The sequence below is a fragment of the Rhizobium sp. Nf11,1 genome, assembly GCF_050587665.1.
GTDB lineage: Bacteria > Pseudomonadota > Alphaproteobacteria > Rhizobiales > Rhizobiaceae > Rhizobium.
On record NZ_JBOBHU010000022.1, the window covers coordinates 1 to 96,364 of the forward strand.

The 96,364-nt window shown below is 60.5% G+C and carries 85 protein-coding genes and 8 pseudogenes; 47 read left to right on the forward strand and 46 right to left on the reverse strand.

The window, feature by feature from the left end:
* On the reverse strand, positions 1-261 hold a 261-nt coding region (locus tag ACQ7C1_RS25335), incomplete at its 3' end, for a hypothetical protein (protein WP_430960259.1).
* A 68-nt stretch (positions 262-329) separates the two neighbouring features.
* Positions 330-695, reverse strand: a complete 366-nt coding sequence (locus ACQ7C1_RS25340; protein WP_430960260.1) for an SDR family NAD(P)-dependent oxidoreductase — start codon at positions 693-695, stop codon at positions 330-332.
* A gap of 355 nt (positions 696-1,050) precedes the next feature.
* Between ACQ7C1_RS25340 and ACQ7C1_RS25345 the strand changes: the two genes are divergently transcribed.
* The 9 genes from ACQ7C1_RS25345 (at position 1,051) to ACQ7C1_RS25385 (ending at position 9,504) form a co-directional block, all read left to right on the forward strand.
* On the forward strand, positions 1,051-1,665 hold the full coding sequence (locus tag ACQ7C1_RS25345) for a cupin domain-containing protein (RefSeq protein WP_097600263.1): 615 nt from the start codon (positions 1,051-1,053) through the stop codon (positions 1,663-1,665).
* A gap of 136 nt (positions 1,666-1,801) precedes the next feature.
* A complete protein-coding gene (locus ACQ7C1_RS25350) occupies positions 1,802-2,743 on the forward strand; it encodes an ABC transporter substrate-binding protein (RefSeq protein ID WP_183704906.1) in 942 nt (313 codons plus the stop codon).
* 70 nt (positions 2,744-2,813) lie between these two features.
* Entirely contained in the window at positions 2,814-3,611 is a 798-nt protein-coding gene (locus ACQ7C1_RS25355; RefSeq protein WP_097600231.1) for an ATP-binding cassette domain-containing protein, read from the forward strand.
* Complete coding sequence (locus tag ACQ7C1_RS25360) at positions 3,608-4,618, forward strand: ABC transporter permease (RefSeq protein WP_221157344.1); 1,011 nt, start codon at positions 3,608-3,610, stop codon at positions 4,616-4,618. The genes ACQ7C1_RS25355 and ACQ7C1_RS25360 overlap by 4 nt, the downstream gene beginning before the upstream one ends.
* A 3-nt stretch (positions 4,619-4,621) precedes the next feature.
* Positions 4,622-5,713, forward strand: coding sequence for a phosphotriesterase family protein (locus ACQ7C1_RS25365; RefSeq protein WP_430960261.1), 1,092 nt, complete (start codon positions 4,622-4,624; stop codon positions 5,711-5,713).
* Positions 5,714-5,741: 28 nt separating this feature from the next.
* Entirely contained in the window at positions 5,742-6,506 is a 765-nt protein-coding gene (locus ACQ7C1_RS25370) for a glutamine amidotransferase (RefSeq protein ID WP_430960262.1), read from the forward strand.
* 18 nt (positions 6,507-6,524) lie between these two features.
* Entirely contained in the window at positions 6,525-7,430 is a 906-nt protein-coding gene (locus ACQ7C1_RS25375; protein WP_430960263.1) for a ribokinase, read from the forward strand.
* Positions 7,431-7,435: 5 nt separating this feature from the next.
* The gene (locus ACQ7C1_RS25380; RefSeq protein WP_221140754.1) at positions 7,436-8,269 is read left to right on the forward strand and encodes a BtpA/SgcQ family protein; all 834 of its coding nucleotides are present in this window, start codon (positions 7,436-7,438) and stop codon (positions 8,267-8,269) included.
* Positions 8,266-9,504 (forward strand): Zn-dependent hydrolase, encoded by a 1,239-nt coding sequence (locus tag ACQ7C1_RS25385; protein ID WP_430960264.1) that lies wholly within the window; start codon positions 8,266-8,268, stop codon positions 9,502-9,504. The genes ACQ7C1_RS25380 and ACQ7C1_RS25385 overlap by 4 nt, the downstream gene beginning before the upstream one ends.
* A gap of 253 nt (positions 9,505-9,757) precedes the next feature.
* On the opposite strand, the gene ACQ7C1_RS25390 is transcribed toward ACQ7C1_RS25385, so the two are convergent.
* The 18 genes from ACQ7C1_RS25390 to oiaX all read right to left on the reverse strand — a co-directional run bounded on the left by ACQ7C1_RS25390 (position 9,758) and on the right by oiaX (position 29,269).
* Positions 9,758-10,828: an ABC transporter ATP-binding protein gene (locus ACQ7C1_RS25390; protein ID WP_430960265.1), complete on the reverse strand. Its 1,071-nt coding sequence runs from the start codon at positions 10,826-10,828 to the stop codon at positions 9,758-9,760.
* An 11-nt stretch (positions 10,829-10,839) separates the two neighbouring features.
* Positions 10,840-12,360 (reverse strand): DUF5060 domain-containing protein, encoded by a 1,521-nt coding sequence (locus tag ACQ7C1_RS25395; protein WP_430960266.1) that lies wholly within the window; start codon positions 12,358-12,360, stop codon positions 10,840-10,842.
* 30 nt (positions 12,361-12,390) lie between these two features.
* On the reverse strand, positions 12,391-13,218 hold the full coding sequence (locus ACQ7C1_RS25400) for a carbohydrate ABC transporter permease (RefSeq protein ID WP_430960324.1): 828 nt from the start codon (positions 13,216-13,218) through the stop codon (positions 12,391-12,393).
* A 53-nt stretch (positions 13,219-13,271) separates the two neighbouring features.
* A complete protein-coding gene (locus ACQ7C1_RS25405) occupies positions 13,272-14,171 on the reverse strand; it encodes a carbohydrate ABC transporter permease (protein WP_430960267.1) in 900 nt (299 codons plus the stop codon).
* An 88-nt stretch (positions 14,172-14,259) separates the two neighbouring features.
* Positions 14,260-15,513 (reverse strand): ABC transporter substrate-binding protein, encoded by a 1,254-nt coding sequence (locus tag ACQ7C1_RS25410; RefSeq protein ID WP_430960268.1) that lies wholly within the window; start codon positions 15,511-15,513, stop codon positions 14,260-14,262.
* Between the two features lie 71 nt (positions 15,514-15,584).
* Entirely contained in the window at positions 15,585-16,229 is a 645-nt protein-coding gene (gene dhaL, locus ACQ7C1_RS25415; RefSeq protein WP_430960269.1) for a dihydroxyacetone kinase subunit DhaL, read from the reverse strand.
* A gap of 3 nt (positions 16,230-16,232) precedes the next feature.
* The gene (locus ACQ7C1_RS25420) at positions 16,233-17,237 is read right to left on the reverse strand and encodes a dihydroxyacetone kinase subunit DhaK (protein ID WP_430960270.1); all 1,005 of its coding nucleotides are present in this window, start codon (positions 17,235-17,237) and stop codon (positions 16,233-16,235) included.
* 55 nt (positions 17,238-17,292) lie between these two features.
* Complete coding sequence (gene apnL, locus ACQ7C1_RS25425; RefSeq protein WP_430960271.1) at positions 17,293-19,140, reverse strand: D-apionate lactonase; 1,848 nt, start codon at positions 19,138-19,140, stop codon at positions 17,293-17,295.
* Positions 19,137-20,171: a Gfo/Idh/MocA family protein gene (locus ACQ7C1_RS25430; protein ID WP_430960272.1), complete on the reverse strand. Its 1,035-nt coding sequence runs from the start codon at positions 20,169-20,171 to the stop codon at positions 19,137-19,139. The genes apnL and ACQ7C1_RS25430 overlap by 4 nt, the downstream gene beginning before the upstream one ends.
* Position 20,172: 1 nt before the next feature.
* Positions 20,173-21,234, reverse strand: a complete 1,062-nt coding sequence (locus tag ACQ7C1_RS25435) for an ABC transporter permease (protein WP_430960273.1) — start codon at positions 21,232-21,234, stop codon at positions 20,173-20,175.
* Entirely contained in the window at positions 21,231-22,781 is a 1,551-nt protein-coding gene (locus ACQ7C1_RS25440) for a sugar ABC transporter ATP-binding protein (RefSeq protein WP_430960274.1), read from the reverse strand. The genes ACQ7C1_RS25435 and ACQ7C1_RS25440 overlap by 4 nt, the downstream gene beginning before the upstream one ends.
* Positions 22,778-23,422, reverse strand: coding sequence for a DUF2291 family protein (locus tag ACQ7C1_RS25445; protein WP_430960275.1), 645 nt, complete (start codon positions 23,420-23,422; stop codon positions 22,778-22,780). The genes ACQ7C1_RS25440 and ACQ7C1_RS25445 overlap by 4 nt, the downstream gene beginning before the upstream one ends.
* A gap of 74 nt (positions 23,423-23,496) precedes the next feature.
* Positions 23,497-24,438: a D-ribose ABC transporter substrate-binding protein gene (locus ACQ7C1_RS25450; protein ID WP_430960276.1), complete on the reverse strand. Its 942-nt coding sequence runs from the start codon at positions 24,436-24,438 to the stop codon at positions 23,497-23,499.
* 77 nt (positions 24,439-24,515) lie between these two features.
* Positions 24,516-25,343 (reverse strand): phosphogluconate dehydrogenase C-terminal domain-containing protein, encoded by an 828-nt coding sequence (locus ACQ7C1_RS25455; protein ID WP_430960277.1) that lies wholly within the window; start codon positions 25,341-25,343, stop codon positions 24,516-24,518.
* 78 nt (positions 25,344-25,421) lie between these two features.
* Entirely contained in the window at positions 25,422-25,868 is a 447-nt protein-coding gene (locus ACQ7C1_RS25460) for an RpiB/LacA/LacB family sugar-phosphate isomerase (protein WP_097600144.1), read from the reverse strand.
* Complete coding sequence (locus ACQ7C1_RS25465; RefSeq protein ID WP_430960278.1) at positions 25,865-26,668, reverse strand: triose-phosphate isomerase; 804 nt, start codon at positions 26,666-26,668, stop codon at positions 25,865-25,867. Before ACQ7C1_RS25465 ends, ACQ7C1_RS25460 begins: the two co-directional genes overlap by 4 nt.
* 1 nt (position 26,669) lies before the next feature.
* The gene (locus ACQ7C1_RS25470) at positions 26,670-28,007 is read right to left on the reverse strand and encodes a four-carbon acid sugar kinase family protein (RefSeq protein WP_430960325.1); all 1,338 of its coding nucleotides are present in this window, start codon (positions 28,005-28,007) and stop codon (positions 26,670-26,672) included.
* 5 nt (positions 28,008-28,012) lie between these two features.
* Positions 28,013-29,269, reverse strand: a complete 1,257-nt coding sequence (gene oiaX / locus ACQ7C1_RS25475; RefSeq protein ID WP_430960279.1) for a 3-oxo-isoapionate-4-phosphate decarboxylase OiaX — start codon at positions 29,267-29,269, stop codon at positions 28,013-28,015.
* A gap of 179 nt (positions 29,270-29,448) precedes the next feature.
* Here oiaX and ACQ7C1_RS25480 point away from each other — a divergent pair, with 179 nt between their 5' ends.
* The 7 genes from ACQ7C1_RS25480 (at position 29,449) to ACQ7C1_RS25510 (ending at position 36,978) form a co-directional block, all read left to right on the forward strand.
* Positions 29,449-30,153 carry a transcriptional regulator NanR gene (locus ACQ7C1_RS25480; protein WP_430960280.1) on the forward strand — a complete coding sequence of 235 codons (705 nt, stop codon included), beginning with the start codon at positions 29,449-29,451 and terminating at the stop codon, positions 30,151-30,153.
* A 526-nt stretch (positions 30,154-30,679) separates the two neighbouring features.
* Positions 30,680-31,783 carry a nucleotidyltransferase family protein gene (locus ACQ7C1_RS25485; RefSeq protein ID WP_430960281.1) on the forward strand — a complete coding sequence of 368 codons (1,104 nt, stop codon included), beginning with the start codon at positions 30,680-30,682 and terminating at the stop codon, positions 31,781-31,783.
* Positions 31,784-31,843: 60 nt separating this feature from the next.
* Entirely contained in the window at positions 31,844-32,059 is a 216-nt protein-coding gene (locus ACQ7C1_RS25490; protein WP_430960282.1) for a putative quinol monooxygenase, read from the forward strand.
* A 509-nt stretch (positions 32,060-32,568) separates the two neighbouring features.
* On the forward strand, positions 32,569-33,615 hold the full coding sequence (locus ACQ7C1_RS25495; protein ID WP_430960283.1) for an L-dopachrome tautomerase-related protein: 1,047 nt from the start codon (positions 32,569-32,571) through the stop codon (positions 33,613-33,615).
* A 364-nt stretch (positions 33,616-33,979) separates the two neighbouring features.
* Positions 33,980-35,155 carry a zinc-dependent alcohol dehydrogenase gene (locus ACQ7C1_RS25500; RefSeq protein WP_430960284.1) on the forward strand — a complete coding sequence of 392 codons (1,176 nt, stop codon included), beginning with the start codon at positions 33,980-33,982 and terminating at the stop codon, positions 35,153-35,155.
* A gap of 12 nt (positions 35,156-35,167) precedes the next feature.
* The gene (locus tag ACQ7C1_RS25505) at positions 35,168-35,728 is read left to right on the forward strand and encodes a hypothetical protein (protein WP_430960285.1); all 561 of its coding nucleotides are present in this window, start codon (positions 35,168-35,170) and stop codon (positions 35,726-35,728) included.
* A gap of 179 nt (positions 35,729-35,907) precedes the next feature.
* Entirely contained in the window at positions 35,908-36,978 is a 1,071-nt protein-coding gene (locus tag ACQ7C1_RS25510; protein ID WP_430960286.1) for a hypothetical protein, read from the forward strand.
* A gap of 448 nt (positions 36,979-37,426) precedes the next feature.
* Here the strand turns inward: ACQ7C1_RS25510 and ACQ7C1_RS25515 are convergent, their stop codons facing one another.
* Entirely contained in the window at positions 37,427-37,846 is a 420-nt protein-coding gene (locus ACQ7C1_RS25515; RefSeq protein ID WP_430960287.1) for a hypothetical protein, read from the reverse strand.
* On the opposite strand from ACQ7C1_RS25515, the pseudogene ACQ7C1_RS25520 reads away from it, so the two are divergent.
* From ACQ7C1_RS25520 to ACQ7C1_RS25540, 5 genes and pseudogenes are all read left to right on the forward strand, one after another.
* A pseudogene (locus tag ACQ7C1_RS25520) lies at positions 37,845-38,013 on the forward strand (polyhydroxybutyrate depolymerase); the annotation flags it as partial. The gene ACQ7C1_RS25515 and the pseudogene ACQ7C1_RS25520 sit on opposite strands and share 2 nt — an antisense overlap.
* A gap of 89 nt (positions 38,014-38,102) precedes the next feature.
* Positions 38,103-38,978 (forward strand): sugar phosphate isomerase/epimerase family protein, encoded by an 876-nt coding sequence (locus ACQ7C1_RS25525; RefSeq protein ID WP_430960288.1) that lies wholly within the window; start codon positions 38,103-38,105, stop codon positions 38,976-38,978.
* Between the two features lie 528 nt (positions 38,979-39,506).
* Positions 39,507-39,938 (forward strand): SyrB2 regulator, encoded by a 432-nt coding sequence (locus ACQ7C1_RS25530; protein WP_430960289.1) that lies wholly within the window; start codon positions 39,507-39,509, stop codon positions 39,936-39,938.
* 158 nt (positions 39,939-40,096) lie between these two features.
* Positions 40,097-40,672 (forward strand): hypothetical protein, encoded by a 576-nt coding sequence (locus ACQ7C1_RS25535; protein WP_430960290.1) that lies wholly within the window; start codon positions 40,097-40,099, stop codon positions 40,670-40,672.
* Between the two features lie 31 nt (positions 40,673-40,703).
* Positions 40,704-41,279 carry a hypothetical protein gene (locus ACQ7C1_RS25540; RefSeq protein ID WP_430960291.1) on the forward strand — a complete coding sequence of 192 codons (576 nt, stop codon included), beginning with the start codon at positions 40,704-40,706 and terminating at the stop codon, positions 41,277-41,279.
* Positions 41,280-41,643: 364 nt separating this feature from the next.
* Here the strand turns inward: ACQ7C1_RS25540 and soxR are convergent, their stop codons facing one another.
* Complete coding sequence (gene soxR, locus ACQ7C1_RS25545; protein ID WP_183698490.1) at positions 41,644-42,078, reverse strand: redox-sensitive transcriptional activator SoxR; 435 nt, start codon at positions 42,076-42,078, stop codon at positions 41,644-41,646.
* An 85-nt stretch (positions 42,079-42,163) separates the two neighbouring features.
* On the opposite strand from soxR, the gene ACQ7C1_RS25550 reads away from it, so the two are divergent.
* The 4 genes from ACQ7C1_RS25550 (at position 42,164) to ACQ7C1_RS25565 (ending at position 46,304) form a co-directional block, all read left to right on the forward strand.
* A complete protein-coding gene (locus ACQ7C1_RS25550; protein WP_430960292.1) occupies positions 42,164-42,886 on the forward strand; it encodes an SDR family NAD(P)-dependent oxidoreductase in 723 nt (240 codons plus the stop codon).
* A complete protein-coding gene (locus tag ACQ7C1_RS25555; RefSeq protein ID WP_430960293.1) occupies positions 42,883-43,944 on the forward strand; it encodes an S-adenosylmethionine:tRNA ribosyltransferase-isomerase in 1,062 nt (353 codons plus the stop codon). The genes ACQ7C1_RS25550 and ACQ7C1_RS25555 overlap by 4 nt, the downstream gene beginning before the upstream one ends.
* Before the next feature lie 302 nt (positions 43,945-44,246).
* On the forward strand, positions 44,247-45,641 hold the full coding sequence (locus ACQ7C1_RS25560) for a selenium-binding family protein (protein ID WP_430960294.1): 1,395 nt from the start codon (positions 44,247-44,249) through the stop codon (positions 45,639-45,641).
* Positions 45,642-45,677: 36 nt separating this feature from the next.
* The gene (locus tag ACQ7C1_RS25565) at positions 45,678-46,304 is read left to right on the forward strand and encodes a hypothetical protein (RefSeq protein ID WP_430960295.1); all 627 of its coding nucleotides are present in this window, start codon (positions 45,678-45,680) and stop codon (positions 46,302-46,304) included.
* Positions 46,305-46,885: 581 nt separating this feature from the next.
* On the opposite strand, the gene ACQ7C1_RS25570 is transcribed toward ACQ7C1_RS25565, so the two are convergent.
* The 4 genes from ACQ7C1_RS25570 to ACQ7C1_RS25585 form a co-directional block, all read right to left on the reverse strand.
* Positions 46,886-47,131, reverse strand: a complete 246-nt coding sequence (locus ACQ7C1_RS25570; protein ID WP_430960296.1) for a DUF982 domain-containing protein — start codon at positions 47,129-47,131, stop codon at positions 46,886-46,888.
* 319 nt (positions 47,132-47,450) lie between these two features.
* Complete coding sequence (locus ACQ7C1_RS25575; RefSeq protein WP_430960297.1) at positions 47,451-47,732, reverse strand: CGNR zinc finger domain-containing protein; 282 nt, start codon at positions 47,730-47,732, stop codon at positions 47,451-47,453.
* 362 nt (positions 47,733-48,094) lie between these two features.
* Complete coding sequence (locus ACQ7C1_RS25580; protein ID WP_430960298.1) at positions 48,095-48,505, reverse strand: hypothetical protein; 411 nt, start codon at positions 48,503-48,505, stop codon at positions 48,095-48,097.
* Positions 48,506-48,752: 247 nt separating this feature from the next.
* Complete coding sequence (locus ACQ7C1_RS25585; RefSeq protein ID WP_430960299.1) at positions 48,753-48,890, reverse strand: hypothetical protein; 138 nt, start codon at positions 48,888-48,890, stop codon at positions 48,753-48,755.
* 104 nt (positions 48,891-48,994) lie between these two features.
* Here ACQ7C1_RS25585 and ACQ7C1_RS25590 point away from each other — a divergent pair.
* Positions 48,995-49,490: pseudogene (locus ACQ7C1_RS25590) on the forward strand (IS30 family transposase); the annotation flags it as partial.
* Between the two features lie 1,215 nt (positions 49,491-50,705).
* On the opposite strand, the gene ACQ7C1_RS25595 reads toward ACQ7C1_RS25590, so the two are convergent.
* From ACQ7C1_RS25595 to dinB, 3 genes are read right to left on the reverse strand one after another with little or no spacing between them, the layout of a single operon-like run.
* Positions 50,706-51,200, reverse strand: coding sequence for a 2'-5' RNA ligase family protein (locus ACQ7C1_RS25595; protein WP_430960300.1), 495 nt, complete (start codon positions 51,198-51,200; stop codon positions 50,706-50,708).
* A gap of 54 nt (positions 51,201-51,254) precedes the next feature.
* Positions 51,255-52,004: an exonuclease domain-containing protein gene (locus tag ACQ7C1_RS25600; protein WP_430960326.1), complete on the reverse strand. Its 750-nt coding sequence runs from the start codon at positions 52,002-52,004 to the stop codon at positions 51,255-51,257.
* Positions 52,005-52,042: 38 nt separating this feature from the next.
* Positions 52,043-53,143 carry a DNA polymerase IV gene (gene dinB, locus ACQ7C1_RS25605; protein ID WP_430960301.1) on the reverse strand — a complete coding sequence of 367 codons (1,101 nt, stop codon included), beginning with the start codon at positions 53,141-53,143 and terminating at the stop codon, positions 52,043-52,045.
* 153 nt (positions 53,144-53,296) lie between these two features.
* On the opposite strand from dinB, the gene ACQ7C1_RS25610 reads away from it, so the two are divergent.
* The gene (locus ACQ7C1_RS25610) at positions 53,297-53,605 is read left to right on the forward strand and encodes a hypothetical protein (RefSeq protein WP_430960302.1); all 309 of its coding nucleotides are present in this window, start codon (positions 53,297-53,299) and stop codon (positions 53,603-53,605) included.
* Here ACQ7C1_RS25610 and ACQ7C1_RS25615 read toward each other — a convergent pair.
* Entirely contained in the window at positions 53,557-54,057 is a 501-nt protein-coding gene (locus tag ACQ7C1_RS25615; protein WP_430960303.1) for a hypothetical protein, read from the reverse strand. The two genes, ACQ7C1_RS25610 and ACQ7C1_RS25615, sit on opposite strands and share 49 nt — an antisense overlap.
* 44 nt (positions 54,058-54,101) lie before the next feature.
* On the opposite strand from ACQ7C1_RS25615, the gene ACQ7C1_RS25620 reads away from it, so the two are divergent.
* Genes ACQ7C1_RS25620 through ACQ7C1_RS25630 form a run of 3 tightly spaced genes read left to right on the forward strand, consistent with a single transcriptional unit; the run spans position 54,102 to position 59,561 of the window.
* Entirely contained in the window at positions 54,102-54,863 is a 762-nt protein-coding gene (locus ACQ7C1_RS25620; protein ID WP_430960304.1) for an ImuA family protein, read from the forward strand.
* A complete protein-coding gene (locus tag ACQ7C1_RS25625) occupies positions 54,784-56,298 on the forward strand; it encodes a Y-family DNA polymerase (RefSeq protein WP_430960305.1) in 1,515 nt (504 codons plus the stop codon). Before ACQ7C1_RS25620 ends, ACQ7C1_RS25625 begins: the two co-directional genes overlap by 80 nt.
* Positions 56,298-59,561 carry an error-prone DNA polymerase gene (locus ACQ7C1_RS25630; RefSeq protein ID WP_430960327.1) on the forward strand — a complete coding sequence of 1,088 codons (3,264 nt, stop codon included), beginning with the start codon at positions 56,298-56,300 and terminating at the stop codon, positions 59,559-59,561. The genes ACQ7C1_RS25625 and ACQ7C1_RS25630 overlap by 1 nt, the downstream gene beginning before the upstream one ends.
* A 55-nt stretch (positions 59,562-59,616) precedes the next feature.
* On the opposite strand, the gene ACQ7C1_RS25635 is transcribed toward ACQ7C1_RS25630, so the two are convergent.
* From ACQ7C1_RS25635 to ACQ7C1_RS25650, 4 genes and pseudogenes are all read right to left on the reverse strand, one after another.
* The gene (locus ACQ7C1_RS25635) at positions 59,617-60,282 is read right to left on the reverse strand and encodes a 2'-5' RNA ligase family protein (RefSeq protein ID WP_430960306.1); all 666 of its coding nucleotides are present in this window, start codon (positions 60,280-60,282) and stop codon (positions 59,617-59,619) included.
* Between the two features lie 61 nt (positions 60,283-60,343).
* Positions 60,344-60,619, reverse strand: coding sequence for a hypothetical protein (locus tag ACQ7C1_RS25640; RefSeq protein WP_430960307.1), 276 nt, complete (start codon positions 60,617-60,619; stop codon positions 60,344-60,346).
* A 253-nt stretch (positions 60,620-60,872) separates the two neighbouring features.
* Entirely contained in the window at positions 60,873-62,966 is a 2,094-nt protein-coding gene (locus ACQ7C1_RS25645; RefSeq protein WP_430960308.1) for a two-component system sensor histidine kinase NtrB, read from the reverse strand.
* Positions 62,963-63,720: pseudogene (locus ACQ7C1_RS25650) on the reverse strand (response regulator). Before ACQ7C1_RS25650 ends, ACQ7C1_RS25645 begins: the two are co-directional and overlap by 4 nt.
* Positions 63,721-63,918: 198 nt before the next feature.
* Here ACQ7C1_RS25650 and ACQ7C1_RS25655 point away from each other — a divergent pair.
* From ACQ7C1_RS25655 to ACQ7C1_RS25675, 5 genes are all read left to right on the forward strand, one after another.
* Positions 63,919-64,941 (forward strand): ABC transporter substrate-binding protein, encoded by a 1,023-nt coding sequence (locus ACQ7C1_RS25655; protein ID WP_430960309.1) that lies wholly within the window; start codon positions 63,919-63,921, stop codon positions 64,939-64,941.
* 119 nt (positions 64,942-65,060) lie between these two features.
* On the forward strand, positions 65,061-66,089 hold the full coding sequence (locus ACQ7C1_RS25660; RefSeq protein ID WP_430960310.1) for an ABC transporter substrate-binding protein: 1,029 nt from the start codon (positions 65,061-65,063) through the stop codon (positions 66,087-66,089).
* A 68-nt stretch (positions 66,090-66,157) separates the two neighbouring features.
* The gene (locus ACQ7C1_RS25665; RefSeq protein ID WP_430960311.1) at positions 66,158-68,380 is read left to right on the forward strand and encodes an ABC transporter permease; all 2,223 of its coding nucleotides are present in this window, start codon (positions 66,158-66,160) and stop codon (positions 68,378-68,380) included.
* Complete coding sequence (locus ACQ7C1_RS25670; RefSeq protein ID WP_430960312.1) at positions 68,377-69,438, forward strand: ABC transporter ATP-binding protein; 1,062 nt, start codon at positions 68,377-68,379, stop codon at positions 69,436-69,438. Before ACQ7C1_RS25665 ends, ACQ7C1_RS25670 begins: the two co-directional genes overlap by 4 nt.
* An 82-nt stretch (positions 69,439-69,520) precedes the next feature.
* The gene (locus tag ACQ7C1_RS25675) at positions 69,521-70,315 is read left to right on the forward strand and encodes an inositol monophosphatase family protein (protein ID WP_430960313.1); all 795 of its coding nucleotides are present in this window, start codon (positions 69,521-69,523) and stop codon (positions 70,313-70,315) included.
* A gap of 323 nt (positions 70,316-70,638) precedes the next feature.
* Here ACQ7C1_RS25675 and ACQ7C1_RS25680 read toward each other — a convergent pair.
* The 7 genes and pseudogenes from ACQ7C1_RS25680 to ACQ7C1_RS25710 all read right to left on the reverse strand — a co-directional run.
* Positions 70,639-70,804, reverse strand: a pseudogene (locus tag ACQ7C1_RS25680) (SAM-dependent methyltransferase); the annotation flags it as partial.
* A 95-nt stretch (positions 70,805-70,899) separates the two neighbouring features.
* Positions 70,900-71,634, reverse strand: a complete 735-nt coding sequence (locus tag ACQ7C1_RS25685) for a phosphotransferase enzyme family protein (protein WP_430960314.1) — start codon at positions 71,632-71,634, stop codon at positions 70,900-70,902.
* Positions 71,635-71,694: 60 nt separating this feature from the next.
* Positions 71,695-71,826: pseudogene (locus tag ACQ7C1_RS25690) on the reverse strand (histidinol phosphatase); the annotation flags it as partial.
* Positions 71,827-71,864: 38 nt separating this feature from the next.
* Positions 71,865-73,193, reverse strand: coding sequence for an aspartate aminotransferase family protein (locus ACQ7C1_RS25695; RefSeq protein ID WP_183704845.1), 1,329 nt, complete (start codon positions 73,191-73,193; stop codon positions 71,865-71,867).
* 13 nt (positions 73,194-73,206) lie between these two features.
* A complete protein-coding gene (locus tag ACQ7C1_RS25700) occupies positions 73,207-74,340 on the reverse strand; it encodes a phosphotransferase enzyme family protein (protein WP_221114158.1) in 1,134 nt (377 codons plus the stop codon).
* A gap of 146 nt (positions 74,341-74,486) precedes the next feature.
* Positions 74,487-75,155, reverse strand: a complete 669-nt coding sequence (locus tag ACQ7C1_RS25705; protein ID WP_183704841.1) for a haloacid dehalogenase type II — start codon at positions 75,153-75,155, stop codon at positions 74,487-74,489.
* A gap of 405 nt (positions 75,156-75,560) precedes the next feature.
* Positions 75,561-76,436: a GNAT family N-acetyltransferase gene (locus tag ACQ7C1_RS25710; RefSeq protein WP_097601045.1), complete on the reverse strand. Its 876-nt coding sequence runs from the start codon at positions 76,434-76,436 to the stop codon at positions 75,561-75,563.
* A 669-nt stretch (positions 76,437-77,105) separates the two neighbouring features.
* Here ACQ7C1_RS25710 and ACQ7C1_RS25715 point away from each other — a divergent pair.
* The 7 genes from ACQ7C1_RS25715 to ACQ7C1_RS25745 all read left to right on the forward strand — a co-directional run bounded on the left by ACQ7C1_RS25715 (position 77,106) and on the right by ACQ7C1_RS25745 (position 84,544).
* Positions 77,106-78,101 carry an ornithine cyclodeaminase family protein gene (locus ACQ7C1_RS25715; protein ID WP_430960315.1) on the forward strand — a complete coding sequence of 332 codons (996 nt, stop codon included), beginning with the start codon at positions 77,106-77,108 and terminating at the stop codon, positions 78,099-78,101.
* 153 nt (positions 78,102-78,254) lie between these two features.
* Positions 78,255-79,229 carry a threonine/serine dehydratase gene (locus ACQ7C1_RS25720; protein ID WP_183704835.1) on the forward strand — a complete coding sequence of 325 codons (975 nt, stop codon included), beginning with the start codon at positions 78,255-78,257 and terminating at the stop codon, positions 79,227-79,229.
* 253 nt (positions 79,230-79,482) lie between these two features.
* Positions 79,483-80,607, forward strand: a complete 1,125-nt coding sequence (gene argE / locus ACQ7C1_RS25725; RefSeq protein WP_430960316.1) for an acetylornithine deacetylase — start codon at positions 79,483-79,485, stop codon at positions 80,605-80,607.
* A gap of 9 nt (positions 80,608-80,616) precedes the next feature.
* A complete protein-coding gene (locus ACQ7C1_RS25730; RefSeq protein WP_430960317.1) occupies positions 80,617-81,540 on the forward strand; it encodes a 2-hydroxyacid dehydrogenase in 924 nt (307 codons plus the stop codon).
* Positions 81,541-81,567: 27 nt separating this feature from the next.
* Positions 81,568-81,921 carry a cupin domain-containing protein gene (locus ACQ7C1_RS25735; RefSeq protein ID WP_097601040.1) on the forward strand — a complete coding sequence of 118 codons (354 nt, stop codon included), beginning with the start codon at positions 81,568-81,570 and terminating at the stop codon, positions 81,919-81,921.
* 107 nt (positions 81,922-82,028) lie between these two features.
* Positions 82,029-83,504, forward strand: coding sequence for an aldehyde dehydrogenase family protein (locus ACQ7C1_RS25740; RefSeq protein WP_430960318.1), 1,476 nt, complete (start codon positions 82,029-82,031; stop codon positions 83,502-83,504).
* A complete protein-coding gene (locus tag ACQ7C1_RS25745) occupies positions 83,501-84,544 on the forward strand; it encodes a tartrate dehydrogenase (protein WP_221114163.1) in 1,044 nt (347 codons plus the stop codon). The genes ACQ7C1_RS25740 and ACQ7C1_RS25745 overlap by 4 nt, the downstream gene beginning before the upstream one ends.
* Positions 84,545-84,714: 170 nt before the next feature.
* Here the strand turns inward: ACQ7C1_RS25745 and ACQ7C1_RS25750 are convergent, their stop codons facing one another.
* Positions 84,715-85,992, reverse strand: a complete 1,278-nt coding sequence (locus ACQ7C1_RS25750) for an NAD(P)/FAD-dependent oxidoreductase (RefSeq protein ID WP_430960319.1) — start codon at positions 85,990-85,992, stop codon at positions 84,715-84,717.
* A gap of 479 nt (positions 85,993-86,471) precedes the next feature.
* On the opposite strand from ACQ7C1_RS25750, the gene ACQ7C1_RS25755 reads away from it, so the two are divergent.
* The 3 genes from ACQ7C1_RS25755 to ACQ7C1_RS25765 all read left to right on the forward strand — a co-directional run bounded on the left by ACQ7C1_RS25755 (position 86,472) and on the right by ACQ7C1_RS25765 (position 91,461).
* A complete protein-coding gene (locus ACQ7C1_RS25755; protein ID WP_430960328.1) occupies positions 86,472-87,302 on the forward strand; it encodes a GNAT family N-acetyltransferase in 831 nt (276 codons plus the stop codon).
* Between the two features lie 12 nt (positions 87,303-87,314).
* On the forward strand, positions 87,315-88,688 hold the full coding sequence (locus ACQ7C1_RS25760; RefSeq protein WP_430960320.1) for an aspartate aminotransferase family protein: 1,374 nt from the start codon (positions 87,315-87,317) through the stop codon (positions 88,686-88,688).
* Between the two features lie 937 nt (positions 88,689-89,625).
* Positions 89,626-91,461, forward strand: a complete 1,836-nt coding sequence (locus tag ACQ7C1_RS25765) for a HAMP domain-containing methyl-accepting chemotaxis protein (RefSeq protein WP_430960321.1) — start codon at positions 89,626-89,628, stop codon at positions 91,459-91,461.
* Between the two features lie 113 nt (positions 91,462-91,574).
* Here ACQ7C1_RS25765 and ACQ7C1_RS25770 read toward each other — a convergent pair.
* Positions 91,575-92,235, reverse strand: a pseudogene (locus tag ACQ7C1_RS25770) (DUF3422 family protein); the annotation flags it as partial.
* Positions 92,236-92,534: 299 nt separating this feature from the next.
* Between ACQ7C1_RS25770 and ACQ7C1_RS25775 the strand changes: the two are divergent.
* Positions 92,535-93,962 (forward strand): aldehyde dehydrogenase family protein, encoded by a 1,428-nt coding sequence (locus ACQ7C1_RS25775; RefSeq protein WP_430960322.1) that lies wholly within the window; start codon positions 92,535-92,537, stop codon positions 93,960-93,962.
* On the opposite strand, the gene ACQ7C1_RS25780 is transcribed toward ACQ7C1_RS25775, so the two are convergent.
* Entirely contained in the window at positions 93,956-94,885 is a 930-nt protein-coding gene (locus ACQ7C1_RS25780; protein ID WP_430960323.1) for a LysR family transcriptional regulator, read from the reverse strand. The genes ACQ7C1_RS25775 and ACQ7C1_RS25780 overlap by 7 nt on opposite strands.
* 303 nt (positions 94,886-95,188) lie before the next feature.
* On the opposite strand from ACQ7C1_RS25780, the pseudogene ACQ7C1_RS25785 reads away from it, so the two are divergent.
* Positions 95,189-95,494, forward strand: a pseudogene (locus ACQ7C1_RS25785) (cupin domain-containing protein); the annotation flags it as partial.
* Between the two features lie 291 nt (positions 95,495-95,785).
* Here ACQ7C1_RS25785 and ACQ7C1_RS25790 read toward each other — a convergent pair.
* Both ACQ7C1_RS25790 and ACQ7C1_RS25795 read right to left on the reverse strand, forming a co-directional pair.
* Positions 95,786-96,229: an Lrp/AsnC family transcriptional regulator gene (locus ACQ7C1_RS25790; protein WP_097601030.1), complete on the reverse strand. Its 444-nt coding sequence runs from the start codon at positions 96,227-96,229 to the stop codon at positions 95,786-95,788.
* A gap of 19 nt (positions 96,230-96,248) precedes the next feature.
* Positions 96,249-96,364: pseudogene (locus ACQ7C1_RS25795) on the reverse strand (homoserine kinase); the annotation flags it as partial.

Sequence of the window (96,364 nt, forward strand, 5' to 3'; positions counted from 1 at the left end):
ATGTTGTCTGATCGCGCCAAGCCGGACTAACGCATATCCGACGCCACCAATCTGAATCAAAAGGTCTGCTCTCATTTCTCTATCGGTGACCACCTTAATTTTGGTCCATTTGTCTACCTTGGTATCGAGCGGGAGAGGCAATCCTTCTCGCAGCAGGAGGGTAAGCTCAGGTGCTCTTTCCGACTTATAGATACAAATCCTCATCGAACGGAACCTTAACTGCACAGGTTTGTGACAGCTATATTGCAGTGCGTTATTCATTATTGCAATGCCGCAAAGCCATTCTGTGCAATGTGCCGAGGTTATGTTCCCGTACTCCTGTCCATCTACTACCGCTTCTTCCGGCTATGCGTATGAGCAAGCGCTGCCTTGACATCCGCCGCGCTGCGCCTTGCGACCAGAAAACGCGCCCCTGAGGTTGGTGCCGATGATCTTGTCCCAATTTGCTCATCGATCTCGAGCGAGGGAGATACCTGTTCGTACCCGGCATTATCGACAAGGATATCGACAGCGCCAGCGATGTTTTCGAACTTGCTTAGCGTTTCGTCGATGGACGAAATATTTGTCACATCCTGGGCGCCCGTGATACGGGTCCTGCCAAGGGCTTCGATACTCGCTTTAGTTTCGATTAGCGAAACTTGATCGCGCCGTACGCAAATAACGGCACCCGCTTCGGCAAGCGCCAGCGCAATCATTGGCCCATGCCGCGGCTCGCTCCAGTCACAACTGCCACTCTTCCTGCCAGATCGAACATCGTATTGGCCATGATGATCCCCTTGTTTTTGCGGGATAGAACCACCGTTCAACAATAATGTCTATACATGTACTAACAAAAAAGGGACATTCCGATTAGTCGACATTATAATCAGAAATCCCGGTCGGCAGCATGTTCACGCCGTCTGGCCCAAGCATTGTCGTCACTTTTGTTTGATAGCCTTGCTCCACGCAAGCAGGCCTAACGTTCTACGCCTAAAGCATCCTAACTGGACAGCGCTTGCCTGAAGGATTTATGATTGTGGCACCGATCAATGCGATGCTTCTAACATGAATATGGTCAAGCCGCCTTTGCCGTCCGAAAGCAACCGAGAGGACAAGGTCCAATCGAATCCGGTGCGGCTTGGTGCACGCCTCAAGCTTGCGCGGCAGACGCGCGGCTTGACGTTGAAGGCACTGGCGCTGGCTGCGGATTGTTCAGAAAGCCTGCTGTCCAAGATCGAAAACGGCAAAGCTTCGCCCTCGTTGCCCATGCTGCACCGGCTGGTGCAGGCGCTGGATTCCAATATCGGCTGGATGTTCGAGGAGACGGATGCCGATGAGGGGGTGGTATTTCGCGCTGGCACGCGACCGCTGATCTCGCTCGATCCGCTGCGGCGCGGCGAGGGCATATCGCTGGAGCGCATCATTCCCTATTCACAGGGCCATCTGCTCCAGTGCAACATTCACCATATCGATGTGGGCGGCGAGAGCGCCGGGCCGATCCAGCATGTCGGCGAGGAAGTGGGCTACGTTCTCGTCGGCGAGATCGAACTGATGATCGGCGATAAGACCTTTCGTCTGGCCGCCGGAGACAGTTTCGTTTTCAATTCCGAACTGGCCCATTGGTATCGCAATGTCGGAAATCAGCGTGCCTCGATTTTCTGGGTAAATACCCCGGCAACATTCTGATTTTACTCAGGAAAAGTTACGATTTAACTTTTGTGATTGCTTGCATTCAAGTGACTTGACAAGAATTCAAGTCACTTGAATAATGCCCCCTGTAAATTCTGTTGCCGCCAGCGGCTTCTAACAAGGGGAACCTAAAATGGGTCGGACCAAATATCTTCTCGGCTGCGCTGCAGCTGCAGCCATGACGCTTTCCATGGCCGTTTCCAGCGCCTTTGCCGATACATTCGCGCTCGTCACCATCAACCAGCAGGCACTGTTCTTCAACCAGATCAATGACGGTGCCAACGCCGCAGCCAAGGCTGCAGGCGCCGATCTCGTGATCTTCAACGCCAACAATGTGCCCGCGGCGCAGAACGATGCGATCGAAACCTACATCACGCAGAAGGTCGACGGCATCATTCTGGTTGCCATCGATGTCAACGGCGTAAAGCCGGCCATCACTGCTGCTAAGAATGCCGGCATTCCGGTCATCGCCATCGATGCGCAGATTCCGGAAGGCGACAACATCGCCTTCGTCGGTGTCGACAACACCGCAGCTGGCGCCGAGATCGGCAAGTTCTTCTCCGATTATGTGAAGAGCGACATGGGTGGTGCTGCAAAAGTCGGCGTCGTCGGCGCGCTCAACTCCTTCATCCAGAACCAGCGCCTTGATGGCTTCAAGGCAGCCGTGGGTAAGGGCGGCCAGAAGGTTGAGTTCTTGAATACCGTTGACGGCCAGAACGTGCAGGACGTTGCGCTGTCGGCCGCTGAAAACCTGATGACCGCCAATCCCGACATGACGGCACTCTACGCGACCGGCGAGCCGGCGCTGCTCGGCGCGGTATCCGCCGTTGCCAGCCAGGGCCGCGGTGATAGCATCAAGGTCTTCGGCTGGGATCTGACGAAATCCGCCATCGATGGCATCGACCAGGGCTTCGTGACGGCAGTGATCCAGCAGGATCCTGCCGGTGAGGGCAAGGCCGCGGTCGAGGCGCTCGTCAAGGTCAAGAAGGGTGAAAAGATCGAGCCGATCATCAACGTGCCGGTCACCATCGTCACCAAGGCGAACGTCGATCAGTATCGCGAAATGTTCAAGTAAGCCGAACTGCCGCCGCCGCCCGGCCTGACGATCAGGCTGGGCGGCCGGATTTCCTGCAAGGGCATTGAATATGACCGACACGCAAGTCAGCCGCGTCCGCATGACCGGCATTTCCAAGCGCTACGGCGCTCTGCAATCGCTCGACAACGCCTCACTCGACCTGAAGCCCGGGGAAGTTCTCGGTCTGGTGGGTGACAACGGCGCGGGCAAGTCTACCATCAGCAAGGTTCTCTCCGGCGCGGTGATCCCCGATGCCGGCACCATCGAGATCGATGGCAGGGAGGTTGCCTTCACCTCCCCGGCGGATGCGCGCGCAGCTCGTATCGAGATGGTCTACCAGGACCTGGCGCTCTGCGACACGATCGATGTCGCCGGCAATCTCTTCCTTGGTCGCGAGCCGAAACGACGGATAGCCGGCGTGCCGATGCTCGACAAGAAACTGATGCACGAGCGGGCGCGCGACATGCTCTCCAATCTCGGCATCGTCATTCCCGATACGCGCATGAAGGTGGAAAACCTTTCGGGTGGCCAGCGCCAGTCCATCGCCATCGGTCGCGCCGCATCCTTCAATCCGTCTGTGCTCATCATGGACGAGCCGACCGCGGCACTCGCCGTCGCCGAGGTGGAGGCGGTGCTCGAACTCATCCGCACCGTCTCGCAACGCGGCGTGTCCGTCATCCTGATCACGCACCGTCTGCAGGATCTGTTCCTCGTCTGCGACCGCATTCAGGTCATGTACGAGGGCCGAAATGTCGCCGAACGCCGGATCGAGGACACCAATATCGAGGACGTCGTCAATCTCATCGTCGGGCGAAAATTTGCCGCCCGGTCCGCAGGCCATAACCGGGAAAAGGGCGTCTCCGCATGAGTTCCGAACCCAACGCCTATGCCAGCCATCCGCCCCGCATGCGCGAGGCAACGATCCTCGACAAGGTCGTGGCCAATGGCGGCGTCATGTCGATCGCGCTGTTCTTCGTCGTCTGTTGCCTGTTCTTTGCGGTGACGACCGATGCCTTCCTGACCGCGCCAAACCTTCTCAACGTCATCCGGCAGTCCGCCCCGCTGCTCATCGTTGCAGCCGCCATGACCTTCGTGATCACGACGGGCGGCATCGATCTTTCGGTCGGCTCTGTTCTCGCCTTGACGGCCACGCTTTCGGCGGCGGCCCTTCAGGCTGGTGTTCCCTGGCCGCTGGCTATCCTGCTGATGCTGCTTCTCGGCGGCCTTGTGGGTGTTATTCAGGGCTACTTCATCGCCTATGAGCGTATCCCCGCCTTCATCGTCACGCTTGCCGGTCTTTCCGTGATCCGTGGTTTTGCGCTGCTGATCACCGGCGGCTATTCGATCCCGATCGAGCCGACCAGCCCTTTCGTGGCGCTTGGCCGCGCCTGGGTGTTCGGCATTCCCGCTCCAGCGCTGATCGCCATCGTCATCCTCGCCGTCGCCTACATCGCATTCAACGAAACCCATTTCGGTCGTTACGTCACGGGCGTCGGCGCCAATGCCGAGGCGACACGGCGGGCAGGCGTCAACACGCGCCGGGTCATCCTCTGGGTCTATGTGCTCTCGGGTACGGCGGCGGCCGCCGCTGGCGTCATCCTCTCCGCCCGTCTCGGTTCCGGCTCCTCGAATGCGGGACAGGGCTTCGAGCTCGATGTCATCGCAGCCGTCGTACTTGGTGGCACCAGCCTCTTCGGCGGACGCGGCTCTCTCGTGGGGACGGTGCTCGGTGCGCTCACCGTCGCGGTGCTCGCAAACGGCCTTATCCTCTCGCACCTCTCGCCCTTCTTCACACCGATCGTCACCGGCTTCATTATCCTCGTCGCGATCTGGCTGAATTTCCGCCTGTTCCGCGGCGGCGCAAAGGGGCGCTGAAAAATGCTCGATGATCTCTTCAAGGACGCGCCGAAAGCGCGCCATCCCATCGGGGTGAATTCCGGCGCCGCCATGACCGTCACCGGCCCCGTGCCGGTGGAGGATCTCGGCGTAACGCTGATGCACGAGCACATCTTCCTTGATGGCGCGACCAGCTGGATCTGCCCCTGCCATCCGAACGAAAAGGCAATCGCCGAACAGAAGGTCTCGATCGAAATCATCGGCGAGTTGCGCATGAACCCCTATATGAACCGGGACAATGTCTCGCTCGACGACGGGGATCTGGCGCTTGGGGAGCTCAAGCGGTTTCAGGCGCTCGGCGGCTGTACCGTGGTCGAAACGACCAATTTCGGCATCGGTCGTGATGCGGCAGGACTTGCCCGCATCGCGCGCATGTCGGGGCTGCGGATCATCATGGGCACCGGCTTCTATCTGGAGCACACCCATCCCGACTGGCTGAAAGCCATGGACGTCGATGCGGTGACGCAGTTCATCGTCGATGATGTCGGTGGCGGCGAGACGCAGCCCGAGATCATGGCCGGCATTATCGGTGAGGTTGGCGTCAGCCGGAATTTCACCGCCGAGGAGGAGAAGTCGCTTCGTGCTTCGGCGCGGGCGTCGCGCATCACCGGCCTGCCGCTCTCCATCCATCTGCCGGGCTGGGAGCGTCTGGCGCATCGCGTGCTCGATCTGGTGGAGGAGGAGGGAGCCGATCTGCGCCATACCGTTCTTTGCCACATGAACCCCAGCCACGACGATCTCGACTACCAGATGGCGCTGGCACGGCGCGGCGCCTTCCTGGAATACGACATGATCGGCATGGATTATTACTATGCCGATCAGAACGCACAGTCACCCTCCGATGAGGAGAATGCCCGCGCCATTGCCACCCTCGTCGAAAAAGGTTTCGGCGACCGGCTGCTGCTGTCGCAGGATGTGTTCCTGAAGATCATGCTGACTCGCTACGGCGGATTTGGCTACGGCTACATCCTCAAGCACTTCCTGCCCCGGCTGAAGCGCCACGGTGTCGATCAGGCGGCCATCGACCGCATGCTGATCGACAACCCGAAATCCGTCTTTTCCGCCATCGCCTAAGCGCTGGCCCATCGTTCAAGGAGTTTCCATGACCAAGAAAAAAGTGCTGCTCGCCGGCGAATCCTGGGTATCGACTGCCACCCACATCAAGGGTTTCGACCAGTTCCCGACCGTGACCTACCACACCGGCGCGGACGAATTGCTGAAGGCCCTGAAGGATAGCCCCTTCGACGTTACCTTCATGCCGGCGCACGAGGCGCAGAAGGAGTTTCCGAGCACGCTCGAAGGCCTTCAGGCCTATGATGCCGTCGTGCTTTCGGATATCGGCGCCAACACGCTGCTTCTGCATCCCGATACCTGGGTCCACTCGCGCCGGACGCCCAACCGCCTGAAATTGCTGCGCGACTACGTTGCCCAGGGCGGTGCGCTCCTGATGTTCGGTGGCTATTATTCGTTCCAGGGCATCAATGGCGGCGCGCGCTTCCGCAATACCGCGGTCGAAGAAGTGCTGCCGGTGGCCTGCCTTCCCGTCGATGATCGTGTCGAGGTGCCGGAGGGCTTTACGCCGGTTGTTTCGGGCGATGCTTCGCATCCGATCCTTTCGGGCATTTCCGGCGAGTTCCCTTATCTGCTTGGCTTCAACGAAGTGACGCTGAAGGAAGGGGCAAACCAGCTCATGACCGTTTCCTCGGAATATGGTTCGTTGCCGCTGCTCGTCACGGGGACCTACGGCGAAGGCCGTACGCTCGTCTGGACGTCGGATGTCGGCCCGCACTGGCTGCCGCCGGAATTCATCGCCTGGCCGGGCTACAAGACCCTGTTCGAGCAGATGCTCGCCTGGGCAACGGACTGAACGGAAGGTCTTGGAGCCATGACCATCCATGTCGTCGGCAATGTCTGCGTCGATGCGAGCTTTCGCCTGGAGCGGCTGCCGCAGCCGGGCGAAACACTGAACGCAACGGCTGCCGGCGAAGGCCTCGGCGGCAAGGGGGCAAACCAGGCCGTCGCTGCCGCCCGGACAGGGGCGTCGGTCACGCTCTGGGCGCCTCTGGGACGGGACGCGGCCGGCGACGGGATGGAAAGCCTGCTTTCCTCGGAGATTTCCGACCTGCGCCTCTCGCGTCTGGACCTGCCCAGCGACCGCTCGGTGATCCTGATCGATCGGTATGGCGAGAATGTCATCATTACCGCCGCCGCCTGCGCCGAGGCGTTCAATCCGCTGACGATGTGCCCGCTCGCATCGACCTGGAGCGCCGGAGACATGTTGCTGATGCAGGGCAATCTTGGCGCCGATGTAACGGTGCAGTGCTTGGAGGCAGCGCGGAGGGCCGGGCTTTTCACCGTTCTCAATCCGAGCCCGCTTGCTTCCGATGCGCCGGATCTTTCGGCGGTGTCACTGCTGATCATCAATCGACCGGAGGCCGAAGCCTTGACCGGCGAAACCTCTGCTGACCGCGCTGCCGACCGCCTGCGCGTGAGGGGCGCAACCACCGTCATCGTAACGCTCGGTTCGGAGGGCGCCCTCGTTCTGGACGCCTCTTCCCGGCTCCACATCCCGGCCGAAAAACGCGAAGCCGTGGATGCCAGCGGCGCCGGGGATTGCTTTGCCGGAACGTTGGCCGGACTTCTTGCGCAGCGTGCGACGCTTGCCGATGCTGCGAGACTTGCAACACGGGCGGCGGGTACCGCGGTCGGCCGTGCCGGTACGCTCGCCTCTTTCCCCACCTCGGCAGAGCTAGCCGCCCTTACAAAGACATTGAAACTGGAAAACGTGTGATCGCCATGAGCAACCCTATCGGACGGCAGGACAAAGACACACTGAGGACGCTTTTCGGGCGCGACAAGCCGGTGATCGGTGTGGTGCATCTGATGCCATTGCCGGGGGCGCCACGCTATGACGATGAAGGCGTCGAGACGATCTACGAGCGCGGTCTTTCAGATGCACGCGCCTACCTTTCGGGCGGCTGCGACGCTGTCATCGTCGAGAACCACGGCGATGTTCCGTTTGCCAAGCCTGATGATATCGGCCCCGAGACATCAGCGCATATGGCCGTTGTCGCGGATCGCATCCGCCGCGAGCTCGGTCGCCCGATCGGCATCAATGTGCTCGCCAATGCGGCGATCCCGGCGCTTGCCATCGCGTCTGCCTCGTCAGCATCCTTCATTCGCGTCAACCAGTGGGCCAATGCCTATATTGCGAACGAGGGGTTTGTGGAGGGAGAATCGGCACGCGCCATGCGCTACCGTGCCCATCTTCGCGCCCGTGGCGTCCGCATCTTTGCCGATGCCCACGTCAAGCATGGGGCGCATGCCATCGTGGCGGATCGGCCGGTCGAAGAACAGGTCAAGGATCTCGTCTTCTTCGATGCCGATGTCGTCATCGCCACCGGCCAGCGCACCGGCCACGCCGCCGATCTCGGTTATATCAGCATGATCAAGGAGGCGGCGTCGCTGCCTACACTGGTGGGCAGCGGCGTCACGCATGATAATGCCAACGATATTCTGTCCGTCGCGGACGGCGTGATCATAGCAAGCGCCCTTAAATACGATGGCGTCTGGTGGAATGCGGTTGAGCTCGAGCGGGTCAAGCGGTTCATTACAGGCCTTGGCCGATGACCCGGAAGCCGGATGTCAACGCCGCGCGCCTGCTCGCGTCTGTCGCCGATTTCGCAGCGATCGGCGCGACGCTTGCCGGTGGTGTCAACAGGCAGGCTTTGAGCATCGAAGACCGTGCGGCGCGCCGGTTGCTCGCTGAGCGAGCGCTTGCCCGCGGCTTCACCGTCTTCCAGGATGATATCGCCAATCTGTTCATTCGACGGGAGGGCCGGGATGCTTCCCTGCCACCAATCCTCATCGGCAGCCACCTCGACAGCCAGCCGACTGGTGGCCGTTTCGATGGCGCTCTCGGCACGCTCAGTGCTTTCGAGGTGCTCGAAGCGCTGAGCGACGCCGGCATCGAAACCGACCGTGCCGTCGAAGTCGTCGCCTTCACCAATGAGGAAGGTAGCCGCTATTCGCCGGGTTGCATGGGATCCATGGCCTTTGCGGGGGTAGGAACTATGGCGGACTGGGAGCCAATACATGCGACGGACGGCCCGCAGCTGGCCGATGAGCTGGCGGCAACGCTCGCAGCACTGCCTGAAGCTGCGTTGCGACCAACAGGCCATGCTATTTCCGCCTTTGTCGAACTGCATATCGAACAGGGCCCGATCCTCGAGCAGGAGGACGTGCCCATCGGTGTCGTCACGGCGGTGCAGGGCACGAAATGGCTTGAAGTTGTCTTCTCCGGTGTGGCCGCGCATGCCGGCACGACGCCGCTTGAATTCCGCAAGGACCCCATGGGTGCGGCAGCCGCCGCAATCGCAAGCCTTCAATCGGCGGTCATGCCTGCGGACCCCGAGGCACGGCTGACGGTTGGCCGCATTACTGCCGAGCCAGGTTCCATCAACGTTATCCCCCGTTCTGTTACCTTCACCGTCGATATCCGCCATCCGGACGCCGCTATCCTTGCTGCGATGGACCAGCATGTGCGAAAGGAATGCGAGGCCGCTGGCGCCCGCTGGGACTGTGACGTTAGCGTCAGCCAGCGCGTCAACATGGCGCCAGGCCGCTTTTCACCAGCCATTACAGGGGCAATTGAGAAGGCCTGCAAAGCTCTCGGTCTCAAGAGCCGCCAAATGGTTTCCGGTGCTTTTCACGATGCGCTGTTCATAAACCGCGTAGCTCCAACAGCCATGATCTTTGTTCCTTGTCGCCATGGCATCAGCCATAACGAGGCGGAGTTCGTAACTGACGCGCATATGATTTCAGGTGCCCGGGTGTTACTCAACGTGGTCGAAGCGCTGGGCTAGCGCCTATCGTTGTTTCGTAGATGGAGACCTTTGGATTGAATCGCCCAACGCTCCCCGAGAGTTAGGTATGCGGATTGTCGGCCTTAAATTGATGTCCGAGGGTTCGCATCTTTTCAAGAGCAGGGGCATCGACTTTTAGCGACAGTCAGTTCTGGTAGCTATCTTACATGCAATGAACCCGGACGCTGTAGCTGAGCCGACACCCTGAGCGGAAGAAGATCTTAGATACTACCGTAGAATCCTCGCTGGCATGTTACGCTTCGAGGCGCTGTTGAGTCTGCTGGTCGAAAAAATGAACCTTTGGGCTACTGAAGGACAGTTTTACGCGCTGCTCTGGAGCGAGCTCGACGCGTTCACGGACTACCCAAGTTACCTCCTTGCCCTCTACCTCCACGGCAACATGCGTCTCTGAACCTGTTGGTTCGACCACCCTCACAATCGCGTCCACGCCGTCTTCACCGCCGAGAGCGATGTCCTCCGGACGAATTCCGAGCACCAGCGGCCTGCCCGCCGAGGCACCCGGAGCGTGCGAGAGGTCTATCCGCGAGCCGCCTGCGAGGGTCAGCGCGGGACTGCCAGAGTTTCGCAAGGTTCCCTCCAGGAAGTTCATGGCTGGGGATCCAAGAAAGCCTGCGACGAATACGTTCCGGGGGCGATCATACAGCTCGAGTGGGCTGCCGATCTGCTCCACGCGGCCGCCATGTAGCACGACGATCTTGTCGGCCATGGTCATGGCTTCGATCTGGTCGTGGGTGACGTAGACGATCGTGGTCTTCAGCCGCTGGTGCAGCGCCTTGATCTCGGCGCGCATCTTGACGCGCAGCTTAGCGTCGAGGTTGGAGAGCGGCTCATCGAAGAGGAAGACCTTCGGATCTCGCACGATGGCGCGGCCCATGGCGACGCGCTGCCGCTGGCCGCCGGAAAGCTGGGCCGGCCTACGGTCGAGCAGCGGCTGCAGGCCGAGAATGGCCGCAGCCTCGCCCACCTTCCTGTCGATCTCAGGGCGTTTGGCGCCGGCGAGTTCCAGCGCGAAGCCCATATTCTGGGAGACAGTCATCTGCGGATAGAGCGCGTAGTTCTGGAAGACCATCGCGATGTCGCGGTCCTTGGGCTGGAGATTGTTCACCACCCGCCCGTCGATGCTGATCTCGCCGTCGCTGATGTCTTCGAGCCCGGCGATCATGCGCAGCAAGGTCGATTTGCCGCAGCCGGAGGGGCCGACGAGAATGGTGAATTCGCCATCGGCGATCTCGACGTCGACGCCGTGAATGATATCGACCGGGCCGAAGGACTTCTTGACGTTTCTGATGCTCAAGCCAGACATGAACTTCTCCTTCAGCGCTTCCTGCGGACGCGCAGTGCCTGGTGCGGCTTGCGCGGGATCTTGACGCCAAATGCCGCATCCGGTTTGCCGCCGCGCACCACCGAGCCATGGCGCGTCGGATGCGGAACTGGTGCCGCCACCTTTTCGGCCGGCGTGATCGTCATCTCCCAGGTGTCGATGATATCGACATCGTAATCGTCGCCGTCGACCGGCAGGCCGGTGGACCAGATCACCGGCTGATGCTCACCGAAATAGATCAGCCGGAAATCGCCGTCGCCGTCACGCGCGCCCGACACGCGCGACCAGGGCCATTCGCCGATGACGCCCATCGGTTCGAGCCCGTGCTTGACGTCGGCTTCCAGCAGGTCGCGCAGGAAGCCGATGCGCTTCCATGCTTCGCCGCGCAGCTCGCCGCCCTTCGCCCACCAGATCAGGTCCTCGGGATGGGAATAGGTCTCGCCATGGCCGGCATAACCGCCGCGCGCCATGGTGATCCAGAAGCGGTTCACGAGTTCCTGGGCGTGGAGATTGCCCCAGGACTGCAGGATGTCGCCCTCATATTCCGGCTCGTCGTTGACGACGGGCTTGCCATAGGCATTGCGCCATTCCTGAGTCCGCTTGACGTCGGGGTTCTGAATGCAGCTATGCGTCACCCACGGCTTGCGATGATCGAAATTGGCCGTCACATCGCCATTGTGGATGGAACGCAGGTGCTGGTAGGGGTCGTTCTCTTCCAGGATGTGGAAGTAGCGGTCCCATTGCTCCATCGGCTTCGTGTCGATCAGGAAGTCATATTCATTGGCGAGCGACCACCAGACGTTCCGATAGGCGGCAAGGCGGGCGGCGAGATATTCGACATAGCGGAAATCCTGCTCCGCAGACATGTCGGCATAGCCCCAGCGGTCATAGGGGTGGAAGATGATGATATCGGCCTCGATGCCGAGGTCGCAGAGTGCTGAAACCTGCTTTTCGAAGTGCTGGAATGCGGCCGGGTTCGGACGGTCGAAGTCTTCCTTCCCGTCCGCTCCGCGTTCGAAGCAGGCATGCAGCGGCTCGTTGACGTTGTAGGGATAATCCTTCGGGAAAACGCCCATGCGCAGCTTGTTGAAGCGCGCCTTCTCAAGCGTCGCCAGCGTCTGCTTCTGCATGTCGAGCGGCTGGTGCGTCCAGGCATAGCAGGTCGTTCCGAAAGAGAGGAACGGCGTGCCGTCGGCATAGGCGAAGTGGAATTTATTGCGCACGCGCACCGGGCCGTGATTGCCTGGCGAAGGTGCGGTCGCCGTCAATGCGCCGCTCTTGCCGTCGAGGGCTGCCGTCCTGGAGCGCGTCCTGAACGACCACTCGCCTTCTGTATCGGGCATGAAGCGGATACGGTAGGTGCCGTTGCCGTCATAGAAGCCCGGCACACGGACCTCGCGGCTCTTATGGGTGAAGACGGCATCGAATGCCACGTCGAGATAGGGATTGCCGCCGGCAGGCCCTTCGAAGGAGGCCTCGAACACACCCCATTTTTCGACTGTTGCATCGGACATTCTGTCTCTCCTCGTAAAATGATTTCGCGATCAGCCCTTGACGGCGCCGGAGGTGAGGCCGGAGACGAAGTAGCGCTGGAACATGAGATAGACGAGCGTCGCCGGCAGCACGGTCATGACGATCGCGGCATTGAGCTGGCCGTAATTGCTGGAAAACTGCCCCTGGAAGGACATGAGCCCGAGCGGCAGCGTCCACATGTGCTGATCCTGCAGCAGCACCAGCGCCATGGCGAATTCGTTCCAGGTGGAGACGAAATCGAGGATGAGCAGTGCGGCGAGCACGGGCAGGCACACCGGCAGGAAGATCCGGCGGAAGATGGTGAAGTGGCTTGCCCCGTCGATCAGCGCCGCTTCCGAAAGCTCCTTCGGAATGCTCCTGAAGAAGCCGTGCAGGATGAAAACCTGATAGGGAACGCCGAAGGCGATATAGGGAAGGATGACGCCGGGATAGGTATCGATCAGGCCGAAGGAATTGACGAGCGTGAAGAGCGGCGCAAGCATCACCTGGAAGGGGATCATCGTGCCGAAGACGACGAGCAGCAGCAGGGCCTTGGTGGCCTTCAGCCTGATCTTGGCAAGCGCATAGGCGGCCATCGCCGACAGGAACAGGCCGAGCGGCACCTTGATGACGGTGATGATGACGCTGTTGAAGAAGGAGTTGGCGAAGTTGCCGCGGCTCCAGGCAGCGCTGTAGTTTTCGAAGGCGAGCTCGGCCGGCGGCATGAAGGCGCCGGTGCTCGTCACCGCCGCCGGCGTCTTCAGCGAGGTGAAGACGATAAAGACGAAGGGTGCTACCCAGACGAGGGCGACGAGGACGAGGGCGATCCAGAGACCGATCCGAACGGGATCGCGCTTCATCGACGACGGCCGCACTTCGAGGTGCACGGCGGTGTGGTCGCTCGATACTGCCGTCACGATTCCACCTCCTCGTGCTTCTGGGTCCATCTGAGATAGGGAATGACGACGGCCATGGTGATCATCAGCAGCACGACGGAGATGGCCGCGCCCCGGCCGAAATCGAAGATCTGCATGGCCTGCGTGAAGGCCCAGAGCGCCAGCATTTGGGTGGACTGGGCCGGGCCGCCGCCGGTGAGGCCATAGACGATGTCGAAGGCCTTCAGCGACGAGATGATCGAAAGAACGAGAACGATGGTGATCGTCGGGCGCAGGGCCGGCAGCGTCACGTGCTTGAATACCGCCCAGCGGCCGGCGCCATCGATGCGCGCCGCTTCGACCAGCGTCTGGGAAACGTTCTGCAGGCCCGCCAGGAACAGCACCATCGAAAAGCCGACCGTCTGCCAGAGATAGGCGACGAAGACGGAATAGAGAGCGATATCCTTATTCCCAAGCCAGTCCTTGATCCAGCCCTGCATGCCCCAGGAGGTCAAGAGCTGGGCGAACAGGCCGAAGAATGGATCGTACATCCACTTCCACATGGTGGCGACGGCAATCGGCGCGATGATGACCGGCAGGTAGAAGATGGCGCGCAGGCCGTTGCGGCCGAAGATCTTCTGGTTGAGGCTGAGCGCCAGGAGCAGCCCGACCATTGGCGGGAAGAGCAGGCTCATCACGGTCCAGATCACCGTGTTGCGGAAAGCCACCCAGAAGACCGGATCGCGGGTAAAGATCGCCGAATAGTTGGCAATGCCGACGAATTGCCGGTTCGGATCGAGCCCGTTCCATTTCTGAAAGCTCAGGATCACGACATTGATCATCGGGTAGAGCGCGAAGACTGCATAGATCGCCAGCGCCGGCACGAGCAGAATGAGCGCTTGCATGCGCGGATCATGTGTCGATTGTCGAAGTGACATGCTTTCCTCCTGGCAATGCAAGCCGCCGCCAGCTCCTGAGAGAATGTGCCAGCCGATCGAGGCTCGACCGACTGGCGCTTGGGAGGAATCAGCTTCTGCCGGCGATGAAGCTCTGCAGCTGCTTGGCCGCCTCGGCCGGCTCGGTGTTGCCGGAAGCGACGTCATTGATGACGCGGAAATATTCCGTCGTCACATCGAGCGGGAAGGCCTGGTCGCCGTTCATGTAGACCTTGCCATACTTCTGGAAGATGCCCAGCCATTCCGCTTCGAGCGGCTTCTGATTGGCATATTGCACGTTCTTGTTGACGGAGGTCGAGCTCAGCTGGCCGAGCAGATCCTGCTGCACCTTCGTCGACAGGAAGTAGTCGAGGAATTTCGCGGCGATGTCGGGGTTCTTGCTCTTGGTGCTGATGTAATTGTACTCGGCGAAGCCGTAGAGGCGCTCGGTATTGGTGGGGAAGGGGAAGATGCCGTAATCGTCGAGATTGGCGCCCGAGCCGTTGAGCTGGCTGACCAGCCAGTCGCCTTCGAGCATCATCGCCGCCCGGCCCGCGGTGAAGAGGCTGTAGGACTGTTTGTTGTCGATGCCCATGAAGGGCTGCAGCGTGTAGTCCTTGGTCCATTTGGCGAATTCCGCGAAGGAGTCGGTCGCGCAGGGCTCCTTGGTCCAGTCGAGCGTCATCGCCTTCAGCGCATCGTGCTTTTCGGCGCCGCACTTGGTTTCGAGAATGACGTCCATCAGGCGCATGACGTGCCAGTTGACCGTGCCGCCGAAGGTGAAGGCGGGAATGCCGGCGGTCTTCAGCTTCTCGGCCGTGGCGAGAAGCTCGTCATAGGTCTTCGGCTCTTCGGTGATGCCTGCCTGCTCGAAGAGCTTCTTGTTGTAATAGACGGCTTCGCCCTTGAAGGTGAAGGGAACGCCGTGCTTGCCGCCGGGATAGAGATCGGCGAAAGCGGCTGCCGACGGCAGCAGTTCGTCGGTCCACTTATATTCGGTGTAATACTTGTCGAGGGGCAGGGAGAGGCCGGCCTTCACATATTCGCCGCCGAGGCCGAGACCCGCCCAGCTGAAATAGATGTCAGGCCCCTTGTCGGAGCCGGCAGCGACGCGCAGCGCCGTCTTGTGCTCGTCGACGGCGCGCTGAACGATCTCGACGTGCGTTCCGGGGTTTGTCGCTTCGAAATCCGAAGCAACCTTCTTCAGCGCCGTATTGGCGGCATTATTGTCGAAGTTGAGGGTCCAGAGCGTGATGTCTTCGGCAAGAACCGGCGTCGCGGCGAAAGACGCCATGGCGATCGCGACGATGCTCGCAGTCTTCAATTTCGCGGAAAGGGTCAGCATTACCGTCCTCCTCTTGTAAAGCCGGGCCCCTTGTCGCAGGTAATCATTTACATGTCAACTGGTATGATGAGCTAACCATCATGCTGAGCGAATTTTGCAATCGCGGCGATAAAGATGGCGGCCGATGCCGCGCCGGGATCGATGTGCCCGATCACGCGGTCCCCCAGCCGCGACGCGCGGCCCTTGGCGGCCACCATATCCCTCGTCGCTTCGCAGCCCTGGCGCGCAGCTCGCTCTGCCAGATCGAAGCATTGGAAGAGGGAGGCTCCCGCTGCCCAGGCATCAGACGCCGCGTCGGCCGCGGGCTTCCAGGCATCGACCATGGTCTTTTCGCCCGGTTCCGCCTTGCCGCGATCCCGGATGCCCTCAGCCATCGCCGCAAATGCGTGCACGAATTCCTCGTCGCTGAGGTCGGACTTGTCCTTGACGGCGGCTCCGGCGCGCATGAAGGCTGTGGCATAGAGCGGGCCGGATGACGCGCCGACCGCATTCAGGAACGCTTTCGCCGCCGCGTTTAAGGCGGCTGTCGGCGCAGTCTTCGCGGGGTCGAGCGCGCCGACCGCCCTGGCCGCCGCATCGCAGCCCGCGTCCATGGCAAGGCCGTGATCGCCGTCGCCGATGGCGCCGTCCAGCTCGCAGAGATGGTCGCGATGCGCCGCAATATCCTCGGCGATCAGGACAAACAGGCGCTGCAGGTCTTTGGTGGTGATTGCCATCGATCACCTCCTGAACATGGCGCAATCGCAGGGATGGTCGATCAGCCGCCGAAGCTCGTCGTCGAGATGCATCAGCGTGATCGAGGCGCCGGCCATTTCGAGCGATGTGCAGTAATTGCCGACGAGCGACGTATGGATGATGAGCCCGGCCGCATCGAGCCGCGCCTTGACGCGCCGCATCATGATGTAGAGCTCCATCATCGGCGTCGAGCCGAGCGAATTGACGAGCACCGCGACGCGATCGCCTCGCTCCGCCGTCATCTCCCTCAGAAGATTGTCCATGAGCTCGTCGGTCACGGCGTCGGCTGATTTCAGCGGACCGCGGGCCGTGCCCGGCTCGCCATGGATGCCCATGCCGATCTCCATTTCGTCCTCGCCGATCTGGAAGTTCGGTTTCAATGTCTGGGGCAGCGAGCAGGGGGAGAGCGCAACACCCATCGTATAGGTTCGCGCATTGGCGTGGCGGGCGGCGCGCTCGACGTCGTCGAAGGAATAGAGAAGATCGCAGGCAGCGCCTGCGGTCTTGAAGATGAAGACATTGCCGGCCACGCCGCGCCGCTTCTCCCTCTGATTGGAAGGGGCAGAGGCCACATCGTCGGTCGAAAGCACGGTGCGCACCTCGATATCGTCGAGCGCCAGCATCTCGGCGGCCATATCGAAGTTCATGACGTCGCCGGCATAATTGCCGTACATGAAGAGCACGCCAGCGCCGCCGTCGACCGCCTTGGCACAGGCCATGATCGGATCGGGCGGCGGCGAGGCGAAGACATTGCCGATTGCGGCCGCATCGGCGAGCCCCCTGCCGACATAGCCGAGAAAGGTCGGCTCGTGGCCGGAGCCGCCGCCGATGACCAGCCCGACCTTGCCTTTGCGCGGCCCGTTTCTGGCGATGATGGCGCGCGGCATGCCTTCTACCGCGTAGAGGTGCTCGGGATGCGCCGCGAGAACGCCTAGCAGCATTTCGTCGACCGCATCCGCGCCTGCATTGATAAGCTTCTTCGTCTTCACGCCGATCCTCCCAGAACGAGCTCCGACTGCATAGATGCGGCGGCCGCGCCGGAGGTCAATCCGCCAGCGGCAAGACCACGGTCGCGAAGGGCGCGAGCAGCACCTCCTTGCCCAAAGCGCCGCCATCGACCCTCCGCTCTTCGCCCGTCAGATTGACGATGTGAAGCCTGGCGCCTGCGGCGTCCCGCGCAACGAATGACAGGACCTCGGAAGGCGAGGAGGAGCTGCATTCCTGCCAGGACGCGCCCGACAACCTGGACAAAATGCACACGGTGTTGAAGAGCGGCCGTCGCCCGCCTTGCTCGGTCGGCTCGCCGGGGCCGGCGATCAGGCCGAACGGGCCGGTCAAGGCCGAGAGCGTCAGGCATTCGAGACCGGCGTCCAGCACGCGGATGGCGTAGCCGAGCGCGAAGGCCTCGGCAAAGCGGCCATTGTGGCGCGGATCGCGGTTGGCCATCGGGATGCGCCCGCCGGACGGATTATCCATCGTGCGGCTGCCATAGGGGTTCTGCCGCATCGGGATGGTGGACGGGCCGATCCGGTAGGGCTTGTCGCCGTAGATGGAGCGGACGGATCGCGTGATGAAAGGCAGCGCTTCCAATGTCTGCATGACGCTGAGATCGTCGGCCGCATGCACGATCGGATTGGTGCAGTGGCTGACGAAATCGATCTCGCCCGCCGGCACGCGCTTGCGGTTGAGCTCGGTGAAATAACTCAGCATACCGCCGCCGATGCGGATGCCGGGAAAGGCGGCGTGCGCCGCGGCATAGATTTCCTCGAGGGGAGGGCAGTCCGGCCATTGGCTGCCGGGCGGCGTCGATTGCCGGTCGACGGAAGGCGAAATTAGGATTGTGTCCGGCCGGAGGCCCGCGCTCTGCATCTGGCGGGCGATCTTGGCCGCCTCGCTTGCCGGTGACGATTTGCACGGAAGGGCGATCTCCAGCGTCGAGCGGCCGCGACGGGCAGCAGCGGTTGCGGCAAATTTCTTCAGCGCTTCGACGCCGTGGCCGGCATCGGGATCGAAATGGAAGAGAAGCTCGAGTGGCGCGATTTCCGCCAGCAGGGACCGGGCCGAAAGCGTCGCATCGGCCTCGTCGGGTGTCACGATCACACCGATATCTGGCATGGTGCCGATCCGCGTTCCCAGTTCGAGGCGGATCGCTCCACCCGGCGTCATCGCCGCAGAGCGTTGCCCCGAACGGCCGGTGTCCCTGATGACGAGCGAAGTTTTCTGCCGGACGGATTGGCCGGCGGGAATCTGATAGGGCCAAGGCAGGGCGAGCGGCCGGACATAGGTCTTGTATGAGGCATCGGACCAGTTCCGCTGGTCCTCCATTTCGAACGTGTCGCCCTCCATCCGGCATTCGGCCGTAACCCCGGGCATGACGTCATGGGTGATTGCGCGCATGTCCTTGAACGGCTGCCAGGGCTCGATGAGATCGGGAAAACGCGTAGCGACAATGCGGCCGTCGACATGCTCAACCGTCGCCGGCGAACCGGCGACGCCGACGATCGGATGCAGGATGCAGAAGCCGCAGCGGTTGGTCTCGAATCCGGTCTCGGTGATGGCTTCGGCATCGAAGTCGAGGCGTCCCCCATCTCCAGTAATGCGCACGTCGATTACGAGCCTGGACTCACGGGGTCCTTCGCAGCAGGCCTGGTAGGAGACTTCGAAACGGTCGCCGCTTTGCTCGATCCTGAGATCGGCAATCTCGGGGCTGTAGGTGCCCCAGTCACGGTCGCGAACGAGATAGGAGATCGCCCGCAACACCTCGATCCCGCCGTAGCGGATGGAGCGGAGATTGCCGTCGGCGAGATCGGCCGTCAGCTTTCGGGCCGTCAGGCGAACCGGCGGCTTCTCCGGAGCGCGGGTGCCGTAAAGCTGGAAGGCATCGGCCGTCATCGCAGCATCGCCCTAACGTCGATTGTCTTCCCCTGCGCAGCGCTGTCGTAGGCGGCTTCGACGAGGGCGAAGGTCTTCAAATTATCGGCCCCGGAGGTTGAGTGCTCCGCGCCGCGCATGAGCTGATCGACCCAATGCTGCTCTATCGCAAAGACGCTCTCCTGGATGTTGTGCCAGGGCCGCGAGGCCCAGGATAGCAGCTTCGGCGAGACATCCATTGTCGTGGTGCCTTTGCCGTTGGCGATTTCGAGACTGTAGCCCTGGCTCAGGCGGATCGTACCCTCGGAGCCGTCGAGTTCGATCAACGTCTGGGGGAATGGCTCCTTGGAGAGCTTCGTGGCGTAGCTGACGTCGACGACCGAGGTGGCGCCGTTTTCATGATCGAGCAGAATGGTCGCGACGTCTTCGCCCTTGATCCGGGGATTGACTCGCTTCGTGCGGGCCGTGAGCGCGCTGACGTCGCCGAGGATATAGCGGGCGATGTCGAGCGTATGAATGCCGAGATCCTCGATGATGAAGCGCTCGCCTTCGGCGAGATAGGGCTGGCCGGAGAAGACGTCGTAGCCCGAGCGGAAGGAGAATCGGCCCCAGAAGGGCGTACCGATGGCGCCGGCGTCGAGCGCCTTGCGCACCGCCTGGACCGGTGTCTGCCAGCGAAAATTCTCGTGCACCATCAGGGCGACGCCGGCCTTGCGGCAGGCTTCGACCATCGCCTTCGCATCCGCCAGCGTCCTGGCGAAGGGCTTCTGGCAGATGGCCGGCACTTTGTTGCGGGCGGCCATCTCCACCAGGGCACGGTGGCTCTGGACCGTTGTGGCGATATCGACGAAATCGAAGCCGCCATCGGCAAACATCGCCTCGGCATCACCGTAGCGGCGCTCGACGCCGAACTGGTCGCCGACGATCTTGAGCCTTTCCGGATCGCGGTCGCAGATCGCGACGATGCTGGCGCCTTCGACGTCTTTCCAGGCGTGCATCTGGTTGATCGCGAAGAAGCCGCAGCCGATCAGGGCGCCTTTCAATTCGGACATGTCAGCCTGCCTTTGCCATCTGCATGAGGGTGACGCGCTGCTGCAGGCGCCGCTGCGCCTGGTCGACGACCACGGCGATGATGATGACGAGGCCCTTGATGACCATCTGCCAGAAGGAGGAGACGCCCATCATGACGAGCCCGTCGGAGAGAATGCCGATGACGAATGCGCCGATGATCGTGCCGCCGATCGTGCCGCGGCCGCCCGACATCGAGGTGCCGCCGAGTACCGCTGCGGCGATCGCATTGAGCTCGAAGCTTTCGCCGGTCGCGGGATGCGCGGCCATCAGCTCGGAGGAGATGACGACGCCGACGACCGCCGCGCAAAGGCCGGAGAACATGTAGACGAAGATTTTCACCGCATCGACGCGGATGCCGGACATGCGCGCCGCTCGCTCATTGCCGCCGACGGCGAAGATGTGGCGGCCGATCGGCGTCGAGCGGGCGACATAGGCTGCCGCAAGCGCCAGCACGATCAGGATCCAGATCGACACCGGCAGGCCGAGGATGCGTCCCGCGCCGAAGAAATCGAAGCCGGTCGTGGCATATTCGGGCCGGCCGACGAGGTTCGGAAAGGTCTGACCATCCGACGACAGCAACGCCAGACCGCGGGCGATATAGAGCGTGCCGAGCGTGGCGATGAAGGGCGCGACGTTGAGCTTGGTGATCAACAGGCCGTTGATCAGGCCGATGACGAGGCCGATCGACAGCGTGATCAGCACGATCTCGAAGAGGTTGAAATAGATCGTGTAGCCGATCGGCAGTTCGATGCCATAGAGGATCAGCCCGCCGGCGACCATGCCGCACAGGCCGACGATCGAGCCGACCGAGAGGTCGATGCCGCCGGTGATGATGACGAAGGTCATGCCCATCGCCAGGAAGGCATTCAGCGCCACATGTTTCGACATCAGGATCATGTTCGCGGTCGAGGTGAAGTTCGGCGCGAAGATCGCAAAGAAGATGATGACGGCGAAAAGCGCGATGAAGGTCCTGAGCTTCATCAGCGTCAGAAGCGCCGAGCCGTTGGCGCCCTTCGGCGCAAGAGTGGAGGTTGCCGCCATCATGACGCGAGTTTCCCTTGATGTCCGTGTCCCTTGGCCGAAGCCGCGATGATGGCCTCTTCCGTCGCCTCGCTCCTGTCGAAGACGGCGACGAGCTGGCCGTTGCTCAAGACCGCGATGCGATCGGAAAGCGCCATGACCTCTTCGAGGTCGGAGGTTGAAAACAATATTGCGAGCCCGTTCGCCGCCAGCCGGCGCATGGTGCGGAAGACGTCGGCCTTGGCGCCGACATCGATGCCGCGGCTCGGCTCGTCCATCAGCAGCACCTTAGGATTGGTCATCAGCGCCTTACCGATGACGACCTTCTGCTGATTGCCGCCGGACATCGAGGTGACTTCGAAATCCGGGTTCGGCGCCTTGATCGAGAGATCGCGGATCGCCTCCTGGACGGCGTTCTTCTCCGCACCGCTGTCGATGTGGAACAGCCGGGTGAAGCGGGAAAGGCTCGCGAGCGTCAGGTTGGAGGCGATGGAGAGCACCTGGACCAAGCCTTCGCGCTGCCGGTCTTCCGGAATGAGGGCAAGACCGCGCCGGATGCGCCGTGTCGTATCGCGGGCGCGAACCTCCTTGCCGTCGATGAAGACCTTGCCGGTCGAGTGCATATGGCGGCCGATGACGCATTCGAAGAATTCACTGCGCCCGGCGCCCATGAGGCCGTAGATGCCGAGGATCTCGCCCGATTTGACCGACAGCGAGACGTCGTTGACCGCAAGCCCGCCCGTCGATCGGGGAAGGCTGATATTTTCGGCGCGGAAGACTTCCTTGCCGACCGAATGGGTGACGGATTTGGCAAAATCCTTGGCGTCCGAGCCGATCATCGAACGCACGATCCAGCGCGTGTCGATGTCGCGCACCATGGCATGTCCGGTGATCTGACCGTCGCGCAGTACGGTGATGTAGTCGCCGATCCGCATCAGCTCTTCGAGCCGATGCGAGATATAGACGATCGCCACGCCCTGGGCCTTCAGCTCGGCGATCACCTTGAACAGGATTTCGACTTCGGCGGCTGAAAGCGCCGAGGTCGGCTCGTCCATGATCAGGATTCGGGCATTGAGCGACATCGCCTTGGCGATCTCGACGAGTTGCTGCTGGCCGATTGGCAGGTCCTCGACCATCGTATCGGCCTCGATGCCGGCATCGAGACGCTGCAGAAATTCGTTGGCCTTGGCGATTTGCGCCTTGTGATCGATGCCGAGAAGTCCGCGGGTGATTTCGCGCCGGGCGAAGATATTTTCGGCCACCGACATATTGGCGAAGAGATTGAGCTCCTGGAAGATCATGCCGATGCCGTGCGCCTGCGCCTGGGCCGGGGTGTCGAAGGTGACGGGCTCGCCGTCGAGGATGATGCGGCCGAGCGTCGGGCGCTCGACGCCGGCAATAATCTTCATCAGCGTCGACTTGCCGGCGCCGTTTTCGCCGACGAGCACGTTCACCGCGCCGCGGCGCAGCTCCAGATTGGCGCGCTTGACGGCGACGATGCCGGAATAGACCTTCGACACGTCGTCGAGGCGCAGAATGACATCGTCCTGATGTGCCTCTTGCGCCGTCATGAGCCCACCGTCAGTTCGGAAGGCGTGATCAGCGGAAGCTCGCCGCTTTTCGGCAGCGGGAAGGCGCCGATGACGGTGACCGTCTTGCCGGTCAGGCCATCACGCGGAACGGCGGAGAGAAAGGCTGCATTGGCCTTCTCGTTGAACGCCTTGCCGAATTGCGCCCATTCGATCTGGTTCTTGAATTCATTGAAATTGACGAAATCCAGCGTGTCGCGCAGCGCCGTGCCGCGCAGCGCCGGCCCGATCTGCACCTTCGCATCGGCCTTGCCGTCGCCGTCGGCGTCGACGTCGAGCGTTGCCGCGCGCGAGGCCGTATCGGCTGCCACGACCTTGCCGGTGATCTTCACCGCATAGGTCCAGGGCGAGCTGCTCTGCTTGCGGGGATTGCCGTATTTTTCACCCGCGGCATCGGGGCTCGTGGCAACGAGCTGCATGACATCCTTCAACTCGCCGGCGCGCTTTTCGAAATAGGGCACGACCTGAGGCTGCCAGATCGCCTCGACCTTCGCATTCGGGTCGAAAGCGGTCTTGGCCGCTGCCGCCGCCTTCTCCTCCGCGGTCGGCGTCTTGATGATCTTGCAACCGGGCATAGCCGCCGCCACGACGGCAGCGAGCAGAGCGCCCTTCATTCTCAGCATCCGGGTGAACCTCGAGGTCTTGCAAATCGGATGCAGAGGGCGCGGCTGGCGCACCCTCTGCCAGTCGCGACTGATCAGTTCGTCAGGGCGAAGGTCTCAAGCTTGCCGGCATTGTCGGCATTGATGAGAACGCAGTCCATCAGCTGCTTCTCTTCCTTCGGCGCCGTCTTGTTCTTGATGTAGGCGTCGGCCTGTTCCACAGCGAGCTGCGCCTGGGCGTAGGCCGGCTGCAGGACGGTCGCCTTGATGCCGCCCGACTTGATGGAGTCGCGCACATCGTTGGAGCCGTCGAAGCCGACGACGATCACGTCCTTGCGGCCGGCCGCCTGAAGGGCGGCGATCGCGCCCATGGCCATGGTGTCGTTGCCGGAGATGACGCCCTTGATGTCAGGATTTGCCTGAAGGATGGTCTCCATCTTCGAATAGGCTTCCGTCTGGCTCCAGTTGGCCGACTGCTTGGCGACCGACTTCAGCTCCGGATAATCGTCGATGACGTCATGATAGCCCTGTGAGCGGATGCCGGCATTGGTGTCGGACTCCTTGCCGACGAGCTCGACATAATTGCCATTCTCACCCATCAGCTTGACGAATTCCTGCGCCCCGAGCTGCGCGCCCTGGTAGTTGTTCGAGACGATCTGGGCGACGGCAACGCCGGTCGCATTGATTTCGCGGTCGATCAGGAAGGATGGGATGCCGGCATCCTTGGCCTTCTTGACGGCGGCGACGGAAGCGTCCGCGCCGGCATTGTCGAGGATGATCGCCTTGGCGCCGCGCCCGATCGCCGTATCGATCATTTCCGACTGCTTGTTGGCGTCGTCGTCATGGGTCATGACGAGGGTCTCGTAGCCGAGCTCCTTCGCCTTGGCTTCGGCGCCGACGGCTTCGGCCTTGAAGAAGGGGTTGTCATGCGCCGGCGTGATGATGGCGATGAGATCGGCCGCAAAGGCCGGCATGGACGTTCCGAGCGCCAGTGCGCCGGCGAAAGCTGCAAGTGTCAGTCTGCGCGTCAGTTTCATTCTTTCCTCCCTGTCGTGAATGAAGCCCCGTCTCCTCGGAGCGGTTAAGGGGGAGGGCTTTGCCTCCCCAGGCCGGTTCAGGTGATGCGCCGGATGCTTTCGGCGATCTCCTGCGGTTCGAAAACTTTCTTCCAGTCGTCGCGCATGAGCGCCGGGATGCCGAACTCGATCGCCTTGTTGCAGGCATCTGAGAAGACGCCGTCGACCTCCTTGAAGATGACCGCGCCGAGCACGTTCATATGGCCGAGCAGGAAGTCGCGGGCGGCCTGTTCCGGCACGCCGCGCGCCACGCATTCATCCATGGCCTGGCGCATGATGACGAGAAGCGATGCGCAGACGGTTTCCGAAAGGCCGGGTTCCAGCATGGCGAGCTGCTCGACCGTGACGCGGTGCGAGCGCATGACCGGCGCCCAGATGATCCTGGCGATTTCCTCGCCGAGCGCGTAGGCGCTGTCGGGGCCCTGCATCAGCGCCGAGACGATGTGCTGCTTGGCGAAGAGGCCGCCGAAATGATCCTTCTTGGCCTGCATGTCCGTTTCGTCGTTGAAGATCGGCGGATGGCAGGGATGGGTGACGAAATAGGTGAGGTCGTCCCGCTTCGGCAGGTGGCCGGCAAAGGGTGCCGCGGCATCTAGAGCCACGACCATGGTGCCGGGCGCAAGCTTGTCGACGATGCCGGCCGCGACCTTGCCGATCGCCGTATCCGGCACAGCGAGGATGACCACGTCGGCGCCGTCGAGGGCGGCATCGACCGGCACGCAGTCGAGGCCGAGATCGTTCTTCAGGCGAGCCTTGCCGGCGTCGCTCACCTCGACATGGCGCACTTGGAAGCGCGAGCCCTCGAGATTCTTGGCAAGCCGGTATCCCATTTTGCCGCCGGCGCCGAAGAGAGCAATCTTGGTCATGTTTTCCTCACCTTTTCAGTTCTGGATAGGATCATATACTGGTATGATGAGTCAATCACCATATCATTACTTAGGTGTTCAAGGCGCATGTTTTTCCGCATCGAGCCGGTCGATCGCCTGGACGTTGCCGGCCGACGGGCCGTCGGGATCGAATTCGGAGGCAAGCCAGACGTCGACGATCGATTTCGCCAGCTCCGGCCCGATGACGCGCGCGCCCATCGTGATGATCTGGGCGTTGTTCGATTTCGCCGCGCGCTCGGCGGAATAGGTGTCGTGGGTCAGCGCGGCGCGGATGCCCGGCACCTTGTTGGCGGAAATGCACACGCCGATGCCGGTGCCGCAGAAAAGGATGCCGCGCTCATGTTCGCCGTCGACGATCGTCTGCGCCAGGCGCTGCGAAAGATCGGCATAGAAGCCGGACTGGCTGAGATCATGAACTTCGAGATCCGCCTTGCCGGCGAGATGGGCGGCAATGACATCCAGGAGCGGTTTGCCGGCGCTGTCGGCGCCGATTGCGATCTTCATGGCACTTTCCTTTCACTCGCCGTCTGGCGTGGAGATGAGCGGTCGATCGCCGCGCTGACGCGGCAGAGGATGTCGAGATAGCCTTCGACGGACCAGGCGGAGCGCCCGATGAACAGGCCGTCGATATGCGGTTGGCCGATCAGCTCCTCGCAATTGCCGGGATTGACGCTGCCGCCGTAAAGAACAGGCACGGCGCGGCCGAGAATGGCTTTCGCCACCTCGGCGATCCTGCCGTGCCGCTCCGACGCGTAATCGGCAGTGGCAGGAATACCGTTGACGCCGATCGCCCAGACGGGCTCGTAGGCGAGCAGGATCGGAGCCTCGTCTGCCTCGGTATCGACGCCCCTCAAGGCCGCCTCGACCTGCCGCCGCAGCACGGCGTCGGCTTGGCCCGCCTGGCGCTCCTGCAAGGTCTCGCCGATGCAGATGAGCGGCGTCAGGCCATGGCGGATCGCGGCCGAAACCTTGAGGCCGACGGTTTCGTCGGTTTCGCCGAAATGCTCGCGCCGTTCGGAATGACCGAGCTCGACGAGATCGAGCCGGCAATCCTTAAGCATCAGAGGCGAAATTTCGCCGGTCCAGGCGCCGGCATCCTCCCAATGCATGTTCTGGGCGCCGACCTTCACCGAGGTTTCGGCAAGCACGCGCTTGACCTCGCGCACAGACGTAAACGAGGGAATGACAAAACGCTGCACGCGGGGATCGCGGTCGCGGTCCGCATAAGCGAGGCGGCGCGCGAAGGCGAGCGCTTCCTCCAGCGTCTTGTTCATCTTGAAGCTGGTGCCCACCCAGACGACCATCTCAGTTCTTCCTCCCGTCGCGGATCTGCGCGAAATAGCCGTCGGTGCCGACCTGGCCGCCCTTGAGCGCGATCTGCAGGCCGTTGGTCGCAGGGCAGTCGCCATGGGCGAGGCAAAGCGGCGACCCCGGCGTCTGGGGAAGCGGCAGCAGCGTCGTCAGCGCGTCAATCTTCAATTGCCGGAGTGCGTGGCTCGACGTGTCGCCGCCGGCGACGACCGCACGCGAAAGCCCCTCCGCTTCGATCAGCCGGCGCAGGATCGTGCCGAGCGCGCTGCCGAGGCGATGTCGTGCGCCCGGAAGCCTGTCGATATCGGCGCCGCGATCGGCGGATGGGCCAAGCGCGGTGTAGAGAATGACGCTTCTGCCTTCCCTGAGCTTGGCAATGCCGGCCTGCGCCGCCGCTGCCACCGCGGCTTCGCCATTCTCCGAAACCAGTGCGAGCGGATCGAGCGCGAAAGCCTCGAAGCCGTTCTCGGCGGCGGTGCGGATCTGGCGCTCGGTCGTCGGCGAGACGCTGCCGGAGACGACGGCAAGGCGATCGACCGGACCGGCATCGGGAAATTCCGCGCCGGTCCGGACGATGACGCCGACCCGCCGCCAGGCATCGAGCAGGGCATATTCGACCCCGGACGAGCCGGCGACGAAGCTGCCGGAACGGCTGGTGACGCGCAGCATCTGCCGGCCGGCGGCTACCTGCGTCGTATCTGAATCGACGTCGAGGAGCAGGATGCCTTCCGGGCTTGAGGCCAGCGAATCGATACGCCGATCGGCGTCTTCGGCCGTAATCGCGACGAGATCGGCGAGAAGGACGGGGAGGGAGGTCTGCTTCGACAGATGCAGCACAAGGTCGGCCTCGTCCATCGGCGTGACCGGATGGCGGCTCATAACGGGATGGCGGTCGATGCGGAATACGCGGCCCTGATAGGCGGCGAAGAGATTGCCGAATGCCGTGTATCTTTTCAGCTGCGGCGCACCGAGGATAACGGGCACGATCGCCTGCCCAAAGGTCTTGCGTCCGATCTCGATCGCCTTGCCGATATTGCCGATGCCGGGGCTGGAATCGAAAGTCGAGCAGACCTTGTAATGGCAGATGGCGGCGCCGAGCGAGCGCAGCCAGTCGAAGGCGGGCGCAAGATGCTGCTCCATCCAGGCCGGCGTCTCGCTGCGGCTCGTTCCGGCAATGCCGATCGCGCGGCAATGGCTGAAGCGCGCCAGCAGCTCCGGCGAGGGAAGATCGAGGAAGAGCACCGAGGGAACGCCGTTCGAGGCTAACGCCTCCATGACATCGGTCGAGCCGGTAAAATCATCCCCGTAATAGCTGACGAGAAGCTGATCCATGACGGTCACGCGCCCTTGCCGTCGCTGAATTTCGCGATCGAGGCGGCAAGCTCCGGATGCTCTTTCGCATAGACATCCAGCGGAATGTCGGCGACCGCCGCCTGCCAGGCCTGCTGCACGGCGCGAACACCGGCCGCCGGGCCGCCGGGATGGCTGACGATGCCGCCGCCGCAGAGATAGAGGAGATCGACAGTGCGGCCCGTACGCTGATAAGTTTCAGGCGCCTGTCCGCCCCACTGGCCGGAGCCGGCGACCGGAAGCGGCCGATCGGCGTCACCGAAGAGCGGCGCGCTGACGGCTTTGAAGGATGAGACGAAGCTGTCGTCAGGCTCCCAATATTTGACCCTGATGCCGTTGATCTGGAACTGGTCGACGCCGAGCAGCCGCCAGAACTGCTGATAGACCTTGAAATCCATCCCGGCGCCGGGATCGCGCGTCAGCACGTCCCAGCCGTTGCGATGGGCGTGCAGCACCAGGCTGGAGCGCTTGCGCAGGAAGCTCATGCCGCCGAAGCCGATCGAATTGATGTTGACGACGGCGCAGTTGCCGCCGGCGGCAGCGACGATGTCGTGGTTGCGCATCATCTCGTCCGGATCGGCATGCGAGATGCCGAAGGCATACATCACCTTCTTGCCGGTCTTCTGCTCGTGATCGAGAATGCGCGGCATGATCGCCGCGACGCGCTCCTTGAGCGGCGAATAGGCCGGGCTCATCAGCTTCTCGTCATCCTTGATGAAGTCGACTCCCGACTGGATCAGCTCGCCGACAAGCTCCGCCGTCTCGTGCGGCCGAAGCCCAAGCGCCGGCTTGACGATCGTGCCGATGATCGGCCGGCCTTCGACGCCGGTCAGCCGCCGGCTTCCGGGAATGCCGAATTGCGGGCCGGGATGGGCGCTCTTGAAGGCCTCCGGCAGCTTCATGTCGACGATGCGGATGCCGGTCATGCCCTTGATCGAATAGACGCCGCCGATCGCGATGGTCATCAGGGCGGAGAGATCGGTGCCGATCGCCTCCAGCGGAAAGGCGATGTCGACATCGGCACGGTGGAGCCGCGTGCCGGGAGCAGCCTCCGGCCAGGTCGGATGACGTGCCTCTTCGAGCGGGCGGATGGCCAGCACGCGGGCGGCGACGCGCGATTTCAGCTCTTCGGTTTCGCCGGGAACCGGCACGAAGGTTCCGGTCGACTGGTCGCTTGCGATCTTGTCCGCCATCGCCTCGACGCTGCCGGGCGTTTCGATGCGGTAGGTCAGGGTTATCATCATGAAACGGGCGGTTGCTCCTCTCGCCAGGCAGATTGTCATGGCGTCAACTTGTGATCTGGTATAATGAGTATTCCAACTAATGAAAAGCGGAATCTTCGGCTGTGCAAATTTTCGGCCGCGAGCTTTGTTCTCGGCCGGGAAAACTGTTAGGAGGAGACATTTTGAGCCAGCGAGATCTCATGACCCAGCCCATCGAACAGATCGTCCGCCGGAAACTTTCCGACGAAGTGTTTGATCGACTCGAGCGAATGATCACCTCAGGCGAGCTTCAGCCCGGTGATGAGATGCCCTCCGAGCGGGTGCTGATGGAGCGCTTCGGCGTCGGACGGCCGGCGATCCGCGAGGCCATGCAGTCGCTCGCCAACAAGGGTCTCGTCAGCATCTCGCATGGCGAGCGGGCGAAGGTGCTGCGGCTCACGGCAAAATCGATCTTCCGCCAGGTCGATCTCACGGCCAAGATCATGCTGTCGCAATCGGCAGACTCGCTGGAGCACCTGAAAAGCGCCCGCATCTTCTTCGAGCGCGGCATGGCCCGCGAGGCCGCACAGCGCGCGTCGGCAACCGACATCAGCGATCTCAGAAATATCATCGAGCGCCAGCGCGCATCGCTCGGCCGGGCCGAAGAGTTCATCAACACTGACATGGAATTTCACACCCGCATCGCCCAGATCTCCGGCAACCCGATCTATGTCGCCGTTAGCGAGGCGATGCTCGCCTGGCTGAAGGCATATCATACAGAGATGCTGATCTGGACCGGCAAGGAAAAGTTCACCTTGGCTGAACACGAAGAAATCGTGGATTGCCTGGAGGCCAATGATATCGACGGCTCGGAAACCGCGATCCTCAAGCACCTCGAACGATCGCGCGCCCTCTACGCAAAGTGAGGATTGGCAGAAGCACGAGCTCCAGATGTATGGCGCGACTGCTGATCTTTTGAAAAGGTGCTAGCCTTCACTCCCGTGGACGTTTTTAGGAGGTCGACTGATTGACGGTCGTGGAAGAGATTGTTCCGAAGTGAGTGCAATCGCTCGCCTCACACTCTTATGCCGCCAATTTTGGTTTATCAGGCACTTAGCTTATCTGAGTTGAGGGGCCGCGGGTTCACATCCCTTCAACTGCTGGCACTGCGCTCTGTCCGTCTCCTACCCATATCGAACGTGCTCTAGACAACGGTGCGCAGCCGGAAGAGGTTGGCGAACTTATCACGCGTCTCGAATTTCTATTCCGGCTGGCCGAACGCCATCTCCGCCGTAGAGGAGACGAAAAAGGGCGCAGCCTCCGTCGATTAGCGCAATTTATGAGGCCTCGGCGGGGGAGAGGGTGCGAGTGCCCTGGCCGCATCTCCGTTGTCCAGCTTGCGCAAATTTACTGACTATACTAGATTTGAGGAAATGTTATAGGACGCCTCAAGTGAAGCAGATCGATCTCATGTTCAGGACGATGGTCGCGGAGCTGCAGCAACGGACTTTTGATGCGCAGTGGTCGGCGGATTTTCCGCCTACCGGTCGCTTTGTCTCGGTCAAGGTCGATAACCGCTCATACTGGTATTTTGACCACCCGGACGGCAAAGGCGGGCAAAAGCGGCGCTATGTCGGTCCCGCCGATGATGACGAAATCACAACCCGGGTTGAAACCTTCAGGGGTGAAAAGGACGATTACCAGAATCGGCGAAAGATGGTGGCGGCATTGACACGCGAAGCTGGTCTTATTGCTCCGGATCGCTTCACGGGCACAGTCGTCGAGGCGTTGGCATCGGCCGGTTTGTTCCGGCTCCGTGGCGTCCTCGTCGGCACAGTCGCGTTCCAATGTTATGCGGCCCACCTCGGGACTCGGCTGCCTATGGCAGCGATCCTTACAGGTGACGCGGACTTGGCTCAAGATTACGCGATCTCAAGCGAGGTCGAGGACTCTATTCCGCCGATTGTCGCTCTCCTTCAGTCCATCGATCCGTCCTTCCGCGCCGTGCCCCATGTCTCCGGTTCCCCCCGCTCTAATGCCTTCCGCAACTCCAAAGGTTACCGGGTAGAGTTCCTTACGACAAACCGCGGATCGGAAGATTACGCGGATCAACCGGCGCAAATGCCCGCTCTTGGCGGCGCGGCTGCCGAACCTCTCCGATACATGGATTTCCTGATCCGTGATCCGGTGCGAACGATCTTACTGCATGGCGCCGGTGTCTCGGTCGTGGTACCCGATCCAACACGGTTTGCTGTCCACAAACTGATCGTGGCTGGCCAGCGTCAAGATGATGCCGGTGGAAGGGCAAAGAAGGAAAAGGACTTGCGTCAGGCCGGAATGCTATTCGAGGCATTGCAAGAAACTGGAGCTAGCCGCGATCTGGCAGATGCTCTTGGCGAAGCATGGGGCAGAGGCCCATCTTGGAGAACCGCGATCACAGCGGGCGTTGATGCCGTCCAGAGGCAATATCAACCGGCCGTCCATCGCATGTTCGGCATTCTACCGGCCGAGGAAATAGAAAAGTCCCGGGTCCAGTTACGGGACAACGATGACTAGCAAGAAGATAGATATCCCATTTAATGAAGGGAATTAATCGGATCAGGAGCATTCTACCGGATGAATGAGCCCGGCTGTATCGATTACGATTTCCACGTCGATGCGCAAGACGACTGCACCTTCGTCTTCTACGAGAACTGGACAAGCCAGGCCGATCTCGATGCCCATATGGATATGCCGCATCTGGTCCCGCTGCAGGGCCAAACCGACAGATTGCTGGCAGAGCCAATCTCGATCCGGCATTTGCGAATGATAAGGTCGCATAAGGCAGCGTGAGACAAGCATCGGTGGGGAACACGGATTGAGGACCTAGACCCCAGAAGACGAGCGGTCGCGATGCTTCGGATTTGCCTGGGGTTGCCGCTATTGTTTCAAGGCGTTAGTGAGCTCTGTCGCCTCGAAGGTAAGATAGCCTGGTTTGGTCGATATTCACTTCAATCGAGCTGAACGCAATCGCGCTGCGCTTCGCCAGGATATCGCTGCCTTGATGACATCGTCTGGCGCTCCGGACGCGGGCGTTGTCGCTAACCTGCGCGCAACAAGCCTCTCGGCCAAGCACCGATTGCCGACCTCCACGAAGGCAGCAGCGTAGAGTTTCGATTATGCGGGGAACTTTCGAATGCGGGCAAGGTTCAAGAGCGGCAACAACCCGGAGCCGAGCTATGTCCAGACTATCTCTTCGAACGGTCGCGCTGTTGACCGCAGCCACTGCCGTCGTTCTGTCACCGCCGCTCTTCGCCCACGCCCAGACGTTGGAAAGGCTGACGAACAAGGCCAAGGAACTGGTGGCACCGGTCGCCGGGAGGACGGATGACCGTCTGGAGAAAGTCGCGACATTCGAGCATCAGGTCACCGGCGTTACCGTCTCCGAGGATGGCAGGATCTTCGTCAACTTTCCTCGCTGGTCGGAAGACGTTCCGATCTCCGTCGCCGAATTGATGAAGGATGGCTCGATCAGGCCCTATCCCGACGATGAGTGGAATTCCTGGCGCAACGCGAAGATGTCGGAGATTTCTCCAAAGGATCACTTCGTGACGGTACAAAGCGTGGTTGCCGACAGCAGGGGCTCGCTTTGGGCCGTCGACCCGGCTGCGCCCAACAGCGAAAAGACGGTCAAGGACGGCCCGAAACTGGTTCAGGTCGACCTGAAGACCAATACCGTCAAGCGCATTTACCCATTCGAAGCTGGTGTCGCCGGCCCGGCTAGCTACCTCAACGATGTCCGCATCGCTCCTGAAGGCACCTTTGCCTACTTAACAGACGCTGGATCGCCAGGAGGTCTGGTCGTTCTCGACCTGAACTCCGGCAAGGCATGGCGCGTGCTGAGTGACGACCCCTCCACCCAGTTCGAAAAAGGAGTTGTCGTTCATGTTGACGGGAAGCCGCTTCGCAGACCCGATGGCCGCCAACCACAATTCAATGCCGATAGCATCGCGCTATCCAAGGATGGTGAGACACTCTATTGGAAGGCCCTGACCGGAAGTACGATGTACCGGATTTCAGCTGAAGCCTTGCAGAAAGCTTCCCAGGACCCATCTGGGGCTCGGCCGGAAAAGTACGCCGACACGGAACCGACCGACGGATTGTGGATAGACGACCAGAACCGTATCTATCTCAGCACGATGCAGAACAACGGCGTCAAGATCTTGGGTCTCGATGGCAAGGTGACGCCTTTTCTGGAAGACAGTCGACTCCGTTGGCCAGATACCTTCGCACAAGGACCAGACGGAGCGATATACGTCACGGCATCGCATATCCAGGATTCGCCTTGGTTCAATCAAGGTTGGACCGACGATTCCTTCACGCTATTCAAGTTCATGCCGCCAAAGTGAGCCCTGATCACCATCAGGCGATCAAACATTCTCCAGAGGCGCTATGCAACTGCGCGGGAGTGTGCCCTAGGAGTCTTAAGGGCGCGCTCACGCCTCGGTGCGCGTTGAAGAAACGTATCTTGTACGCTTCTCCGCACAGGCCGCGTCGCCCCACTCAACGCAGATGCTAATCCCGGGTTCAAAGGTAACTACCCTTTCGCCTTGGTCGCTGCACCTTCACTGATCACTCCTTCAAAAATCTCTGATCGCTCCAGGAACTATTCAAGCGGGTGGAGGTTCGCGGGGCTTATCGGTGAGCCGCGATCTTCCGAGGTCTCGCGTACTGTTCACCCCTGCAATCGACCAGACAGATAAGGAGAGAGGCATGCGCGCGCTCGTTTGGCACGGCAAGGAAGATATCCGGTGCGACACCGTATCGGACCCCGAGATCGAGCATCCACGTGATGCGATCATTAAAGTCACGAGCTGCGCTATCTGCGGCTCCGATCTTCATCTGTTTCATAATTTCATCCCGGCGATGATGCCCGGCGATATCATGGGGCACGAAATGATGGGCGAAGTGGTCGAGACCGGTTCCGAGGTGAAGGGCAGCCTCAAGAAAGGCGACCGGATCGTTGTCCCCTTCACCATCACATGCGGCGAATGCGATCAGTGCAAACGCGGCAATTTCTCCGTCTGTGAGCGGACAAACCGCAAGAAGGAGATGGCCGACAAGGCGTTTGGCCATACCACGGCAGGCCTCTTCGGCTACACACACCTGACCGGTGGCTATCCCGGCGGTCAGGCCGAATACCTTCGGGTCCCTTTCGCGGACAAGACACATGTCAAGGTGCCCGACAGATTGACGGACGAGCAGGTTCTTTTCCTTGGTGACATCTTCCCGACAGGGTGGCAGGCCGCCGCCCAGTGCGACATCGAGGCCACCGACACCGTGGTCGTCTGGGGCTGCGGCCCCGTCGGCCAGATGACGATCCGCAGTGCCGTGCTGCTCGGAGCCAAGCAGGTAGTTGCCATCGACTGCATTCCGGAACGTCTCTCCATGGCTGAAGCAGCCGGCGCAATCACCATCAACTTCAAGGACGAGAGCGTGATAGAGCGTCTTAACGACCTGACGGACGGTAAAGGCCCCGAAAAATGCATCGACGCAGTAGGGCTGGAAAGTCACGTCTCGATCGGCCAGCCGGATACACTGTTGGATCGCGCCAAGCAGGTGGTGATGTTGGAGAACGACCGTCCGCATGTCCTGCGCGAAATGATCTATGTCTGCAGACCGGGCGGGATCATCTCAATCCCTGGCGTCTATAGCGGGCTCGTCGATAAAATCCCGATGGGCATGGCGATGAACAAGGGCCTTTCCTTCCGCATGGGACAGACGCATGTGCGTCGGTGGACCGATGATCTGTTGCGGCGCATCGAGGAGGGACAGATCGATCCCTCCTTCGTGATCACCCACACTGTCGGCCTCGAACAGGGACCGGAAATGTACAAGGTGTTTCGCGACAAGCAGGACAGCTGCATCAAGGTTGTTCTGAAACCCTAAGGAGGTTCCGAAATGGCATTCCTCACCAACATGACGCGTTCCGAAGGCGATCCGAAAATCATCAACTCGGGGCCCAGTTCGCTCAGTTCCTCTGACAGGCTGGCGCGCAATCTCGGATGGTTCAGCATCGGACTCGGGGTCATCGAGCTGTTGGCAGCCGAGAAGATTACCAGGGCGCTCGGCATGCGCGGCAGGGAAAATCTGATACGCGCCTTTGGGGTGCGGGAGATAACGTCCGGGTTTATGACGCTCTCGGTCGAAAAACAGGCGGGGCTTGCCAGCCGGATCGCAGGCGACGCTCTTGATATTGCCACTTTGGCGACGGCCATGAGACCTGACAATCGCAAGCGGGACAATGCGGCACTGGCATTGTTGATGGTTGCCGGCGTTACGCTTCTCGACGTCATTGCCACGGGAACCAACACAATCCGGCATGCGCGCCACACAGGTCAGCGACGTGATTACGCTGACCGGAGCGGCTTTCCCAAAGGCGTGGAGGCATCGCGCCGTGCTGCCCGGCAACAGATCGAGCATTTGCGGGCGAGCTCAGGCAACGAAAGCCGCAGCGCCTAAAGGCCGGCCAGTGGCGGTGAGGATTGAGAGCTGGTTGCAGTAGCGCCTGTCGCGCCTATGCATCTAACCTCTGGAGCGTTGACGCAAACCGCCTTCGGCAGAGAGGTAATGCAACATTCGGCGGCGCCGCGACCTGACCAGCTAACTCCGGCGTTGACGGGCAATAAGGAGCGGCAAACATGGGTCTCGAGCAACTTATGGGCGCTGGGCTGATGTTGATCTTCCTCGCCGACATCTTCTTCACCGTCCTTTATGCTCGCGCTGGCACAGGGCTGATTGCACCCCTCTGGAACCGCTTCGTATGGGCTTGCATCAAGGGACCAGCGGGACTGTCCGGCCCCGCCCGTACACAAATCCTGTGCTTCGCTGGGCCGGTCATCGTCGTCACACTGATCGCATTCTGGGCTCTTGGGCTGACGATCGGCGCCGCTCTCGTCATCCATCCTGAGCTCGGGTCCGCGATCCGACCGAGCAGCGGTGGTACTCAAACCGATTTTGTGGCCGCCTTACTTGTGGCCGGCAACAGCCTCTCGATCGTGGGAGGCGGAGAGTACGCGCCGCATACGTCAGGCACCCGCGTCATCTTCCTCCTTAATTCTCTCATCGGCGCGTCAGTGCTGTCGCTGGTGTTGAGCTATCTTGTGCAGGTCTATTCGGCCCTGCGTGAGCGGAACGCTCTGGCGCTAACAGTCGATCTGATGACGGGCGGAACTGGTGACGCGGCCGAGATGCTGGCTCGGCTTGGCCCTGGTGACGATTTCGCTACGGCCACCAGCGAACTCGGCAACCTCGTGCGTTCGCTCGCTGCGACGAAAGAAGCGCACCACTTTTATCCGCTGCTGTTTTATTTCCGTTTCAAAGAGCCCTATTACTCCGTGTCGCGCATGAGTTTCATATTGCTCGATCTCACAACGTTGATCGATACAGCGCTGGATCGCGAGAAACACAAGGCTGTCATAGGCGCGGCGGCAGTCGACGCACTTCGGCAATGTGCTCGCCTTTTGCTCGCGACGTTGGACAGGCATTTTCCGACAACCGGTGAATCCAACAAGCTTGCGCAGCAAGAGTATTTCAGGCGGAGTTATTCGCTCGCCTTGGGAGTTTTGCAGAAGGCCGGTATCGAAACGGAAGCGGACGCGGAGCGCTATGGTGATCAACGTCGTCAGTGGGAAACGCTTGTGCGCCGGGTGGGCCCGACCTTGGGCTACGAAATGGATGAGATCGATTGCCGCCGCTCGCTGGACTCGTGAGAGGGGTGGCCGAAGGGGGTGTTGCACCGGTCATCATTCGGCTGCTTCTTGATGCGCTTGCGGCATCTCCGGAGGGCCAATTATTTCGAAATCACTCGGCATGGCATGCTGATCCGTCCCCATAAGTGCAAGTGTCCAATAGTCGGGATGTGTTCCGAAAACGGTTGAGAGCTGAACTACGGTGAGGTTCCCGTCGAAAAACTTCGAAGACTTTGCCCAGTAGAAGCAGCCCGGCATTAAACTCGCTGAACTCATACGCCCACTCCCGACCACAGCAGATCTCCCTTAAATGAACATGATTCGGTTTTTCGCGGAGCCCCCACGAAGACGTTGGTACGCTCGCGGACCCAGGTCATCCCTTCCCATGAAGCAGGTTGGGACGACGAAAGTCAGAAGTGGCCTTTTCAAAGGTCGGTCCCGCGGCGCAGCGCGATCGAGATAGCTGTCATCATTCGTTGCTGCAGCGTTTTTGACGGAACAACAAGAAATCAAAACCGGTTTCGGTCGGGCTCGAGTAATCTGGCATGGTGAGGGTGAAAGCCGACCTCGCCTTGCGCCTGAAACCGGGAGCAGGTTGAGTGTTCTCCAGGATCACTTCAGTGACGATCACACGGACGCAGAAGGGCGCCACTATGGAGGTTGCGATTTGCGCGACGGCTGAGACGGCGTTGCGAACTGCGCTTGTCGGACGCGAGGCACTTTGAAGTTCGGCTTCACGAGAGCTACCGTCGAAGGCGTTTAAGGCGCGGAGAAAAGGCCAAGCTTTTCGGCTCGTTATTGCCGTCATCCGCCCGATCGCGTGCGGGCAAGGTCTTGCCAAAGCTTGAAGTGACAGCTGCTTCGGGAGCAATCCAGGACGGCTCGTCATGAAATGTTTCGCGCCTGCCAGATTGCAGAAAAACCCGCCGCTCGTGGTCGTACTCCACGGACGCGATCGAACTCCTGAGACGCTCGATGCAGCGAGCGGTTTTTTCAAGGCTTGCAAAGGGGAGGGGATTCGTTCTCCTCTATCCCGAGCAGACGAGGAGCAACAATGCCCCCGGCGGTGCTCCGAAAAGCTGAGCGCCGCCGACATTGGAGAGTGTCCGAGAGTTACGGACCGGTATGCGAATCGGAGATTGACCATGACCTTCAGACTGGGTGGCTATGGGATCGATTACAACAATGATCCCGAAGCGTACGCGCGAGCGCACGTCGAGTTTGGCTACAATGCTGCGTATATGCCAAAAATCAGACTCGAGAACCGCGAAGAAATCGCTGCACTGGTAAAGGCATTTGCCGCAGCAAATCTTGTGGTTGCCGAAGGCGGCGCCTGGAAGAACCTCATTGCTCACGACGAGGCGGTACGAAAAGCCAATCTGGAGTACGCTGTACATCAGCTAGCCCTTGGCGACGAAATTGGGGCGGGTGCCATCGTCGCGTTTCACGGTACTACCGGACATCCGGGGGATCCCTGGCAGTTGAGCGACAACTATGATTACGGTCCGCATCCGGATAATCAAAGCGAGGCCGGATTCCAGCGCGCCGTCGACACCGCCTATGTCATCGACATGGTGAAGCCGAAGCGTACCAAGTTCTGCCTGGAGATGGTTCCGTGGCTGGTGACGGACACACCTGAGAACTATCTCAAACTCCTAAAGGCGATTGACCGGCCTCAGTTCGGCGCACATATCGATGCTGCAAACATGGTCATCACACCCAGATTGTATTTCAACACGGGCAAGATGATCCGGCATTGCTTCGCCCTTCTCGGTCCTTGGGTCGTCTCATGCCATGCCAAGGACCTGGTGATGAAGGGAGGGCCGGGGACGATTTCCTTTCATCTGGACGAAGTGGTGCCTGGTGAAGGTAATCTAGATTACACCGCCTATGTAACTGAAATCGCCAAGCTGAAACGTGAGGTTCCCCTGATGCTGGAGCACTTTGATGTCCCCGGCTACCGCCGCGGTCTTGCACATATCAAGGCGGTGGCGCGTGATGCCGGGCTTTTTGTGGGATAGGACGCATCATCTTTTCATCCGGATGAAGAAACGTCGTCAATGCGGAATGGCCAAGCAGCCATTTCAGAATTATCAAAGCCTGCGACCGTGGTGTCCTCGGCAGCACGAGAGACGACTTGCTCCTTCAGCGCGTCAAGTCCGCCGGGTGCTAGCCGGGCTCGTTGCGGGACGCGGTGCAGTGGCCCAAAATTCCGGCTAAAGCGCGACGATGATATTGCAGAATGAAAGAACCTTGCTCTGCTTCTCTTCGAACGGCTCAAGTTCGGCAGCAATTACTCACCTGTGCAGTCCACGACGCTGTCGAGCAGTTAGTGCAGCGGACGTATCCCTGACACCACACATACTGGATGCCCATTGGGGTTGCGCGGGGGACTCGGAGTGCGTCTCGGATCCTCCGCAATAGGCAAGCGGACCGCGGAGCCAGAGCCTGTGGGATTTGAAATCTGAGGCTGGCGATAGCCGCAGCGCCCTTGTTGACTCAGTCTGTCACTCAGTCGAAAAGAGACTTGGCTATAGAGGAGATGTCTGATGGCTGATGAAAATAATACGGGCCCTGCTACCGGGGTCGCGGAAACGAATGCGCCGACAAAAGCGGACGTTAAGAAGAAGCGTGCGCCGCGTCGTCGAAAGCAAGCTGCCGAACCGGCTTCTGCCGCGACCGAGGCCGTCGCCGAACCGTTGCCGGCGGCAGGTGCGGCAAAACCTGCTGGACGTGGCAGGGGAAGAAAGCCGAGGTCGCTCGAGGCGAAACCTTCCGACGCCAAGGGCACTCTCAAGGGCAGAGGAAGAAATAAGATCGCCAAGCCAGCCGAGCAAACGGCAAAGGCATCCGCACCGGTGATTGATGAGCTGGAAGATCTGATCCAGCTTGAAGAAGAGAACAAGCGCTTGCGCAAATTGCTGGCCGACAAGCTGCGCCAGGAAAATACCGATCTGCGCAAACGGCTCGGACTGGATTGATCAGCACGCAGACATTTAGGTCGGCCGCCATCGCGGCCTCAGCCACCGCATCTTCAGCAGAAAAATAATCGCCGGGCGCCTTCGTGCCCGGCCGACCTGCGAGTGGGGACAGGGCGCTGCGCAGCATCGCAGCCCGGCTTGATCGAGGTGAAATGCCGATGAAAACACCGTGGAAATTCCTCGTCGATTTGACGTTACGGCGTCGAGCGGCAAAAGGGCTCGAGAGTTCCATCGGGCATGATACCGATCACGAGGCGGAGCAGACGCCGGCATCTCCGTCGGCCGAAGTCTCCGCCTCTGCGGATTACAACGAGGCTGTTCCGATCGAGCAAGTGGCATCGGCATTGACTGAGAAGCAAGACAGTGCTGAAGCCGTGGAGGCTTCAGCACCGCCGGTCGATGGTGACGATGCATGGACGCCCGCACCAGGTGAAGCCCGTCATTCAGATGCCAGCGCCCTCGAGCCAAACGAGACAATCATTAGGGCTCGGAGAGAACCTCCGCCCAGTCGCCGTGAACGGACGAAGGTGGCCCAGGCAGGCGTAACCGCGCGGGGCGCTGCCGCCAAGCATGAAGGTCAAAGCGTGTCCCCGTCATCAGCTCGGGATGCGTTCTTCGATGACGTGGCAAACCTTGATGAGGACATCAAAAAGCTGAGAAGTGAGCTCGCTCGGAAGCTCCAGCTGCAGAACGCCCAGCTCAAAACGATGCTGAAACGGTTCGACGTTTCTTGAGCTTGGCATAGGATTTAGAGGTCTAGCATATATGAAAACACCACAGCGAAAGTTCGTCGTCGAAATCAAGTCAGGCCGCCGGCGGTCGACGACGCAGTCGAATTCAATCTGGGGAAACACCGATTTCAAGGCATTTGTCCGTCAGGCCGAGACGGAAGCGCCGCACCTGTTCGAATCCAAGCTGGGACCAGACGCTCTCGGCCAACCTGGCGAAATGCCGCAGGACCAGCAGCCAGTAAATCAGCTCGATGATAGCGATGACGCAAACCAAAATGAGCCTGCACCATCTTTGACCGAACCGGTGCAAATCGTTCTATCTGAGAGCGATCACGGCCAATTCGCCTCGATCTCGCAATCGAAAAAACGTTCGATCAAACAGCCGGCTCGAACAGCGTCGCGCGTTGACGAAAAGCGCTCAAGAAATCAAATCGATGGTGCAGTAGAGGAGGGCGGCAAGGCATCTTCCGCCGGTTCATTGGAAGCGCCGATCGATGAATTGGCTGCGCTTCATGCTGAAAACCGACATCTCAAGGCATTGCTGATCAAGCAACTTCACCGGGAGAACCTGCAGCTTCGAAAGATGCTCGAGCGATTTGGCCTCTCCTGAGCTTGTACCTCTGCAGGTTTTCGAGTTCGCCAATGCGGACTCCGCCGCCGGCTGCCGTCAACAATCTCGCGAAACAGGCAGCCACGCATTTTTCATTTTCTCGTTCGCGTTGGATCATCTTCGCAAACTCGGTTGCCAACTGCCGGCTTTTTGCAAAAGGCCGACGCGTCATCAATTGGGGAAATCTTCGATCAGCTTTAAACGTTCTTCAAGTTTTGGTGGCACCTGAGCCGCTTGCGTCTCATACCGTGCCGCAGGCGGGATTTAGGGCCGTCGTCAGTAAGCCTATCGTCATACTTGGATTGGGCGATATTGAATAATCGGGAAGATCGTAAGATCGTTCGGCATACCATTGGAGGCTCATTCAACCCAGCCAATACCTCGCTCCCGGCCCTTTGCGCCCTGCCACGTCGGCAGGGTTCGCCAAGCGACATCGGTCGATCGACAGGCAGCCGCAACCGATGCATTCGCCAAGACCGGACCGTAGGCGCTGTAACTCGGCTATGCGCTGGTCGATACGCTTTGCCCACGCGCTCGACAGCCGCGACCAATCCCGACGTGACGGTACGCGATCGGCCGGCAGCTTAGCGAGTTCGGCGCCGATCTCCTCAAGCGTCAGCCCGATCCGTTGTGCAAAGACGATGAAGGCGATCCGCCGCAATGCGGACCGGTGGTAGCGTCGGTGTCCTGAGCCGGCGCGCTCCGATGCGATCAACCCACGCTCCTCATAGAAGCGCAGAGCTGATGAGGCAACGCCGCTGCGTCGCGACACCTCGGTGATGGTCAGCATCGGATCCATGCATAAATAAAAGCACGAAGCTCTCTTGACTTCAAGTTCACTTGAACTTGTAGCAGTTACGCGTACCCATTGAAGGAGCACCGCAATGCAGGCGAATATCGATCTTCAAGGACTTCGCGTAGGGATCACCGGCGGCACTTCCGGCCTCGGGCTGGCGCTTGTGCGGCAGCTTGCTGAGAAGGGTGCGAGCATTGCCTTCGTCGCCCGCACCGCCGCGAATGTCGAGCGCGTCGCAGCCGAGACGGGCGCGTTTGGCATTGTCGCCGACATCGGCAAGAAGGAAGATATCTATCCGATCGCGATGCAGATCAGTGCCAATCTTGGCGGGGTCGACGTCCTGATCAACAATGCATCGAACCTCGGTCCTGTGCCTCTGGCGCTTCTTGCCGACACGGAGTGCGAGGAGCTGGAGGCGGCGCTCGCTGTCAACCTTCTTGGCGTCTTCCGGCTGACGAAAGCCCTGTTCGGTGCGCTTGCCGCGTCCGCGCGCGAGGGCCGCGGCGCGCTGGTGATCAACATCTCCAGCGACGCGGCGGTCAACGCCTATCCCGGCTGGGGCGCATACGGCGCGAGCAAGGCAGCGCTTGCCCATCTGACGGCAATTTGGGACGAAGAGTCGAAATCCGATGGAATAAGGTTCCTTGCGCTCGACCCTGGCGATATGGACACCCCGCTGCACGCGTTGGCGCTCCCGGACGCCGATCCTTCGAGCTTGAAAGACCCGGAACTGGCCGCTGCCGAGATCCTCGAATCGATGATCGGGGCGTTGTCGGCTCACGCTGCGCTTACCGCTGGAGCCCAGGCGTGATCGCCGCTGATCGCCTCGATCGGCAATCGGCCAGGCTGTTCGCCGTTGGGGCGGACGGCACGATGCGCGACCTGCCGCGGGCTCACCTAGGGACGTTATTCGATCCTGGCGATCTGGTTGTCGCCAACGACGCCGCGACCTTGCCTGCCAGCCTACACGGCACGCATCTCCAATGCGGAAGGGCGATCGAGATCCGCTTAGCCGGCTGGCTGTCAGCTTCCGCTCCAGTCCGCTTCGTGGCAATTGCCTTCGGCTCTGGCGATCATCGCACCCGCACGGAAGATCGGCTGCCGCCGCCTGCGCTGTCATCAGGCGATCGTCTCCAGCTCGGCTCACTTGAAGCCAATGTCGAGCGCGTTCTCGACCATCCTCGTCTTGTCGAGCTCAGCTTCCAGGGCACCCGAGCAGCCATGTTTGCAGGACTGGCGCAGCATGGCAGGCCGATCCAATACGCGCATGTTCCCGAGCCGTTGGCACTATGGGATGTTTGGACGAGAATTGCCGCCCGGCCGGTCGCGTTCGAGGCGCCATCGGCTTCCTTCGCGCTCGACTGGCGCACACTGCAAGCTTGGCGTCGTCGCGAGATCGGTTTTGCAACACTCACGCATGCCGCGGGCATTTCTTCCACCGGCGATCCCGCACTCGACTCGCGCCTTCCCTTTGACGAGCCTTACCACATCCCTGAATGCACCGTGGGGCAGGTAGCGCGGGCGCAGCTCAGAGGCAGCCGCATCATCGCGATTGGCACCAGCGTCGTGCGCGCACTTGAAGCAGCCGCCAATCCCGATGGCAGCCTGCGTGCCGGAGATGGTATTGCGACAGGGCGCATCGGCCGTGGCACTCCGCTCCGCGTCGTCGATGCGGTTCTCACTGGTGTCCACCAGCCCGGCGAAAGCCATTTCGAGTTGTTGCGCGCCTTTGCCGACGATGGCCTGCTCGCCAGCACCTCCGCAGCTCTCACTGCATGCCGCTACCGTGCACATGAATTCGGCGATTCCATGCTGCTCAACCGGGAACCACTGCTTTATCGGCGCGATCCTTCCCTTCGGGCTAAATGATCGTCGATGATACGCTGCAGATGGCCCTTGGGGTTTATTTCGGTTATCGTCGATGCCTTCTTGAGAGTTATTCCATGGGCAGAGCAGTTGCATCGCCGCGCCCTGGCTACGTCGGCGCTGAATCGTCGCGTCAAGTCGGCTGGAACATCGATCGTCGCGTATATCCATATTTTTGGTAAGGCGCTTCAGGCGTTCGATCGAAGAAATAAGGCGGATAGGCCGTATTTCCGACGAGTTTTTGCCGCATCAACAGAGCCTGCATCAGGATCCACGCATTGGGAATACTCGCAGGGAGAGTGGAGATGGCGACGTGGCGACCCGATCCTTCCTTCTATCCATCACCGCGCATGGCGGCCAAGGCTCCAAAGGAAACGCTCGCCTATGTTGCAGCGTTCGACCCAGAGCGAAGTCGGCCGGATGCCATCGCCGTCGTCGACGTCGACCCGGCGTCTTCGAGCTATTCGCAGATCGTCGGACAGGTCGACATGCCGAACCTTGGCGACGAGCTTCACCATTTCGGCTGGAATGCCTGCTCGTCCTGTCTTTGCCCCAATGCGCCGCATCCGCATGTCGAGCGGCGGTATCTGGTGGTGCCGGGCTTGCGGTCCTCGCGTCTGCATATCATCGATACCAAGCCGGATCCGCGCAATCCCAAGATCATTCGCGTGATCGAGCCTTCGGAGATCGCCGAGAAGGCGAACTATTCGCGGTTGCACACGACCCATTGCGGACCCGATGGGATTTACATCAATGCGCTTGCCGATCGCGACGGCAAGGCGCCAGGCGGCATCTTCCTGTTGGATCACCAGAGTTTCGACGTGCTCGGGCAGTGGGAAATGGATCGTGGGCCGCAGAAGCTTGCCTATGATTTCTGGTGGCATCTCGGTCACGATACGATGATCACAAGTGAATGGGGCACGCCGGATACGTTCGAGAACGGGCTGGTTCCCGAGGTGTTGCTCGGCTCGAAATATGGCCGCCGCTTGCATTTCTGGGATCTTCACAAGCGCAAGCACCTGCAAGAAATCGATTTTGGCGAGGAGCATCAGCTCGTCTTCGAACTGCGCCCGGCTCACGATCCGACCAAGGCCTATGGTTTTGTCGGCTGTGTCATCAGCCTCAAGGACCTCTCGGCCTCGATCTGGACCTGGTATCGCGACGGAGACCGATGGGCCGTGAAGAAAGTGATCGAGATTCCAGCAGAGCCGGCGGACCCGGATTTGCTACCTCCCGTACTCAAGGGGTTCAGCGCCGTGGCGCCGCTCGTCACCGACATCGACCTATCGATGGACGACCATTTCCTCTACGTCTCGTGCTGGGGCACCGGCGACATGATCCAATATGACGTTTCCGATCCCTTCGCGCCGAAGGAAACGGGCCGAGTGCGGATCGGCTGTATCGTTTCGCGTGCGTCCCATCCGAAGGCTGTAAACGGGCCGCTGAACGGTGGGCCACAGATGGTGGAGATCAGCCGCGACGGCAAGCGGGTCTATTTCACCAATTCGCTCTATGGCGCTATCGATCCGCAATTCTACCCTGATGGCATCGACGGATGGATGGTCAAACTCGATGTCGTCGACAGTGGCGGCATCGCCTTCGACGAGAACTTTTTCGTCGACTGGCCGAAAGGCCACCGCCCGCATCAGGTCCGCCTCGAAGGCGGCGACTGTTCGTCCGATTCCTATTGTTATCCATAGGGAGGAGGGGGCGACCGTGCGGTCTTCTCAGGGCGAATGACGACCGTCTGGCCATGGCTTTCGATTGTCGGTCTCGGCGCCTTTCACGGCATTAATCCGGCGATGGGCTGGCTCTTTGCGGTCGCGCTTGGGCTTCACCGCCAGAGCCGCCGGATCGTCTGGTTGTCGCTTGTTCCAATCGCCATGGGTCATGCCATCTCCGCCGCTCTCACACTGGCGGCGGTCGTCACATTCGGCGCGGTATTAGAGCCGCACCGTTTCCGGCTCGTCGCAGCGCTGCTCATTCTCAGCGTCGCTGCCTACGGCGTGCTTTACGGGCACCGTTCCCGGGTGAGGGTCGGCATGCGCGCGGGCATGGCAGGCCTTGGCTTCTGGTCCTTCCTGATGGCGACGAGCCACGGGGTGGGCCTGATGCTGGTTCCTGCGGTCCTCAGCCTCTGCGTGGCGGATGGAGCCGCAGATCTTGCGATCGCAAGTTCACTGCCGGTCGCGCTTGCCGCCGTTGCCGTACATGGCGCGGCAATGCTGGCCGTCGTCGCCGTGGTGGGGATCGCCGCCTTCGAATGGCTCGGCCTTGCGGCACTCCGCTCTGCATGGATCAACTTCGATCGCCTCTGGACTCTGGCGCTGAGCGCTACCGGCATCGTGCTTCTCGTCCAATGAACCTGTGCTGTGACCAGGGACGGAGGCGGGGGCGCGCCTAACCTTGCGCCTTCACGTAGCTGATGTAACCGCGCACATCGGTGGCCGGCTGATCCAAGCTCGATCAGCGCTTTCAAACTGGCGCAGCGATTACAATCCTGTTTCATAACACCCATTTTCTTCCTGATCTGGAGGCGATCCCGTGGGACGGCGAGGGTTCTTCCGGGCACGATCGAGGATCTGACGTGCTTGTGGGGTTTGGAACGGCTGAAGATCCATGGGCCATCGGGTAGCGGATGAACCCCCTCAATATCGCCAGCCTCGGCCGCCAAACGCAGCGTCTTTGGCGTTATCCCGAGTAACTTCGTCGCCCCGCTCAGATTAGCCATGGCTCGACCCCGTCGATCTGCGGACGGAAGACCGTAATTTGCGATATAACCTCAGCGCGGTGACCGCTCCCGTGTCCAGCGATTGCCATTGCCGGTCGTCAGTCCGTTGCAATTGAGGACACCGGCAATCACATGATCATTGGCGATCAAGACGAGCTGTCTCACAGCGTCGACAATGTCGTCAGGGGTCGGTCAATGAATACACAAGGTCGATCAACGTCTGAGGATGCCGGCTTCCTCGGCTGCGCGAACGAAGGCGAGCTTGGCTGTTGCGCTGTCGACCTTCCCGTCGATCGCCCCGAGACAGGCTCGTCGAGCAGCGGAAAAGGACTTACCTCCTTTTGTGGGCCACGAGGTCATTAGGTACGCCATGGCGTCGCGAGTGCTGCTGACACTCCGGAAATGATCGGAGTTTTCGATCATCAATTCGATAGGCTTGTCCCACAAATCGCTGCTCATCTTGTCACCTCAGGCGTAATGACCCCAGAAGAAATACGCAGCCGACCCACCCGTTCCGTAACTTTCAGCTATCGAACTAAGGTCGGGGGTAAGTCTGCGACTAAAGGCCGAGAGGTGCGACTATGACCTTCCTCGGTCCTGACGCTGAGCGAATATCCGAAGCCCCCGGTATCATACCGCGAGAAGCCGATCGCGTCTTGCCGCAGGCGCGCCGCGTTCTTCGCATTTTCTGGTGCTAGCTCGACTTCTATCACTCGCGCCCCGTCAATCTGCCGATCTCCGGGACGCTCAAGGTTGCCATACTGACGAACTCACCGCATCAACGGTCGCCGCGCGCGCGGTAACGCTTCACTCGGCTGTGCACTCCGCAACCTGCCTCCGAGCACCACTGCCGCCGACCGCTCTTTGAACCGTCAAGGAAGAGCCAGCCGCAATTGTCCCCCTTGCACTCGCGCACAAGACGACGGTCGCTCCGGCTGATCAACAGATCGGTAGCGCTGAGCGCAAACAGGTGAAAAATATCGGACGGATCGTCAAAGGGGAATGTCCAGACGAAGTGGGCCGCCCCACTAATAGCAAAGCGTGCGTAGCATTCCTTCATAATTCGGTTTGTTCTTGCAGTTTGGTTCGGAGGATGAATGCTGTCTCGGCTGATGGCTTGTCGGCATTGGGACTTTCGAGCCCTCGGGCTCCTGGTTCGCGCACGCAGAAGAGATGACCGCGGCAACTAGCGCAATAAAACGAAGCGGCTTCATCCTCGGTTCCTTCCCATTGGCCGGCGCCAAATCTCTCAGGCGACGCGTTCGTGCGGCAAGCCAAAAGCGGACGTGCCTTCAACTCTCGTTCAAATGTGCGCTTGCACAACGCCAATGTCGATAAGGCTAGGCTCGGCACAGTTCGTCCGCAAGCGTAACGCATCTTCTATCTTCCGACGACGTTGATCGGCGAATAGTGAGGATAAAATCATGCCTGACCAAACAGGTCGAACCCCGAACTAGAAGGGGGCGTCCGTTCAGAGCGCTTACAGTGCAGCAAATCGACGACACGCGCCGATGGACGAGCTGTGCTTGAGCAACCGTCATCAACTCCAACTCTCCTTCCTGTCAGCCGAATATCCATCATGGCAAGGTCGGGTCTTTCTGATCCGGCTAAGGATATGGCCTCACTCGCTGTTGCGGCGATGCCCTCGAAGCCCGCATCGCGGAGGCGGTCTTCCAGCTCAAAGGCGATCAGAAACTCATCCTCGACAATGAGGATGCGCGCCTCCTTCCGTGCGGCCGAGGCACGCTCCTCGGCATTCGCAGGTTCGACGTTCGAGGACGAGCCCGATCCGTTCTTGGAACCTGGAGATCGGGGCACGACGCGAGCTTTCATTCTGGATGCTGATCAGGGAACCGGATCGTGCACTCAGCACCTGGCCCCGGAGTGACGGAAAACGTCCCCCGCAACTGAGGTAAATGCCGGCCGCGGAGGCGTAAACGGCGGGCATTTACGGTAACGTACTTCCGCCGCTCGCCCGCCAGTCTTAGTGTGGACGATCACCCTTGCAGGGAGGCCGTCGTCCAGATGAGCAGGCAAGGCGGCGTCGCACGGAACAATGAACGGTGCCGCGCGGCGCGGTTTATGGCGGCTCATGCTGCGGCTGCCGGCGATACGCGAGCGGTTGCAGATCCTCGCGGCGCGGTCGTCTCGTCTCGACGATCTCTTCGAAGCCTATGACGTCGCCGCCCTCGCTCTGGAACGCTTCCAGAAGGCGCATGACTGTCCCCAGGTGAGGGAATATGAAAGCGTCTGCCGTGAGATTGAAGCAGAGGCAATAGTTGGGAGCGCAGAGATGCGAGCCGCCCTTGAGCACGCGCCACTGTCGCCGAGCGCAAGCAGTTCGGCCATTGGGAGTGCGATCTCATTCAGTTTCGCACGAAGTTCGGCAAGGCCAACGTGACCTCATTGGTCGAGCAGGTCAGCCGCTTTGCTGTCCTTCTGCGCAACAACGACCGGCAGTCGAAGCCGATCATGGACGGGTTGATCGAGGTGCTCCAACCGCTGCCCCACGCTGCTCGGCGCTCCATCACCTTCGACCGAGGCACCGAGTTCAGCGAATGGCCCTATCTGCAGGCTGGCATCGGAACGCAGGTTCTGCGACCCGCAGTCGCCCTGGCAGAAAGGCACGGTCGAGAACACCAATGGTCTGGTTCGCAAATGGCTTTCGAGAGAGGTGGATCCCCTGTCGATCACCGACGTCGAGCTGAGGGACATCTGCGATCGGCTCAACTCGACACCGCGGAGGTGCTTGGGCTACCGAACCCCGGCGGGGGTCTTTCGCAAGAAACTACTCGCGCAAATCCGACGTGTCGGCTAGCTTCAAACGCCCAAGTCGCAATTCGGCATGAACTCACAATTCAAATACTTAGAGGTAGTCTAGCAGTGGCCCGCACGGCTGGGCCTGATGACATTCATCGTGGAAACGCGGCGCAATTCCGACCGGCAATAATACCGGCAAAATGATTGCTTAATTCGCTACCTAAACGGTCACCTTGGCGAGCATGGGACCAATGCTTCCTGAAAGCAACAGAGAGCTGGAAGACGTCGCGATCGAACTGACCTCGGCGGCTAATCGCTTCGCCTCGCGGCTGCATCCCCTCATGCGGGCCTCAGTTGGTGATCTCGTCCGCTCGATGAACTTAGCCTTGCCGAGCTGGCCTCAGAGGTCTCGCGGCAGTCAGGCAAGACCGTCGTTTACAACGATCTTTCCGAGGCGGCTTATCGCGATTTGCTGACGGGCGCCGGGCTACCACGCGATCTAGCGGGCCTTCTCGCGGACGCCGACGTTGCGGCGTCACGCGGTGGGCTTTTTGACGCGGAGGCGCGCTCGGCCGGCTGATTGGTCGTCCGACCACGCTCTTGCATAGCATGGTCGCCGCAGCCTTGCGAGGCTGAGCCAGCGCCGGGACGACGTTAGCTTGCTGCGAGGCGCAGATAAAAAGGTCTCGGTCGACTTCGCCGGATTGATCTCGCGGTCCGAGACGCGTAGACGGGCGGCGCCGAGCGGAACGTTCGGGTCGCGCTGTTGCAAATAAGGTGACGTCGCGGCCGAGTGAATCGATCAGCCGCATTGCGCCTTCTTAGTCACCTCATTCACAAGTCGAGAATTATTCCGGAAAAATCGCGTGCCTATGCCGATTAGCATAGGAAGTGCCTTAGGAGACCAAGGCATTTGTCCTCGTGTGAAGCCACGGGTATGCACTCGCCGCATTGCTGTTTTGCACTGCAGCATCTGGCGCTCCTCCAAAGCGGCCGATACTGATGCTGTCAACGAAGCGATGCCCGCAGAGCTTCGGGTTTCAGATGCTCCATTCCTCCTCCCAAGGGGCATCTGAGGGAACAGCGGCACTCCTCCTCCCAGTCGCTGTTCGGTTATTTTCGAAAAAGCCTGTCGCACCTCCTCCCGCGGCAGGCTTTTTCGTTTTGGCCTTGGAGGATTGACGGAAGGCAAAGCAAATCCGGACTTGTTACCAGCCGAAGACCTTGTCGGTTCGGTCCAAGGCGCCTCAAGCGTCCCGACAGTCATAATGAGCTAATCGACAAGCGGCACGGTGGCTTCGCTTGCCCAAGGGCCGTCGAGATATCTCCACAGATCGAGCCCCACGATGGTGATGTCATGGGCATGGAAATTGCCAGAGAGTTCGCGATGAAGCCTGTTCGCCTCGGTGACGGAGGCTTTGTTTTGAATTGTGATGTGCGGCCGCCACGTCTGCATGTCCTGCGAGCCCAACCAGTGGACGAAATTGCAGCGCAGGATATGGCGGATCGCGTTCAGGTCGGGACTGCCAATCACGAAAGCAACGCCGGCTCCCAAATGGCGGATGCCGCTGACGCGGGCTGAGATCGCGCGCGTCTCCTTCGCAACGGATTGAAGGCTTTCGACGATCCTATCAACATATTCGCCCGGCAGCCGGTGAAACATTGTCAGATGCGCCCGTAGGAAATTCCGCTCTGGCGGAAAATGTTTCTGGCGAAGCAGATCGAATGGAACGAGGTCATGCTCCGCAATTCGGGCCGTGAGTATCATCGGATGGCGTGTCTTCAAATTGGCGGTCCAGGCGGGTCAAGTAAGTCAAATCGGTCACAGAAGTGTCTGCTGCGCAGGAGTGTCCGATCGGCGCGTTTCCGTTTTCCCTCGCCGCCGCAGCTCCGTCTCGGCGCTGAAGCGGACATCCGTATCGCGGTCGCTCAGGAAAGCAGTGAGCGCCTCGGTGCTCAGACGATCCCAGCTCTTGCCCCGGTCTGGACCGGCCGGCACTCGTGGCAGCAGGCCGGGCCGAGAACTCCAGAGCAGAAGTTCATCCAGGGAAGCGGCATTTAGCTCGTCGCGCAGATGGTGGGCGGTGACATAGGCATCGGGCATGGCTCGATGGGCGGGAAGGCCGATCTCGTGGATCAAACCTTCCGGCCTTCGCGAATAACGGAGCATCTGGTTCGAAAACCTTTGCAGCTCCGGCCAGACACGCAATGCGCATTTCCAAGTACAGATCCAAGGAGTACCAGCGGCCAGTCTCGGCGTGCAATAGCGTTGCTCGAACGCGGCGCGGTGGGCGGCAAGGGCGACGATTGGGTGCGGTGGCCGCAAGATGCTTGGCGCTGCTTCTTTCCAGAGCGGCGCCCCAGTAACCTCCCAATCCTGGATATGATGTATTGCCATCGTGTCGGGCGAAATCGGCTTTCCGGGATTGACCAGAACCGCGCCGCGCTCCCCAGAAACTTCCCACCCGCCATCCTCGCCTTGAATGACGTCCTGCCACCCGATCTCGCAGACATCGCTCGTCCCGTTGCCAGCGGTTTCTAGGTCGATAACTCGAATACAGGGTGGGAACATTGCGGCTTTGACCCTTGATCTGCTCCAGCTTCCTCTAATCAAAAACCCAAGCCGAGCTGCGGTTGTTCCTCGTTTTCGGCCGCCTCCTTGTCATTGGTGAGCGACGACAGTGTCACGCCAAGGAGCCGGACCGGGAGCTTGAACGGATAGACACCCGCCAGCAGGGCATTGGCGGCAGCGAGAATATCGCCGACACCTGCATAAGGGAGGGCAGTTGTCCTGCTCCGCGTCGCTTGGGTGAAATCGGAGTACTTTATCTTCACAGTCACCGTCTTGCCGCTGAAGCCCTTGGCCTGGCAGTGGGACCAGACCTTTTCCGCAAGTGGCCGGAGTTCGTTTGTCGCAAGGTCAAGGTCGCTGATATCGACCGCAAATGTGTCCTCGGCGCCGACCGACTTCCGCACTCGGTCCGGCTGGACCTGCCGCTCATCGATGCCCCGTGCAATGCCATAGAAGTACGGCCCAGACTTCCCGAAATGCTCGACGAGAAACTGTAGGGACTTTGCCCTCAGATCCGCACCGGTCTCGATACCCAGGCGGAGCATCTTCTCCGCTGTGGCCGGGCCGACGCCATGGAATTTCTTGACCGCCAGCTGCTCGACGAAAGCTGGCCCGTTCTTCGGTGTGATGACTGCTTGGCCATTGGGCTTGTTGAGGTCGGACGCCATCTTGGCGAGGAACTTGTTGTAAGAGATACCGGCGGAAGCATTCAGTCCGGTGACGGCCTTGATCTTGGCACGGATTTCCAGCGCGATCTCGGTGGCGATCGACATGCCCTTGAGGTTTTCGGTGACGTCGAGATAGGCTTCGTCGAGCGACAAAGGTTCGATCAGCGGCGTGTATTCCGCAAAGATATCGCGGATCTGCTGGGAGACGGCGCGATAGACGTCGAACCTCGGCTTCACGAAAATCAGGTCAGGACACTTTCGAGCTGCGGTGACCGAGGACATGGCTGAACGCACACCAAACTCGCGGGCTTCGTAGCTTGCTGCTGCAACAACGCCCCGGGCGGCCGCTCCGCCAACAGCCAAGGGTTTGCCACGCAGTTCCGGATTGTCGCGCTGCTCGACAGACGCGTAGAAGGCATCCATATCGACATGAATGATTTTTCTGACGGTTGAGACGGCGGTGAGATCCATGGCATTTGGTGTCACTGGGGAAAACGAAACAGGAACATAGCAGCTGCCGACGGCGCATCCAAGTCCTCACCCGCATCTCCTGCATCTGCCGAGGGAAACTCGTCGCTTCTTCAGGCGTTTGATCGATAACCCTAGCGAAGTGGAGATTGACCTATGGCCGAAGACAGCACCACGACCATCACAGCAGTTTTCGAAACGCGTGTGACTGCCGACCTTGCGGTGGAACATCTCGTCCAGAAGCACGGCATTGCCCGACCGGACATCTTCGTCCAGTCGGCCTCCGCGAAGAATACCGCCGGCTCTGCTCCCTCCGGCGGGGACGCCTCTCATGATGGTAGCGCGCGCAGCGATGCTCCGCTCGAAGGAGAGATCGAAGTTTCCGTCGATATCAATTCCAGCATGATCCCCGCGGTTCAGCGGACGTTCGGTGACGTTGGCGCGATCCGGGTTTCCGGACGCTGATCTCTAGCGTTTTGAGTCGTCACCATCCGTTCCCCCCGGCCCTGCATCGGTCGCGTTCTGTCGACGCCACGTTCGCGGTCGATCCAGCGCATGAGGGGTGTTACCGCAATTCCATGGGCGACGACGGAGATCAGGCTTGTCATGAAGACCGTCGCCCACAGGCTTTCAACCTGGTCGAATTTGGCTCTCTGGGTTGCGAAGGCGAGATAGCAGATCGAGCTGAGGCCACGGATGCCGAAGACGGCGATGATCGCCTTTTCAGCTCTTTCGGTTGATGGCAGCCGAGAAGCCTGATCCAGCCGGCGAGCGCCTGTCGCGCCATGCGAAAAAATTCCCATTCCTACCACTAAATTGAATCCGTTACGGAATTCTCCGGCGGTCCACTCTCGCTCAACTTCCGCGCGCCACATGCGCATTGACTCATTTTTGCTTTGAGAACAAATACAGAACATATTCCTGCTTCTCAAGCCGAAAACGGGTTGCCGTAAAGGAGATCATGACCGCAGCCGTCGCCACTTCGAACCCCGTCCTCGACGAGTTGCGCGAGAAAATCGCCACCCTGGAAGGGGCAGGCTCGCGCAAACGCAGTGTTTTGCCGTTTGGCGTCGGCGAGATTGATGCGCAGCTGCCGGGCGGTGGCCTCACTTATGGGGCATTGCATGAGGTGGCTGGCGGCGGCAATGGCGCGATTGACGGGGCTGCTGCTGCCCTCTTCATCGGCGGCATCGCTGCCCGCACCACCGGCAAGGTGGTCTGGTGCCTGACGCGCTTCGATCTTTTCTTTCCGGCGCTTGCCCAGGTCGGGCTTCATCCGGATCGCGTCATCTTCGTCGAGTGCGACAAGGAAGAGACGGTGCTCGCAAGCTTCGAGGAGGCGCTGCGCTATGGCGGGCTTGGCGCCGTCGTTGCCGAACTGGTGCGCCTGCCGATGACAGCCTCACGCCGGCTGCAGTTGGCGGCTGAAAAGTCTGGCACGCTGGGCCTGGTGATCCGGCGCTGGCGGCGCCAGACGGATGCTTCTGACTTCGGCATGCCGACGGCGGCCGCAACGCGCTGGCGGATCTCGGTACTGCCCTCCGAGCCGCTGCCGGTTCCAGGCGTCGGCCGGGCGCGCTGGTTGGCCGAACTGATGCGGGTGAGAGCAGGAGAGGGAGGCGAATTCGTTATCGGAGCATGTGATGGCCAGGGTCGTATCTGTCTTTCTTCCGACACTGCCAACCGACCGGATCAGACGGGCCGATCCTTCGCTATCGGTTGAAACACCGCTGGTGATCGTCGCCAGAAGCGGTTCGAAGCGCTGGATTGCGGCAGCCGACCAGCCAGCAATCAAGCTCGGCCTTCGTGTCGGCATGCCGGCCGCCAAGGCGCAGGCCCTGGTCCACGGACTGATGATGATCGATGCCGATCCGGCGGCGGACTTGGCCACCCTCGAACGGCTGGCGCTCTGGGTCTTGTCGCAATATTCTCCTGTGGTCGCATTGGATTCTCCTGATGGCATCGTCATGGACACCGAAGGCGCCGACCATCTGCAGGGTGGCGAGGAGCTGATGCTCTCCGGTCTCGTCAACCGCTTCCGCGGGAGGGGTCTTTCAGCGCGAGCGGCGATCGCCGACACTTGGGGTGCGGCGCATGCGCTCGCTCGGTCCACCGGTCGAGAGACTGTTATCGCCCCGCGCGGAGCGACCGCCAAGGCTGTGAATCGTTTGCCGCTGTCGTCGCTGCGGCTGCCGGCCGAAATCGTTGCAAGTCTCAGCACTCTCGGCTTTGCCACTGTCGGCGATCTCGCCGCCACGCCGAGGGCGCCGCTGACGCTACGCTTCGGGCCGGAGGTGGGACGGCGACTCGACCAGATGTTCGGCCGCCTCGCCGAGCCGATCGATCCAATCCGCCCGGCTGATATCGTTGAGGTCCAAAAATCCTTTGCCGAACCGATCGGCGCACCGGAGACGATTGAGAAATACATCAACCGCCTGGTGCGGCAGCTCTGTCAGGCGCTCGAGAAGCGGGGACTTGGTGTGCGGCGCGTCGACCTCATCGTCCAGCGCGTCGACAATACGCTTCAGTCGCTCCGGGCAGGCACGGCCAAACCTGTCCGCGATATCGCCTGGCTCACGAAACTCTTTCGCGATCGCATCGAGAGGATCGAGCCCGGCTTCGGCATCGAGAAGCTGAGCCTGGCGGCCGTCATCGCCGAGCCGCTCGTCAAAGTGCAGTCGGCCTCCTCGCTGATCGAAGAGCAGGTGACCGACGTGACGCCGCTGATCGATGTGCTTGGCAACCGCGGCGGCCAGCGGATTTTCCGAGTCGCTCCGGTGGCAAGCGACGTCCCGGAGCGCAGTGTCCAGCGGATCGCGCCGACGGCTGACGAAATCGGCACCACCTGGCCGCTCCACTGGCCCCGGCCGGCGCGGCTTCTGGCGCATCCTGAATTGATCGAGGTGATCGCGCTTCTGCCCGATCATCCGCCGGTCTCCTTTACGTGGCGCAGCAAGCGGCGCCGGGTGAAGCGCGCAGACGGGCCGGAGCGGATTTTTGGCGAATGGTGGCAGCGCAGCTCCGAGTGGATCGCCGTTCGCGACTACTTCGTCATCGAGGATGATACCGGCGAAAGCTTCTGGATCTTTCGTTCCGGCGATGGCGTCGACGAGGACACCGGATCGCACAAATGGTTCCTGCATGGGGTGTTTGCCTGATGCGCTACGCCGAACTCCAGGTGACAACGCACTTCTCCTTCCTCCGCGGTGCAAGCTCGGCGGACGAGCTGTTCGCCACCGCCAAGCTCATGGGCCTCGAAGCCCTCGGCGTCGTCGACCGCAACAGCCTCGCCGGCATCGTCCGGGCGCTGGAGGCATCGCGCGCCACCGGACTGCGGTTGGTCGTCGGTTGCCGGCTCGATCTGGCCGATGGCATGTCGATCCTCGTCTATCCCACAGATCGCGCCGCTTATTCGCGGCTGACGCGGTTGCTGACCTTGGGCAAGGGCCGCGGCGGGAAGGCGAATTGCATCCTGCAACTCGATGATGTCGCGCTCTATGCCGAAGGGCTGATCGGCGTCCTCGTGCCTGGGATGCCGGACGACACCTGTGCCATGCAGCTCAGGAAGATGGCGGAAGTCTTTGGCGATCGTGCCTATCTCTCGCTCTGCCTGCGCCGGCGCCCCAACGATCAACTGCGGCTGCATGGCCTGTCGAACCTGGCGGTCAAGTATCGGGTGAAGACCGTCGTCACCAATGACGTGCTGTTTCATGAGCCCGGCCGGCGCCAGCTTCAGGATGTCGTCACCTGCATTCGGACCGGAACCACCATTGACGATGTCGGCTTCGAGCGCGAGCGGCATGCCGACCGCTATCTCAAGCCGCCGGAAGAAATGGCGCGCCTGTTTCCGCGTTATCCGGAGGCGCTGGCACGGACGATGGAGATCGTCGAGCGCTGCAAATTCTCGCTCGAGGAGCTCGTCTACCAGTATCCCGATGAGGCGCTGATTTCGGGCATGACCGCGCAGCAGTCGCTGGAACACTACACCTGGGAGGGCGTCAGGACGCGCTATCCCGAAGGCCTGCCTGATCATGTCGAGAAGACCATCCGCCACGAGCTCGCTCTGATCGAGACCATGAAATACGCGCCTTACTTTCTCACCGTCTTCTCGATTGTCCGCTATGCCCGGTCTCAGGGCATTCTCTGCCAGGGCCGGGGATCAGCCGCCAACTCCGCCGTTTGTTATGTGCTCGGCATCACCTCGATCGATCCCGACACCAATGATCTCCTCTTCGAGCGCTTTGTCAGCCAAGAACGCGACGAGCCGCCCGACATTGATGTCGATTTCGAGCATGAGCGGCGCGAGGAGGTCATTCAGTGGATCTACAAGACCTACGGCCACGACAAGGCGGCGCTTTGCTCCACTGTCACGCGCTATCGCGCCAAGGGCGCTATCCGCGATGTCGGCAAGGCGCTGGGCCTGCCCGAGGACCTGATCAAAGCGCTCTCCTCCGGCATCTGGTCGTGGTCGGAGGCGGTCGGAGAGCGACAGGTACGCGATCTCGGCCTCAATCCGGAGGACCGACGTCTCGCTCTGACCCTCAGGCTTGCGCAGCAGCTGATGGGCGCACCACGGCATCTCGGTCAGCATCCGGGCGGTTTCGTCCTCACCCATGACAGGCTCGATCATCTCGTCCCGATCGAACCGGCGGCGATGGTCGACCGCCAGGTGATTGAGTGGGACAAGGATGACGTCGAAGCGCTCAAAATGATGAAGGTCGACGTGCTGGCGCTCGGCATGCTGACCTGCATGGCTAAGGCCTTCGCCTTGATCCATGAGCACAAGCACCAGGATCTCGACCTTGCCACCATTCCGCAGGAGGATTCGGCGACCTATGCGATGATCCGCAAGGCCGACACGCTCGGCACCTTCCAGATCGAAAGCCGAGCGCAAATGTCTATGCTGCCGCGCATGAAGCCGAGGACCTTCTACGATCTCGTCATCCAGGTGGCGATCGTCCGCCCCGGGCCTATCCAGGGCGACATGGTCCATCCCTATCTCCGCCGGCGCGAAGGCAAGGAGAAGGTCGAGTACCCGACACCCGAACTGGAAGCGGTCCTCCACAAGACGCTGGGCGTGCCCCTGTTTCAGGAGTCGGCGATGAAGGTGGCGATGGTCTGTGCTGGGTTCACAGGTGGCGAGGCCGACCAGCTCAGGAAATCCATGGCGACCTTCAAGTTCACGGGGGGTGTCTCACGCTTCAAGGACAAGCTGGTCTCGGGGATGATCCGGAACGGCTACACGCCGGAATTCGCGGAAAGGACCTTCGGCCAGCTCGAAGGCTTCGGCTCCTATGGCTTCCCGGAAAGCCATGCCGCATCCTTCGCGCTCATCGCCTATGCCTCCAACTACGTGAAATGCCATTTCCCTGATGTCTTCTGTGCGGCGCTTCTGAACTCGCAGCCGATGGGTTTCTATGCCCCGGCCCAGATCGTCCGCGATGCCCGCGAGCATGGGGTCGAGGTCCGTCCCGTCTGCGTTAACCGCTCGCGCTGGGACTGCGCGTTGGAGCCGATCAAGGGCAGCGACCGCCATGCGGTGCGGCTCGGCATGCGGCTGGTGCGCGGGTTGGCAACAGCCGATGCGGCGCGCATCGTTGCTGCCCGCGCCGATGAACCCTTCGCATCGGTCGATGACATGTGGCGGCGATCCGGCGTGCCGGTCGCCTCGCTGGTCGAGCTCGCCGAAGCCGATGCCTTTTTGCCGTCACTGTGCCTCGAGCGCCGTGATGCGCTTTGGGCGATCAAGGCACTGCGCGACCAACCGCTGCCGCTGTTCAGCGCTGCGGCAGAACGGGAGGCACGGGCGATCGCCGAGCAGCAGGAGCCGGCAGTCGAGCTCAGGCAAATGACCGAAGGCCACAACGTCGTCGAGGATTACAGCCATACCGGCCTGACGCTCCGGCAGCATCCCTTGAGCTTCCTTCGCAGCGAACTCGCCAAACGTCGGATCGTGACCTGCGCCGAGGCCATGACGGCGCGCGACGGCCGATGGCTGATGGCGGCCGGCCTGGTGCTGGTGCGCCAGCGGCCAGGTTCGGCGAAGGGCGTGATGTTCATCACCATCGAGGACGAAACTGGTGTGGCGAATGTCGTCGTCTGGCCAAAACTCTTCGAGCGGTCCCGCCGCGTGGTGCTCGGCGCCAGCATGATGGCGATCAACGGCAGGATCCAGCGGGAAGGGGAGGTGGTTCACCTGGTCGCCCAGCAGCTCTTCGATCTCTCGGCCGATCTGTCGAGCCTTGCCGAGCGTGACGGATCGTTTCATCCGCCGACCGGCCGCGGCGACGAGTTCGCTCATGGTTCGCCCGGCAGCCCGGATTCGCGTGAAAAGGCGCCGCCCGGCGTCCGGGCGAGGGATATGTTCGTGCCGGATCTTCATATCGATACGCTGAAGATCAAGAGCCGGAATTTTCAGTGATGCTACAGGCGAACGACGGCGTCAGCGTTTCAGATCCTTTCAACTTCAAAGAGATTTATCTCGACCATGCAAAGTTCCACCCATCAATGGGGCCATGGCCGCGTGCTTGCGAGCTTTGCCCGCCCAAGCCCTGTAGCAGCGGCGCACCCAGCCTTTTGATCTCGAGACTTGGATAGACGCACTCCTCCAACAGTTGACGAACGGTGACCCTTATCGGCGCAAAACCGGAACCCACGTTGACCTTTGAAATCCATTCCGCAGCAGAAAACCTGAACAGCGTTATGTGGGCGATCTGGGGCGGTCTCGGACGCCAATCTTCGAAGCAGAGGGCATGTGAAATGGCCGAACGCAGCTTGCGCAGTTCTGGCGGCTCCTGCGCCTTTACGAAGACAGCAGCAGCTGAAGTCTCGATCTCGCTGAATTCAAGATCAATCGGCGGCGTCTTCTCAGCAATCTGATTCACGATTTCCGTCCATTGGTCTCCTGTCGACTTCCAGATCTCATGGTTTGGAACTGCAAATTGGGCCGCCGCGTCAATCAAGGTGGCGACCGTCATGTGCAGGCTTGTGAGGGGGACGCGCAGAAGCGGCGCATCGCTATTTCGTTCGATGCGATCCTGCAAGTCGCAGAGCTCTGATAGAAGCGTGGAGTCAAGAAAATACTGTAAGTGAAAAGCGCAACACTGCCTCAGCCATAGAATGTAAATCTTCGTTCGGATCACAACGGGCTCTCCATATGATGACTTTTGTCCACCGCCGGCCTTATCCGACACGCAGGACATCTCAAACCGCCTGCTTTTCCATGCGACGCAGTAGGCCTTGCAATTCAGGCTCCTTGACGAGAGACGCAGCCTCGGCGGGTCGCATCCAGGCGAGTGTACGATTTTTGCACCCTGGAAAACGCTTCTTGGTCTCGCGCGCTTCAAGCATATGAACCTCAGCAAAGGCGGGAACCTGCTGTCCATCTGCGAGCGACTTGATATAGACAAAGTGGCCAAAGATCCGCTTCTTTGCCCGTCCTTTCACACCAGCTTCTTCCCAGGCTTCTCTTTCGGCCACTTCGTGGGGGCCAGCCCCTCAATTGGCCAACCTTTGGGAATCGTCCAGCGCCCAGTCTCACGGGTTGTGATCAGGAGAACTTCGACGCTGTCGCGCGCGATTGGGCGAAAACAGAGAGCACCATACTGCTGTGCGGACCCGCCATCGAGGATCGTCTTTGTATGGTCAGCCAACCGGTTTAATTGAGTGACCTTTTTCATTTTCAGAAGTTGGGGCGTAATACGATTCCTGACAAGCTGGCGTAGAACGCAATTCACGCCGGAAACAGCAGTTCCACGATCGTTCCCTTACCCGGCGCCGAGGCAATGCGCGCGTCGCCGCCGCTCTGGCGGACGAAGCCATAGACCATGGCCAGGCCGAGACCTGCGCCGCCTTCGGCATCGCGGGTGGTGAAATAGGGCTCGAACGCCTTATCGATTGCCTCGGCCGACATGCCGATACCGTCGTCGGTCACGCTGACGGTCACCCCGGCCTCGTTGCGGGCGCAACGGATGAGGATCGTTCCGCCCGCTGGCATGGCCGCGGCGGCGTTGAGGCAGAGGTTGAGGACCGATTGCTCGAAGAGCGCTGTATCGATGAGGACGGTGGGCAGGTCGTCGGCTATGTCGAAGGCAAGCCGGCATTTTTCGCCGATGGCGATTTCAAGCACGTCGGCCATGCCGCGCAGCACGGCGACGATCTCCACTGGACCCGGATGGATCGGCTGCTGGCTGCCGATGGAAAGCATGCTCCCGGCCAGCGACCTGCCGCGGTCGGCAGCCTTGCGAATGCGGGCGAGGTGTCGCTTTTGCCGGTCATTGAAGCCGGTTTCGCGCTCCAGCAGCCCAAGGCTGCCGGTGATGATGCCGATCATGTTGCCGACTTCGTGACTCACCTGGTGGGTCATGCGCATGATGCCATCGAGCCGCTGGATCTTTGCTGCCTCCGCCTCCTGCCGGTCCATGTCGGTGATATCGCGCGCCAGCAGCACGATGCCGCCGTCGGGTTGACGCGATAGCGACACCTCAGTCACCCGGCCGGCGTCGGAGCGGTGGCGCAGCACCGACCGGTCGGAGAGCAGGCCGGCGTCGTTTTCGGCCGGCAGAAGTGCCGGATCGATCTCCGGCAGCGGTGTCACGAAACTGCGGAGCGGCAATTTCCTGGCCGAACCAGACCAGCCGACCAGCTCGATGACACGGCGGTTCATGGTGATCGGCCGGCCGCGCGCATCGAACAGCGCGATGCCCTCATTCATGCTGCGGAAGGTGGAGCGGATGGTGCGGGCGGCGGCCTCCGCCGTGCGCCGCAGCCGCGTCACGCGCTCGACGCTCTCGCGGAACGCACGGAAGGCTTCGAGCAGGCGCACCAATTCGGTTTCCGTCCCGTCGTAGCGCGGCGCATCGACATCCTTGCGCCCTTCTGCCAGTGCGTTCATGCCGTTCGAAAGTGCAACGATGCCGCGTGAGACGCGCATGACGGAGCGGATCGAGATCACGGCCATTGCCAGCACCAGCAGCGAGGCGACGGCGACGATGACCAGGATGCGGCTCAAGGCGTCGGAAGTCGAGACGAGGTCGTCGCTGAGGCTGCGGGCAACGGCCTCGCTTTGGGTTTCCGTTGCATGCGACAGATCGCGCGAGACCGTATGCAGGCGCGAGACGGCGGCGCGGATGGCAAACATTTCGAGGAGATAGCGCGTCTGTGCCTCGAACACCCGTTCGTAGGGCGCAAGCTCGGCGGCGGCTATCCGGATGTCCGGCGCGGCGGGTTCGAGGCGCGGAGCGGTTTCGGAGACGTAGCGCCGGCGCAATTCACCGAGCTGGAAAAGGCTGTCCGAATTGGAGGCGGATTGCACGACGGCGTTCAGCCGGCTGCGGAAGTCGGCATCCGCAATGCCGCTGCCGGTTGCGATCTCGCCGAGCGCTGCCGCAGCCTCCGCCTTATGCTGCTGGGCGGATTCTGCGTCGCCTGCAAGCGCCGTCGTCTGCGTGCGGATCGTTTCCAGCAGCTCGACGATACGGCTGCTCGCAAAACCCTTCACGGCAGCCCCGTCGTTTTCAGGTTGCATGGCGCGCAGCAATGCATCGACCTGCACGACGACCGAGCGGCTTTCGCTGGACACTCGATAGGGCGAGGTCGCATTCATCAGGAAGGGTGCGCTGGAGACGAGATCGGAAACCTGCCGCGAGACCAGCGAAGCCTTGGCAAGGCTCGAAAACGCCTGCAAGCCATAGGCGGCCATCTCCTGGCGAGCCCGCTGCAAGCCGTAGATGGCGATCGTCGCCAGGCTGAAGACGAGCACGCAGATGAAGGCGATGGCGAAGGGCAGGCGAAAGGCGATGGACGAGAGGAAGGGACGGCTGATCACGATACGATCTCGCCATCGTCGGTGTCGAGAACATAGCCCTTGCCGCGGCGCGTCTTGATATGGCGCGGCAGGTCAGGATTGCGCTCGATCTTGCGACGCAGACGCAGCACGAGCACGTCGACATTACGGTCGATGTAGCGCTCGCTTTCCGCGCCCAAACGGTCGAGGATCTGTGCGCGGCTGACGGGTGCGTTCGGCGTTTCTGCGAGGATTTCGAGCAGCGCGAATTCGGCGTTCGTCAGCGACTTGGCGGGGTCGGTGCGGCAGACTGCGCGGCGGCTCTTGAGATCCACCGACCAGTCGCCGAGCTTCAGGGATGCGGGCTCGTGCTCTCGCTCGTTTTCCCGCTCCGGCTTCAGCGAGGGGATGGTCCGGCGCAGCACGGCCTTGATACGCGCCGTCAATTCGATCGGCTCGAAGGGTTTGACGACATAGTCGTCGGCCGCCGTTTCGAGGCCGAGCACCCGGTCCGCGGCGCTGCCGGCAGCCGTCACCATGACGATGCCGATATTGGTCTGCGCCCGCAGGCGCTGCGCGAAGGTACGGCCGGAGGTGCCGGGCAGATTGTGGTCGACGAGCACGAGATGCACCTTTCGCGCGAAAGCACGATCGCCGCTTCCTCCGCCGACGGCGCGGTGAGCGGCGTCCAGCCCTCCGCCTCCACGAGGTCGGAGATAAGCTCCGCCATGTCCGGATCGTCCTCGACGATCAGAATGCTGATCCTCTCATTCAACACATGCACGTCCTCCCGCATCCATTATAGGCAGGGCTCTCACGATCTTCAAAGCGGGCTCGTGTTATGCGCTTTGTCACATTTGTAACCTTTGTCATTTTTGAGGGGTTCGCCGCCGGCAAAGCTGTAAAAACCGTAACCATTCTTCGATTGCGCAACGCGGCAGATCTGACATCCTTATTGCGGAGATTGGGACGCAAGGTCCAATGGGAGGAAATCGTGAGAGGCATCACCGCTTTCAGCGCGGTCGCGGCTTTGTGGCTGGCGAGCACCGGCACCGGCACGGCTGCCCCGTCGCTCACCGTTTTGTGCGGTGTGGACGAGATGTGGTGCGCCGCGATGAAGACGGCCTATGAGGCAAAAAGCGGGCACAAAATCTCGGTAACCCGCAAGAGCACCGGCGATATCCTCAATCAGATCCGCGCGGAAAAAGCTGCGCCGACCGTCGATGTCTGGTGGGGCGGCACGGGCGACACCCATCTGCAGGCCGGCTCTGAAAATCTTCTCGAAGCCTACCAGCCGGCCCATGAGCGCGACATGCTGCCCTGGGCGCAGAATTTCTTCGCCATGTCCGGCGGCCGCTCGGCCGGAATCTACGCCGGGGCGCTCGGCTTTGCCTACAATGCCGATCTGCTGCGCGAGCTGAAGTTGCCGGCGCCGACTTGCTGGAAGGACCTGACGGATACCGCCTATCGCGGCCGCATCCAGAGCGGCAATCCGAATTCGTCCGGCACCGCCTTCACCACGCTTGCGACGCTGGTGCAGCTCTTCGGCGAGGATGAGGCGTTTCGTTATCTCGCCGCGCTCAACCGCAATATCGAGCACTACACCCCTTCCGGAGCTGCGCCTATCAAGGCGGCGGCGCGCGGAGAAACGCTCATCGGCATTTCCTTCATGCATGATGCCGTCACGCAGAAGCAGGCGGGCTTTCCCCTCGTGATCGTCGCACCCTGCGAAGGCACCGGCTACGAGATCGGCGCTGTGAGTATCGTCAAAGGTGCGAAGAACATCGAGGAAGCAAAGCGCTTCGTCGATTTCGCGTTGAGCCCCGAAGGGCAGGGGACCGGAGCGGCGTCCGGCCAGAACCAGGTGCCATCAAACGCGAAATCCAGTCTGCCGCTCGCAGCACCTGACATTTCGATGATCAAGATGGTGGACTATGACTTCGCCACCTTCGGCTCGCCGGAAGAACGAAGTCGACTGCTCCGCAGGTTCGATGCGGAAATCGCCGCGACGAACTGAACAAGCCCTTTAGACAAACAGCAATCCGAAATCGTGAACGCGCTGCCGCGGGCGGGCCGAAGGCCCCGCTGTGTCTCGTTCATGGGAAAATCTAACCCAGGCAACAGGAGGATGCCCGCATGAAAATCAACACCCTTTCCCTCATGCTCTTCGCCGGCACGGCGCTCGGGGCACTACCGGCGCAGGCCGCTGGCGAACTCAACCTCATCTGCTCGGCCGACGTCGTCATCTGCGAGCAGATGAAGGGTGATTTCGAGAAGGCGCATAGCGACATCAAGGTGAATATGGTTCGCCTCTCGTCCGGCGAGACCTATGCCAAGGTTCGCGCCGAGGCACGCAACCCGAAGACCGACATCTGGTGGGCCGGCACGGGCGACCCGCATCTTCAGGCGGCATCGGAAAATCTGACTCTGGAATACAAATCGCCAAAGCTCGATGAACTCAACGATTGGGCGAAGAAGCAGGCCGAAAGCTCCGGCTACAAGACGGTCGGCGTCTATGCCGGCGCGCTCGGCTGGGGCTACAACACGGAAATCTTCAAAACCAAGGGCTACAAGGAGCCTGTCTGCTGGGCCGACCTTCTGGCGCCGGAATTGAAGGGCGAAATCCAGATCGCCAATCCGAATTCTTCCGGCACCGCCTATACGGCGCTCGCCTCGCTCGTGCAGATCATGGGTGAGGACGAGGCCTTCGACTACCTGAAGAAGCTGAACGGCAACATCTCGCAATACACCAAGTCCGGCTCGGCACCCGTCAAGGCGGCTGCACGCGGCGAGACGGCGCTCGGCATCGTCTTCGTGCATGACGCAGTGGCGCAGACGGCGGAAGGTTTCCCGATCAAATCGATCACGCCCTGTGAAGGCACCGGCTATGAGATCGGCTCCATGTCGATCATCAAGGGCGCGCGCAACCTCGACAATGCGAAGATCTGGTACGACTGGGCGCTGACGGCGGAGGTCCAGTCGCGCATGAAGGACGCCAAGTCCTTCCAGCTGCCTTCCAACAAGAGCGCGACCATTCCGAAGGAGGCGCCGCGCTTCGAGCATATCAAGCTGATCGACTACGACTTCAAGACCTATGGCGACCCGGCAAAGCGCAAGGCACTGTTGGAACGGTGGGATCGCGAAATCGGCGCCGCCGCCAACTGATGTCCTGACAGGCGGCGCCTGCCTCCACAGGCGCCGCCCTCCTACACTCAAAAACAGCGAGGTCAGCCATGAGACATGGCAATCGCAGGCTGGACGTGGTCCTGCTCCTGGGCGTGGTCGCATTGACCCTGTTGCCCTGGTATCGGATCGAGAACGGCTTCTTCGGGCTCGGTTGGCTGGCCGGTTTTCCCATTTCCACGGAGGCCGCCCCCGGTCTCGTACAGATATTCGCGCATGGCCGACTGTGGCTTGCCGCTGCGCTCGTGCTCCTTCTCCTGGCGGTCGCGGCTCGCGGCATGGCGGATCCGATGCGCCGCGGTTCTGTGCTCGCCTGGACCGGCGCGATCGGCGTCCTGTTCCTCTCGCTCCAGGGCCTCGCCATCGGCTTTTCCGGCTGGAACTGGTCGGTGAGCGACACGCTCTTCGGCACACTTTCGAACGGCCAGCCCGCCATGGGGGCGGGTGCGGTCCTCTCTTTCATCACCTTCGTGCTGCTCTTCGCCTTCGGCCTTGCCGAGCGCGGCGTGATGAGGGGCGATGCCTTCGTGGTCAGCGCAATCGCCCTGCTGGTCTTCCTCGTCGCCGTCTTCGTCTTCTACCCGATTGGCAGCATGTTCGTCGGTTCGGTGCAGGATTTCGACGGGTCGTTCAATGCGGATAACTTCATCCGCAACATCCAGGATCCGAGCATCTGGAGCCTCAACTGTGTCATCGGCACCGGCCGCTGCGGCGTCGCCTGGCGCACACTGTGGCTCGCCATCATGACCGGCCTCGGCTCGACCCTGCTCGGCCTTGCCTTCGCGCTCGTCGCCACCCGCACGCGCTTTCCCTTCAAGAAAGGCCTGCGGCTGCTGACGATCTTGCCGATCATTACGCCGCCTTTCGTCATCGGCCTGGCGCTCACCTTGCTCTTCGGCCGCGCAGGCGTCGTGACGCAGGGGCTGTCGGAACTGTTCGGCCTAGAGCCCGGCCGCTGGCTCTACGGCCTTACCGGCATCTGGATTGCGCAGGTGCTGTCCTTCACGCCGATCTCCTTCCTTGTGCTGATCGGAGTCGTCGAAGGTGTCAGCCCGTCGATGGAGGAGGCCTCCACGACGCTGCGCGCCGACCGTTGGCGCACCTTCCGGCGGGTGTCGCTGCCGCTGATGAAGCCCGGCCTCGCCAATGCCTACCTCATCGGCTTCATCGAAAGCATGGCCGACTTCGGCAACCCGCTGGTGCTCGGCGGCAGCCATGGCGTGCTCTCGACGGAAATCTTCTTCGCCGTCGTCGGCTCGCAGAATGATCCCTCGCGCGCTGCCGTGCTCGCCATGGTGCTGCTTGCCTTCACGCTCTCCGCTTTCCTCGCCCAGCGCGTCTGGCTGTCAGGCAAGAACTTTGCCACCGTCACCGGCAAGGGCGACAGCGGATCGCATATCGCCTTGCCGCGCGGGCTGTCGATCGGCGTTCACGCCGTCGTCATCCCGTGGATCCTCTTCACGCTCGTCATCTACGGCATGATCCTGATCGGCGGCTTCGTGAAGACATGGGGCCTCGACAATTCGCTGACGCTCGACCACTACGCCAAGGCCTTTTCGATCAGCTTCGAAAACGGGGTTGCCTGGACGGGTGTCGCCTGGAACTCGTTCTGGACAACGATGGAGATCGCGCTGGTCTCCGCCCCGCTGACAGCCGCCGTCGGTCTGCTGACAGCCTACATCATCGTGCGTCAGAAATTCGCCGGCAAGAATGCCTTCGAATTCGCCCTGATGATGAGTTTTGCCATTCCCGGCACGGTCATCGGCGTCAGCTACATCATTGCCTTCAACCTGCCGCCGCTCGAAATGACTGGCTCGGCGCTGATCCTGATCGCCTGCTTCGTCTTCCGCAACATGCCGGTCGGCGTGCGCGGCGGCATCGCGGCGATGAGCCAGCTCGACAAGAGCCTGGATGAGGCCTCCCTGACGTTGCGGGCCAACAGTTTCCGTACGATGCGTAAGGTTATCCTGCCGCTCCTGCGTCCTGCCATCACTGCCGCGCTCGTCTATTCCTTCGTGCGTGCCATCACCTCCATCAGCGCCGTCATCTTCCTCGTCAGCGCCGAATACAACATGGCGACCTCCTACATCGTCGGCCTGGTCGAGAATGGCGAATACGGCGTGGCGATCGCCTATTCCTCCATGCTGATTGTGGTGATGATCACCGTCATCGCCGGCTTCCAGCTCATCGTGGGCGAGCGGCGCCTGCGCCGTGAAAACCGCGTCGCCGGCCTCGCCACCTCCGCTTCCTCTCGTCAGGAGAAAATCGCATGATCAACCAGAAAGCCGGTTCCGTCGTCTTCCAGAACGTGCGCAAGACGTTCGGCGCCTTCACCGCCATTGCCGACCTGTCACTGACCATCGAGCCCGGCACGCTCGTCACCCTGCTTGGCCCTTCCGGCTGCGGCAAGACGACGACGCTGCGCATGCTTGCCGGCCTCGAACATCCTTCCGCCGGAAAAATCCTGATCGGCGGCAAGGACGTCACCATGCTGCCGGCCAATGAGCGCGATGTCTCGATGGTGTTCCAGTCCTATGCGCTTTTTCCGCATATGAATGCGCGCGACAACGTCGCCTATGGCTTGGAATCCTCCGGCCTCAGCCGCAAGGAAGCACGCGAGAAGGCGGAGGAGGGGCTGGCGCTCGTCGGTCTTGCCGGCATGGGCCACCGCCTCCCCGCCGAACTCTCCGGCGGCCAGCAGCAGCGCGTCGCCGTCGCCCGCGCGCTGGTGCTGGAGCCGCAGGTGCTGCTGCTCGATGAGCCGCTCTCAAATCTCGATGCACGCCTGCGCCGCAAGGTGCGCACGGATATCCGCCAACTCCAGCAGCGCCTGGGCTTCACGGCCGTCTATGTCACGCACGATCAGGACGAAGCGCTTGCCGTGTCCGACCGCATTATCGTCATGAAGGATGGCGAAATCGCCCAGTCCGGCGCCCCGCGCGATCTCTATGAAGCGCCGGCTTCCGCCTTCATCGCCGATTTCATGGGGGAGGCGAACGTCATCCCCTGCGAGGTGGTCGGCATCTATGGCGCCGACGCTGAAATCCGCATCGGTGGTTTCAAGCACCGCGTGCCTGCCGGTCGGGCGACGCCGGGTGCGGCAAGCCTTGCCGTTCGTCCCGGCGCCATCGCGCTTTCCGAGGGACGTGGGCAAGGGCTTGCCGGCCGTATCCTGCATTCGGCCTATCTTGGAGATCATGTCGAGTACGAGGTCGAAACCGACGTCGGCAGGCTCTTCATCGTCGACCACGCCGTCGACCGCATCCTGCCGGCCGCCTCCGACGCGACGCTCGGCTTTCGAAGCCGCGGCATCGCCCTTATCAGCGGGTGAGCCTCTAATATCCGAACATTCGGTCGGTGCGGGCCGCTCAATTCCCGCACCGACGACACCCATTGAAAGGGGTACCAGCATTATGTTGCAAGAGACCGAACTTGAGACACGCTTCGCTTTCGCCAAAGCGATGGCACAGGAGGCGGGCGCCATGGCGCTCGACTATTTCAACCGGCGCGAAACGCTCGTGATCGAAACGAAGCGGGATCTGCAGGATGTCGTGTCAATTGCCGACCGTAACGTCGAGACGTTCATCCGCAGGCGCGTAGCGGAAGCTTTTGGGGCAGACGGATTTCTCGGCGAGGAATACGGGTATCAGGAAGGGCAGTCGGGATTGACATGGGTAGTCGATCCGATCGACGGAACGGCGCCCTTCGTCAATGGCATGCCGACGTGGTGTGTGTCGATTGCGGTTCTGCACCGCGGTGTACCGGTGATCGGCGTCATCCATGTTCCATGCGCTGATGAACTTTACGCAGCGGCAGCGGGCATGGGTGCGAGCCTGAACGGAAAGAATCTCAGCCTCGACCCGTCGAGGACTTTGCAGAATGCGATGACGGGCATCGGCTGCAATACCTATGTCACCCCGGAACGGGTAGGCGCGATTGTCGCCGCCGTGCTTGGCAAGGGTGGGAATTTTATCCGCAATGGCTCCGGTGCCCTGATGCTCGCCTATGTGGCCGCTGGCCGGCTTGTTGGCTATTACGAGCCTCATATGCGTGCCTGGGATTGCATGGCCGGCTATTGCCTCGTCAGGGAGGCAGGTGGAACTCATCTAACCTTCCCGACTGAAGGCGAAGCTTTGCTACAGGGCCATCCGGTGCTGGCGAGCAATCAGACAGTCTATGCTGATTTGCTGGCAATCCATACCGGCTGAACATCCCAGCCCACATCGGGGGTCGAGGCTCCGGCGATTGCGCTCCCATTCAGACGTATTTCTCGGAGACCTTTGATTTTCACCAGAACGGAGCCGATCGCCAAAATATCTGTGTGAATGCCGGTTGCCGAACGTCCTTTATGTCACCGGGAGCGAAAATAGCTGGGTGAATAGTTCGAATACGTTCAACTGCGAGGGGGAACGGGAGTTCAATCGCCTCCATACGTTCGTCGCGAACAGACAAACACCAATGGAGGCGGCAAGTATTAAGCAGAGGCTGCCGGCGTTCACTAGGGACGAGGCAATTCATTCGTCTTATCGGCCGGGATCGCAGAGAATGTCCAATATTCGACGCGGCCCTCGGTCTCATCGAAATAGTCTGCCACCTGGACGGCGATTGCTTCTCCCTTGTCATCACGGATGTTCCGGAGGGTCGGAGGCAGGAAAACATGGATGAAGGATGGAGAACTGCAGAAATTCGCCCGGTTGAGCACGCGGCCGATTTCGGGGTGCACTTCAAAATCCACTAGAGCAACTCAAAACTGGATAAGACCTGGGGCAAGGTCAGCGGATCGTCGAACTCCTCAGACCGGCCAAACTTCGCCCAGCCGCCTGACCGAGTATTCGTCCGGCCAACACACGGCGGCTTCCCATGCGGCGGACGCTTGTGTGGCGATGTCATAGGCGCGGTCGTCGAGACCGGCGGCATTGCCGGGCAGCACCAGGTCGAGGTCGGGAGCGTCGACATGTGACTCGTCCCAGTCGATCAACGCGACCCGGTCGGCGGTCATGCGGACGTTGGCAGCACTGTTGGGGTTGCCGTGGACAACGCATGTCTGAGGTCCGACGAGCCGCGCCCACGCGGCTCGACATCGCATAACGCCCTCGGGCGGCATCGCGGCAAGGTCGATCCTCGTTCCGGTTTGGGCGTGAAGGAGGTCGGTCGATGATCGCCAGCCCGGGCGCTGCGGCCAGCCCTGCGTCAACCGATGCAGCTCGCGGAGCGTATCAGCCATGCGACGCCAGTCGGATTCCGTTTCGGGCGGTCCGCGCTCGATGTATCTCATCACCACCAGACCGTCCACGAACAGCCGGCCGTCAGTCGTCGGGATCGGCACTGGAACGTGCATGCCTTCACGGTCGGGGTGTTTGATCAGCTCGGTTTCCCATGCGAGATCGGCGTCGGTTCTGCGTCCGAGACGACCGACGGCGACCTTCCCGTTGACGCGAACGCTCCACACGTCGTTGGCAACGCCGCCCGTCAGCCGTTCGATGCGAACCGCGTCTTCACCCCATTGCCTGAGTGCGTCCCATCCCATTGGCGATATCATTGGCTGACGTTCTTTGAATCAGTGGAAGCAGTAAGCTGCCATTTCGTCGTCGGCCACCGCTGCTGGGTGTGACCTAATCCCCGCATGCTCGGCGGCTTCGTTCGTCCACCCGGAGAACATGGATCGATCTGGGAAGCGCCCGAGCTTGACGACATCCACGACCTTCAGGTTGGGGTTGGTTGGTGTCCGCGGGTGGCAACTGACCCCTGTCGAGGGCATTAACCTCCGGCCCTGTTCAGAGCACGCCTGATGGCAACAAGGAACAGGTCGACGTCTCCGGATTGGCAGATGAGCGGCGGGCGCACTTTGAGTGTATCTTCATTGGCTCCTGTCGTGCTGATGAGCACGCCATCATCCCGCATTGCATTGACCAGATCCAGAGCCATTGCGCGCCTATCCAGCGTCGGCATCTCCGCGGGTCCGATGTCGATGCCGAAGAATAGACCTGCGTTGCGGATGGCGCGAATGCCATCGTGCTTCCTTGCTAACTCCTCCAGCCCGACTCTGAGCTGCTCGCTCATGGCAAGAGCGTTTTGAGGAATTTGGTCACGCTGCAAGATCGTTAGCACGGCGTCTGCAGTCGCAATCCCAACCGTATTACCGGCAAAGGTGTTCGAGTAGCGAGCGGTGGCGCCAAACCGCTCCATGGGCGCTTTGCGACCAACGACCGCCCCAATCGGAAAGCCGTTACCCATTGGTTTGCCGAGAGTTACAAGGTCGGGTACGATTCCGTGCCGTTCAAAGCCCCACATATGAGCACCAGTTCGTCCGAAACCCGGCTGAACTTCGTCGGCGATGACGAGGCCGCCCGCGTCCCACACCGCCGCAACTCCGCCCGCAATGAAACCGGGCGGATCTACCCACACCCCGTCACTTGAAAAGATGCTGTCGATGAGCAGGGCGGCAACGCCTATGCCGCGACGGGTCAGATCCGCTATTGCTGAACGCACCTGAGCCTCGAAAAAGTCGGCGGCTTGCGTTTCTGGTATACCTGCCGGGCCGGGGAGAGAAACCATCCGCACGAATGGGCTGAGCCTGACGGCGTCTCCCAAGTTCGGCGAAACCGCAGCCACAGCCGCGCTCGTGCCGTGATACGCATGCGAGGAGACGATCACCCCCTCGCCGCCACTTACGAGACGCGCGATCCGTAGGGCAAGATCGTTGGATTCACTGCCCGTGCATGTGAAGACCACGCGGTCGAGCTCGTCTGGGAACGTATCAACCAGCCGCTCGGCATAGTCGACAAGTCTTGGCTCGAGATAGCGCGTGTTGGCGCTGATACGCGCCGCCTGTTCTGCCATTGCCGCATTCACCTCCGGGTGGCAATGACCGAGGGAGGGAACATTGTTGTAGAAGTCGAGATAAGCCTCGCCGTCCGGATCATAAAGCCACATGCCTTCACCGCGAACGAAATGCACGGGCCGTCTATATTGCAGTCGATAAGATGCTCCGAGAACTGCGTCACGGCGGGCAATGAGTTCGGCTTCGCGCGCTGGGAGGTCGGACTCACCTGGTCTGAAGCGATTGGGCATAAGGTCTGTGGACATGTTCTCCGCCTGTCTAAGGTTTCGGTGAAGGCTTTGACGCTGCCGAGAGGACTGCCGCCTCGCCTGATGCAGTGGAAAGAGGCGCCAGGATAGACAGGCCGCGCTCGGCACGAGCGACGTTCTTTTTGATGTACTCCGCGTCGGCCGGAAAGAGATAGGAGCGCCAGTAATTGACTAATATCAGTGCGCTTTGTCGTGCCCGCATCAGTCCGACCAGCAGCTTTGCTTCGAGAGCAGAAAGTGGAACGACCGCCGCATAGCCTGCAATGAGGTGCTCGGCTCCGCCTAAAGGAAGAGTTGGATCCGTCACGACGTGACTTGCCGCGATCGCCAGATCTTGGATCCTTGGGCTCCAGCTGCCATCGCCAAAATCGATGAAACCCAAGCCATCGCTGGTAACGATTGTGTTGAACGGGCTGGGATCGTTATGAGTAACTTGCCAATCCAAATTCTGGATCTGCGGCTCGATGATCCGCATGTATTCCGCCATCGCTGCCCCAACGCTTTCAGCTACGCTTCCAGCCGGTAGGTATCCCTCTAGTTCCATCAATCGCGACCAGCACCCGATATGCCAGAGAATGGGGCGTTTGGCCGAGGGTAGGTTGACTTGCCCAAGCGCCATGTCCAGCCGGCCAAGAGCGCTTCCGGTACGAAAGAGGAGATCAGGTGTTGGCGTCTCTTTGTGCAAAGAAATGCCCTCGATACGGGTCTGCAGGTAACCGCTAATACCCTCTTCCTCAAACATCAATGCGCCGCCACTCGTGCGAATAAGTGTGGGTGCGACAAATCCCGCGCTATTCTGTAATGCCGCCAAGGCAGCGCTTTGGAAACGGAAGCTGTCGATCGCCTCACGTCGTGCCGACGTCTTCAGGATCAATCGGCGACCGTCAAGCAGAGAGACCTCAGCAGTGCGTTCGACCTCAGACGACAAGACCGCGATCGATCCTTCCAACCCGTAGTGCCGCTTTAGCAGTGTTGCCGAAATGTCGGGTTCCGACAGGTCTGGCGGCGTGGAGAGAATCGCGGCTGCGGCGCGAAAAAAAGCCTCTGTCGATGCTGCAGCATGCGGTGGTTGACGGAAGGCCGCAGCCGCGGGGCTGCTGAGCCGGCCGAAGTCCCGATCGGCATCAAAACCACGATCGCCCAATTCGAAGATCCTCGCCGTTTATGGTGCTTTTCGTGCGGCCGAGCTAGAAGCTCTGACCTAGTGTGACTAGATCAGAGCAGGCACTCTAGCACCGCCAACTGGCTCGCGGGTCTTTCGATTCGTGAACCGCGGTCGCCTAATTCAAGTTAGAGTCCGAAAACGCCGGGCAGCTGCGAAATATCGCGAATCTCGGTGTATTCATAATAGGGGTTGGCTGGCTCATGGCCACGATTGACCCACACCTTGCTCTTGATACCCAGATCATAGGCGGACATGAGGTCGTGACGGAAAGACGACGAGACGTGCGTTATGTCCTCCGGTCCGCATCCGAGCATGTCAAACATATATTCAAACGCCTTGAGGTGCGGCTTGTAGGCTCCTGCCTCCTCGGCAGTGTAGACAGCATGAAACGGCGCGCCGAGCTTTGCCACGTTCGACGGGATCTGGGCCACCATGGAATTTGTCAGAATGACAAGGGGGATTTCCTTGGCGAGCTTAGCTAGTCCTTCGGGCACATCCGGATGCGGTCCCCATGTCGGTACGCGGTTGTAGATGGTTTCGGCGTCTTCGGGCCGGAAGTGAACCTTATTACGGCGGCACGTGCGCTCCAAGGCGTTGTGGACAACGTCGGCGTAAGGTTTCCAATCCTGCATTACCTCATCAATGCGGTACGCCTGGAAGTTCTTGATGAATTCGTTCATGCGCGGCCCGTCCAGGAGATGACCGAACAGATCCCGAGCGGCTTCCGCCATCTGAAAGTTGATCAACGTACCATGGCAGTCGAATGTTACGTATTTAGGCCTGAAGCGATCCATGTCCTTGGCTCCTGTGAACTGTACGGCATGGACGAAGCATAGTTGCAGTCGTTTGGCAGAATGTGCCGGAATGTTTCATCTTTCAGCAGAAGTCTCTTCGGTCGCAGCAAATCCCGCACAACCTTCCGCTGGCGGCGGGTCTCGCATTTGGTTGTGTCCTGAGTTGAGTTGCTCCAGCGAATGCAGCGGTTCGCGAGGCCGCGTTGTGTTGGAACAATTGCGTCTGCCTTTAACGGCAACTGACGAGACGGAACTAGCTGGAATACTGAAAAGGCGCCATTTCGAGCGTCGGCAGTCGAAGCGAGAGCGATCCAAGAGCTGGCATTCCGAGGCTCCTTTGCACAGGCTTCCTGCGTGTATGAGCCGATTAAAGCTAGCAATGCCGTCATCGGGACGGGCTATGGTTCACCCGAGTGCGTGACCAGCCAGGCCATAAATCCAAGGTTCGCCGGCCTTACGGTTCAAAAGGAGTTGGCCCCGCGACATAGTTGTCACTCGTTCGGCCACTTGAAGGTCGCACGCGCGTAGAAAGTTCACCAATGGTCCTGTTTCGCGCGTGTCGACGCGCGCAAACTGGCCCTTCAGATTCCGTAGATGGACCGCAATAAGCTGAAGCGCGTCATCGTCGTTGCTAGCTACAACAGGGCCGATCACATGGCCGCGGCCGAACTCCCTGCATATGGAATAGCCGACGATCCTCCCATCGCGGCGGAGGGTTTGGATAGTGGAAATCGGAACCAGTGCCGAGATCAGTTCCTCGCGCTTCCAACCGAACGCCTGGGTATCAAGTTCGATGATCTGCCCTAGTGCATCGATCCCCGCTTCAATCAAATCACCGTTCGGAGCGGGCAAGTTGGGCAGGGAGGAAGCAACTGTCCCCTGGTGCATCCATACCGTCGCCTCGTTTGCAAAACCCAACGAGACATACAGATTGTGCGCCGCACGAGTTGAATTGAGATACAGATTTCTGCCGCGACATTCTTCGAATACCTGCTCCATGAGCCAACGGGCATTACCCTGGGCTTGCGAGCGCGGGGTGGTGATCACTAGGCCAATCATCGCAACTTCTTGGCCGTAGGGGAACCACATGGCGCTCCCGAAAACCCGCCCGATGCTATCTACTACCGCTATACCCCGACCGAACTGGCGAAGCCAATCCCAGTCCTTGGTACGGTGTGGCCATCCGACCGCCACGGATAAGGCATGGAGCGAGCCGACATCAATCTCGTTGATATCCCGAGCCACCAACTCGAATGATTTAAGTCGAACAGACTTCGGCATTGACTTTGAGCTCCTTCGCCCGTCACCAGTGGAACGGCCTTGGCGACGCCACTACCAAGCGCCAATGACCTCATGATTGCACGTCAGACTCGGCATCTTTCACTAATTTGCCCTCGGGTGTCGAAATCTTCTCCCGAAATTTGCGGCGTCGGGATGACAACGCAACTTTGCTAAACTTAGATAAAGCAAAGTTCGACAGACTGCAGGGGGCCACACAGAAACCGCAGCATAAATCAGCTCTGCGAGGCGTCAAGAAATGCCAAGCGAGCCAAGCATTTTGGAATTTCGTGCTGTTGCGGCAGCATAATTCGGTGACTCCTTCGGCAGGAGAAGACCATACTAACCTCATTCCGTCGTGGCATGTCCGCATGTTTCGGTAGGAGCTCGGCAGTTTGTGTCAGTGGATTGGGGGCGATTCGATTGTCAACGCAACCCTGTTGGGCCTTGTAGCATTTCGCGACACCGGGAGTGTGAAACGGCCTCGTCGTTCGGCCGAGGCGTCGAAATTCAGCAAGATCGGCTTCAACAACTGGTGCGATCACGACCGAAGTGACCACAAGCAATCTGGTTTGGGCGCGAAGGCGGCCAGGCAGGCCTCCAATAGCCGGGCTTAAGTTTGCAGGCCCAGCGTGACGTTTTTGCCTTCGTACCAATGATGGGAGAAAGTTCGTGAAAACTCTGCTTCTCAAGAAAGAAGAGGTCGGCAGATTGATCACTATGAGGGACGTGATTGGCGCCGTCGAGGAGGCGTACAAAGCTTTCAACAGCGATCAGGTGGAGCAACCCGATTATATAGGAATGCATCTCCCGTCACCGGGTAGCGAAATCGACTTCAAGCTCAGCCACTACAAAACCAATGAACTTATTTCGATGAAGACGTCCTCGGGAGGGTTTGTCAACAATCCGACTGCATTTGGGGTGCCGAGCGGGATGGGAACCATTCTGCTGTTTGACGCCAGAAACGGGGCGCTGATCTGCGTCATGGACGGCAGCCTGATCACGGGCTTGAGAACCGGCGCCGCGGGAGCTGTTTCCGTAAAGGTGTTGGCGAGGAAAGATGCTCGCAGCATCACATCCATCGGGACTGGAAATCAGGCAAGAATGCAGATCCGAGCGATCCGGGAGGCCATCAATATCGAGGAGATCCATGCCTGGGACAATAGCGCGGATACGCTTTCCCGTTACAAAGCAGATATTGAAAGCGAGTTCGGCATTCCCGTCGTCATTGCGCGTTCCAAGAAGGACGCGGTCGAGCAGGCGGATATCCTCGTTACGACGACACGCGGTAAAGGCTCACTCGTGGAAGCCGATTGGGTAAAGCCGGGTACGCATATCGTCGCGATCGGCACGGACCAACGAGGCAAACAGGAACTGGATCCAGAAGTATTCAGAAATGCCAAAATCGTCGTCGACTCGATCGCGCAGTGCAGCGAGAAAGGCGAAACATGGCATCCGCTCGATAGGCATGTCATCACCAAGAACAGGATCCATGGTGAAATCGGAGAGATATTGCTGGGAAGGAAACCAGGAAGAGAACACGACGATGAGGTGACCATTTTCGACTCTACTGGAATGGCAATCCAAGACAACACAACCGCATCGAAGATCTATAGCAATGCGATAGAGAGAAGCGTTGGAACCTTCTTCGAATTTTTCGAGTCCTGACCTCCGGTACGATCTTGGCAAAGCGGCTGGATGGTTCCAGCACGTGCGGGCACATCGTTTGCTCGCGATCCGGCGCCGAAAAACAAGCAGTCTTCAGGCCGATCCTTTCCATCAAGGAAACGCGAACTCCAACATACTAAGGCGAGCAGCATCATGCTAGACTATCCAACTATTCAGGACATTTGGGAAGCCCGGGAACGATTGGCGCCCCATATCAGACACACTCCGTTGCTGCGTGCGGACAAGATCGAAAAGGCTGCAGGTTGTCAGCTCTATCTCAAACCCGAAACGCTGCAGATTACCGGCGCATTCAAACTTCGCGGCGCTCTCAACAAGATGCTTTCGCTCCCGCGAGAAGTCATCGCAAATGGCGTCATCGCCAGTTCCTCGGGCAACCATGCCCAAGGACTCTCATACGCGGCTCGAATGCTCGGTGTGAAGGTTGTCATAATTGTTCCGGCCACCACGCCTAAGATCAAGATTGCCAATACCGAAGCATTGGGCGCCGAGGTCATTGTCTTTGATGGCGACACCGCCGCGAGATGGAAGCGGGCCTATGAAATCGCCGAAGAGAACAACTACGCGACCGTCCACGGCTTTGAAGACCCGCTGGTCATGGCCGGTCAGGGCACAATCGGCTGTGAAATTCTGGAAGATTTGAAGGACGTGGAGACGGTCATAGTTCCCTTGGGCGGTGGAGGCCTGATTTCGGGAATTGCGACCGCCATCAAAGAAACCAAACCGTCGGTTCGAGTCATCGGTGCTGAGCCTGCTCTGACACCGAAATACTATCAGAGTCGGATCAACGGCCAGCGCACATCGTTGCCCCTGAAAAACACGATCGCGGACGGCCTGAGAATTAGTGTTCCGGGCCAGAACCCGTATCCAATAATTGAAAAATACGTCGATGAAATCATTCTCGTCGAAGACGACGACATCATCGCGGGCATGCGCGCACTTGCAAAAGATGCCAAGCTGATTGCGGAGCCGGCGGCTTCGATCGGCATCGGGGCTCTGCTCGCGGGCTCCATAAAGGTCAGGTCGGATGAAAAGGTCTGCGCAGTGCTGAGCGGTGGCAATTGGAACTTGCCGGACCTTGCCGAGATATACAAGGACGGCTCGGAATGACCTTTTGTGATACTTGCTGGATGCGCACGGCGCCTGGACGAGGTGGCCGCACCGACCATGATGCAGATAGCACGCTCCCGCAACATAATACGTCTCTCACTTCGGAGACGTGCGCCAAACTTTCTGCTTTGACGTAGCTGGATTCAATAGATCCTGCTGCTCAACATGGAGCGTTCGGCAGGAAATGGTCCCCACCAAGCCGTAATGTGGAGATCAGAGCGCCGCTTGGGCGGCTACGTCAAGGAGACCTGCGATGAACGCCAAGGAAATCCTCGACCGCCTGGTCGGTTTTCCCTCCGTCGTCGGAACGCCGAACGATGGCATTGTTGCATGGATCACGCACTATGCAGAGCGCTGCGGTGCCAAGGTGACGGTGTTGCCGGGGCCGGAAGGTGACCGCGCCAATCTGTTTGCAACGATCGGCCCCAATCATGTGCCCGGCTATGTTCTCTCCGGACATATGGATGTCGTTCCCGCGCTTGAGACGGCCTGGACATCCGATCCTTTCCGCCTGCGGGCGGACGGTGATCGGCTCTTCGGCCGAGGGACGAGTGACATGAAGGGCTTTCTCGCCGCACTATTGGCTGCTCTGCCGGCAATTGCCGAAATTCCGCTCGCGCGCCCCCTGCATTTTGCATTTTCCTATGACGAGGAAGCCGGCTGCCGAGGTGTGCCTCATCTCATCCGCCAGTTGCCCGAGCTTTGCGCCAAGCCGATCGGCGCGATCATCGGCGAGCCCAGCGGTCTGCGTCCGATCCGCGCCCATAAGGGAAAGGCCGCTGCAAGAGTCGAGATCCGCGGGCGATCCGGCCATTCGTCGCGACCTGATCAGGGTCTGAATGCAATCCATGGCTTCGCCTGCGTCCTGCTTGCCGCCGTTCGTGCCGGAGACGCACTACAGAGCAGCCGATTGGACCCGTGCTTTGAGCCACCCTATTCCTCGCTCCAGGTCGGAACCGTGTCCGGCGGACAAGCCGTGAACATCATTCCGGATTGCCTCACGGCGGAAATCGAGGCCCGGGCGATCACCGGAGTGACACCCTCCGATCTCCTCGAGCCTGTGAGGCTTGCCGCACTCGGGCTTGAGCAGCGAGGATTTCAGACAAAGTGGGAGCTCCTGAGCAGCTATCCGGCGCTATCGCTCGCAGCCGATGCACCACTTGCTACGCTAATGGAGGGCCTGACAGGGCTCGAAACGCTCGCCGCCGTGAGCTACGGCACCGAAGCCGGGCTTTTTCAAGCGGCCGGCATCGATGCGATCATTTGCGGCCCTGGCGATATCGCGAGAGCCCATCGGGCCGATGAGTTCATCCGTGGCGACGAACTCACTGCATGTCAGACGATGATCGAGCGGCTCGCTGAAACACTCCGAAACTGAGGCATTCCAATGACGTTCTGGTTCAATTCTGATCGAGAGCGAGGGCGCATCTTCGCCGAAGCATTCGCCCGCGACCTGCCCGATCTCCCTTTCATCATGGATGCAACGCAGGTCGATCCCGATGATATCAGTTACGTCCTGACGTGGACCGCTCCGCCGGATCTCGACCGCTTCAAAAACCTGGAAATCGTCTTTTCGATCGGCGCCGGCGTCGATCAGTTCCGGGTTGAAAACCTCCCTTCGGGGGTGAAGCTCGTCCGAATGATCGAGGATGGCATCGTGCGCATGATGCAGGAATATGTGACGCTTGCCGTGCTGGCGCTCCACCGCAATCTCAAGGCCTATCTCATGCAGCAAACTGAAGGGAAATGGCAGGCGCTGCCGGCCCGGCAGGCGGCAGACCGCCGGATCGGTGTGCTTGGTCTCGGGATGCTCGGGCAGGCGGTGATCGCGCGGCTGATGCCATTCGGCTTTCCACTGTCCGGCTGGAGCCGTGCTCCGCGCCAGATCGATGGGGTGCGCTGTCATCACGGCGCCGGGTCGCTGGCGTCCTTTCTCGGCGAGACCGACATTCTGGTCTGTCTGCTGCCGCTCACGGAAGAGACGCGTGGCATACTCGATGCACGCCTCTTCGCGGCCCTTCCGCCCGGCGCATCGCTCATTCATGTCGGCCGCGGCGCTCAACTCGATCATGATGCGCTGATCGACGCACTCGATATGCATCAACTGTCCGGTGCGGTGATCGACGTCACCGAACCGGAGCCGCTTCCGCCTGAACATCCGTTTTGGCGCCATCCGAGGATCATGCTCACCCCGCACATCGCCAGCGTGACGCAGCCCGGAACCGCCGCCCGCTCGGTCATCGAGAACATCAAGCGCCATCGCGCCGGCCTCGACCCGATCGGACTAGTCGACCGCACCCGCGGTTACTGATCCACAGCAGGACACAAAGGAGAAACCATGTCACTACTCAAGACCATCGACCCGAACAGCACAGAGGCCCCGCGCGAATCCAAACCGGTTCCGGAGCGGCTAATCTCCGGTGACCCCTCATTCAAGACCTGGGCTCAGGATGTGGCACGCGATGGGCTCGTCCATACCGGTGTCTGGGAAGCAACGCCAGGCCTCACCCGCTCGATCAAAGGCGAGACCTTCGAGTTCTGCCACATCCTCCAAGGGGTCGTTGAGCTCACACCGGATGATGGCGAACCGGTTACCTACAAGGCAGGCGACAGTTTTGTCATGAAGCCGGGCTTTACCGGCACATGGCACACCATCGAAACCGTCAGGAAGATCTACGTGACGGTGATGTAACCGCACCACCGACCACATCCCCACGAGTAACGCACGAGCCTATCGACAGACATAGTCGTCACAAAGGCCTCGTGCGGTCTCGCCCATATATCCGCAAGGACACGGCCATGGCTCTGAGTTTCAATCCCGACACAATCGAGTTGCCGAGAGGTCATTTCATCGGCGGGCGCTACATCGACGCCAAGGGCGAGCTACCGATGCAACGGCCGTCCGATGCCATCGCCTATGCCGACTGCCCCGTGGCCGACGCTGCCCTCGTCGATCAGGCGGTATCCGTTGCAAAGAGAGCGCTCCGCGAGAGCGGCTGGGCCACCCGCCGCCCGCGCGAGCGGACCAATGCGATGCATCGTTGGGCGGACCTGATCGAGGCTGAAGGAGAAACCCTTGCCCGGCTGGAAGCCGTTTCCTCCACGCGCCCGATCGGTCAACTCATTCAGGGCGATGTCGCGGTCACTGCCGAGCAGATACGCTTCTTCGCCGAATTCGCCGACAAGGAAGGCAGCGACCTCGTGCCGACGGACGACTTAAGCCTCGGCATGATCATGACCGAGCCCTATGGCGTCGTCGGCGCGATCACGCCGTGGAATTTTCCACTCTCCATGGCGGGCTGGAAACTGGGTCCGGCACTTGCTGCGGGCAATGCCATTGTCTTGAAGCCCTCGGAGATGACGCCCTTTTCGACGCTCTATCTTGCTCAACTTGCCGTCCGCGCCGGCATTCCGGAAGGCCTCATCAATATCGTTCTTGGCGACGGGCAGACCACGGGCCAGGCGATGACCGGCCATCCCGATATCGGAAAGATCAGCTTCACCGGCTCGACGGGGGCCGGGTCCGCGATCATGGCGAATATTGCCAGGACAGGCGTCAAGCCGATGACGCTGGAACTCGGCGGCAAGAGTCCGCAAATCGTCTTTTCCGACAGCGATCTGACGCTCGCTGCGAATGCGATCGCAAACAGCATCCTCTCCAACGCCGGACAGGCCTGCGTCGCGGGCTCACGGGTTATCGTTGAGGAAGCTGCGATGGAGCCGCTGGTCGCCGCCCTGCGCGCCCGAATGGCAACGATCGAGCCCGGCCCGACCTGGGACGAGCGCTCTAACTACTCGCCAATCATCTCCGAGCGTCAGATCGATCGGATCGACGCAATTGTGCGCGCGGCGCGCGACGCAGGCGCCGAATGCCCTGCCGGCGGCAACCGCCTCGAGCGGGAAGGCTATTTTTATGCTCCGACGCTACTGTCGAATGTCGACCAGGTCTCCCCTGCGATCACGGAGGAAATCTTTGGGCCGGTGCTGACGGTGCAGAGCTTCACCGATGAGGAAGAGGCGCTCGCACTGGCCGATCATCCCTCCTACGGGCTGGCGGCGGGGCTCTTCACCCGCGATCTCAACCGCGCCATCCGAACCACGCGCCGGCTGCAGGCCGGCACCGTCTGGGTCAATCGCTACAGCCGCTCCCGCGACCATATCCTGCCGACGGGCGGCTACAAGCGTTCGGGCATCGGCAAGGATCTCGGACGCGAAGCCTATCATGCCAACCGAAAGAGCAAGAGTGTGCTCATCAACCTCCAGGATCAGACATGAAGACCTATTCCATCGCGCTACTGCCCGGGGACGGCATCGGCAAGCCGGTCACCGAGGCCGCCTGGGACGTGCTGCAGGCCACGGCGAAGACTTCAGGCTTTTCGCTTGAAGGGACGGCCTTTCCTTGGTCCTGCGACTTCTACAAACAAACTGGCGCCATGATGCCGAGGGATGGGATCGAAACACTCAGTCGCTTCGATGCGATCCTGCTCGGCGCAGTGGGTTGGCCGGCCGAAGTGCCGGACTCGGTTTCGTTGCATGGGCTGCTGCTGCCGATTCGCAAGGCTTTCACACAATATGCTAATATTCGCCCGCACCGGCTGCTGCCGGGCGTCTCGGGTCCGCTGAAAAGCGGTGCGTTCAATATCCTCTGCATCCGCGAAAACACCGAGGGCGAATATTCCGGCGCTGGCGGCCGCATCCATCAGGGGACAGATGACGAGGTGGCGGTGGAGACCTCCATTTTCACCCGAAAAGGCGTCGAACGCATCCTGCGCTTCGGTTTCGAGCAGGCTCGCATGCGGCGCGGCAAATTGGCCTCGGTCACCAAATCCAATGCCCAGCGATATTCCATGGTTTTCTGGGACGAAATCACCCGAAGACTGGCGGCCGAATATCCCGATGTCGAGGTGACGAGCTATCATATCGACGCGATGGCGGCGCGCATGGTCATGGCGCCGGAATCGCTCGACGTCGTTGTCGCTTCCAACCTGTTCGGCGATATCCTCACCGATCTCGGTGCCGCAATCCAGGGTGGGCTCGGCTTTGCGGCGTCCGCCAACATCAATCCGGATCGCTCAGCGCCGTCCATGTTCGAACCGGTCCATGGATCGGCGCCCGACATCGCTCATCTCGGAATCGCCAATCCAATCGCCACGATGTGGTCGAGCGCCATGATGCTGGAGCACCTCGGAGAGACGGCCGCTGCCGCTCGCATAGTGTCCGCCATCGAAGCGACGACGAAGGCCGGGATCGGCGTCGTTCCCGGAAAAGACAAGACCGAGACGATCGCGAGGGCAGTGCTCGAACGTCTTCTCTGAGGGGCCGCTTGAGTTCTTTCGCCGGCATCCGCGGAGCTATTCACCTGGTTCCGACTACGTCAGCAAGCGCGGCAAACTCGGCCTTGATCTTTCATCTATTCTATCGGCGAAAAAGAAGGCGCGGATCGTGAGATCCGCGCCCTAGTTGGCGGCAGGGGAGGAGGGGCCGCTTATTGAAATCTGTCGAGGGTCTTGTAGTAGAGCCCGACGAGTGGCAGGAACCAGGGCTTGCCGAAATGGCCGGGAACGGCGGGCCATTCCAGACCTTTGAGCGGATTGCGATCCGCCTTGCCGAGTATGGCGTCTGCCATAATCATTCCCAGATGGGTCGAGAGCTGCGCGCCATGGCCCGAATAGCCCATTGCATACCAGACACCATCTACATAGCCCGCCCGGGGAAAACGGTCCTTGGTCATATCGACCAGCCCGCCCCAGCAATAATCGATCTCGACATTGGCGAGCTGCGGGAATATCTGGGCAAGGCTCGCCCGCAAAATGGCGCCGCTCTTTTCGTCCGAACGTTGATCCGATGTCGCGGAAAAGCGGGCGCGGCCGCCGAAGATCAGCCGGTTGTCAGGCGACAGACGGAAGTAGTTACCAATGTTCATGGAGGTGGCGCAGGTCCGGTTGCCCGGCATGGTGGCGGCCACCTCCGCCTCGCTCAAAGGCCGGGTCGCGATCAGGAAACTGCCGATCGCAATGATGCGGCGCTGGAAATAGTTGAAGGAAGGTCCTGACCCATAAGCGCCGGTCGCGACCAGGACATGATCGGCTGTTACCTCTCCCCGGAAGGTCTCCAGACGATGCTTGGACCCTGTCACTGTGTGCCGTGTTACCGAAGCCCTTTCGAATATCGTGGCGCCATGTCTGACCGCAGCATCGGCCAATCCAACGACATACCTGCCCATATGCATCATGGCGCTCTTTTTCGACAGCATCGCGCCATGGAAGGGAGAGCCAATTTCCGTCTTAAGATCACGCGCCGTCAGCAGCGCGGTATCCGGATCGACCTCCCGATGCACCGCTTCGAAATTCCGGGCGATCGTGTCGAAATGCTGCGGCTTTGACGCGAGTTTGAGCTTGCCCGCGCGCCGGAAATTGCAGTCGATCTTTTCTTCGGCGACGATCCTTTCGATCGTGTCTATCGAGTCGTCGAGGGCACGGTAGAGCGCCACCGCGCGTTCGACGCCGAGTTCACTCTTGGCAGCGATGAAGCTGTGGGCCAGCCCATTGTTGAGATGTCCACCATTGCGACCGGATGCACCCCAGCCAATATGGTTCGCCTCCAGCACGGCAACGCGCGCACCCGACTTTGCGAGCTGCCGCGCCGCGGCGAGCCCCGTGAAGCCCCCGCCGATAACGACAACATCATAGTGGCCATCGACGGGGCCAATGCAGGCGCCCGCGAATTTCAATGCGGTGTCGTGCCAGTAGGATTCAAACTTCATCGCCTTGCTCCGCTAGAGGCCAATGCCGGCTGAAATGCCCTTGATCTCCACGTAGCCGTTGATCGGCTTGCGTGTACGATCAACTTTGTTCTGGATGTCGATATTGATTGCCGACATGAACATTGGGACTGCACGCCCGTAATCTAAGCTAGTGGATTTCGATCGGGGTCGAATCATCGAGTTGGTCCTTGGTTATGCCCGAGGCGCGTTCGTATGAGCAATTCTACGAGGGTTATGCAGAGTAAGTGGCCGCAGTTGCCACTCTACGAAGCAGATTCTTTCGTATTTCGTCGGTATTTGGCAGAGAGTTCCGACCGCGAGCCGCTGAGGCACCGAGCCATTCGCGGATTTGCTGTCAGCATAAGATGCGGTGACCGCACGCCAACACGGTCAAAGATGTCGCCAGTCTCCATTTGTCGGGACGATCTTCTTTTCGGCCGACGTTATTCTTCCCTTTTAGAAAAGCAGGGATCCAGACAATGCATATGACCCAACTCCACATGGTTCCGTTTGGCGCCGAACATCTTGCAGGCGCGCTGGCGCTTTCGCGACAGGCCGGATGGCCACACAGGCTGGCGGATTGGGAAACGGCACTTGCAATGAGCACAGGCGTCATCGTGCTGGATAACGAACAGGTCGTCGGCACTACGCTCACGACACGCTTTGGAGGCTGCGCCACAATAAATATGGTCATCGTCGCCGAAGCCATGCGCGGACGTGGCCTCGGCCGCCGCTTGATGGAAGCGGGTCTTGATGGTGCTCGCGGTGTGCCGTGCAGACTGGTCGCGACCCAGGAGGGCCTGCCGCTCTATGAAAAGGTGGGCTTTCGCCAAGTTGGCGACATCTTGCAATGTCAGGGCATCTGCGGGGCCGTGGAGGCGCCGATGGATGTCGAGTGGATGCAATCCGGCGATCTCCCGGAAATAGCCGCCTTGGACAACGTCGCCTTCGGTGCTGATCGCAGCAAGCTGATTTCCTATATCAAGGATATCGGGCGGTTTGCGGTGATCCGGCGCGATGGACATGTCGTAGGTTTCTCAGCAACGCGTTCCTTTGGCCGCGGTGAGGTCATCGGTCCCGTGGTAGCAAAGAATGCGGAGGATGCCCGCAAGCTCATCCTGTTCCAAATAGCGGCTCGAAACGACAAATTTCTTCGCATCGACACACCCAAGGACCTCGGCTTGTCGCAGTGGTTGGCCAAGTGTGGACTCGTCCATGTCGGTGGAGCGACAGCGATGCAGCGCGGCGGCGAGACCAATCCATCTCCCCATGTCACAACCTTCGCCCTGGCCAATCAGGCTTTCGGCTGAACGGAGATAACGATGCACAGCAACTCCCTTATCGAACTCGACCGCGCCCATCTCGTTCATCCGGTCGCCTCCTATCGCACCCACGAAACGCTCGGTGTGCGCGTCCTGTCCTCTGCGTCCGGCGCGACCGTGACCGACATGACCGGCCGCCAGCTCATCGACGGATTTGCCGGCCTCTGGTGCGTCAACGCGGGCTACGGACACGAAAGCATCGTTGAGGCTGCTGCACGGCAGATGCGAGAACTGCCCTACGCCACTGCCTATTTCGGTCTCGGTTCGGAGCCGGCGATCCGCCTCGCCGCGGCGCTTGCCGAGCGGGCGCCGGGCAATCTCAACCATGTTTATTTCACCCTGGGCGGATCGGATGCGATCGATAGCACGGTTCGCTTTATCCGTTATTATTATCACGCCAGGGGAACCCCGCAGAAAGACCAGTTTATCTCCCTCGAACAGGGCTATCACGGCTCCTCGACCGTGGGCGCCGGGCTCACAGCTCTTCCCGCCTTCCATGCCGGCTTCGGCATACCGTTCGAGTGGCAGCACAAGATCCCCTCGCATTATGTCTATCGCAATCCCGTGGGTACCGATGCACAAACGATCATCAATGCCTCACGGCACGCCCTGCGGCGGAAGGTGGAGGAAATCGGCGCCGAACGGGTGGCGGCTTTCTATGCCGAACCGATCCAGGGTTCTGGCGGCGTGCTGGTGCCGCCGAGGGGCTGGATGAAGGCGATGCGCGATCTCTGCCGCGAACTCGACATCCTGTTCATCGCCGATGAGGTGATCACAGGCTTTGGCCGCACCGGCCCGCTTTTCGCCTGTAGCGAAGACGATGTGGTTCCCGATTTCCTCACCGTCGCCAAGGGCCTGACCTCCGGCTATGCGCCGATGGGCGCGGTCTTCATGACGGACCACGTCTATAGCACGATCGCCGACGGCGCCGGCGGTTCTGCCGTGGGCCATGGCTATACCTATTCCGCCCATCCGGTCAGCGCCGCGGTGGCGCTCGAGGTCCTGCGCCTCTATGAGAGCGGTCTTCTGGAAAACGGCCGGCGGGCAGGCGCTCGCCTTGTCGAAGGGCTGAAAGGCCTTGCCGATCACCCGCTCGTCGGCGACGTCAGGGGCCGCGGCATGCTGGCCGCCGTCGAGCTTGTCATCGACAAGGCAAAGAAGACGCCGCTTCCGGCAGCGGCGGATCCTTCCCGCCGGATTTTCGACCGGGCTTGGGAAAACGGGCTGATCATTCGTGCTTTCGGCAATGGTGTGTTAGGCTATGCGCCCCCGCTTTGCTGCACTGATGGTGATATTGACGCGATCATTGCCCGCACGAGAACGACGCTAGATCAGACGCTGAACGACAGGGACGTCAGGGGCCTCATGCCATGACGCGGAGTGCATTGCTCGATCCCAGCTCACAGCTCTCGCTTACGAGGAGGCGCAGCTCGAATATTGCTGGCGTTTGCCGGCCAAAAGGGAAAGAGGCTGCGGCCGCCGTTATCTCTCCAGAGAGCGGACGTTGGAGGCTGGCACGCTGGCAGGACGTCGCCGGCATTGTGGTGCTGGCGGGCGGCTCACCCCCTTGTCAGCCAAAAGGGCTCAATCCGGACGATGATCGCTGTGCTTACCGGCAGCGCGTGATCCTCATCCTTCTGCGACTACTCGGACGAGCGCTTTCCTCAGGCCTTGGTGCCAGCTTCAATTCCGTCCTTCGAACCTAGTGTCGACGGCCTGCCGAGTGCGCTCCATACGACGGAGTTTCCAGAGAACGGCGTGCCGATGGCGTTTAAGGCGATCAGCGGCCGTGTCAGGTCGACGTTACGGCACAGCAGTTCCGGTTCGCTCGCTATTCGTGCCGATGTTTGCCGTCGTTGGCCAAGCCGGCGCCAAGGGGCTGAGGATTGGCGCTCCGGCCGTGAAGCTTCGGCGCTAGCAGCTTGATGAACACACACCAATGGAGCGGATGCGCAGTTTCGAGACCGTCTTATTTTGCCCCTCGGTAGTGGGCCATTAATCAAGAGGCGCCGAATTGCGTCCGCCGACGATTAGCTCAACGTCGCGGGTCATTGTGGGCAGGCCGGCCGAGCGCAACGATGATTAGCTGTTCGATTCCGCGTGCGAGAATGTCGCGGCATTTAGATCACCGCTCCAATGTATACCCCTACTGGCATCAAAGGAGAGAACTTTCTAGGGCTGGTTTGTAAACGACACATATAATTCCAGGAGCGACGGCTGGACAGTTAAAGTTAATCCTAAATTAGCACATCAGCCGAATTCTTGCGGTTATCTGAGCTGCACAGCCCGCCCTAGAGGACTGGAGAATTCTATGAAACGCCCGACCGTCAAGCAGACCCTCATTGCCGTTTTGTCTGTCATCTGTGCCTTGCTGATTGCATTGTCGTACAATTCTCTCAGTTCAATTTCGACACTGAACGACAGTGCTCAGCAGATTGGCGGCTTCTGGATGAAGCGGATGATCACCGCCAGGGATATCAAGGGAAACTTCTCTGATCTGAAGCTGGCCTATGCGCAGTACTTGCTGGAGGCGTCGCCGGAGAAGCGGGCCGCCGAGGTGAAGCTGATCGACGAGACGAACGCCGCAGTCGAGCGGGCAATCCAAGAGTATGTGGCGGGCGTCCGGACGGAGAAAGGTCGCGAGCTGATCAATGACGTCAAGTCAGGGCTCAAGAAATATAGCGAGCTCGCCGGGCAAATGGTCCAACTGCACGACAACGGCAAGACCGCCGAGGCGGCCACTCTCTTTCGGGAGAGTATGGAGGCGCAATCAAATTTGGTGACACAGGAGATTGCAGACCTCGTGGGCTTCATCCTGGGACAGACCGAAACCTATGTGACCACAAGCGACGCAACCGCGAGCTACGCGTTCAGGACCACGGCATTGATTGCCACCCTTTCGATTCTGGTCACCTCGGCTGGAGCGCTCTTTGCCGTTTTCGGCATCGCCAATCCGATCCGCCGAATTGCCTCTTCAATGAAGATCCTCTCCGACGGAGATCTGCAGAGCGAAATCCCGTACGCTGGCCGTGCCGACGAGATTGGGGCTATGGCAGGAGCGGTGGAAGTGTTTCGACAGAACGCCATCAATGTTCTTCGACTGGAGCAGGAAGCAGCGGTATCGCGAAGCGAGTCGGAGGCGGCGCGCGCCGCCGCTCAGGAGCGCGCCGAACGGGAGGCACAGCAGTTGCGCTTTGCAACAACGACCCTTGGCGATGGATTGAGACGCCTTGCCGGTGGTGACGTTTCTTTCCAGCTCGCGGAGCCTTTCGCTCCGGAATACGAGAGGTTGCGTGCGGATTTCAATGCTTCGCTTAGTCAACTCGGCACAACCATCGGCGCTGTACTGCAGACGGTGCACAGCATCGACAACGGAACACGCGAGATCGCATCCGGCGCGCAAGATCTCTCCAAGCGGACCGAACAGCAGGCCGCCTCCCTGGAAGAGACTGCAGCAGCCCTTGATGAGATTACTGCCAATGTGGCAACCGCGTCGAAGAGAACCGACGAGGCTCGCAATGTCGCCCACGAAGCCAATGTCAGCGCAGAACGTTCTGCTTCCGTTGTGTCCCACGCCGAACAGGCAATGAGGCGGATAGAGGAAAGCTCGGAAAAAATATCTAGCATCATCGGCGTCATCGACGACATTGCTTTTCAAACCAACCTTCTGGCGCTGAATGCTGGCGTCGAGGCCGCGCGAGCCGGAGAAGCCGGCAAAGGTTTTGCGGTCGTCGCTCAGGAAGTTCGCGAGCTTGCACAGCGCGCGGCGACGGCGGCGAAGGAAATCAAGGGACTTATCGAAAAGTCCTCAACCGAAGTCGGCACCGGCGTGAAGCTGGTTCTTGAGACCGGCCAGTCGCTAAACAAGATCGGCGAGCAAGTGTCTCAGATCAACCAGTTGATGGACGCAATTGCTACGTCCGCGCGTGAACAGTCCACTGGGCTGGCGGAAATCAATACGGCCGTCAATCAGATGGACCAGTCCACTCAACAGAATGCTGCGATGGTCGAGCAGTCCACGGCGGCGGCCGCGTCATTGTCAGCTGAGGCGACCAGGCTGCGCGAACTCGTCAATCAGTTCACTCTCGACCGTGAACCCGCTCAGGCGGCTCAGCCTAGACGTAACCTCCGCACCATGGCGGCGTGATGGCGATCAGGGACTTGTCCTCACGCAACCGGATAGGAGAACCAACAGCCTTGCTCTCTCCGCGGCCAATTTCTAGAGGAGTGCAAGGAGTTCTTAACGCGCGATCTCCAGCTTTAGGACCCTTCCTTTAAAGCATGCTTAACGCGGAGGATGGTGGTCGCAACAGCTCCCACAACCACTGGAACAGCGCCAAGCATGACCACCGGATCGATGTGGAAACCTGCATGGTCAGCTGTCTCATATAGGAACTTCAGCAGGCCCAGGAGATAGTAGCTGATCGCGATTATCGAAAAGCCTTCAACCGCGCGCTGGATCTTGACCTGTGTCGCAGCCCGGTCGGCCATTGCCTGGATCTGTAGTGCTTTCAGTTGTTCAGCTACCTGCTCTGCCCCGTAAATCGCGCGGACGGAGGGATTAATAGCTTGGCCGTCCATGATCACAAGCGCCTTGTTCCTGACCGTCGGCACCCGACTGGTCGGATCAGTCATAAGGAACTTAATCCTCGCTTCGCCTTATCGAGTTCCCAGCGGTTCCGATCGACTTGCGCGACGACGTTGACGTCTGGATCGGTAGCGATGATGCGTTCCAAGTCGAGCGCTGGCGATTCAGCTTTCGTGGTTATGGCGTTTGTCCCGCTGAGGACGTCGGCAATAAAGCCGGCGGCGCTATTTTTGCCTTCGAGACAGGCATCGGCAGATGGCGACGGACTGGAGAACCAGAAACGTAATACAGCTTCGTTCCATCTTTGGGTGCCTCGGCACGCAACGCGGCTTCAACGTTTTACTTCTCTTTTGGAGCGCCGGAATCGCTCAAGCGCCTCGCACGGAGAACCTACGAAGGTACGGGGTCGCGGCATTCCAGGCAGGGGGTGACGGCGAAATGCCAGCAACGGCAACGACAAGTTCGATCCTGGAGGCCACGCTGTTCAGGTGTTCAGGCGGCTCGAGTGACTCTGTAGTTAACACCTCTCTTAAGCAAACATTCAGCCCTCCTAAATGTCATCTTCCGGTCTTTCCGGGCATCTTATGCAGGGCAGGTCCATTGGCCCCAATGTCGTGAAGCGAGGTGAAGTGATGCTGACGGGACGCGAGAGCCAGTTCTACATTGGTGGGAAGTGGCAGGAAGCGGTGGATGTAACCCGTTTGCCTGTCATCAATCCCGCCTCCGAGCAGGTTGTTGGGCAAATCGCTGCGGGCGGTGCTAATCACGTCGATCTCGCGGTTGCAGCTGCGCGCAACGCATTCCCGCTTTTTTCTCAAGCATCTGTTTCCGAGAGGCTTGGTCTGCTCGGCAGGATGCATTCTCTCCTGAAAGAAAGAGCGGATACGTTCGCGGAAGCCCTCGCTATGGAAATGGGGGCGGCGATCAGCTTCGCGCGCGCATCCCAGGTTCCTTTCGCTGCCGAGCACATCCGTGTACAGATGGAGATTCTCGAGAAATACCAATTCACCATGGTTGATGGGCGCACCGCAACCGTCAAGGAAGCGATCGGGGTTTGCGCGCTAATCACACCCTGGAACTGGCCACTTTACCAGATCACGGCTAAGGTCGCTCCCGCGATCGCAGCAGGCTGCACCATCGTCCTGAAGCCAAGTGAGTTGTCCCCTTACAGCGCTCTGCTCTTTGCCCAACTGATGCATGATGCCGGCACTCCGCCGGGGGTATTCAACCTGGTCAACGGCACTGGCGAGAGCGTAGGCACAGCGCTCGCCAGCCACCCCGACGTCGACATGATCTCGATCACCGGTTCCACCCGCGCAGGGGTACTCGTCGCGCAGGCGGCCGCCCCGACTGTGAAGCGGGTGGTTCAGGAACTCGGCGGCAAGTCACCGAACATCTTGCTCACCGATGCCGATTTCAGCGAGGCGGTAGCGAAGGGCGTGCTCGCCGGAATGCGCAACGTCGGCCAGTCGTGCAGTGCGCCGACGCGCATGCTGGTGCCTGCACATCGGCTCGGCGAAGTGGAGGAACTGGCAAGCGCGGCTGTGCGTGCCATCCGTGTCGGCGCGCCGCTTGATCCTGCGACGGACATGGGGCCCATAGCCAATCGTGCCCAGTTCGAGCGGGTACAGGTCATGATCCAGGCCGGTATCGATGACGGCGCTAAGCTGCTGTGCGGCGGTTTGGGCCGCCCGGCTGGCCTTAGTGGCGGCTTTTTCACGCAACCGACAATCTTTTCCGAGGTGACGCCCCACATGCGGATTGCTCGTGAAGAAATCTTCGGACCCGTACTTTCGATCATGCCCTACAAGGACGAGGAAGAGGCAATCGCGATTGCTAACGACACCGTCTATGGATTGGGCGCTCATGTTCAGTCTTCAGACCCGGAGCGTGCGCGCCGGGTCGCCACTCGCATCCGCGCCGGCCAGGTCCATATCAACTATCCGGCTTGGGATGGAGCGGCCGCCTTCGGTGGCTACAAGCGGTCGGGCAACGGGCGCGAGTACGGCGTATATGGGCTTGAAGAGTATCTCGAGACGAAGTCGATCCTCGGTTATTGACCAGGCTTCTCAGCAGGATCGGCTCTCCATGGCAGTGGTTTCAGCGACTGACGAATCATTGTCAGGAAAGCGGCAGTGCGCGCACTTCGTCCGTGCCGCGATCCGAGGATGGCGACGATATCGGCCGACGGCAGCTTCCAGTTGGGAAGTACCTGCCTCAGCCGTCCCATCGCCAGGTCTTCTGCAACGGCCCATTCGGAGCGCATCATGATGCCCTGACCCGCCAGCGCCCAATCCCGAATAACGGCGCCATCATTACTCGACATGACGGGGTTGACGCGCACTGTCGCACTTTCCTGCCGTAAGCCCTTAAACCGCCAGAGCGTTACGTCCTCCTCGTTCTCGCGAACGACAAGGCAGCGATGTCGCGCCAGATCGGCGGGCGTAGTAATGGGCGCAGCCGAAGTTAGGTATTCGGGACTTGCGCAGAGAATCCGGTTGTTCGGCGCCAGCGTCGTCACGACTTGATCCAGATGCGCGGACGCCCCGATGTGAACAACCACCTCATAGCTGTCAACGATCAATGCCGTGGGATGGTCGGACAGTTGCAGGGTAGCGGTGGCACCACGATGCTCTCGAGCGAAAGCCTCCACGACCGGGGCGACGTAGATCCTACCAAAACCGTGAGGTGCTGCGACCCTGAGGTGCCCGCGGACCGTACCCCTGCGATCAGCAAGGGCTTCGGTAAGCGAGTCTAAAGCATCGCTGACGATAACGCTGTGGGAAGCGACCAATGAGCCCTCTTCGGTAAGACGCAGGTGGCGTCCGGAGCGGTCGATCAGTCGTACCCCGACTTTCTCTTCAAGAGCGCGCAGGCGCTGGGTCACCGCCGGAGGGGTGACGTTCAGCTTTCTCGCGCTTTCAGCGAGGGATTTGGAGGCTGTGAGGACCGAAAAAAAGGCAAGATCGTGGGATGTGAGCATTAATCTGCTCCTGAAGTGATCGTTCATAGAGGATTAATTGCCATCTTTATGGTTTCGCGACAAGGTGAGATCAGGTTGGTTATCGGGTTCATGGAGCTGGCGACGGTGGCTTATCAGCCCGATGAGCTGGCGTTGGCAGTATTCAGCGGGTGCGGGGTGGAAACTGAATGAGGGAATGCGCGGGCCGATTTGGCCGCACTTGAACCGGAAGGGATCCCCTGAAAGATAACGCGCGACCGCTGCTCCGGACGGAGCTGCCATGCGGGCAATGGTCGCCAGTACCGCGTTTTGCCTTAGACATGTCAGTCAAAGCCTGGGCCGGAACGCCTGATCTCCGGCGATCCTTCGTTCAAGACCTGGGCCCAGGACGTTGGGCGAGGCGACACGATTCACACCGGCGTCTGGGAAGCGACACCTGGCCTGACGCGCTCCGTCAAGGGAGAGACATTCGAATTCTGCCACATCCTCGAAGGCGTCGTGGAAATCACCCCGAACTGTGGTGAACCCGGTACCTACAAAGCAGGCGACAGTTTCGTGATGAAACCCGGGTTCATCGGCACATGGCGCACTGTGGAAACGCTTCGGAAGATCTACGTCGCCGTCAACTAACCAGCTCCGCCATCTGGTTACGCGAGTGTATCGACCCATAGGCCTGGAGAACAACCGGCCGTAAGACGGCGGAGAGGGGTTACTTTCCGCCGTGGAACATATGATCCCGCACGCACATCGACGACGTCAAACCATGTGGCAGTCTGGGAGCGTCTTCATTCGAAGCTCCAGATGTGAACCAACAGTTCTGATGGGCCTGCTCGCTGATATGATCAATAATCCGTTCGCATAGAGCGGATAGTCCGCCGATTAGGTTCGGGGGGAACACTGCCCGCATCTAACCGATCAGATTTATCTTCGGATTACGGAGGAGAGGGCGAACGCGGTCAGTGTATCGCGCACGCCGGGCATCTCGGCAATCAATTGCCAAATCTGCCGGATGCGGTCGGCCTCAGGGGACTCGACCCGCACGAGGAGATCGAAATCACCGGTCATAACGTCGCAAGCAACGACTTCTGGGATCTTGCGTAGCGCCTGAATGACTTCTCCGCCCCTCATGCGATCGTGACGATAGACGAAAATCAATGCGGTTGTGACGTTTTGGCTATTCCCACCATCCCCGGTGAGGATTGTATATCCCTTGATGAAGCCTTCTCGTTCGAGACGTTCGATTCGCACCCGCACGGCGTTGCGAGAAAGGTTCACCTTGGCCGACAAATCCGCATGCGAAATTCGGGCATTAGCCTTCAATTCGATAAGTATCTGTTCGTCAGTTCGATCGAGAAGATATTTCATGGATATTGAGCCGGGTCGCTTAACGTAGAATGTCGGAAGTTACGGACCGATAAGCTAACATGGCGATTTCCGGTAGTAATATTCTTTCCTTCTTGCTCGCAAATCGCTTTGATGTCGAAGCCATTACGAATCCTG

Excerpts from the sequence above, each read along its gene's own strand:
- ACQ7C1_RS25435 (WP_430960273.1), bottom strand. The coding sequence starts at position 21,234 with ATGATGGCGGCAACCTCCACTCTTGCGCCGAAGGGCGCCAACGGCTCG.
- ACQ7C1_RS25345 (WP_097600263.1), top strand. The coding sequence starts at position 1,051 with ATGGTCAAGCCGCCTTTGCCGTCCGAAAGCAACCGAGAGGACAAGGTC.
- ACQ7C1_RS25675 (WP_430960313.1), top strand. The coding sequence starts at position 69,521 with ATGTTGCAAGAGACCGAACTTGAGACACGCTTCGCTTTCGCCAAAGCG.
- ACQ7C1_RS25705 (WP_183704841.1), bottom strand. The coding sequence starts at position 75,155 with ATGGATCGCTTCAGGCCTAAATACGTAACATTCGACTGCCATGGTACG.
- ACQ7C1_RS25450 (WP_430960276.1), bottom strand. The coding sequence starts at position 24,438 with ATGAAACTGACGCGCAGACTGACACTTGCAGCTTTCGCCGGCGCACTG.
- ACQ7C1_RS25780 (WP_430960323.1), bottom strand. The coding sequence starts at position 94,885 with ATGCTCACATCCCACGATCTTGCCTTTTTTTCGGTCCTCACAGCCTCC.
- ACQ7C1_RS25410 (WP_430960268.1), bottom strand. The coding sequence starts at position 15,513 with ATGCTGACCCTTTCCGCGAAATTGAAGACTGCGAGCATCGTCGCGATC.
- ACQ7C1_RS25505 (WP_430960285.1), top strand. The coding sequence starts at position 35,168 with ATGGCATTCCTCACCAACATGACGCGTTCCGAAGGCGATCCGAAAATC.
- ACQ7C1_RS25455 (WP_430960277.1), bottom strand. The coding sequence starts at position 25,343 with ATGACCAAGATTGCTCTCTTCGGCGCCGGCGGCAAAATGGGATACCGG.
- ACQ7C1_RS25670 (WP_430960312.1), top strand. The coding sequence starts at position 68,377 with ATGATCAACCAGAAAGCCGGTTCCGTCGTCTTCCAGAACGTGCGCAAG.
- ACQ7C1_RS25350 (WP_183704906.1), top strand. The coding sequence starts at position 1,802 with ATGGGTCGGACCAAATATCTTCTCGGCTGCGCTGCAGCTGCAGCCATG.
- ACQ7C1_RS25695 (WP_183704845.1), bottom strand. The coding sequence starts at position 73,193 with ATGTCCACAGACCTTATGCCCAATCGCTTCAGACCAGGTGAGTCCGAC.
- apnL (WP_430960271.1), bottom strand. The coding sequence starts at position 19,140 with ATGACGGCCGATGCCTTCCAGCTTTACGGCACCCGCGCTCCGGAGAAG.
- ACQ7C1_RS25735 (WP_097601040.1), top strand. The coding sequence starts at position 81,568 with ATGTCACTACTCAAGACCATCGACCCGAACAGCACAGAGGCCCCGCGC.
- ACQ7C1_RS25460 (WP_097600144.1), bottom strand. The coding sequence starts at position 25,868 with ATGAAGATCGCAATCGGCGCCGACAGCGCCGGCAAACCGCTCCTGGAT.
- ACQ7C1_RS25500 (WP_430960284.1), top strand. The coding sequence starts at position 33,980 with ATGCGCGCGCTCGTTTGGCACGGCAAGGAAGATATCCGGTGCGACACC.
- ACQ7C1_RS25580 (WP_430960298.1), bottom strand. The coding sequence starts at position 48,505 with ATGAAAGCTCGCGTCGTGCCCCGATCTCCAGGTTCCAAGAACGGATCG.
- ACQ7C1_RS25445 (WP_430960275.1), bottom strand. The coding sequence starts at position 23,422 with ATGCTGAGAATGAAGGGCGCTCTGCTCGCTGCCGTCGTGGCGGCGGCT.
- argE (WP_430960316.1), top strand. The coding sequence starts at position 79,483 with ATGAACGCCAAGGAAATCCTCGACCGCCTGGTCGGTTTTCCCTCCGTC.
- ACQ7C1_RS25360 (WP_221157344.1), top strand. The coding sequence starts at position 3,608 with ATGAGTTCCGAACCCAACGCCTATGCCAGCCATCCGCCCCGCATGCGC.
- ACQ7C1_RS25560 (WP_430960294.1), top strand. The coding sequence starts at position 44,247 with ATGGCGACGTGGCGACCCGATCCTTCCTTCTATCCATCACCGCGCATG.
- ACQ7C1_RS25385 (WP_430960264.1), top strand. The coding sequence starts at position 8,266 with ATGACCCGGAAGCCGGATGTCAACGCCGCGCGCCTGCTCGCGTCTGTC.
- ACQ7C1_RS25510 (WP_430960286.1), top strand. The coding sequence starts at position 35,908 with ATGGGTCTCGAGCAACTTATGGGCGCTGGGCTGATGTTGATCTTCCTC.
- ACQ7C1_RS25660 (WP_430960310.1), top strand. The coding sequence starts at position 65,061 with ATGAAAATCAACACCCTTTCCCTCATGCTCTTCGCCGGCACGGCGCTC.
- ACQ7C1_RS25470 (WP_430960325.1), bottom strand. The coding sequence starts at position 28,007 with ATGGATCAGCTTCTCGTCAGCTATTACGGGGATGATTTTACCGGCTCG.
- ACQ7C1_RS25430 (WP_430960272.1), bottom strand. The coding sequence starts at position 20,171 with ATGTCCGAATTGAAAGGCGCCCTGATCGGCTGCGGCTTCTTCGCGATC.
- ACQ7C1_RS25765 (WP_430960321.1), top strand. The coding sequence starts at position 89,626 with ATGAAACGCCCGACCGTCAAGCAGACCCTCATTGCCGTTTTGTCTGTC.
- ACQ7C1_RS25390 (WP_430960265.1), bottom strand. The coding sequence starts at position 10,828 with ATGTCTGGCTTGAGCATCAGAAACGTCAAGAAGTCCTTCGGCCCGGTC.
- ACQ7C1_RS25575 (WP_430960297.1), bottom strand. The coding sequence starts at position 47,732 with ATGAAGGAATGCTACGCACGCTTTGCTATTAGTGGGGCGGCCCACTTC.
- ACQ7C1_RS25755 (WP_430960328.1), top strand. The coding sequence starts at position 86,472 with ATGCATATGACCCAACTCCACATGGTTCCGTTTGGCGCCGAACATCTT.
- ACQ7C1_RS25620 (WP_430960304.1), top strand. The coding sequence starts at position 54,102 with ATGACCGCAGCCGTCGCCACTTCGAACCCCGTCCTCGACGAGTTGCGC.
- ACQ7C1_RS25610 (WP_430960302.1), top strand. The coding sequence starts at position 53,297 with ATGGCCGAAGACAGCACCACGACCATCACAGCAGTTTTCGAAACGCGT.
- ACQ7C1_RS25685 (WP_430960314.1), bottom strand. The coding sequence starts at position 71,634 with ATGGGATGGGACGCACTCAGGCAATGGGGTGAAGACGCGGTTCGCATC.
- ACQ7C1_RS25585 (WP_430960299.1), bottom strand. The coding sequence starts at position 48,890 with ATGCGCCTTCTGGAAGCGTTCCAGAGCGAGGGCGGCGACGTCATAGGC.
- ACQ7C1_RS25480 (WP_430960280.1), top strand. The coding sequence starts at position 29,449 with ATGACCCAGCCCATCGAACAGATCGTCCGCCGGAAACTTTCCGACGAA.
- ACQ7C1_RS25790 (WP_097601030.1), bottom strand. The coding sequence starts at position 96,229 with ATGAAATATCTTCTCGATCGAACTGACGAACAGATACTTATCGAATTG.
- ACQ7C1_RS25625 (WP_430960305.1), top strand. The coding sequence starts at position 54,784 with ATGGCCAGGGTCGTATCTGTCTTTCTTCCGACACTGCCAACCGACCGG.
- ACQ7C1_RS25740 (WP_430960318.1), top strand. The coding sequence starts at position 82,029 with ATGGCTCTGAGTTTCAATCCCGACACAATCGAGTTGCCGAGAGGTCAT.
- ACQ7C1_RS25720 (WP_183704835.1), top strand. The coding sequence starts at position 78,255 with ATGCTAGACTATCCAACTATTCAGGACATTTGGGAAGCCCGGGAACGA.
- ACQ7C1_RS25745 (WP_221114163.1), top strand. The coding sequence starts at position 83,501 with ATGAAGACCTATTCCATCGCGCTACTGCCCGGGGACGGCATCGGCAAG.
- ACQ7C1_RS25365 (WP_430960261.1), top strand. The coding sequence starts at position 4,622 with ATGCTCGATGATCTCTTCAAGGACGCGCCGAAAGCGCGCCATCCCATC.
- ACQ7C1_RS25375 (WP_430960263.1), top strand. The coding sequence starts at position 6,525 with ATGACCATCCATGTCGTCGGCAATGTCTGCGTCGATGCGAGCTTTCGC.
- ACQ7C1_RS25490 (WP_430960282.1), top strand. The coding sequence starts at position 31,844 with ATGAATGAGCCCGGCTGTATCGATTACGATTTCCACGTCGATGCGCAA.
- ACQ7C1_RS25600 (WP_430960326.1), bottom strand. The coding sequence starts at position 52,004 with ATGTTCCCACCCTGTATTCGAGTTATCGACCTAGAAACCGCTGGCAAC.
- ACQ7C1_RS25440 (WP_430960274.1), bottom strand. The coding sequence starts at position 22,781 with ATGACGGCGCAAGAGGCACATCAGGACGATGTCATTCTGCGCCTCGAC.
- ACQ7C1_RS25405 (WP_430960267.1), bottom strand. The coding sequence starts at position 14,171 with ATGTCACTTCGACAATCGACACATGATCCGCGCATGCAAGCGCTCATT.
- dhaL (WP_430960269.1), bottom strand. The coding sequence starts at position 16,229 with ATGGCAATCACCACCAAAGACCTGCAGCGCCTGTTTGTCCTGATCGCC.
- ACQ7C1_RS25775 (WP_430960322.1), top strand. The coding sequence starts at position 92,535 with ATGCTGACGGGACGCGAGAGCCAGTTCTACATTGGTGGGAAGTGGCAG.
- ACQ7C1_RS25570 (WP_430960296.1), bottom strand. The coding sequence starts at position 47,131 with ATGAGCAGCGATTTGTGGGACAAGCCTATCGAATTGATGATCGAAAAC.
- ACQ7C1_RS25515 (WP_430960287.1), bottom strand. The coding sequence starts at position 37,846 with ATGACGAGCCGTCCTGGATTGCTCCCGAAGCAGCTGTCACTTCAAGCT.
- ACQ7C1_RS25665 (WP_430960311.1), top strand. The coding sequence starts at position 66,158 with ATGAGACATGGCAATCGCAGGCTGGACGTGGTCCTGCTCCTGGGCGTG.
- ACQ7C1_RS25465 (WP_430960278.1), bottom strand. The coding sequence starts at position 26,668 with ATGGTCGTCTGGGTGGGCACCAGCTTCAAGATGAACAAGACGCTGGAG.
- ACQ7C1_RS25540 (WP_430960291.1), top strand. The coding sequence starts at position 40,704 with ATGAAAACACCACAGCGAAAGTTCGTCGTCGAAATCAAGTCAGGCCGC.
- ACQ7C1_RS25630 (WP_430960327.1), top strand. The coding sequence starts at position 56,298 with ATGCGCTACGCCGAACTCCAGGTGACAACGCACTTCTCCTTCCTCCGC.
- ACQ7C1_RS25525 (WP_430960288.1), top strand. The coding sequence starts at position 38,103 with ATGACCTTCAGACTGGGTGGCTATGGGATCGATTACAACAATGATCCC.
- ACQ7C1_RS25400 (WP_430960324.1), bottom strand. The coding sequence starts at position 13,218 with ATGAAGCGCGATCCCGTTCGGATCGGTCTCTGGATCGCCCTCGTCCTC.
- ACQ7C1_RS25710 (WP_097601045.1), bottom strand. The coding sequence starts at position 76,436 with ATGCCGAAGTCTGTTCGACTTAAATCATTCGAGTTGGTGGCTCGGGAT.
- ACQ7C1_RS25370 (WP_430960262.1), top strand. The coding sequence starts at position 5,742 with ATGACCAAGAAAAAAGTGCTGCTCGCCGGCGAATCCTGGGTATCGACT.
- ACQ7C1_RS25380 (WP_221140754.1), top strand. The coding sequence starts at position 7,436 with ATGAGCAACCCTATCGGACGGCAGGACAAAGACACACTGAGGACGCTT.
- ACQ7C1_RS25340 (WP_430960260.1), bottom strand. The coding sequence starts at position 695 with ATGATTGCGCTGGCGCTTGCCGAAGCGGGTGCCGTTATTTGCGTACGG.
- ACQ7C1_RS25550 (WP_430960292.1), top strand. The coding sequence starts at position 42,164 with ATGCAGGCGAATATCGATCTTCAAGGACTTCGCGTAGGGATCACCGGC.
- ACQ7C1_RS25615 (WP_430960303.1), bottom strand. The coding sequence starts at position 54,057 with ATGTTCTGTATTTGTTCTCAAAGCAAAAATGAGTCAATGCGCATGTGG.
- dinB (WP_430960301.1), bottom strand. The coding sequence starts at position 53,143 with ATGGATCTCACCGCCGTCTCAACCGTCAGAAAAATCATTCATGTCGAT.
- ACQ7C1_RS25750 (WP_430960319.1), bottom strand. The coding sequence starts at position 85,992 with ATGAAGTTTGAATCCTACTGGCACGACACCGCATTGAAATTCGCGGGC.
- ACQ7C1_RS25395 (WP_430960266.1), bottom strand. The coding sequence starts at position 12,360 with ATGTCCGATGCAACAGTCGAAAAATGGGGTGTGTTCGAGGCCTCCTTC.
- soxR (WP_183698490.1), bottom strand. The coding sequence starts at position 42,078 with ATGGATCCGATGCTGACCATCACCGAGGTGTCGCGACGCAGCGGCGTT.
- oiaX (WP_430960279.1), bottom strand. The coding sequence starts at position 29,269 with ATGATGATAACCCTGACCTACCGCATCGAAACGCCCGGCAGCGTCGAG.
- ACQ7C1_RS25355 (WP_097600231.1), top strand. The coding sequence starts at position 2,814 with ATGACCGACACGCAAGTCAGCCGCGTCCGCATGACCGGCATTTCCAAG.
- ACQ7C1_RS25530 (WP_430960289.1), top strand. The coding sequence starts at position 39,507 with ATGGCTGATGAAAATAATACGGGCCCTGCTACCGGGGTCGCGGAAACG.
- ACQ7C1_RS25535 (WP_430960290.1), top strand. The coding sequence starts at position 40,097 with ATGAAAACACCGTGGAAATTCCTCGTCGATTTGACGTTACGGCGTCGA.
- ACQ7C1_RS25595 (WP_430960300.1), bottom strand. The coding sequence starts at position 51,200 with ATGATACTCACGGCCCGAATTGCGGAGCATGACCTCGTTCCATTCGAT.
- ACQ7C1_RS25730 (WP_430960317.1), top strand. The coding sequence starts at position 80,617 with ATGACGTTCTGGTTCAATTCTGATCGAGAGCGAGGGCGCATCTTCGCC.
- ACQ7C1_RS25760 (WP_430960320.1), top strand. The coding sequence starts at position 87,315 with ATGCACAGCAACTCCCTTATCGAACTCGACCGCGCCCATCTCGTTCAT.
- ACQ7C1_RS25565 (WP_430960295.1), top strand. The coding sequence starts at position 45,678 with ATGACGACCGTCTGGCCATGGCTTTCGATTGTCGGTCTCGGCGCCTTT.